Source organism: Micromonospora coriariae (genome assembly GCF_900091455.1).
Taxonomy (GTDB): Bacteria; Actinomycetota; Actinomycetes; order Mycobacteriales; family Micromonosporaceae; genus Micromonospora; species Micromonospora coriariae.
On the sequence record NZ_LT607412.1, the window covers coordinates 4,432,457 to 4,546,340 of the forward strand.

Consider the following 113,884-nt stretch of genomic DNA (forward strand, 5'->3'; position numbering starts at 1 on the left):
AACCGCGCCTCGCTGGCCCGCAGCGCCCGCTCGGCCTGCGTGCGGGCCATCATGGCGGCCCGGCGGATCGACTCCTGCTCGTCGAGCGTCCGGTCCCGCAGCGCGCGGGCGTAGCCGGTGGCCACGGCGGCCAGCAGCCGCGCCATCCGGTCCTCGACGTCTTCGGCCACCAGCCCCAGGTCGCGGATCAGCCGGAGCTGGATGACCTCGACGGTACGGCCCAGCCCCTCGGCGGAGGCGATGTGCGCGGCGACCAGTTCGGCGCCCACCCGATAACCGGCGCGGACGTCGAACGGCTCGGCGGTCAGCGCGCCGGCCAACTGCCCGGTGAGCCGGTGCAGCAGAGTCTCGAGCTGGGCCTGCGTCATCGGCAGATAGCTGGTGCCGGAGACGGCCTTGGCCCAGGCCTTGGCGAACGTACCCGGGCAGGAGGTCGCCCCGGGCGACTCAGCCACCGAGGCGCCCGACGCCGCCCATGAAGACCGCGCGCTCGGCGTCCTCCGCGCTCTCCGGGGTGTCCGGCCGCCACTGCGGCACCCAGACCACGCCCGGGTCGAGAAGCTCGAACCCGTCGAAGAGCGCGGTCAGCTCGGCCCGGCTGCGGACCCAGAGTGGGCTGTCGGTACGCCGGTAGACCCGCTCCGCCTCGGCCCGCTCGTCCTGGCTGCGCCCGTCGTCGCTGGCCTGCGACAGCACCAGGTAGCTGCCCGGGGCCAGCGCGTCGCGCAGGGTCCGCAGCAGCTCTGCCGGACGGTCCTCGTCGGACACGAAGTGCAGCACGGCCACGATCATCACGGCCACCGGCTGGTCCAGGTCGAGCAGTTTGCGGATGTCCGGGTGGGTCAGGATCTTCTCCGGGCGTCGCAGGTCCTCCTGCACCACCACCGCGCGGTCGTTGCCGGCCAGGATCTCGCGGCTGTGCGCCACGGCCACCGGGTCGACGTCGACGTAGACCACCCGTGACTCCGGGTCGAGCCGCTGGGCGATCTCGTGCACGTTGCCGACCGTGGGAATGCCCGAGCCGATGTCCAGGAACTGCCGGATCCCGGACTCGGCGAGGTGGTGCACCGCCCGACGCAGGAACGCCCGGTTGGCCTGGGCCATCAGCGGCGCCTCCGGCACCGCGGCCACCATCGCCTGCGCCGCGGCCCGGTCGGCAGCGAAGTTGTGCGAGCCGCCGAGGTAGTAGTCGTACATCCGCGCGACGCTCGGGCGCTCGATGTCGATGGTGTCGGGTGCCCAGTCCGGCCGCTGCATGCGCTCACCCCTCGAGTCCGCGACGCGGGCGTCGTCGCCCGCGCGGGTATTGTGCCCCTCACGTTCCCGCCAGACCATAGCGTGCCGCCAGGTTCCCGCCGACGTCGGTCGATACGCGAAGGTCCACGCCGGCCGGAGCCGGCGCGGACCTTCGGTCGCGGTGTCCCGCTCGACGAGCGGGGTCAGATCAGAACTTCGGGGCGTCCGGCGCCTCGAGCAGGCCGAGCCGGAGCGCCGTCATCAGCGCCTGCGCCCGGTTGGCCGCACCGAGCTTCTCGTACAGCTTGGAGATGTGCGTCTTGGCCGTGGACTCGCTGACGAACAACTGCTTGGCGATGCCTGCCACGCTCATCCCGTCGGCGAGCAGCCGCAGAACCTGCCCCTCGCGCGGGGAGAGCTGCGGACCGGACGGGGCGAGCCGGCGCTTCATCGCCTCGGCCAGGTCGGCCGCTGTGAACGCGCTCGGGGAGGAGGCGGCGTGCCGCGCGGCGGCCACCACCTCGTCGGCGGGGGCGGTCTTCGGCACGAAGGCGCTCGCGCCGGCCTCCAGGGCCCCGAAGAGCTGGTCGTCGCCGGCGTACATGGTCAGCACCACGATGCCCATCGAGGCGCTGGACTTGCGCAGCGCACGGGTGGCCTCGAGGCCGCTGCCGTCGGGCAGCCGGAGATCCATGATCACCACGTCCGGCTGAAGCGCACCGGCCTGGCGTACCCCCTCTGCCGCCGTGGCGGCCTCACCGACGACCTCGAACTGACGGTCGCGCTCAAAGGCGTGCCGCAGGCCCTTGCGAATCAGGTCGTGGTCGTCAACAAGGAGGACCTTGGTGCGGGTGGCCGGTGTCGGACTGGTGGTCATCCTCGGGTTACTCCCCTTCTGCTGCTGCGCTACCGCGCAGGTTATCGCGCCGGGGCGAGGTGCCGAGAACCACCGCCACGGTTGTGCCGCTCGGTTGCCGGGGCCTGATCTCCAACCGGCCCCGGATACGTTCCGCCCTCTCGGCCATGATCGCAAGACCGTACCGCCCGTCGGGCCGCTGGTCAGCCATCCCCTGACCGTCATCCGACACTTCAATCTGCGCGTACGGGGGGTCGACCTCACAGGTGACCCAGAGATTGGAGGCGCCGGCGTGCTTGCGCGCGTTGGTGACCGCCTCCTGCGCGATGCGCAGCAACTCGGCCTCGGTGGCCGCCGGCAGCCGCGCGGTGGACTCGTCCAGCGACAGGTGCACCCGCAGCCCGCCGGAGGCGCCCACGGTGCGCGCGTACTCGGCGATCGCCGCGGCCAGCCCGCCCTGCCGGTCCACCTCGCTGCGCAGCTCGAACAGGCTCAGCCGCAGCTCGGTGATCACCCGGGTCACCTCGCCGCGCAGCGTACGCAGCGCCTCGGCGGTCTCCTCGGCGTCGTCGAAGACGGTGGCCAGGGCGTTGTCGATGCCGTAGCCGACCATCACCAGTTCCTGCGCCACCCCGTCGTGGATCTCCCGCGCCAGCCGCTGCCGCTCCTCGTTGGTGGCCAGCGAGCGGACCTCGTCGAAGAGCAGCGCCGCCTCCAGCCGCAGCGCGGCCGGCTGGGTCAGAGCGGTCACCCGGGACACCACCGGTGCCGGGTACGCGTGGGCGGCGTCCGCCTCCAGCACCACCAGCCCCACAGTGCGCACCCCGGCGACCAGCGGAACGATCAACGCGGAGACGTCGCCGCCGCGGTGCGAGCGGGACTGCGACCGCGCGGCGGTCTGCGGCTGCTGACTGGCCCAGGCGTCGGCGATCGCCGAGTCCGCGTCCAGCGTCGTCTCCCAGTCCACCCGGTCCACCCCGGCCTGGGCGAGCACCACGAGCCGGCCGCCGCCGCTGGCCGACAGCACCGCGCCCCGGTCCGCCCGGGCCACCGTGCGCAGCTCCTCCAGCAGGTGCTCGGAGATGCCTCCCGGGTCCAGGGTCGCCCCGGGCAGCTGCCGGGCCACCGTGCGCAGCTGGGTCAGCAGCCGGGTCGCCTCGGCGTACGGCTGGGGCTTGCCCTCACCGCGTACCGCCATCACCCGGTGCAGCGTGCCGGCGGCGTAGAGCCCCAGCGCGGCGAGGAGCAGCCACTGCGCACAGACCGCGAGGTAGCCGAGCTGGCCGAGCTGGCGCTCCCCGTCGACCTCGGTGAGCGCCCCGGTGATCAGCAGGGTCGCTGCGGTGACCGCGAGCAGCGCGGCGCCCTCGGAGAAGCGGCGGCGCAGCGCGGTGACGGTCACCGGCACCGCCAGGTACGGCAGCACCGCCGAGGCGCCGAGCCCGTCGACAGTGCCGCCGATCGACGCGACTGCGGCCACCTGACTCGCGGCCAGCCCCAGCACCACCACCTCGGCCACCCGGCTCAGCGGCCCGATCAGCCGGTGCTGAGGGGCCAGCAGCGAGGGCAGCCCGGCGACCGCCAGCAGCGCGATCCACCACAGCTGGCTGACGTCGCGGGTGGCGAACAGGGTCAGGACGGCGACCAGCGACAGCATCACCAGGCGGGCGGCCGCGGCGAGGGGATGCGGATGTGGTGCGGCGGGTGTCGATGCGGGCACGTGACGGATGGTAGTCAGCCCCGGTAGATATCGGCGATCTCCGCCGCGTACGTCTTGTGGACGACCTGCCGCTTGACCTTGAGCGACGGGGTCAGCTCGCCGGTGGCCTCGGTGAAGTCGCGGGGCAGGACCCGGAACACCTTGATCGCCTCGGCCTTGGAGACGGCCTGGTTCGCGCTCTCGATCGCGGACTGGATCTCCGCCCGCAGGCCCTCGTGCTCGCGCAGGTCCTCGACCCGGCTGTCGGCGGGCAGCCCGGCCGACTCCAGCCAGGCGGGCAACGCCTCCTCGTCGATGGTGACCAGCGCCGCGATGAACGGCTGCCGGTCGCCGACCACGACGCACTGGCTGATCAGGGGATGGGCCCGGACCTGGTCCTCCAGCACCGCCGGGGCGACGTTCTTGCCGCCGGCGGTCACGATCAGCTCCTTCTTCCGGCCGGTGATGCTGAGGTAGCCGTCGTTGTCGAGCTGGCCCAGGTCGCCGGTGCGGAACCAGCCGTCGGCGCTGAGCGCCTCGGCGGTCGCCGTCTCGTTGTGCCAGTAGCCCTGGAAGATCAGATCGCCGGAGATCAGGATTTCACCGTCGTCGTCGATCCGGATGGTCACGCCGGGCAGCGGGCGGCCGACGGTGCCGATCCGGGTGCCGGTGGGCAGGTTCGCCGCCGCGGCGGGCGAGGTCTCGGTCAGCCCGTAGCCCTCGAGGACCGTCACGCCGATGCCCCGGAAGAAGTGACCGAGTCGGGCGCCGAGCGGCGCGCCGCCGGAGATGGCGTCCCGGCACCGGCCGCCGAGCGCGGCGCGCAGCTTGCCGTAGACCAGCCGGTCGAAGACCGCGTGCTGGGCACGCAGGGCGATGCCCGGCCCGCGGGAGGTCTCCAGCGCCTCGCTGTACGCGATGGCGACCTGCTCGGCGCGGGCGAAGATGCCGCCCTTGCCGTCGGCCTCGGCCTTCTGCTTGGCCGCGTTGTAGACCTTCTCGAACACCCGGGGGACGGAGAGCACGAAGGTCGGCCGGAACTCCTGCAGCTCGGCGACCAGGTTCTTGGTGTCGGCGCAGTGCGCCATGGTGGCCCGGGCATGCACCACGCCGATCTGGATCAGCCGGGCGAAGGCGTGTGCCAGCGGCAGGAAGAGCAGGGTGGCCGCGCCGGCGTGGAACAGGTTCGGCAGCACCGGCACCGCGTTGGCGATGTCGGCGTACATGTTGCGGTGGGTGAGCACGCAGCCCTTGGGCCGGCCGGTGGTGCCGCTGGTGTAGATGATCGTGGCGAGGTCGTCGGCGCGGACCGCCTTGCGGCGCTGTTCCACCTCGGCCGGCTCGACCGCGGCGCCGCTCGTGACCAGCTCGTCGACCCCGCCCCGGTCGAACTGCCAGACGTGCGCCAGCTCGGGCAGCCGGTCCCGGACGCCGGCGACCAGGCTGGCGTGCGCGTCGGTCTCCACCACGACGGCGACCGCGCCGGAGTCGGCGAGGATCCAGGCGGCCTGCTCGGAACTGGAGGTCTCGTAGATCGGCACGGTGACCGCGCCGGCCGTCCAGATGGCGTAGTCCAGCAGCGTCCACTCGTAGCGGGTGCGGCTCATCAGTGCGACCCGGGCGCCCGGCTCGATGCCGGCGGCGATCAGCCCGGCGGCCACCGCCACCACCTCGTCCCGGAACTGCCGGCAGGTCACCTCCGCCCAGGCGGTGCCCGTGCCGTCGGCGGCCGGGGTGCGGCGGGCGAACTGCACGGCGTCCGGCGCGGCCTCGGCGTTGTCCCAGACCGGATCGGTGAGGTTGGCCGCGTCGCCAACGGTGACGATCGGCGGAACGGAGAACTCGCGCACCTGCACTCCTTCGTGCTCGCACTGACCGGGCCGGCCGCCACCGCGGGCGTCGGCTCTGTCGAAACCTACCCGGCGGTTGGGTCGGGTGGGACAACCAGGAGGGTCGGTCGGGCATCGTGGCGGTCGGCCTACGGCGTGCGGTGGGTGCTGACCCACGGCGCCGGGTGGGGGCGCGGACCTCGCCGCCGGGCGCGGTGGGGGCGGCGCGGCACGCGGGCGCTGTCCGCCGGGTAGCCTCCCCCCATGGCGGACTCCTCCACCCAGTCGATCATCATCGGCGCGTCACCGGATCGGGTGACGGCGGTCATCTGCGACTTCGCGCGCTACCCGGAGTGGACCGAGGCGGTGCGCCGCGCCGAGGTCATCGAGGAGTACGAGGACGGCTACGCCAGTCAGGTGCGCTTCACCATCGACGCCGCGGTGATGGCCGACGAGTACGTGCTCGCCTACGAGTACGCCGAGGACCTGTCCCGGATCGAGTGGCACCTGGTCGCGCCGTCGAAGATGCAGAAGAGCCAGCGCGGTTCGTACGACCTGGTGGGCAACCCGGACGGCGGCACCACGGTGACCTACACCCTGGAGGTCGAACTCTCCGTGGGAATGCTCGGCATGTTCCGGCGCAAGGCCGAGAAGATGATCATGGATACCGCGTTGAAGCAGCTCAAGCACCGGGTAGAAGCATCCGGTGCGGCGCAGTGACGCGTACGGCGGCACGGTAGAGGAGCCGACCATGGACGCGACGGATCCGGGTTCGGCCCGGGAAGAGGCGGAGCGGCTGGTCGCCACCCTGCTCGCGGGGGCGCGGCTGGCCTCCGCCGGCTCGGCGGGCGGCGCGTGGGGCCCGCTGGGCGGGATGCTGGCGGGTGTCCTCGGTCACAGTGCCGCCCCCGGTGGTCAATCCGGCACCGGTGGCGGTTTCGCCACCGGCTCCGCCGAATGCTGCGTCTGCCCGGTCTGTCGGGGCATCGCCGCGTTACGTGATCCGAGTCCGGAATTCGCCGAGCGGCTGGCCACCGGCGCCGGCGACCTCGCAGCCGGTGTGGCCAGCCTGCTCCGCGCGTTCGCCCCGGCGGAGCCGCCCGCGGCCAGCCCGTCGGCGCCATCCGCCCCGCCAGGACCGGCGTCCGCCCCGGCCGCCGGCGCCGACATCCCCGAGCCCACGCCGGCCGACGGGTCCGCCGGGGCCGGCGAGGATCACGTGTGGCGCGATGCCACCCGTAGCGGGCATGATTCTCAGCCGGCGCCGGAGCGGGACGTCTGGACGGTCGCCACCCGGACGGCGGACCCACTCACCCCGGACACCGCACCACCCGTCGACGAAGCCGGGTCGGTCACCGCACCCGCGCCGAGCGACCGACCTGTGGTGCCCGCGTCGCGGGTGCCCGACGACACCGGCGCGGCCGCACCGGGCGACGTCGCCTGAGCGCGGGACATCCCGACCCGGACCGGCGTGTCGCCGGTGCGCGGGCCGGACAGCACAGCAGAGGGGAGCGGCAGCGGTGACGCTGACCATCGGAGTCGACGTCGGTGGCACGAAGGTGGCCGGCGGTGTCGTGGACGACGCCGGCACGGTCCTCGTGCAGACCCGACGGGACACTCCCGCCGATGACGTCGCCAAGACCCGCGACGTCATCATCGACCTGGTCGGCGAGCTGGCTGCCGGACGGACGATCGAGGGCGTCGGCATCGGCGCGGCCGGCTGGATCGACGCCAACCGCTCGACAGTGCTCTTCGCCCCCAACCTGGCCTGGCGCGACGAGCCACTGCGCGAGTACGTCGGCAAGGCGGTCGGCCTGCCGGTGATCGTGGAGAACGACGCCAACGTGGCCGCCTGGGCCGAGTTCCGCTACGGCGCGGCCCGGGACGCCGACGACTCGATGGTCATGTTCACCATCGGCACCGGCGTCGGCGGTGGCATCGTGCTCGGCGGTGAGCTGCTGCGTGGCGCGCACGGCGTCGCCGCGGAGCTGGGCCACATGCTGGCCGTGCCGGACGGGCACCAGTGCGGCTGCGGGCGGCTGGGCTGCATCGAGCAGTACGCCAGCGGTAGCGCCCTGGTCCGCTTCGCCCGGGCCGGCGCCCGGCAGGAGCCGCAGCGGGCCACCGCGCTGCTGGAGCTGGCCGGCGGGGAGACCGAGGCGATCACCGGCCACATGGTGACCACCGCCGCGCAGGGCGGCGACCCGGTCTCCACCGAGGCGTTCGCGCAGATCGGCCGGTGGTTGGGCACCAGCCTCGCCGACATGGCACAGATCCTCGACCCGCAGACCCTGGTGGTCGGGGGCGGCGTGATCGACGCCGGTGACCTGCTGCTCGGCCCGGCGCGCCGCTCGTACCTCGACGCGCTCGCCCAGCGCGGGCGTCTGCCGGTGGCCGAGGTGCTCCCCGCGGAGCTGGGCAACAGCGCCGGGGTGATCGGCGCCGCCGACCTGGCCCGACGGATCTGAGGCGAGCCGGGATGGCCGAGCCTCGCGGCGTACCGCTGCGCGTGGTGTCGTACAACATCCACAGCCAGCGCGACGACACCGCCGCGCTGGCGGCGGTGGTCCGCGCCGTGACGCCGGACGTGGTGATCGTGCAGGAGGGGCCGCGCCGGTTCCGGTGGCGGCAGAAGTCCGCCTCACTGGCCGAGTCGTTCGGCCTGGTGGTGGCCGCCGGCGGGCTGCCCGCGCTGGGCAACCTGCTGCTGACCAGCCTGCGGGTCCAGGTGCGGGGCACCCGCTGCCAGCGCTTCCCGCTCACCCCCGGCCGGCACCTGCGCGGCGCCGCGTACGCCGACTGCCGCGTCGGCGAGGCCCGGTTCACCCTCGCCGGTTCGCACCTGTCCACCGATCCGGCCGAGCGCCCCGCGCAGGCCGCCGAGTTCAAGCGCGGCCTGGACGCGGCGGGCGACCCGGTGGTGGCCGGGGCGGACCTCAACGAGGGCCCGGACGGGCCGGCTTGGGCGACAGTGGCGCGCGGGCTGACCGACGCCGCGGTGGCGGCCGACCGGGCCGACCGGCTCACGTACTCCTGCGCCGACCCGCGCCGGCGCATCGACGCGCTCTTCGTCGACTCGCGGATCAGCGTGGTCGACTACGACGTGGTGGACACCCCGCAGACCCGGCGGGCCAGCGACCATTTCCCGGTCCTGGTCGACCTGCTACTGCCCACCACCGGCTGACCCCCGACCGGCGCGACCGCGGATCCGTCCCCGCCGGGGCTGGACATCCGGCTCCGATGTGGAGAGGATTTCGCGGCGACCGGCACGCGTGCCGCACAAAAGGAGATGTCCCGGTGTCCACCTCCACCGACCACGGCCGGCCCGACCCGGAGGCGAACCCGTCCGCGCTGAGCCGCGACGGCCGCCCGGTCTCCGACCGGGGCGACACGGTCTGCGTCATCGGGGCCGGGGCCAGCGGCCTGACGGCCATCAAGAACCTGCGCGAGCACGGGTTCGGCGTGGACTGCTACGAGCGGGAGACCGGCGTCGGCGGCGCCTGGAACTGGCGGCACGACCGCAGCCCGGTGTACGCCAGCACCCACCTGCTCTCGTCGAAGCCGTTCACCCAGTTCCCCGACTTCCCGATGCCGGACTCCTGGCCGGACTACCCGCACCACAGCCAGCTGCTCTCCTACTTCGAGCGGTACGCCGACCACTTCGACCTGCGCTCGCACATCTGGTTCGGCACCGAGGTGATCCGGGTCGAGCCGGCGGCGGGGGAGCGCTGGGACGTGACCACCCGCTCCACCGGCGGGTACGGGCCGGAGCGCACCTCCCAGTACGCCGCCGTGGTGGTCGCCAACGGCCACAACTGGTCGCCCAAGCTCCCCCGCTACGAGGGGCTTGAGCAGTTCCGCGGCGAGATCATGCACGCGTCGTCGTACAAGGACCCGGCGCAGCTGCGGGGCAAGCGGGTGCTGGTGGTCGGCGCCGGCAACACCGGCTGCGACATCGCCGTCGAGGCCGCCCAGCAGGCGTCGCGGTGCTGGCACTCCACCCGGCGCGGCTACTGGTACGCGCCGAAGTACGTGCTCGGCCGCCCCGCCGACCAGGTCAACGACGCCCTGCTGGCACTGCGCGTGCCGCTGCGGGTGCGTCAGTGGCTCTACCACTGGACGCTGCGGCTGACCGTCGGCGACCTGACCCGCTTCGGCCTGCCCAAGCCCGACCACCGGGTGTACGAGACGCACCCGATCGCGAACAGCCAGCTCGTCTACTACGTGGGCCACGGCGCGATCGGCCCGGTGCCCGACGTCGCCCGGTTCCACCCGTACGCGGTGGAGCTGACCGACGGCCGCGAGATCGATCCCGAGCTGGTCATCTTCGCCACCGGCTACCTGCCGCGCTTCGAGTTCCTCGACGCGTCGGTGTTCGGCGACAGCGCCGGCGTCGGCCGGCCCACGCTGTGGCTCAACGCCTTCACACCGGGGCATCCGACCCTGGCGGTCGCGGGCCTGGTGCAGCCGGACTCCGGTCTGTTCACCCTGTCGCACTGGCAGACGGTGCTCTTCGCCCGGCTGTTGCAGGCCCGCCGGGACCGGCCGGACCGTGCGGCGGCGTTCGCGCAGCGGGTGCGCGACCGGGCCGGCGAGCGCTACTCCGCGCAGGTCAAGGAGAGCAGCCGGCACTGGTTCGAGGTCGGTCACGCCGACTACCTGCGCGCCGTCCAGCGCGCCCTCACCGACCTGGAGGGCAAGTGAGCGCGAGGAGTGAGCTTGCGAGCCCCGCAGTCGCGAACGAAAGGTGGGCCAAGTGACTGAGCTGCGGATCATGCGCGGCCGGGAGTGGTCCCGCCCGGTCCGGCCGGCCCGGCGTGAGGTGCTCAGCGCCACCCCCGAGCTGGAGGAGGGGCGCCCGCCGCTGCTCTTCGTCCCCGGGTTCGGGCACGGCGCGTGGGCGTTCGCGGAGCACTGGTTGGGGCACGCGGCGTCGCGGGGGTTCCCGGCGTACGCGATGAGCCTGCGCGGGCACGGCGGCAGCGAACCGGCGCCGGAGGCGACACTGCGGGCGTACGCCCACGACGTGGTCCAGGTGGCCGCGGGCCTGCCGCGCCAGGCGGTGCTGGTGGGGCACGGCGCGGGGGCGCTGGTGGTGGCGCACGCGTTGGCCCGCTACCCGGCGCGCGGTGCGGTGCTGGTGGCGCCGGTCTTCGGCGGTTGGGGTGTGTTCGGCGCGGCGTTGCGCCGCAACCCGTCCGGTACGTTGCCGGCGGTGTTCGGCGGGCCGCTGCGGCTCAGCCGCGGCCAGTTGTTCAGCCGCGAACTGCCTGAGGCGGAGGCCCGGCGTCACGTCGCCCGGCTCGGTCGGGCCGGCCGGCGGGCGCAGTGGGCGCTGCTGGGTGAGCCGACGGCCGAGCCGGCCGTTGGCGCGCCCCCGGTGCTGGTGCTGGGCAGCCCGGACGACCGGGTGGTGCCGACGTCGACGTTGAACCGGGTGGCCCGCCGGTACGACTCGGCGCCGCTGCTCTTCCCCGGGATGGGCCACGACCTGATGCTCGACGCGCGTTGGGCGGAGCCGATCGACGCGATCCTGGACTGGTTGGAGAAGGAGCCGGCGGCGCACTGACCGTTCCGCGTCCGGCCGGCGCGCGGCGGTCAGCCGCCCGCGGGGCGCGTGGCCGCGCTGCCGGCCGGGGTGGCCCTGGGCGCCGGGGCCGGCATCCGCGCGGTGCCGTCGGTGCTGGTCAGGCGACTGACCAGGGCACCGCTCTCGTCCAGCGCGCTCAGGTAGGAGCGGGCCCAGGCCCGGATGTCGTGCTGGTGCAGGTAGGCGCGCATGGCCCGCATCCGTTCCGCGACGTCGGCCGGGCTGGCCCGCAGCGCGGCGCGCAGCCCCTGCTTGAGCCCCTCCAGGTCGTGCGGGTTGACCAGGTACGCCTGGGACAGTTCGGCGGCGGTGCCGGCGAACTCGCTGAGCAGCAACGCCCCCGCGCCGTCCACCCGGGCCGCGACGTACTCCTTGGCGACCAGGTTCATGCCGTCCCGCAGCGGGGTCACCGCCATCACGTCGGCGACCCGGTAGAGCGCGGCCAGCTCGGCCCGGTCGAAGGGCTGGGTGAGGTAGTGGATGGCCGGCTCGCCGACCCGGCCGAACTCGCCGTTGATCCGGCCGACCTCGCGCTCGATCCGCTCGCGCAGGATCTGGTACTGGCCGACGCGTTCCCGGCTCGGCATCGCGACCTGCACCAGCACCGTGTCGCGGACCTTGACGTCGCCGCTGGCGAGCAGTTCGCTGTACGCCTTGAGCCGCTGCTCGATGCCCTTGGTGTAGTCCATCCGGTCCACGCTGAGGATGACCTGCCGGGGGTCGCCGAGGTCCTGGCGCAGCCGGCGGGCCCGTGCGGCCACCTCGGGGCGGGCGGCGAGCGCGGCCATCTCGGCGGTGTCGATGGAGACCGGGAACGCGCCGATGCGCACCACCCGGTCGTCGATCCCGATCCGCCGGTCGGTGGCCGGCAGCTGCAGCACCTTGGTCACCAGTTGGGCGAAGTTGTGCGCCGCCTGGGCTCGCTGGAAGCCGACCAGGTCGGCGCCGAGCATGCCGCGTAGCAGCTCGGCCCGACGGGGCAGCTGCATGAACAGCTCCGGCGGCGGGAACGGCACGTGCAGGAAGAATCCGATGCGCAGGTCCGGCCGGAGCGCACGGAGCAGACCGGGGACCAGGTGCAGGTGGTAGTCCTGCACCCAGACCACCCCGCCCGGCTCGGCCACCTCGGCGGTCGCCTCGGCGAAGCGCTGGTTGACCCGCTGGTACGCCTCCCACCACCGGCGGTGGTGCTGCGGCTGCTCGACGGCGTCGTGGTAGAGCGGCCACAGGGTGGCGTTGGCGAACCCCTCGTAGTGGTCGCGCAGGTCCTCGTGGCTGAGCGGGACACTGTGCATCCGGACGCCGTCCACGTCCGGCAGTGCGGGGGCGGGGCCGGTGCCGCCGGCCCAGCCGACCCAGGTCGCCGGGGTGTGCCGCAGCAACGGGTGCAGCGCGCTGACCAGCCCGCCCGGGCTCCGCCGCCATTCGCAGGCCCCGTCGGGCGCCACACTGTCGTCGATGGGGAGGCGGTTGGCCACCACCACGAGGGAGCTCTGTCGCATCTCGGGCATTCCGATCAGCAGAGGACCGACCGCCGCGAGCAAGGGAAAACCGGTCAGTCAGTCGGGGAAGTGACGTACAGCGGTATTCCTACTGACAGTAAGTTACACCACTGTTACGTCCCGCGCGGGGCGGTGGCGTCCCGGGATGCGGTCGGCGGCGGCGTGGCCGGGGGTCAGACGACGGCTCCGTCGTCCGGGTCGCTGTCGTCCTCGTCGCCGGGGCGCAGTCGCCAGATCAGCGTGACGAAACCGGCCAGGATGCCGGTGAACCCGAAGAGGGTGACCGCCGAACGGTCGATCGGGAGCAGCGCCGGGAAGAGGAAGAGCACGAACCCGACGACCACCGCGAGCGTGCCGACCACCGCGTACTTGGAGAACCGGGGCAGCGGCGGCGGCGGAGGCGGGTGGTAGCCCTCGTCCTCGTCCTCGTCGTCGGGCAGATCCGCGCCGAAGGTGTCCAGCCCGTCCAGCAGCGACGGCTCGTCCGGCCGGGCGCCGCGCCCGATCGAGATCCCGGAGATGTCGGTTGCGGACGGTAGCCGGCGGACGTCTGTGGCGGTCGGCCCGGCCTCGTCCGCGCCGGAGCGGGCCAGCGGACCGGCGGCCGGCTCGTCCCGGTCCTCGCGGTCCTCCTGGTCGTCCACGTCCTCCGCGGCCGGCCACGGGTGCTCGCCCGCCGCCGACGTGGTGTGGAAGCCGGCGACGATCCGGGCCCACTCGGCATCGATGTCCGGCTCGTCACGAGCCGGTGGCTGGTCGGGGGCGGTCTCGTCGGCGAGTTGGGTGAGGTAGTCCCGTGCGGTGGTCAGGTGCGAGCGGTCGACGTAGAGCCGGTCCACCGGGCGGGCCGGGACGGTGGTGGTGCGGGTGACCGGGTTGAGGTCGGCGGAGGGTTGCAGGTAGGCGGCGATCCCGCCGGCGGCCAGCACGTCGAGCAGGTGCTCGCCGACGCGCGGATCGACGTCGCCGACGACGGCGTACTCGTTCGCGTCGAGCCCGTTGTCCCGCCGTCCCCGGCGGGCCCCACCCGCTGACACCCGGACATCCTCCTCAACGCGCCTTCCGGCGCGGCCGCCCAGCCCCCTCGACGCCCGTCCGCACGCCGTGCTCTGAATCGTGACACGTCAGGGCCCGGTTCCGGGAGTGCGTTGTGTCGCGTCTTCCAAAGTCAGCGTCCCCGCTGCTGGTGGCGGCCGTGCCCCTTTGTCCGTTCTTGCGAGGGACGCGGCAGGGGACGGGTCGGCCCGAGATCAGTCGATCTTCAACCCGGCGCGACCGGAAGCCGCCCCGGCGTCCGTTGTGGTGGGCGGCCCGCGCTTCGTAGGCTCATCGACGACGGCGACGCTCCGGCACCGGAGCGCCGCAGCGGGCCCACCACGGAAAGGACGCCGGTGCTCTACTGGCTGTTGAAGTACGTCATCCTCGGTCCGCTGCTCAAGCTGATCTTCCGCCCGCAGGTGGAGGGCCTGCACCACGTGCCGGCGACCGGTCCGGTGATCCTGGCCAGCAACCACCTCTCCTTCTCCGACTCGATCTTCACACCGCTGATCACCTCCCGGAAGGTCACCTTCGTGGCCAAGGCCGAGTACTTCACCGGCAAGGGGATCAAGGGCTGGCTGACCAAGATGTTCTTCGTCGGCACCGGCACCATCCCGGTCGACCGCTCCGGTGGCCGGGCCGCCCGCGCCGCGCTGGACACCCAGATGCAGGTGCTGCGTGCCGGGGGAGTGGCCGGCATCTACCCGGAGGGGACCCGATCCCCGGACGGGCGGCTCTACCGGGGCAAGACCGGGGTGGCCCGACTCGCGCTGGAGAGCGGCGCGCCGGTGGTGCCGGTGGTGATGCTCAACGCCGACGAGATCCAACCCCCGGGCAAGCTCATCCCCAAGGTCGCCCGGGTGAAGATCCGCTTCGGTGCTCCGCTGGACTTCTCCCGCTACGCCGGGCTGGCCGGTGACCGGTTCGTGGAGCGCGCGGTCACCGACGAGATCATGTACGAGTTGATGGAGCTCTCCGGCCGGGAGTACGTCGACATCTACGCGCAGAAGCTCAAGGACCCCCAACCCGTCCCCACCCCGATCGCCGCCTGAGCCCGGCTCAGCAGGCGACCGCCGGCCCGGTCGGGGCGATCGGCCGGCCGGCCAGCGCGAGCAGCCCGGGGGCGTCGTTGCGCAACGCGAAGGTGCGCACCTCGGCGCGCGGCACCCGGGCGCCCGCCGGGTCGCCCGCGCGGGTCAGCTCCGCCGCCGCGAACGCCAGCGCCAGCACCCGGTCGCTGACATCCGGAATCCGGCCGTAGACCTCGGCGGCGGCCAGGTGCAGCTCGGCCGAGCGCCGGTGGTCGCCGTCCGCCGCGGCCAGGGCCGCCGTCACGGTCCGCAGCGCCGCCTCCGACCAGGGCGTCCGGTGACCCACCCGGTCCAGCATCGCCCGGACCCGCACCGCGGCGTCCCGGCCGGCCAGTGCGCCGGCGTACGCGGCGGCGGCGATCCACTCCCCGCTGGCCAGCGCCGGCACCGCCGACCAGGACCTGCCCAGCTCGTCGATCAGCGCCGCCGCCTCGGCGTCGCGGCCCTGCAGCGCCCGGCACAGCGCGGCCATGCTCAACATCGTCCAGTGCAGCCGGTGGAACCCGCTGCGCCGTGCGGTGTCCAACGCGTCGGCCACGTCGTCCGGGTCGTCGTCGTCGCGCAGCACCAGCAGGCAGCAGCGCAGCCCCCGCACCTGCATGTCCCAGCTGCCGGTCGGGGTGTCCACGAACGCCTCCGCCGCGGTGAGCAGCCGGCCGAAGTCGCCGTCGAACCAGGCGCGCATCGCCTCCGCCGAGTAGCTGGTGGTCAACGTCTGGCCGCTGGCGGTGCGGGCCGGCGCGGCCGAGAGCAGGGCGTCGGAACGCAGCCAGTCGCCCTCCTCCCGGATCGCCCACGCGAGGTTCTGGGTGGCCCGGGGTAGCGCGAGCAGCTGACCGGCGCGGCTGAACTCGACGATCGCGTGCAGCTCGTCCAGGCCGACCCGGTCGCCGGACTGGTACCGGGCGGTGGCCGCGGTGATCCGGGCATTGGTGCGGGTCTCGGTCAGGCCCAGCCGCTCGGCGATCTCCGCGGCGGTGTCCGCCGCCGTCACAGCCGGATCCCGCTCGTAGTTGAGCATGTGCAACCGGCCCAGCTCGGCGTACGCGTCCGCCTTCTGGGCAGTGTCCGGCAGCGGCTCGAACAGCTGCACCGCGCGGTCCAGGCAGGCCAGCGCGTCGCCGCGGTCGGCGCGCAGCCAGGCGGCCTGGCCGAGCAGGGTCCACGCCCGGGCCGCGCAGGCGTCGTCGCCGTGCGCCAGCAGCCGGTCGGCGAGGGTGTGCACCTGTTCCGGGCCACCACCGGAGAGGAACGCGTTGCCGTCCCGGTAGAACGAGATCTCGGTGCTCAGCAGCTCCAGCTGGAGCCGGCCCACCGGGTCGCTGTCGTCGGCCAGTCCGAGCGCCCGGCCCGCGTGGCTGGCTGCCGCGTCCAGCCCGTGCAGCGCGTACGCCCGGCGGGCCGCGCGGTGCAGCGCCTGCCGCGCCGGCCCGGCGTACCGCCGCACCTCCATGCCGAGCGAACGGGCGATCTCGTGGGCCGCCCAGCGGTGGTGGGCGAGCACCTCGGCCAGATCCGTGTCGCGGCTGTGGGACAGCGCGTCGAGCCAGTCCGCGGCCCGCTCGTGCCGGGCCACCCGTTCGGTGCGGGGCAGCCGCTGGTAGCAGACGTCGCGCACAAGCACGTGCCGGAACCGGAACTCCGCCTGCCCGGCCATCGTCGACGCCGCCTGCTCGTGCACGAAGTCGCGCTGCTCCAGCCGGCGCAGCGAACGCTCGACCGACTCGACCTGCTGCCCCAGCGCGGCGGCCACCGCACCGGGCCAGAACTGCACCCCGACCACCGAGGCGGCCAGCAGCACCGCGCGGTCCTTGGCGTCCAGCAGGTCCACCCGGTTGGCGATCACCGCGTGCACGCTCTCCGGCATGGTCAGCTCGAGCTGCTTGTCCAGCGACCATCCCCGCCCGGACTGGCGCAGCGCGCCCTGCTCGATCAGCATCCGGACGTACTCGTGGGCGTAGAGCGGGTTGCCGCCGGCCACCTCGATCAGCGGACTCAACATGTCGGCCGAGAACGCCGCCTGGCCGAACAGGTGCGCGTACAGCGCGGCGATCCCGGTGTCGCGCAGCGGCGGCAGGGTGATCGTCACCGAGCCGGTGATGGTGCCGGCCCAGCTCGGGTCCCGGTCGACCAGCTCCGGGCGGGCGGTGCAGAGCAGCAGCAGCGGCACCTCACGGGCCGCCGCGCCGAGCAGCTCCACGAAGCGCAGCATCGCGTCGTCCGCCCAGTGCAGGTCCTCGAAGACCAGCACGGTGGGGCGGCGGGCGGCCAGCGCCAGCAGGAAACGCCGCCACGCCGACTCCGCCTCCTCGGCCGGCAGCGGCGTGCCGGGCAACCCGACCAGCGGGCGCAGCGCGTCCACCACCCGGTCGCGTTCGCCCGGGCCGATCAGCTCGCCGACCGCGGCGGCCAACCGCTGCGCCGCGCTGCCGGCCGGGTCGGTGTCCAGGATGCCCGCCTCAGACTTGACGATGTCGGCGAGCGCGGCGAACGTGACGTTCTCCCCGAACGGCGGGCAGCGCCCGGTGCGCCAGGTCAGCGGCTCGTCCACCAGCCGACCCGTGTGCCGGTACAGCTCCCGCAGCAGCCGGCTCTTGCCGATGCCGGCCCGACCGAAGATCGTCACCACCTGCGGCAGCCGGTCGCGCAGCGACCGGTGCAGCGCGTTGACAAGCATGCCCAGCTCGTGTTCCCGGTCGACAAGCGGTGTGGTGTCCGGCTCCCGGTCGGTGGGCTGGCGGCGCAGCGGCGACAGGGCGAGCCACACCTCGGTCGGCGATGACCGGCCGCGCAGCGTGACCGGGGCCTGCTCCTCGTAGCGGATCGCGTCCTTGGTCAGCGCGTGTGTGGTGCCGCAGACCAGCACCCCGCCCGGGGGCGCGACCGACTGCATCCGGGAGGCGGTGTTCACCACGTCGCCAGCCACGATCGCCTGCCCGCCGTCGCGGGCGGCGGCCACGTCGACCAGCGCCTCACCGGTGGCCACACCGACCCGGAACCGCAGCTCGGTGCTGCCGGTCGGAGCGAACCGGGTGAGCACCCGTTGCAGTTCCAATCCGGCCCGTACGCAACGCAACGCGTCGGTCTCGGTGGCGATCGGGGCGCCGAAGAGCGCCATCACCGCGTCACCGATGTACTTCTCCACCACGCCGCCGTACTGGCCCACCACGCGGCGGGCCGCCGAGAAGAAGCCCGTCTGCATCCCGCGGACCTGCTCCGGGTCGGCCCGCTCCACGTACGGGGTGAAATCGATCAGATCGACGAACAGCACGCTCACCCGGCGGCGGTCCTCCTGCGGGGTGAGCGCCGCCGGGCGGTCCGCGCCCGGCCGGGGCGACCCGCACGAGGTGCAGAACGTGACGTCCGAGGCGAGTGGACGCAGGCAGTGCGGGCAGACCGCGCCCAGCTCGGCGCCGCAGCCACCGCAGAAGCGGTCGCCGTCGGCGGCCGTGCGTCCACAGCGCCCACACTGCGCGGCGATGACATCCTCCACTGGCGAACCGGACGCCCCCCACGGCGTCGCGTCAGAGGAAGTATCACCGCCGGCATCGCTGTCGGGTACCGGCCTGTTGGCTTGTGGACAGTCCGCGGGCGGCGCGACGGACTAGATTCAGGCGGCTACATGTCGATCAGCGACCAGAGGGGGACAGGTCAATGGTGTACGTCAAGCTGGAGAGCGACTGGACCGACGGCAACGGGGTCAGCCACTCCGCGGGTGACTCGGTGGACGTCGACGCCGCCACCCTCGCCACCCTCCAGGCCGAGGGCATCGTCGTCGAGCAGTCCCACGGCCCGGACGGTGACGGCAAGGGTCCGGACAAGTGGGCCGGGCCGGGCAGCTCCGGGGTCTGACTCAGCGCCGGTGACGCGACGACGCGGCCGGGCCGCCCTCGGGTGACCCGGCCGCGTCGCGTCCACTCTGGTGGTTGTGCCCGCGGGGTCAGCGGTCGTTCATGCCGGCGCGCCGGCGCAGCGCGGCGACGTCGGTCACCACGATCCGTCGCCCCTCGGTACGCAGCCAGCCTCGACTGGCGAACGAGCCGATCGCCTGGTTGACGCTCTGCCGGGAGCCGCCGGCCATCTCGGCCAGTTGGCTCTGGTTGAGCTCGATCGTGATCATCGGGGCCTGGCTCTCGCCGGCGAGCCGGACCAGCGTCTTGGCCACCCGGCCGGGCAGGTCGAGGAAGACGTGGTCGGCGTTCTGCTCGGTGAGCCGGCGGATGAGCCCGCCCAGCGAGCGCATCACCGCGTCCAGGATGCGCGGGTTGGAGTGCACCAGCTCCATGAACGCCCCCCGGGAGAGCGCGAGTGCCGCGCAGTCCTCGATGGCCTCGGCGGAGGCCGAGCGGGTGGAGGCGTCGAGCAGGGAGACCTCGCCGAGCACGTCCGGCGGGCGGATCACCGACAGCACGGCCCGCTCGCCGGTGGGTGCGGTGCGAAAGACGGCCACCGCGCCGCGGCGCAGCACGATCAGCGACTCGCCCGGGTCGTTCTCCACGAAGAGCAACTGACCCTTGCGGTAGGTGCGCGGGACGGCGGCGGCGATGACACGCTGCCGCACCTCGGGCTCCAACCCGGCGAACATCTCGACACCCGTGAGCGCATCACCCGGCTCCGGCAGGCGAACCTCCACGGCCCAACCCCTCCCCGGTCAAGGACCACAACTCGCTCACCGGCGAACCTGATGGCCCCGACAAGGTGAACTGACACCGGTTCGGCGTCCGGTAGCGGTACACATCAGATCATGACGGTCCGGTCGCTTGCTGTACACCCCTCGAAGCACTTCCGTGACCGTCGCGAGCTGCGGCGCACCGCTTGTCGAGGCGCCGTTCCGGGCCGGTGCCGCTGGTCACCGGCGGCCGGGGGGACGCCGTCCGCGGCCCCCCCGCCGCCCACCGCCGGCCGGCGGTGGGCGAGGATGGCCGGAATGGTCTACCGCTACTTCTACGACTGCGAGTTCATCGAGGACGGCCGGATCGTCGACCTCGTCTCGATCGGTGTCGTCGACGAGTACGGCCGCGAGTTCTACGCGGTCTCCACCGAGTTCGACGACTCCCGCGCCGTGCCCTGGGTCAGGCGCAACGTGCTGGACAAGCTGCCCTCGCCGGCGGACCGGGCCTGGCGCTCGCGGGAGCGCATCCGCGACGATCTGCACGACTTCCTGCTCGAGCCGGTCCGGGATCGGCCGGGGGAGCAGTTGGAGTTGTGGGCCTGGTACGCGGCGTACGACCACGTGGTGCTCGCGCAGCTCTGGGGGGCGATGCCGGCGCTGCCCCGGGAGATCCCCCGGTTCACCAAGGAGTTGCGGCAGCTGTGGGACGACCGGGGCCGGCCGACCCTGCCGGACGCGGACGCCGCCCGGCACGACGCTCTGGTCGACGCCCGGCACAACCTGGCCCGCTGGCGTGCGATGACGGCCCGCTGAGCGGCGGTCGCCGGTGCGGTCGCGGGCACGGAGGTTTGACCGGTTCTGTCCCGGGCACCGGTTCGGCGAGTCGAGCCGAGGGAGAGTGCCATGAGCAACGAGCCGACCAGCGCGGCCGAAGCCCGTGCGCGGGTCACCGAGCTGGTTCGGGCCGCGCGGATCTGCATGCTCACCACGATCGCCCTGGACGGGCGGCAGGTGAGCCGGCCGATGGCGCTTCAGGAGGCCGAGTTCGACGGCGACCTGTGGTTCTTCGCCGACGTCGACTCGGCCAAGGTCCGCCAGATCCGGGTGAACCCGGAGGTCAACGTCGCCTTCTCCGACCAGCGGCACAACGCCTGGGTGTCGGTCTCCGGCACCGCCAACGAGGGGTTCGATCGGGCCCGCGCCGAGCGGCTGTGGAACCCGCTGCTCACTGTCTGGTTCCCGGACGGCCTGGACACCCCCGGCCTCACGCTGATCAAGGTGCACGCCAGCTCCGCCGAGTACTGGGACTCGCCCAGCAGCACAATGGTCAACCTGCTCGGCTTCGCCAGGGCCGCGGTGACCGGCCACCCGCCGGAGGCCGGCGAGAACCACTCGGTGACCTACTGACCGCCCGGCCCGGTGGGAGGTCGCCCCTGGGGCGCGCTGTCGGTGTTCGGGCAGGCCGACTACAGTGCGCAGTGACGGCCCGCCCCGGGCCGGCAACGGCGCCGATGGTCTGATCTGACACATATCCTGGGGCTTAATCGGGCTTTACCTGATGCTCCAGGAGGATGAGCGGATCATGCGTATCGGCGTGCTCACCGGCGGCGGCGACTGCCCGGGTCTCAACGCGGTCATCCGGGCGGTGGTCCGCAAGGGCGTCGCCACTTACGGTCACGAGTTCGTGGGCTTCCGGGACGGCTGGAAGGGCCCGCTGGAGGGCCTGTCCCGGCCCCTGGACATCGCTGACGTCCGTGGCATCCTGCCCCGCGGCGGCACCATCCTCGGCTCGTCCCGGACCAACCCGTTCAAGATCGAGAACGGCGTCGAGCGGATCAAGGACAATCTCGCCGCGCAGGGCGTGGACGCGTTGATCGCGATCGGCGGCGAGGACACCCTCGGCGTGGCCACCAAGCTCTTCGAGCTCGGTGTGCACGTGGTCGGCGTGCCGAAGACCATCGACAACGACCTGGGCGCCACCGACTACACGTTCGGCTTCGACACCGCGGTCAACATCGCGATGGAGGCCATCGACCGGCTGCACACCACCGCGGAGAGCCACCACCGCACCCTGGTCGTCGAGGTGATGGGCCGGCACGCCGGCTGGATCGCCCTGCACGCCGGCCTGGCCGGTGGCGCCAACGTGATCCTGCTGCCCGAGCGGCAGTTCGACGTCGAGCAGGTGGCCGGCTACGTCGAGAAGCGCTTCCAGCACCAGTACGCCCCGATCGTCGTGGTCGCCGAGGGCGCCCAGCCGCTGGACGGCCAGATGGTGCTGGCCAACCAGGAGCTGGACTCGTTCGGCCACGTCCGCCTCGGCGGCATCGGCCAGTGGCTCGCCGAGCAGCTGGAGGCCAAGACCGGCAAGGAGGCCCGCACCGTGGTGCTGGGCCACATCCAGCGCGGCGGCACCCCGACCGCCTTCGACCGGGTGCTCGCCACCCGCCTGGGCCTGCAGGCCATCGACGCGGTGCACGAGGGCGACTGGGGCAAGATGGTCGCGATGCAGAGCACCGACATCGTCCGGGTGCCCCTCGCGGAGGCCACCCGCGAGCTGAAGACAGTGCCGCTGGAGCGGTACGCCGAGGCCGAGGTCTTCTTCGGCAGCTGACAAGGGCGCGGCGCGGCGCCGTGCGGCGCCGCGCCGCGCCACCCGCCCCGTCGATCTAGGGCATGTTGCTGTTCGAGGAGATCAACTCACCACGATCCGCCCTAGATCGGCGGGGGGCAGGGAGGGTACGTCGAGATGTCGGCCGGGGTGCACACCGTTGCCGTGATTGGGGCGGGGAAGATTGGGGAGCTGATGCTCTCCGGGTTGCTGCGCTCGGGATGGCCGGTGGAGCGGTTGCTGGCCACCGCCCGCCGGCCGGCCCGCGCCGAGGAGTTGACCGCCCGCTACGGCGTACGGGTTGTCGACAACCTGACCGCGGTGGACGAGGCGGCGGTGCTCGCGGTCTCCGTCAAGCCGCAGGACGCCGCCACGTTGCTGGACGAGATCGGTCCCAAGGTGCCGGCCGACAAGCTCGTCATCTCGCTCTGCGCCGGTCTGCCCACCAGCTTCTTCAACCGCCGGCTGCCCGAGGGCACCCCGGTGGTCCGGGTGATGACCAACACCCCGGCGCTGGTCGACGAGGCGATGACGGCGATCTCGGCGGGCGCGCACGCCACCGGGGCGCACCTGGCGCTGGCGGAGGAGATGTTCAAGCCCCTCGGCCAGACGATCCGGGTGCCCGAGTCGCAGCAGGACGCGGTCACCGCGCTCTCCGGCTCCGGTCCGGCCTACTTCTACCTGCTGGTCGAGGCCATGATCGACGCCGGGATCCTGCTCGGGTTGCCCCGGCAGGTGGCGCACGAGCTGATCGTGCAGACCGCGATCGGCTCCGCCGTGATGCTGCGCGACTCCGGCGAGCACCCGGTCAAGCTGCGCGAGGCGGTCACCTCGCCGGCCGGCACCACCATCTCCGCCATCCGTGAGCTGGAGAAGCACGGCGTCCGGGCGGCACTGCTCGCCGCGCTGGAGGCGGCCCGGGACCGCGCCCGCGAAATAGCTGCCCAGGCCGACTGACGCCGCAGGGTCAGGCCGCCCGGGTGCGTACCGCATACTGGCCCGGTGTTCACACTCGCCCAGGCCCGGCACCTGGTGGCCACCCTGCAGCCGCGCGTCAACGAGTTGATCCGGCTCCGGGCCGACCTGGCCGAGCTGCGCGTCGACCTGGCCGACCACGGCGTGAGCGCGCTCGGCGGGCTGGCCGAGGTGAAGGGGCTGGAGGCCCGGCTGCACTCCGTCGTCGATGAGCTGCACCAGCACGACATCCAGGTCAAGGGCATCGCCCCGGTGCTGCTCGACTTCCCCGGTGAGCGCGCCGGCCGCGCCGTGCTCTGGTGCTGGCTGGAGGGGGACTCGGACGTTCGCTGGTACCACCGGGCAGAGTGCGGCTTCGCCGGCCGTCGCCCGGTCTGACCCCGCGCCGACGCTTCCGCCACCGCCCGCGACGCCGCAGGATCAGCCGGCGGCGGACTCCGGCAGGGCCGGGTCGGCGGCGTCGCCCACCGCGAACACCACCACGTTGTCCCGGTAGTGCCCGCGCCGCCGGTCGAAGTCGCCGCCGCAGGTGACCAGGCGCAGCTCCGGGCCGGGCGTGGGGCCGTAGACCACTGCGGTGGGAAACCGGTCCTTACGTGTGCGCAGCGACCCGGTCACCCGGAACGACAGGCGCTGCCCGCCGCGCCGCACCTCCACCCGGTCGCCGGGACGCAGGTCACCGAGCCGGGCGAAGACCGCCGGGCCGCGCCGCGAGTCCAGGTGCCCGGCCAGCACGGCCGGACCGGTGTCGCCGGGGGCCGGGCCGCCGCCGTACCAGCCGACCGTGTCGAAGTCGGCCGGCGGGATCAGCGTGCCGGCGCGGTCCAGACCCAGGACGGTCAGCGCGGAGTCGACGCCGATCCGCGGTACGCGTACCCGGGTGGGTGGACCCTGCGGCGCGGGCGCGGCGGCGGCGGACGGGCAGTCGTCGGTGCAGCCCGGCTGCCAGCTCGCCGCTGGCGGCGGCGCCGGGCCGGTGGTGGCCAGCCCGACCCCGGTGCCGGCGGCCAGGCAGACCGCAGCGCCGGCCGCGACCAGCGCGGCCAGCGGCACCCGACGGTCGCGGTGCCGTCGGATCGCGGGGCCGATGTTCACCAGGTGGTGCGGCGCCGCCGCCACAGCAGCAGGCTCACCGCGACGGCCGCCGCGGCCAACCCGCCGGCCACCAGGGGGTACCCGCCGCGCCCGGTCCCGGCGATGCCGCCGGCGCCGGTGTCCACCCCACCGGCGGGTACCACGGTGCCGCCCTCGGCGTCGCGGCGTAGCTCGGCGGTGAGACCGCCCTGCTTCGCGTCGAGCACCAGCAGGGAGTAGACGGCGCCGCCGGTGAGCCGCACCTCGGTGTCGGTGCTCGGCCCGCCGGCCCCGGTCAGCCGCAGCCGCCAGCTACCCGGCTCCACCTGGTGGTAGTCCGTGGTGGTGGCGAACTGCACGCCGTTGGCGATCATCGGGCCGTCGGCGGCGGCCACATCCAGCACCGGGGTCCGCACCGACGCCTGCACGACCCGCACCTTGGCGCGGCCCCCGGTAGGCGCGCTCAGGTCGTCGTTGAGCACCCGCAACCCCAGGTCGGCGTGCCGGCCGACGCCGGCCACCGTGTACGCGCCGCCGCTGGTCACCGCGACCTCGGTGGTGAGGACCGGGGGATCGCTGGCGGGGGCGCCGGCCTCGCGCATCGCCACCGCGTACCGGCCGGGCGCCAGCTCCAGATAGTCGGAGACCACGCCGTAGCCCACCGCTGGGAAGACCCGTGGCTTCGCGGTGTCGGGGGCGGCCAGGTAGACGTCCACGGCCGGGGTGTCGGGGGAGAGATGGGCGAGCCGGACGTATCCGACGGGGTCCGCGCCGGCGCTGGCCGGCGTGGAGACGCCGACGGCGGCGAGGGTGGTGCCGAGCAGGAGCGCGCCGGCGCCGGCCAGCAGTCGGCGGGGCCCGATGGTAGGGAGCATGCGCATGTCGCCTCCGAGAGCACGGTCGGTGAGCGGGCGGCAACCCACGGAACAGAGTCCCGTGTACGGGACCACAGCGCAAGTTGTCGACGGCATGTCGCGCGATTTTTGCCAGGTATCGACGGTCACCGCCCGCCGTCGCGGTCGCCTATTCTCGGTCGATGCGGGATCGCCGGGTGACGCTGGTGTGGGCGGCGTTCGTCGTCGTCGCGCTGGTGTCCTGTGTGCTCGTGTCGCGACGCGAGGACCGCCTCTCCGATCTGCACATCTACTACGGCGCGTTGTCCGACCTGCACGCCGGGCGGCCGCTGTACGGGTACGTGGCGGAGAACGGGGGGCCGTTCACCTATCCGCCGTTCGCCGCCCTCGTGCTGGGGCCGATCACCGCCGTCAGCGAGGGCGTGTTGCAGGCGGCCTGGTTGGTGGCGACGTGCGCGGCGGTCGTCGCCATCGCCGGGTCGGTCGGTGTCGCGCTGACCACCCGACGGTCCCGTCGCCCGCTCGTCGTGGCGGTGGCGGCCACGGTCCTGATGCTCTCCGCGCCGGTGCAGAGCAACCTGCGCTTCGGCCAGGTCAGCATCTTCGTCGTGCTGATGGCCCTGCTGGACGGGATGGGCCTGGTTCCACCCCGGGTGCGTGGCGTGCTGGTCGGGGTGGCCGCGGCGATCAAGCTGACCCCGCTGCTGTTCGTGGTCTACTTCCTCGCCACGGGCCGCTACCGCGACGCCGGCCGCGCGGCGGCGACGTTCGTGGCCTGCGCCGGGCTCGCCGCGATCGTGCTGCCCGCCGAGAGCTGGACCTACTGGACCGAGGCCGTGCGGCAGACGTCGCGGATCGGCAACCTGGCCTCGCTGGGCAACCAGTCCGTGCACGGGATGCTGCTGCGTATCGGCGTCGACGAGGCCGTCCTGCCCCTGCTCTGGGCCGGCCTGGTGGCGCTCATCTGCGCGGCGGCGCTGCTGCGTGCCAGGCAGTTGACCGCGCAGGGCCGCCCCGGGCACGCCGCGGTGCTCGTCGGCTGCGCCACCGTGGCCGCGTCCCCGGTTTCCTGGACCCACCATCAGGTGTGGCCGGTGCTCGCCGCGATGCTGCTGATCGGCGCGTCCGGTGTCACCCAACGCGTCGCCGGCGCGGCGCTGCTCGCCGCAATGGTCGTCTCGCTGGGTGCGGTCCTCAGTCCGGTGTCGATGCGGCCGGGCGTGCAGTTCCTGTTCGAGAACGCCCGCGCCGTCGGGGTGTGCCTGCTGTGCCTGGCCGGCTTCGGCGGCGTCGCGGTCGCCGCCGTCCGGACGAACCGGCGACCGGCCGTCGGGCGGGCCTGGTGGCGGGTGGGCATCACGGCCACGGTGGCGGTGGCGTTCTTCGCCGTGCAACCGCTGCCCGCCGGCGCGGACCCCACCTTCAAGGCGTACACCCTCGACGACGTGGTCAACCCGCGATACTTCTTCGTCTGCCGTGGCCCGGTCGAGTGCGCCGCCTACGGCACCGACGCGCCGGTCACCTTCGGCACCCGGGCCGAGAAGACCAAGGTGCGGGTCAACGGCGTGGTCTCCGGGCAGGTGGCCCGATTGGAGTACTACTCCGCGCCGGGCGGGGCGCCCCGGACCATCCCCCTGCTCGCCGCCTACCCGGGGACGCGGACGTTCTCGTTCCGGTCGGCGAACATGGCGCAGGGCCGGCTCGTCGCGTACGCCTCGGACGGCCAGCCGATCGCCACCTACGACGAGGAACTCGCCGCCGCCCTGCGGACGACCACCCGCTAGGCGAGGCCGCGGGGCCCCGCCCAGCGGTGACGGTCAGCGGGTTGCGGCGGCCAGGGCGGTGCGGAGCTTGTCGGCGTCGCTCTGGGTCGGGTGCTCCCAGTCCGTCGGGTCGGCGGAGTAGATGGTCCCGTAGGCCGGGGTGTCCGGCTGGTAGCGCCATCCCTCGGCCAACGGCCCGACGTCCACCGCGTCGTAGCCGATGCGGTCCAGGAATGCCGTCACCTCGGCTTTCGCGGCGGCGTCGTCGCCGGCGATCGCGAGGGCGCTGCGGTCGACGGCGCCGGACGGCCGGGCCAGCGAGTCCAGGTGCTTGAAGAAGATGTTGTTGAAGACCTTGACCACGCGGGCGTCCGGCAGGTGCCGCTGGAGCAGTTCGCTGCTGGTGACCTCTCCGGAGTCCAGCTCCGGAAAGTTGCCGTCGCGCTGGGGGTAGTAGTTGTTGGTGTCGATGACGACCTTGCCGGCCAGCGGCTCGACCGGCACCGCCCGGTAGGCCTTGAGCGGAACGCTGACCACCACGAGGTCGCCGACCCGCGCCGCGTCCTGCGCCGTGCCGGCGCTGGCGTGCTCGCCCAACTCGTCGACCAGGTCGGTGAGCGTCTCCGGCCCCCGAGAGTTGCTCAGCACCACGTCGTAGCCGGCGGCCACCGCCAGTCGGGCCACTGTGCCGCCGATGTTGCCGCTGCCGATCAGTCCCACAGTTGTCATGTCGGTTCCCAACTCCGTCCACCCGCGACACATTCCGACCGTCGTGATGGGTTGTTCCGGTTGTCGAGGCGTCCACGGGTGCGCAGAATGCCGTCCGTGCAGTGTCTGACCGAGGATCTCGCGACCTTCGCCGCCGAAGCCGACGCCTGGTTGCGTCGCGAGCCCGTCCTGCACAACGTACTGCTCACGCTCGTCGCGGACCGGCTCTCCGGTGACCTGCCACTCTCCGGGGGCGAGCGGTTCGTCCGGGTGGTCGACGGCGGCGCGACGGTGGGTGCGTCGGTGCACACGCCGCCGCGCGGGCCGCTGCTCGGCGCGGTGTCGCCGGCGGTCGCGTGGGCGCTCGCCGAGCACTTCGCCCGGGCGGTGCCGCCGCTGGTCGAGGTGCACGGCCCGGTCCCGGCCGTGGCCGAGTTCGCCGAACGGTACGCCGAACGTGCCGGCAGGGTCGCCGTACCCGGCACCGCGCAGCGGATCTTCCGACTGGACGCGGTCCGGCCGCCGGTGGGTGTGGCCGGACGCGCCCGCCCGGCCACCGGCGCGGACCGGGACCTGCTGATCGCCTGGGCCGCCGCGTACGCCGCGGAGACGATGCCCGACGGCCCGTCGGTCGACGCGGCCGGGCAGATCGACGCCCGGCTGCCGCACGGCGGCCTGCTCTGGCTCTGGGAGCGGGCCGGCACACCGGTCTCGACGGCCTGGCTGAGCCGGCCGGTCGCCGGCGTGGTCCGTATCAGCGGCGTGTACACGCCCCCGGCGTGGCGGGGACGCGGCTACGCCAGCGGCTGCGTCGCGCACGCCACCCGGCACGCCCTGAACACCGGCGCCGCCGCCTGCACGCTCTACACCGACCTGACCAACCCCACCAGCAACCGGATCTACCAGTCCCTCGGCTACCGCCCCCTGTCGGACGCGGCGCAGTGGCGGTTCGCCGTGCCGTGATGCCGGCCGGGTCAGGCCGTGGCGGCGGGGAGCACCTTCTCGATGGCGGCGCGCAGTTCGTCGGCGCCGGGCTCGACGGTGGGGGCGAACCGGGCGGCGACCGTGCCGTCCGGGGCCACCAGGAACTTCTCGAAGTTCCACCGGACGTCCCCGGTGTGCCCGTCGGCGTCCGGGGTGTCCACCAGCGCGGCGTAGAGCGGGTGCCGGTCGGGGCCGTTGACGTCGACCTTCTCGGTGAGCGGGAAGGTGACCCCGTAGTTGACCTGGCAGAAGTCGCTGATCTCGGCCGCGCTGCCCGGCTCCTGCCCGGCGAACTGGTTGCAGGGCACGCCGAGCACCACCAGGCCGTTGTCGGCGTAGGAGTCCGCGAGGGTCTGGAGGCCGGCGTACTGCGGGGTGAGGCCGCAGCGGGAGGCCACGTTGACGACCAGCAGCGCCCGGTCGCGGTAGCGGGCGAGGTCGGCGGGGCCGCCGTTGAGGGCGTCGATCGGGATGTCGAAGACGGTCATGTCCCGAGGCTACGCGCCGGCCGGCGGGGCTCCGGTGACGGGCGGAGCAGGCGCACTCCACGCACCAGCAGAAATCGAAACATGCACATCTTGACGAAGTGATGACGGCGTGAGTACCGTCTCACCATCTCTTTTGGAAAGTTTCCTAACAGTTCGGGAGACGCCTCATGAAAAGATCGCTCCGCCGGGCCCTCTGGGCCGGTGCCGTGGTCGCCGTGACCGTCGCGGCGGTGCCGATGACGACCGCGTTCGGCGCCGGCACGGTCACCACCACGTTCACCAAGGCACAGGACTGGGGGACCGGTCACGAGACGAAGGTGACCGTCACCAACGGGTCGAGTGCCACGGTCAGCACCTGGCGCATCGAGTTCGACCTGCCGTCGGGCACCACCATCAGCAGCGCCTGGGACGCCGACGTGACAAGCAGCGGCAACCACTACGTCGCGGTCAAGAAGAGCTGGGCCGGTGGGCTCGCCCCGGGCGCCTCCTTCAGCTGGGGCTACAACGGCACCGGCGCCTACAGGGCGCCACTGAACTGCACAGTCAACGGCGCGGCCTGCGGCGGCGGCACCCCTCCGCCGACCACTGCCCCGCCGACCACCACCCCGCCCACCACGGCGCCCCCCACCACCCCGCCGCCCACCACCCCGCCGCCGACCACCCCGCCGCCGAACCCGGGTGGCAAGAAGGTCGTCGGCTACTTCGCCGAGTGGGGCGTCTACGGGCGCAACTACCACGTCAAGAACATCCAGACCAGCGGGTCGGCCGCGAAGCTGACCCACATCCTGTACGCCTTCGGCAACACCACCGGCGGCCGCTGCGCCATCGGGGACAGCTACGCCGACTACGAGAAGGCGTACACCGCGGCGGACAGCGTCGACGGCGTCGCCGACACCTGGGACCAGCCGCTGCGCGGCAGCTTCAACCAGCTGCGCAAGCTCAAGCAGATGAACCCGCACCTCAAGGTGATCTGGTCCTTCGGTGGCTGGACCTGGTCCGGCGGCTTCACCCAGGCCGCGCAGAACCCGGCCGCCTTCGCGGAGAGCTGCTACAACCTGGTCGAGGACCCGCGCTGGGCGGACGTCTTCGACGGCATCGACGTCGACTGGGAGTACCCGAACGCCTGTGGCCTCACCTGCGACACCAGCGGCCCGAACGCGTTCAAGAACGTGATCAGCGCGCTGCGGTCGAGGTTCGGCTCCAACGCCCTGGTCACCGCCGCGATCACGGCGGACGGCAGCAACGGCGGCAAGATCGACGCCGCCGACTACGCCGGCGCCATCGGCAACCTCAACTGGCTGATGCCGATGACGTACGACTACTTCGGCGCGTTCAACGCCCAGGGCCCGACCGCCCCGCACTCCCCGCTCACCTCCTACACCGGCATCCCGCAGCAGGGCTTCAACTCCGACGCGGCGATCCAGAAGCTCAAGAGCAAGGGCATCCCGGCCAACAAGCTGCTGCTCGGCATCGGCTTCTACGGCCGGGGCTGGACCGGCGTCACCCAGGCCGCCCCGGGCGGCAGCGCCACCGGCGCGGCGCCGGGCACGTACGAGGCGGGCATCGAGGACTACAAGGTCCTCAAGAACACCTGCCCGGCCACCGGAACGGTCGCCGGCACCGCGTACGCCAAGTGCGGCAGCAACTGGTGGAGCTACGACACCCCGTCGACCATCAACGGCAAGATGACGTACGCGAAGAACCAGGGCCTCGGTGGCGCGTTCTTCTGGGAGCTCTCCGGTGACACCGGCAACGGCGAGCTCATCGGCGCCATCAAGGGCGGTCTCGGCTGAGCCGAGGGCCGACGCACCACCCACACGGCGGGGAGGGGCACGCACCGCCCCTCCCCGCCCGTGACGTACCGGCCCGGTCGACGCCCAGCGTCGGCCGGGCCGCCGGCGTTGGGCCCGGTCCGCCCGATGTGGCAGACTCGCGGCTCGGCAGTCTCGATGTCCCCGTCGACGGAGGTGGTCATGCGCCCTACCCACCGCAGGCTGGCGGCCACCGCCGCCGGGCTGGTGCTGCTGCCGGTCGCCCTGGTCGGCTGCGGGCTCACCGGCGGCGACGACGAGCCGGCCGCCAAGCCCGAGCGGGTCCCCGCCGAGGAGGCCGCCAGCCGGTCCCGCGAGCGCGTGCAGGCGTACCTCGACGCGATGACCGCCAAGGACGTGGCCGCCGGCCGAAGCCAGCTCTGCGCGCTGCTGCACGAGGGCTTCGACCTGGGCGCGACCGGCCCCAACGGCGACTTCGCGGATCACTTCGAGGTGCCCACGGCGGCGATCACCGACGTCCGGTCCGGCCCGCGCGGCCAGGAGGTCAGCGTCTCGGTGTCGGTCACCGCCGGCAAGCGCAAGACCACCCGGCCGCTGGTGTTCACCGTCACCCGCGACGGCGGTGACTGGTGCATCGCCGGGGAAGCGCCGGGTGGCGCCGCGCCCGCCGGCCGGACGCCGGCCGGCGTCGTACCCTCGCCCGCTTCCTGACCTGCGCCCACCGGGACTGGTCTCCCATCTGCCGGAACCGTCCCCCTCGCCGCCCGGGCACCCCGGCGGTCGCCGTACGCTTTCTGTCATGCGCCATGAGTGGCATCAGCTGAGCCATCCCGCGGTGGGCAGCCCGGGCCTGCAGACCAGCCGACCGACAGTCGACTCCGCCGAGGACGCCGCTCTCGGCCTCGACCGCTGGCGGGACCTGCCCCGCGAGCAGACCCCGCCGTGGTCCGACCCGGCCACCGTCGCCCAGGTCTGCAAGGTGCTCGACACCGTGCCGTCGGTCGTCGCGCCCTACGAGGTGGACCAGCTCCGGCAGAAGCTCGCCCTGGTCTGCGAGGGCAAGGCCTTCCTGCTCCAGGGCGGTGACTGCGCCGAGACCTTCGCCGACAACACCGAGAGCCACCTGCTGGCCAACGCCCGCACCCTGCTCCAGATGGCGATCGTGCTCACCTACGGCGCGTCGCTGCCGGTGGTCAAGGTCGCCCGGGTCGCCGGCCAGTACACCAAGCCCCGCTCGCTGCCCACCGACGCGCGCGGTCTGCCCGCGTACCGCGGCGACATGATCAACTCGCTGGAGGCCGACCCGGCCGCCCGGGTCGCCGACCCGCAGCGCATGATCCGGGCGTACGCCAACTCGGCGGCGGCGATGAACATGCTCCGGGCGTACCTCGCCGGCGGACTCGCCGACCTGCACGCCGTGCACGACTGGAACAAGGGCTTCGTGAAGAACTCCCCGGCCGGGGAGCGCTACGAGGCGATCGCCCGGGAGATCGACCGGGCGTTGGCCTTCATCCGGGCCTGCGGGATGACCGACGACGAGGCGCTGCGCACCGTCACCCTCTACTGCTCCCACGAGGCCCTCGCCCTGGAGTACGACCGGGCGCTCACCCGGGTCTCCGACCGCCGGGCGTACGGGCTCTCCGGGCACTTCCTCTGGATCGGCGAGCGCACCCGGCAGATCGACGGCGCGCACATCGACTTCATCTCCCGGATCGCCAACCCCATCGGGGTCAAGCTCGGCCCGTCCACCTCGCCGGACGAGGCGATCGAGTTGTGCGAGAAGCTCAACCCGGACAACGTCCCCGGCCGGCTCACCCTGATCAGCCGGATGGGCAACCACCGGGTACGGGACGCCCTGCCGCCGATCGTGGCCAAGGTCACCGCGGCCGGCGCCAAGGTGGTCTGGCAGTGCGACCCGATGCACGGCAACACGCACGAGTCGTCCAACGGCTACAAGACCCGGCACTTCGACCGCATCGTCGACGAGGTGCTCGGCTACTTCGAGGTCCACCGCGGGCTGGACACCCACCCCGGTGGCCTGCACGTCGAACTGACCGGCGAGGACGTCACCGAGTGCCTCGGTGGCGCCCAGGGCATCGAGGACCTCGACCTGCCCGACCGGTACGAAACCGCCTGCGACCCGCGACTGAACACCCAGCAGTCGTTGGAGCTGGCCTTCCTGGTAGCGGAGATGTTGCGTGGCTGACGCATTCGTGGACCTGCGGTCCGACACGGTGACCCGACCGACCCCCGGCATGCGGGAGGCGATGGCCTCCGCCGAGGTCGGTGACGACGTCTACGGCGAGGACCCGACCGTCAACGCGCTGGAGGCCGAGGTCGCCGCGCTGTTCGGGCACGAGGCGGCACTGTTCGCGCCGAGCGGGTCGATGGCCAACCAGATCGCCCTGCAACTGCTGGTGTCGCCCGGCAACGAGCTGCTCTGCGACGCCGACGCGCACGTGGTCACGTACGAGATCGGCGCCGCGGCCGCGTACGGCGGAATCAGCTCCCGGACCTGGCCGGCGGTCGGCGCGGACATCGACCCGGAGGCGGTCGCCGGGATGATCCGGCCGGACGGCTACTTCGCCGTCCCCACCCGCGCGATCGCCGTCGAGCAGACCCACAACCGGGGCGGCGGGGGAGTGATCCCGCTGGCCACCCTGCGGGAGTTGCGGCGGGTCGCCGACGAGGCGGAGGTGGCCTTGCACTGCGACGGTGCCCGGATCTGGCACGCGCACGTCGCCGACGGTGTGCCGCTGGTCGAGTACGGCCAGCTCTTCGACACGCTGTCGGTCTGCCTCTCCAAGGGCCTCGGCGCACCGGTCGGCTCGTTGGTGGTGGGCAGCGCGGAGAAGATCGAACGGGCCCGGTTGATCCGCAAGCGGATGGGTGGCGGCATGCGCCAGGCCGGCATCCTCGCCGCCGCCGGCCGGTACGCGCTGGCGCACCACGTCGACCGGCTGGCCGAGGACCACGCCAGGGCGGCCCGGCTCGCCGAGGCGGTCGCGCCGTTCGGCGTGCTCGCCACCGCGGTCCGCACCAACCTGGTCCCGTTGGACCTGACCAAGCACGCGCTGGACGCGCGCGCACTGGCCGCCGCCGCTCGGGCCGAGGGTGTGCTGATCTCGGTGCTCGGCCCGCGTACCGCCCGCCTGGTCACCCACCTGGACCTCGACGACGCCGGCGTCACCCACGCCGCCACCGTCCTGACCCGCCTCCTGGCCGCCTGACCCCCCACCCCCGCGGCCCCCGCCGCCCCCCGCCCCCCGCCGCCTCCTGCCGCGTCGCCGCCCCCTGCCGCGTCGATCTAGGGAAAATCGTCGCTAGTTGATCTCTAGCCGTGACGATTTGCCCTAGATCGACGCGGCGCGCGCGGCAGGGCGCGGCGCGGCGCGGCGGGGCGGGGGCGCGACGCGGCCGGGCGGCGGCGCGGAGGGGCGGGGGCGCGACGCGGCCGGGCGGCGGCGCGGAGGGGCGGGAGTGGGGGTTAGGGGCGGAGGCGGCTGAGGGTGGCGATGTCGGCGACGTGGCCGACCTGCTTCTCGCTGGGCGTCTCCACGACGATCGGGACGCCGGCGGTGGCCGGGTGGGCCATCAGCTCGGCGAAGGCGGGCTCACCGATGGTGCCCTTGCCGATGTTCTCGTGCCGGTCCCGGGTGGAGCCGCACAGATCCTTCGAGTCGTTGGCGTGCACCAGCCGCAGCCGGTCCGCACCCACGGTGGCCACCAGCGTGTCCAGGGTCGCCGTCATGCCGCCCTCGGCCGCCAGGTCGTGCCCGGCCGCCCAGGCGTGGCAGGTGTCGAAGCAGACCCCGAGCATGGGGTGCCGGTCCACCGCGTCCAGGTAGGGCCCGAGCTGCTCCACCCGGGAGGCGAGCGACCGCCCGCCGCCCGCGCTCGGCTCGACCAGCAGCATCGGCCCGCCGGCCTCGGCGGCCCAGTCGAGCAGCGGCAGAAGCTCCCGGTGGACCTGGCGCATCGCCTCCTCGGCGTACCCCTCGTCCACCGAACTGCCCGCGTGGAACACCACCGCCCGGGCGCCGATCGCCATGCCCCGGCGTAGCGCGTGCGCCAGCGTCTGGGCCGACCGCTCGACCGTGGCCGGGGTGGGCGAGCCCAGGTTGACCAGCAGCGAGGCATGGATGAAGGCCGGCACGCCCCGCTCGGCGCAACCGTCGCGGAACAGCGCGTCCTGCGCCGGGTCACCCGGGGGCAGCGCCCAGCCTCGCGAGTTGGAGACGTAGACCTGCACCACCTCGGCCCCGGTCGCGTCGACGTACGGCAGGGCAGCCCTGGCCAGCCCGCCGGAGGTGGGGGTGTGCGCGCCGACCGGTCGGGAGCGGGTCACCGGCATCTCAGAAACACCCGATGGTGATCTGGGTGCCCGGTGGCACCGGCGAGTTCTCGCCCGGGTTCTGGTAACGGACCACGGCGTTCGGGTTGAGCTGGACGGCCACCGGGAAGCCCTGGCTCTCCAGCGTCTGCTTGGCCTGCTGGCAGGGCAGGTCGACCACCCGGGGTACGACCACCAGCGGCGGGCCCTTGCTGACCTCCAGCTTGACCTGGGTGCCCTTCTCCACGCCGGTGCCGTCGGCCGGACTCTGACCCAGGATCTCGTCCTTGGGCTTGTCGGAGTCCTTGTAGGTCTCCACCAGCACCAGGTTGAGCCGGGCAAGGGTCGTCCGGGCCTCGGTCAGGCTCTTGCCGACCAGGTTCGGCACCGACACCGGCGCCCGGCCCCGGCTCAGGATGAGGGTGATCTTCGCGCCCGGTTTGACCTCGGTGCCCACCTTGGGGGAACTGTCCACCACGACTCCGGCCGGCAGGTTGTCGTCGTAGCGGGGGGTGCCCTTGGCCACCACCAGGTTCGCGTTGACCAGGTCCGCCTCGGCCAGCTCGAACTCCTTGCCGATCACGTCCGGCACCGGGAAGCGCTCCGGGCCCAGCGAGAGGGTCAGGGTGATCGTGCCGCCCTTGACGATCTTGGTGGCCGAAGCCGGGCTCTGCCCCAGCACGCTGTCCTTCGGCGCCTTCTCGTCGTAGCGCGGCTCGCCGTAGGCCAGGGTGAGCCCGGCGCGTTCGGCCCGCGCCTGCGCATCGGCCTTGCTCAGGCTGACCAGCTGCGGGGCTGCCGTGTAGCGGCCGACGCCGAACCACCAGCCGCCGAGCCCGGCCACCAGGACCAGCATCACCACCACGGCCCCGACGGCCAGCCGGCCCCGCGGGTGGGCCAGTACCGTGCCGCGCAGCGCGGCGAGTCGGGACCCCAGGCTGTCCGCCGGTGTCGGGGCGGCCCGCCGTCGGCCCGGCCCCTGCCCACCGCCCTCGGGCAGCCGGGCCCAGGCCGGGCGCTCGGCCGGGCGGACGGTGGCGACCATCATGGTCGGCTGTGCCACCGGCGGCTCGTCGGTCACCCGGCGCAGCACGGCGGTACGGCTGTTGACGTCGCCCAGGTCGTCCCGGGCCGTCTGCACCTCGGCCAGCAGCGCTCCGGCGTCGGCGGGCCGGGCCCCGGGGTCACGCCGGGTGGCCCGCTGAACCAGATCGTCGAGGATCGGCGGTAGGCCCGGCACCAGCGTCGACGGTGCCGGCACGTCGCGGTCGACATGCTGCCAGGCCACGTCCACCGGGCGGTCACCGTCGTAGGGCACCCGACCGGTGAGCATCTCGAACAGCACGATGCCCGCCGAGTAGACGTCGGTGCGCGGATCGGCCCTGCCCTCGGTGACCAGCTCCGGGGCGACGTACGCCACGGTGGCCATCAGCTGGTTGCCCTGCTCCTCGTCGGCGCTCGCCTCGACCGCCCGGGCCAACCCGAAGTCGGCCACCTTGACCACGCTGTCCACCAGGTTGGCGACACCACCGGTGGGCGCCTCGGCGACCAGCACGTTCTCCGGCTTGACGTCCCGGTGCACCAGGCCGGCGCGGTGCGCGGCGGCGATCGCGGCGAGCATCTGCTCGGCGATGGCCAGCGCCTCGTCCGGGTTGAGCCGGCGCCGCTCGGCCAGCACGTCGCGCAGCGTGCGGCCGCGGACGTACTCCATCACCAGGTACGGCAGCCCGCCGTGGGTGCCCTGGTCGTAGACCGCCACCACGTTCGGGTGGGTCAGCCGGGCGATGGTCTTCGCCTCGTCGGTGAACCGGGCCACGAAGTTGGCGATCCGGGCCCGGGCCTCGGACGCCTGCGTCGGATGAATGATCTTGACAGCGACGGTGCGCTCGAGGCGCTCGTCGGTGGCGGTGTACACGGTCGCCATGCCGCCACGAGCCACGCGACCGCGAATGCGGTAGCGCCCGTCGATCAGCGAGCCCAGCAACGTGTCGGCGACCTGTGTGTCCATCGGCAGGGAGTCTATGTGTCCAGGGGGCAAAGGTTGAACAGGATGCTACAGCCGGCGGCGAACCTGATCCGTCCCGCTGCGCTCGCCGAGCCTGTTCCGACCCCTGATCCGCTGGTCACCGGTCCGTTCATCGGGTGTTCGGACCGGTCGTCCCGGGGTGCCCGGTGGCCCGTGCGGGCAGTGGCGTGGCAGGGTGATCGGGTGACCGAACCCGTACCCGACCAGGCCGTGCCCGGCCCCGAGCTCGCCGGCCCCGCAGACCCGGCCGGCTGGCTCACCCTGCCCGACGTCGCCGAGCGCCTCGACGTGTCGATCAGCAAGGTGCACCAGATGATCCGCGACCGGGAGCTGCTGGCGGTCCGCCGCGACGGCATCCGCCGGGTGCCGGCGGACCTGGTGGCCAACCAGACCGTGCTCAAGCACCTGCCTGGCGTGCTCAACCTGCTCTCCGACAACGGCTACGACGACGAGGCCGCGCTGCGCTGGCTCTACGAGCCGGACGACGCCCTCCCCGGCGCCACCCCGGCCGCCGCCCTCTCCGGCGACCAGGCCCGCGAAGTCAAACGCCGAGCCCAAGCCCTCGGCTTCTAACCCTCCGGCCCTCCCCGCGCCTCCCCGCGCTTCCCCGCGCTTCCCCGCGCGTTGATCATGAAGTTGGCGACGTCCGAAACGGCGTGTCGCGTCGCTAACTTCATGGTCAACGCGCGGGATGGGGTCCGGCCCGGGGGACGGGGAGGGGGCCGGGGGTCAGTCGGCGCGGCGGGTGGCGGCTATCGCCAGGTCGACCAGGGCCTGGCGGGCCTCGGTGTCGAGGTCGACGGCGGCCAGCGCCGCCAGTGCCGCGTCGGTGAGCGTGACGATCCGCTGCTCGGTACGGGCCAGCGCCCCGCTCGCGGTGATCAGCTCGCGCAGCTGGGTCACCCCCCGCTCGTCGAGCTGCGGATCGCCGAGCCGGCTGAGCAGAAGCTCCCGGCCGGCGTCGTCGGTGGCCTCCACGGCCGCCGCCACCAGGTAGGTGCGCTTGCCCTCACGCAGGTCGTCCCCGGCCGGCTTGCCGGTCTGCGCCGGGTCGCCGAAGACCCCCAGCACGTCGTCGCGCAGCTGGAACGCCTCGCCCAGCGGCAGCCCGTACGCCGAGTAGGCCGTCCGCACGTCCGCCGACGCGTCGGCCAGCGCGGCGCCGAGCAGCAGCGGACGCTCGACCGTGTACTTCGCCGACTTGTACCGGGCGACCTTGCTGGCCCGTTCCACCGAGGTGTCCCCGGTGACCTGGGTCAGCACGTCGAGGTACTGCCCGACGGTGACCTCGGTGCGCATCTCGTCGAAGACCGGCCGGGCCCGGGCCACCGCCCGCAGGTCCAGTCCCGCGGAGTGCAGCAACTCGTCGGACCAGACCAGGCAGAGATCGCCGAGCAGGATCGCCGCCGCGTCGCCGAACCCGTCCGGGTCGCCGCCCCAGCCGGCCGCCCGGTGCCGGGCGGCGAACCGCCGGTGCACCGCCGGCTCGCCGCGCCGGGTGTCGGAGCGATCCATCAGGTCGTCGTGGATCAGGGCGCTGGCCTGCACGAACTCCAGCGCGGCCAGGGCGGTGAGCACCTGGTCGGCGTCCACTCCGCCGGCGCCGCGGAACCCCCAGTACGCGAAGGCCGGCCGCAGCCGCTTGCCGCCGCCGAGCACGAATGCCTCGATCGCCTCCGCCACCGGGGCCAGGGCGTCGTCAACGCCGGTCAACCGGGCCCGCTGGCCGGCCAGGAACTCGGTGAGGGCCTTGTCGACCCGCTGCCGCAGGCCGGCACGGTCGACGGGAGACACGGAAGCAGCGTGGGTCACGCCACGACGCTAGCCGGTCGCCGCGTACCGCGCTCCACCGCCACTCGTCGTGCCGCCGGCCCGCTCGCCGGTGCGGCCCCGGCCCGGCCGTCCGCCCGGCCGCGCGCCGGCCCCCGCCCGGCCCGGCCCGGTGGCCCGCGCCGGGCCGGCTCGCCGGGTGACCGCGGCGGCCTCGGCGAGCGTCACCAGCGGCACGTCCAGCACCACGGCGAGCCACCCGAGCCAGAACCCTCCCGGTACGCGTCGTTGCCGTTCCCACCGGGACACCTCGTGCCGGCTCAACGTCGGCACCCCCGCTGCGGCACACAACTCGGCGGCGGTGCGCTGCTGGCTCCAGCCCCGGGCCAGCCGGCACCGGGCGAGCAACGGGCCGAGCTGTGCTGGGCGCGGCGGTGGGGGCGGGGTCATCGGTCCTCCCGGCGGGCGTCGGTGCGGCGACGGGCGCCCGCCCGACCGGACGGGACCGGCGTCACCGCTCGGTTGCTGACCCCCGCGCGGGCCCCCGGGCCGCCCCCGCCGACCCTCCCGCGCCACCCATTACTACCCCGTGGGTACGACGGCCCTCCGCCCACCTGGCCACGGCGCGCGGGACGGCACCGGCCAACGTGCGCGCCCCCGCATCCGTCGATCCGTGGGACGCGATGGGAAGCGCCTGGGTGGTGCGGACGCTGCCCGCTAGAGTCGGGTCGTGGCGCTCGGTCTTCCCTCGGTACTCCCCAATCCGCAGCCGGCGATCGGGGAGCTCATCCGTGACCGTCAGCCGACCTTCTCGTTCGAGTTCTTCCCACCCAAGACCGAGGCGGGGGAGCGACTGCTCTGGCAGGCGATCCGCGAGCTGGAGTCGCTGCGCCCGTCGTTCGTGTCGATCACCTACGGCGCGGGCGGCTCGACCCGGGACACCACCGTGTCGGTCACCGAGCGGATCGCCACCGACACCACCCTGCTGCCGATGGCCCACCTGACCGCGGTCAACCACTCCGTCGCCGAGCTGCGGCACGTGATCGGTCGGCTCGCCGGGGTGGGGGTGCGCAACGTGCTGGCGGTGCGCGGCGACCCGCCGGGCAACCCGGGCGGCGAGTGGGTCCGCCACCCCGAGGGCGTGGACTACGCCGAGGACCTGGTACGCCTCGTGCGGGACGCCGGTGACTTCAGCGTGGGCGTGGCAGCCTTTCCGTACAAGCACCCCCGCTCACCCGACGTGGCCAGCGACACCACGCACTTCGTCCGCAAGTGCCGGGCCGGCGCCGAGTTCGCGATCACGCAGATGTTCTTCGAGGCCGACGACTACCTGCGGCTGCGTGACCGGGTGGCGGCCGCCGGCTGCGACACCCCGATCCTCGCCGGGGTGATGCCGGTGACCCAGATCGGCACCATCGAGCGGTCCGTGCAGCTGTCCGGGGCGCCCTTCCCGCCGGCGCTGGCGGCGCGCTTCGAGCGGGTCGCCGACGATCCGGAGGCGGTCCGCCGGCTCGGCATCGAGCAGGCCAGCGAGATGTCCCGCCGGCTGCTGGACGAGGGCGTGCCGGGGATCCACTTCATCACCCTCAACCGGTCCACCGCGACCCGTGAGGTCTGGCAGAACCTCAAGGCCGGCGCGCGGAGGTGACCGCGGGGCCCGCGACACCTGATGCCCGGCGCGACGGTTGATCCGTGGTGGGCACACAGCTGAACTGGGACCAGTACGCCACGGCGTGGGCACGGTTGCACGGCGGGTTCGACCCCCGCACGGCCGCGCCGGTGGTACGCGCCTGGCTGCGGTTCGCGTACCACGTCGGGTACGTGCTGGGCCGGCTGCGGGTCAGCCCCACGGCGGTCACCGTGGCCGGGGTGCTGCTCTGCTTCTGCGTACCGCTGCTGGTGACCCGGCCGGCGGACGGACCGTTTCTCGGCGCGCTGTTCGTGCTGCTCGCCTCCGTGGCGGACAGCGTGGACGGGGCGGTGGCGGTGGCCACCGGCCGCACCACCCGGCTCGGCTACGTCTACGACTCGGTCGCCGACCGGCTCGGTGAGGTGGCCTGGCTGCTGGCGTTCTGGCTGGTCGGCGCGCCGGGCGCGCTGGTCGTCGCGGGCGGCGCGCTGTCCTGGCTGCACGAGTACACCCGGGCCCGAGCGGTCTCCGCCGGCATGCGCGAGATCGGCGCGGTGACAGTGGGCGAACGCCCCACCCGGGTCTCGGTGGCGCTGGTCGGGCTGCTGGTCGCCGGGCTGGCCGGGCTGATCGAGCCGGACCTGGCCGCCGGCACGATCACCATGGCGGCCGCCGTGTGGGTGCTGCTGGCCGGCTTCGGTCTGGGGCAGTTGCTCTCCACCGTCCGCCGCGCGCTGCTCGACGTCGGCTGACCCCCGCACCTACCAGGCCGGGCCGATCTCGTCGGCGACGATCTGCGCGGAGAGCGTCACCATCGGCAGGCCACCGCCGGGGTGGCTGGAGCCGCCCACCAGCCACAACCCGTGCACGGGACCCCGATTGGCCGGGCGGAGCAGCCCTCCGGCGGTGCCGTAGATCGAGCCACCCGGCGCGCCGGTCGCCGCGTCCAGGTCGGCCGGGGTACGGACCTCCCGGAACAGCAGCCGGTCGCGTACGTCCACGCCACGCTCGGCCAGCACCGCCAGGATCCGGTCGGCGTACGCGTCGGCCAGCCCCGGGCGTCGCCAGTCGACCGCGCCCGCGGCGGTGCCCTGCCGGGCGGCGTTGACCAGCACGAACCACGCCTCGTGCCCGGCCGGGCGGACCATCGGGTCGTCGGCCACGGTGACGAACACCGTCGGGTCGGCTGCCGGCCGGGCCGGTACGCCGCGCCCCGGATCGCCGAAGACCGCGTCGAACTCCGCGTCGTAGTCGCGCGGAAAGAAGACGTTGTGGTGGGCCAGTCCGGTGCTGCCGGAGACGCCGAGCAGCAGCACGAAGCCGGCCAGGCTACGGTCGGCCAGCCCGGCCAGCCGGCGCGCGTGCGGTAGCAGGTCGCGGTAGACGGTGAGCGCGTCCACGTTGGCCACCACCACGTCGGCGGGCACCGGCGCGGTGACGCCGGCGAGGCGTACCCCGTGCACCCGGCCGCCGGCGGCGTCGATCCGGGTCACCGTGGCGCCGGTCCGCACGGCCACGCCGAGGTCCAGGCAGCGCGTCAGCAGCGCGTCGGCGAGCGTGCCCAACCCGCCGCGCAGGTACCAGCCGCCGAAGGTCAGCTCGGCGTAGGGGACCGCCACCAGGGCCGCCGGCGCCCGGCGGGGGTCGGCGCCGGTGTAGGTGGCGTACCGGTCCAGCAGCATCCGCAGCCGAGGGTCGGACAGGTGCCGGCGGCCCAGCCCGCGCAGGGTGCGGCCCGGGGCGATGGCGGCCAGGTCGCCGACCCGCCAGGCCAGTGACGCGAGGTCGCGGGGGGAGTCGACGGTACGGCGCAGGATGTCCCGCGAGGAGGCGTTCCACACCCGCGCCGCCCGGCGCCACAGCCGGTGCCAGTCGGCCGCCGCCCGGTCACCGAAGGCGGCCCCGATCCGGGCGGCGAACTCCACCGGGTCGGCGCAGGAGTCCAGCGTCGGGCCGCCGGCGGGGAAGACGTGCCGGACGATCGGGTCCAGCGGGGCCAGGTCCAGGTACTCGTCGAGCTTCGCCCCGGTCGCCTCGAACAGGTCGTGGAAGACCTCGGGCAGGGTGAGCAGGCTCGGCCCGGTGTCGAAGTGGAACGACCCGGCCGGGGTGTCGTGCACGTACCGGCCGAGCTTGCCACCGACCGTGTCGGCCCGCTCGAGGACGGTCACCTGGTGCCCGGTGGCGGCCAGCCGGGCGGCGGTGGCCAGGCCACCCACCCCGGCGCCGACGACCACGATCCGCGCCATGCCGCGCCCTCCTAGCTGACCGGGCGGCCCCGCCAGGTCAGGCGGCGCTGCTTTCGCAGATGGTACGACCGCGAGGTCAGCCAACCGAGGACCACGACCGACACGGGGTGTGCGAGCGCGTCGGGCCACCACCGGCCGCCGGTAGCCCGGGCGGTGAGCACCCGCCCGGCCACCCCGAGCAGGTAGCCGGCCAGGCCCGCGGCGGCCACCCCCGGCGCGCCGGCCACCAGGGCCGCCACAGTGACCAGCGGCGGGGCGGTGTAGAGCAGCAGCAGCAACGCCACCACGGCGGCCCCCGCGCCCGGGTGCCCGAACGACGCCCAGAGCGACTTCGAGTACCCGTCGCGCAGCTGCCGCCAGTCGTCGTACATCCGACACGTGGCCAGCCGGGAGCCGTCGGCCAGGGCGATCCGCCCACCGGCCCGCTTGACCGCCCGGGCGAGCTCGACGTCCTCCAGGATCTTGTCGGCGACCGCGGCGTGCCCGCCGGCGGCGGTGTAGCCGGCCCGGTCCAGCACCAGGAACTGCCCGCCCGCCGCGGCCAGCGACGGCCGCGGCGAACGCTCCATCGCGCGCAGCGGCAGGAAGGTCAGCCAGAGCCACTGCAACAGCGGCTGCACCAGCCGGTCGGCCGCCGTCGTCACCACGATCCGGGGGTACGGCGACAGCAGCGTCGCGCGGGCGGCACGCAGCTCGGTGACGGCCGCCGCCACGGCGTGCGGGGCGAGCACCACGTCGGCGTCGACGAAGACCAGAGCGGTGGCCGCCGGGTCGGCCCGGGTGGCCAGCTGCCAGCAGGCGTGCGGTTTGCCCAGCCAGCCCGGCGGCGGGGCGACCCCGGTGAGCAGGGTGACCCGGGGATCGTCGCCGGCCACCGCGCGGACCACGTCGGCGGTGCCGTCGGTGGACCCGTCGTCGAGGATCACGACGCGGAGCCCGGGCACACCGCGCTGGGCGAGCAGAGCGCGCAGGCATCCGGCGACCCGGGCGGCCTCGTCCCGCAGCGGCAGCAGCACGGCCACCGGCTCGCCGACCTCGTCCGGTCGGTCGGTGGGCCGGCGCAGCCAGCGCGAGGCGTTGACCCAGGTGTGCCCGGTCAGCGCGGCGACGACGAGCAGCAGGGCGAACAGGACGATCATCGGGTCGCGTCGACACCGGGGCGGTACGGCTGGTGGCCCTCCCGGTGGAAGTCGGGGGCCCGGCGGGCGCGCAGCAGGACCACCGCCAGCGGCACGGCGGTCACCGACATGCCGGCCGCGCCCCAGAGCGCCGAGGCGGGCAGGTCGAGGAAGACCGCGTGGGCCAGGATGCTGGAGAAGTACGTCCACAGGTAGAGCGCGATCATCGGGTGATCCCGGTGGTCGGTCCGTTCGGCGTCCGGGCCGGCCAGCGGGCGCAGCGCGCTCATCAGCAGCACCGCGAAGAGCAGCCAGCCCAGGTAGTTGCTGACCGGGATGCCGGGCAGGCCGGGCAGCGCCGGGGTGGCGTTCCGCCAGACCCAGTACCCCTCGGCCACCATCTGCGGATCGAGGAAGAGGTCCCAGGCGGCCAGCCCCAGCGCGGCCAGCGCGAGGCGGCGCACCCGCCACAGGGCCGGCGACCCGCCGGTCAGGCGGACCGCCGCCAGCCACGCCGGCCAGGCCATCCAGGTCCAGGCCAGGGGGATGATCAGTGGCACCCCGGCCAGTTTGGGGCCGAGCTCCCCGGAGTAGTCGTAGCTGCCGAACGGCACGCCCGTGGCCACCCCGATCGCCTCGATCGCGAACCCTCCGCCGGTGGCCACGGCGACCAGCGCCGCCGCGGCCCGGGGGCCCCGGCTCAGCAGCGCGTGGCCGACCGAGAGAAGCCAGCCGAGCACGACGGTGGCCACGGTGAGCCCGGCCCGGGTGGCGCCGGTGGTCAGCGGGTAGCAGATCTGGGCGAGCACCAGGACGGCGAGCAGCGCCCAGGAGACGCCCCGCCGGGTCATGACGCCGGGCGCTCGAGAGGCAGATCCCGGCCGAGCACGCCGAACGGCCGCTCGTCGCCGGGGAAGTGGAAGTCGCGCAGGACGTCGACGAAGCCGAACCGCCGGTACAGCCGCCAGGCCCGCGAGGTCTGCTCGTCGGCCTCCGGGGTGGACAGCAGCGTGGTGTCGCCCTCGGCCATGGTGAGCAGGGCACGCAGCTGGCCGGCGCCCAGGCCGTGCCCCTGCGCCGGCGGCCGGACGTGCAGCTCGACCACCTCGAAGCAGTGGGTGAGCCAACGCTGCCGGATCGGGGCGTCCAGCGCCCGGTGCACCTGGTCGTGCCACCACTGCCCGGGGCCGCCCAGGTAGCCGTAGCCGAAGCCGGCGAGGCGGCCCTCGCTGGTCAGGCTGGCCACCGCCCGGAACCCGGGCCGGCGGACGTGGGTGGCGATGTAGCCGCGCCGGGCCTCCAGCAGATCGGTGCGGTATCCCATCGCCTCGCCGTAGACGGTCACCACGTCGTCCAGCCGCCGGACGAGATCGTCCGGCGTCCAGCGCACCAACCTCATGCCCGTCCACCCTTCGCCGTTCCCGGGTCGCCGTCGGCGACCCACCCGAGCACCGTCCGGTCGCCGACCACGTCGCGCACCTCGAACCGTGCGAACAGCTCCTCGGCGTACCAGCCCGCGGTGGGGGTTCGCATGATCGCCGCCCGGTGCTCCGGGTGACGGTACGCGAACGCCACCAGGTCCGCCGGGTCACGCCACACGCTCACCGTGCCCTGCCAGCCCAGCGGCGCCTCGCCGACACCGAAGCGGGCCAGCAGCCCCGGCGCGTCGCGCAGGGCGGCGGCGACCGGGGGGACCGCCCGCCAGAAGGTGGCCGCCCGGCGTGCCCGCAGCCGGGCCCGGGTCAGTGCCAGCACCGGGCCGGTGACCCGGCCGCCAGACGGCTCGCCGAACGGACGCTGACCGGACCACTCGCCCCGGCTGCTCAGTGGCCGCAAATCGATCCGGGCGCGGGCGTGGGCGATCCGCGCCCAGGCACTGCCGACCGGCGAGTCGTCGAAGCCGGCCGCCGCGGCGGGCGAGTCCCAGACGGTCAGCGCCGCCCACCGGGTCAGGTCGGCGTCACCCGGCCCGAAGCCGGTGCCCGTCCCGGTGCCCAGCAGCTTGCCGAACCGGACGCCCGGCAGGGCGCGCAGCCGGCCCGGGTCCATGGCCATCCGGGTCAGTGCCCGGGGCAGCGCGCCGCGGGAGGTCCGCCACACGTGCAGGGTGACCAGATCCGGAGCATCGCTGCTGTGCCTGCTGGTTCGCTCGCTCACGCCACCTCGGCCGGGGTGCCGGCGGTGACCCGCAGCAGCTCGGCGTAGGTGGTCGGGAAGACCGCCTGCGGTACGCCGCCCGCGGCCCAGATCTCCGGGTACGCCTCCAGCGCGGTGTCCACCAGGGTGCGCAGCGGTCGGGGGTGCCCGAGCGGGGCGACCCCGCCGATCGGCTGCCCGGTGTGCGTCCGGACGAACTCCGGGGTGGCCCGGCGCAGTCGGGTGACCCCGATCGACGCGGCCAGGCCGGCGGTGTCCACCCGGTGCGCGCCGGAGGTGAGCACGAGCAACGGCGCGTCGTCCGCGTCGAAGATGAGCGAGTTGGCGATCTGGCCGACCTGGACGCCGAGCGCCTCGGCGGCCGCCGCTGCGGTGTGCACCGCGTCGGGCACCAGGCGGACCATGCTGGGCTGGCCGGCGCCGTCGAGCGCGCCGGAGCCGTCCAGCGCGTCCTGCACCGCCCGTACGTTCGGGTGTGGCTGCATGTCGCCATTCTTCCCGGTCCGCCGGCGGCCGGGTCAGCCGGCCACGCCGTGTCCCACCCCGTTGCGGCGCCCCGCCGCCCGCGGTCAGGGCCGGGCGCGGTCGGTGAGCAGCAGTTGCACCCCGTCGAGGATCCGGGACAGCCCGAAGTCGAGCGCCTGGTCGCGGCCGTCGTGGGCGGCGGCCGACGCCACCGCCGCGAGCAGTGCCGGAAAGCGCTGCTCGTGACCCCTCAGCAGGGCAGACAGCGCGGGTTCCATGGCCTGTTCCGGCGTCTCGGTGGGGATGGCCGCCACCTGCTGGGCGAGGTTGCGGACGTGCCCGACCAGGAGCACCACGACATCGAGCTTCTCCCCGCCGTGCAGGCGGGTGCCGTTCAGGGCGTTGATGGCCCGTTCCATCCAGCCCAGCTCGTTGGGGCCCAGCACCCGTACGCCGACGGTGGCGGTCACCGCCCACGGGTGGCGGCGGAACCGGTCGTACATCTGCCGTGCCCAGGCGTCCAGCTGGTCGCGCCAGGGCGCGTCGGCGGGCAGTACGGGTGGTTCCCCGATTCCGGTCTCGATCATGAGGGCGACGAGTTCGGTCTTGCCCGGCACGTACCGGTAGAGCGCCATCTTGGTCACGTCGAGCGATTCCGCGACCCGTTGCATGGTGACCGCGCCGAGCCCGTCGGTGTCGGCGATCGCGATGCCGGCCCGGGCGATGGCGGTCAGGGTGAGCGTGGGTCGGGGGCCGCGCCGTGGTGCGCTCGGCGGCTGCCAGAGCAGCTCGACGAGGCGTCGGCGCTGCGTCGCGTCGGTGGCGTCCGCCGGTTCCATCGGCCTCCCGTCGAGCTGTCTTGTTCAGGTCCATGAACTGTGTCTAGAGTAATCTGTATCCGTCGGACACAGTTTTGGAGGCGTCCCATGTCGCACCCCCTTCCCCTTCGCGGTCTGCGCGTCCTCGTCTCCGGCGCCGGCGTCGCCGGGCCGTCGCTGGCCTGGTGGCTGACCCGTTACGGCGCGGACGTCACAGTCGTCGAGCTGGCCCCCGCGCTGCGCGCCAGTGGCTTCGCGGTCGATTTCCGCGGCCCCACGCACCTGCGGGTGCTGGCCGCGATGGGTGTGCTCGACGAGCTGCGCGCCGTGCAGACCCACGGCGGAGCGATGAGCTGCGTGGATGAGCGGGACCGGGAGATCTTCCGGCTGCCCGCCGAGTTCGCTGGGGGTGAGCTGGAGGTCTACCGCCGGGACCTGTCCCGGATCCTGCACCGGCGCAGCGCCGACCGGGCCGAGTACCTGTTCGGCGACCAGGTCACCGCCCTCACCGAGGCCGCCGACGGGGTGCACGTCACGCTCGACCGCGCCGGTGCCCGCACCGTCGACCTGGTGGTCGGCGCCGACGGGCTGCACTCCGGCGTACGCCGGCTGGCCTTCGGCCCGGAGCGGGAGTATGTGCGGCACCTCGGCTACCAACTGGCCGGCTGGGACCTGCCCAACGAGCTGGGGGTGGGCGTCGTCGCGCAGCAGTACAACGTCCCCGGGCGGATGGCCAGCGTCGCCGCCGATCAGCGCGACCCGGCCCGGGCCGGGGCCTTCGTCGTCTTCACCGCGCCCGACCCGGAGGGCGACTGGTACGACATCGATCAGCAGAAGAAGATCATCACGACGGCGTTCGGCGGTCTGGGCTGGCACGTGCCGCAGCTGCTGGCCGGTCTGCGTGACGCGCCGGAGCTGTACTTCGACTCCATCAGCAAGGTGCGTGTGCCGCGCTGGCACGCTGGTCGCACCGCGCTGCTCGGCGACGCGGCCTGGGGGGTCACCCTGGGTGGGATGGGTGTCGGCACAGGCGTCGTCGGTGGGTACGTGCTCGCCGGCGAGCTGGCCGCGGCCGGTGGCGACCACCGGGTCGCCTTTCCGGCGTACGAGCGACGGCTGCGCGACTATGCGATGCGCTGGCAGCGCGGGGCCAACCCCGGCACCTTCCTCGCCCCGGCCACCGCGGGTGGGCTCTGGCTGCGCAACCGGCTGCTGCGCAACCGGCCGGTCCAGGCGCTGCTGGTGCGCGGCACCCGGTCCCTGGCCACCGACCTCGACCTGCCCGACTATCCGGCGCCGAGCTGAGTCGCCGGTTGGCGGGCCGGCTCGTTTGGCCCTGGGTCGGCGCTGCGGCGGCCGGCGCGTCACACGTTGCATTTTCGTCGGAGGGGAGGTGTACTGTCAGCAGCAGTTAGAACGAGTGTTCGATTGCCTCGAACGCCCGTTCCAACCAGCCGGGGCGCGGTGTTTCGCGGCGCCAGCTCCGGCCGGTGCGGCTCCGCGGGCCGCACCTGGGTTTCCGGGCAGTCGCGAGCCCGGTCCCGACAGGCAGGAGCGTCGCCCGCCGCCCACGACCCCCGGGCGGCGGGCGACGAACCCGCCGGTACGCCGGCCGGGTGTGGTGTGGGGAAGCATCCACACCCGGCCGGCCACACCCGGTGCGTCTTCCTCCGCACCACCCGACCTCGGCATCCCATCGGCGGCACCAGTGCGCCGAGCCGACGCCCCGGCCAGTGGAGGAGACAGTCCATGCCGACCAACCCGGCTCAGGCACCGACGGTGCCGGCGCACGTGCTGCCGCACCGCACCCCCACCCAGCTCCTCACGTTGGCCCGGCGCGGGCTGGTCGAAGCCGGCCAGACCCGACCCGACGGCCTGCGCTACGCGGCCGCCCACCTGGCGGCGCTGCGCGCGGCGGCCGCACTGCTCGCCGCCCGCGCCCGACCCGCGCCGAGCCGGCGCAACCGGATCACCAGCGTGTGGGTCCTGCTCTGCGCCGTCGCCCCGGAGCTCGACGAGTGGGCCCGGTTCTTCGCCGCCGGTGCCGGCAAGCGGGCCGCCGCCGAGGCCGGCATCCCCCGGGTGGTCAGCGCCCGGGAGGCCGACGACCTGCTCCGCGCGGCCGAACAGTTCGTCACGGTGGTGGAGACCGCGCTCGGCGTGGCTCACCAACCGGCCCTGGACGGCCTCGCCGCATGATCCCGCCGTGATGCCGGCCGCCCGGCGGGGGGAGTCGGGCGGCCGGCATCACGGCGTGCCGGTCCTGATCTGATCCACAGCAACGACGGGGGGTTGGTCCGATGGCGGGCCGCATGGTGGTCGGTTCCGCCGCACTGGCCGATCTGGTACGCCCGGCGAGCGCACCCGACCCGGTCGGCGGCCACCGGGTGCTGCCGGTGGCGCCCGAGCTGACCGGCCTGCTGCCCAACCGGGGTCTACGCCGGGGCAGCACCATCGCGGTCGCCGTCGGCCAGCCCCGACACAGTGGCGGCACCTCGCTGGTGCTGGCCCTGCTCGCCGAGGCGTCCCGGGCCGGCTCGTGGTGCGCCGTGGTCGGGGTGCCGACGTTCGGCGCGGGCGCGGCCGCCGAGTCGGGCATCGCCCTGGACCGGCTCGCCCTGGTGCCGAATCCCGGCCCCGAGTGGGCCACCGTGGTCGCCGCGCTGATCGACGGGGTGGACGTCGTGGTCACCGCCGTGCCGGCCACGGTCTCCGCCTCGGTCGCCACCCGGCTGGCCGCCCGGGCCCGGCAGCGTGGCAGCGTGCTCGTCCCGTACGGCCGGTGGGACGGCGCGGACGTGACGCTGCAGGTGGTCCGTGGGGTCTGGGAAGGGCTCGGGTCGGGCCGGGGTCGGCTGCGCCGCCGGGAGGTGACCGTCTCGGCGCGCGGGCGCGGGGCTGCCGCCCGACCCAAGGAGATCAAGATCTGGCTCCCCGGTGACGAGCTCACCCGGGTGATTCCTCGTACGGTGCCGTCGACCGTGGGCCGCCCGGCCGTGTCGCTCACCCTGGTCGGTCCGGGATGACCGGCTCGCCGGTGCGGACCCTGCTGCTGTGGTGCCCGGACTGGCCGGTGCTCGCCGCCGAGATCGTCGACGGGGTGCCGGCCACCGGCCCGGTCGCCGTGCTGCACGCCAACCGGGTGGTCGCCTGCTCCGAGCGCGCCCGCGCCGAGGGGGTGCGCCGGGGGCTGCGCAAGCGGGAGGCGCAGGGCCGCTGCCCGCAGCTCACCGTCGTGGAGTACGACCCCGGCCGGGACGCCCGGGCGTTCGAGCCGGTGGTCGCCGCGGTGGAGGAGCTGGTCGCCGGCGTCGAGGTCGTCCGCCCCGGAGCCTGCGCGGTGGCCGCCCGGGGCCCGAGCCGTTACCTCGGCGGCGAGGAGGCGGCCGCCGAGCGGATCATCGAGCACATCGCCCAGTCGTGTCTGGTGGAGAGTCAGGTCGGCATCGCCGACGGGGTCTTCGCCGCGGGGCTGGCCGCCCGCGCCGGCCGGGTGGTGGCGCCGGGCGGCACGCCGGAGTTCCTGGCCGGGCTGCCGGTCGAGGCGCTCGGCCGGTCGGCGCTGGCCGACCTGCTGCGCCGGCTGGGGGTGCGGACCCTCGGCGACTTCGCCGCGTTGCCGGCCGGCGACGTGCTGGCCCGGTTCGGGTTCGACGGCGCGCTGGCCCACCGGCTGGCCGCCGGGCGGGACCATCGCCCGCTCGCCGTCCGGCGGCCGCCGGCCGACCTGACGGTGACCTCCGAGCACGACGAGCCGATCGACCGGGTCGACGCGGCGGCGTTCGCCGCCCGCGCGCTGGCCGAGCAGCTGCACGACCGGCTGGCCGGGCACGGGCTGGCCTGCACCCGGCTCGGCATCGAGGCGGTCACCGCGCACGGGCAGGAGCTGCACCGCGTGTGGCGGCACGACGGCCTGCTCACCGCCGTGGCCATCGCCGACCGGGTGCGCTGGCAGCTCGACGGATGGCTCTCCGGCAGCAACGGCCGGGCCGGTGCCCGACCGGCCCGGCCGACGGTCGGCATCATCCGGTTGCGGTTGGTCCCGGACGGGGTGATCGCCCAGGCCGGCCTGCAGTCCGGCCTCTGGGGGGAGGCCGGTGAGGAGCGGGAGCGGGCGCACCGGGCGTTGAGCCGGGTGCAGGGCATCCTCGGCCCGGAGGCGGTGGTCACCGCGGTGCTCGGCGGCGGGCGTTCCCCGGCCGACCAGGTGCGACTGGTGCCGTGGGGCGACGAACGCCTCCCCACGCGTCCCGGTCCGGCACCGCTGCCCGGCGAGCCGATCGTCAGTGCCGGTCGGCCTGCCGACCGCAGCGCCGGCGGGGTTCCACCGTGGCCCGGCCGGCTGCCGGCGCCCGCGCCGGCTGTGGTGCTGCCCAGCCCGCTCGCCGCGACCGTGCATGACGCCGCTGGTGAGGCGGTGGTGATCAGCGCGCGGCTGGCGGTGAGCGCTCCGCCCGCCCGGCTGGTGGTCGGCACCGGTCGGCCGGCGGAGATCGTCGGCTGGGCCGGTCCGTGGCCGGTGGACGAGCGGTGGTGGGCCCCAGCCGAGGCTCGGCGGCGGGCACGGTTCCAGGTCTGCCTGGCCGACGGCACCGCCCTGCTGCTCGCCGTCGAGGCCGGGCAGTGGTTGGTGGAGGCGATCTATGACTGAGCATCCAGCCTGGCTTGATCGACTCGGCATTCCGGAAGTCGGGGTGTCCCGCCGACTCGGACAGCCCGACTTCCCGGAGGTCGAGTCGATCATGGCGAGGGTGCGGGAATGAGCTTCCACAACCCGAAGATGCCCTGGTCGGAGCTGGAGCGGGTGCTCTCCGGGCGGGCCGACGGCAGCTCCGGCAGGTCGGGCGGCTCCGGCGAAGGGCGGTCGCGCGACGAGCGGCACCTGCACGTGGTGGATCCGCTCGCCGTGGACGCCGACGGCGGGGACTCCCCGGCCTGGAGCCGCCGCCGCGAGCAGTACCAGCCGCCGGAGCTGGTCCGCCCCGACGGTGTGGTGCCCTACGCGGAGCTGCACGCACACACCAACTTCAGCTTCCTCGACGGCGCCAGCCATCCGGAGGAGCTGGCCGAGGAGGCGGCCCGGCTGGGGCTCACCGCACTCGCCGTCACCGATCACGACGGCTTCTACGGGGTGGTCCGCTTCGCCGAGGCGGCCCGCGCGCTGGCCCTACCGACCATCTTCGGCGCGGAGCTCTCCCTCGGGCTGCCCGGTCCGCAGAACGGCGAGCCCGACCCGCACGGCGCGCACCTGCTGGTGCTCGCGCACGGCCACGAGGGGTACGCCCGGCTGGCCACCACCATCGCCCGCGCCCAGCTGCGCGGCGGGGAGAAGGGCCGTCCGGTCTACGGGGAGCTGGAGGAGGTCGCCGCCGAGCTGCGCGACCACGTGCTGGTGCTGACCGGCTGCCGCAAGGGCCACGTGCCGGCGGCGCTGCTCACCGAGGGGGTGGACGCGGCGGCCCGGGAGCTGGACCGGCTGACCGCGCTCTTCGGCGCGGAGACGGTGGCGGTGGAGCTGACCGACCACGGCCACCCCGTCGACGCCGACCGCAACGACGCGCTCGCCGACCTGGCCGCCGCGGCCGGGCTGCCGACGGTGGCCAGCAACAACGTGCACTACGCCAGCCCCGGCCGGCGACGACTGGCCACCACGGTCGCCGCCGTCCGGGCCCGGCGCAGCCTGGACGAGATCGACGGCTGGCTGCCCGCGGCGGCCACCGCCCACCTGCGCAGCGGCGCGGAGATGGCGGCCCGGTTCGCCGCGTATCCGGGCGCGGTGGCCCGGGCCGCCGAGTTCGGCGCCGAGCTGGCCTTCGACCTCCAACTGGTCGCGCCGCAGCTGCCGGCGTACCCGGTGCCGCCGGGGCACACCGAGATGAGCTGGCTGCGGAAACTGACCGCGGACGGGGCACGGGAGCGTTACGGCCCTCCACAGGCGCACCCGACGGCGTACGCGCAGCTCGACCACGAGCTGAACATGATCGAGGAGCTGGGCTTCCCCGGCTACTTCCTGGTGGTCTACGACATCGTCGCGTTCTGCCGGAAGCAGGACATCTACTGCCAGGGTCGGGGCTCGGCGGCCAACTCGGCGGTCTGCTACGCGCTGCGGATCACCAACGTGGACGCCGTCCGGCACCGTCTGCTCTTCGAGCGCTTCCTCGCCCCGGAGCGGGACGGCCCGCCGGACATCGACGTGGACATCGAGTCCGACCGCCGGGAGGAGGTGATCCAGCACGTCTACACCCGCTACGGCCGGGAGCACGCCGCCCAGGTCGCCAACGTCATCTCCTACCGACCCCGGTCGGCGGTGCGGGACGTGGCCAAGGCGTTCGGGTTCTCACCCGGCCAGCAGGACGCCTGGAGCAAGCAGATCGACAGGTGGGGCTCGGTCGCCACGGTCGACGTCGAGGACATCCCCGAGCAGGTGGTGGAGTACGCCAACGAGTTGCAGACGTTCCCCCGGCACCTGGGCATCCACTCCGGCGGCATGGTGATCTGCGACCGGCCGGTGATCGAGGTCTGCCCGGTGGAGTGGGGGCGGATGCCCGGACGCAGCGTGCTCCAGTGGGACAAGGACGACTGCGCCGCGGTCGGTCTGGTCAAGTTCGACCTGCTGGGGCTCGGCATGCTCTCCGCGCTGCACTACGGCTACGACATGATCGGGTCCCGGCTCGACCTCGGCGACATGACGCTGGACGACCCGGAGGTCTACGACATGCTCTGCCGGGCGGACTCGGTCGGGGTGTTCCAGGTGGAGAGCCGCGCCCAGATGGCCACCCTGCCCCGGCTCAAGCCCCGCGAGTTCTACGACCTGGTGGTCGAGGTGGCGCTGATCCGGCCCGGCCCGATCCAGGGCGGCTCGGTGCACCCGTTCATCCGGCGCAAGAACGGCCTGGAGCCGGTGACCTTCGCGCACCCGCTGATGCGCAACGCGCTGGAGAAGACCCTGGGTGTGCCGCTGTTCCAGGAGCAGCTGATGCAGCTCGCCATCGACCTGGCCGGCTTCGACGCGGCCGAGGCCGACCAGCTGCGCCGGGCGATGGGCGCCAAACGCTCGGTCGAGCGGATGACCCGCATCGCCGACCGGCTCTACGCCGGGATGGCCGAGCGGGGCATCACCGGCGAGCTGGCCGACGACGTCTACCGCAAGCTCACCGCGTTCGCCAGCTACGGCTTTCCGGAGAGCCACGCGATGAGCTTCGCCTACCTGGTCTACGCCAGCTCCTGGCTCAAGCGGTACCACCCGGCGCCGTTCCTGGCCGCGCTGCTGAATGCCCAGCCGATGGGCTTCTACTCCCCACAGACCCTGGTGGACGACGCGCGCCGGCACGGGGTGGAGGTACGCCGCCCGGACATCAACGCCAGCGGGTCGAAGGCGGTGCTGGAGTCCACCCCGGACACCCGGTGGGGCAGCGGGCCGGGGGAGCCGCCGCACGCCTGGGGGCTGGGCGGCCCGGCTGTCCGGCTCGGGCTGTCCGGCGTGCGGACCCTCGGCGTCGAGGTGGCCGAGCGGATCGAGGCCGAACGGGCGGCCGGTGGACCGTACCGGGACATGCCGGACCTGGCCCGGCGGGTCGGTCTCACCGCCGCGCAGCTGGAGGCGCTGGCCACCGCGGACGCCTTCGCCTGTTTCGGGCTGACCCGGCGGGAGGCGCTCTGGGCTGCCGGCGCGGCGGCCCAGGACCGGCCGGGTCGGCTGCCCGGCACGGTGACCGGCGCGGCGGCACCCACGCTGCCCGGGATGGAGGCGGTGGATCGGCTGGTCGCCGACGTGTGGGCCACCGGGTTGTCGCCGGAGAGCCATCCGGCCCGGTTCATCCGGGGTCAGCTCGACGTGCTCGGCGCGGTGCCGATCGCCCGGCTCGGCCGGGTGGAGCCCGGGCAGCGGATCCGGGTCGGCGGCATCGTCACCCACCGGCAGCGCCCGGCGACCGCGGGCGGGGTCACCTTCCTCAACCTGGAGGACGAGACCGGGATGCTCAACGTCACCTGCTCGCCGGGGCTGTGGCAGCGCTACCGGCGGGTGGCCCGGACCAGCGCCGCGCTGGTGGTCCGGGGGCGGCTGGAGCGGAATGAGGGGGTGACCAACCTCGTTGCCGACCGGCTGGACGCCATCGACCCGCCGGTCAGTCCCGCATCCCGTGACTTCCGGTGACCGGCACGCCTCGGCCTCCCAGGTTTGGAAATCCGGAGAAGAGGAGAAGTGCAGGTCGCGCGGGCAGGGTGGCCCGTGCGAATCGGGAGGGTTTCATGTCACGGACAGTGCGGGCGACCGCGTTCGTCGGGGTGCTCACCCTGGCGCTCAGCGGGTGCGGGGGAGTCGGCGGCGGCAGCGACGCGAGTGGCGGCACCGCCACCAAGGGTGCGCTCAGCACTATGGGTTTCGGCTTCTCCGACGAGATCGCCACCACCCGCGTCGACGCGTTCAAGCGGGACCACCCGGACGTCGACCTGAAGGTCACCGAGGGCAGCTTCGACGAGCAGCAGTTCCTCTCCGCTGTCGCCTCGGGCAATCCACCGGACCTGGTCTACATGGACCGCAAGCTGATCGGCACGTACGCCAAGCGCGGTTCGATCCAGCCGCTCACCGACTGCGTCAAGAAGCAGGACATCGACCTGGAGCAGTACCGGCCGGCCGCCCGCGCCCAGGTCACCCTGGACGGCACCGTCTACGGCATTCCGGAGTTCTCCACCGTCCGGGTGGTCTACCTGAACGAGGGGTTGCTCAAGAAGGCCGGGATGACCGCCGACCAGGTCAACCTGGCCGACTGGGCGGCGCTGCCCGGGCTCAACGCCAGGCTGGCCACGGTGTCCGGTGGCAGGCTCTCCCGGATCGGCATCGACCCGAAGATCCCCGAGTTCCTGCCGATGTGGGCCAAGGCCAACGGTGTCGACATGCTCTCCGCCGACGGCCGCACCGCCAAGTTGGACGACCCGAAGGTGATCGAGGCGCTGACCACCGGGGTGAACCTGATCCAGCAGCAGGGTGGTTGGGGCAGGTTCAAGTCGTTCCGGGACACCTTCGACTTCTTCGGCGCGCAGAACCCGCTGTCGAAGAACCAGATCGTGGCGTGGCCGATGGAGGAGTGGTTCCTCAACCAGGCCGCCAAGAACAGCCCGGACGCCGAGCTGGTGGTCAAGCCGTTCGTGGATCGGCAGGGCAAGCCGCTGACCCAGTCCGCCGGGCAGGCCTGGGTGATCACCAAGGGCGCGAAGAACCCGGACGCCGCGTGCGCCTTCGTCAAGCAGATGACCGCCACCGACACCTGGCTGGCCGCCGCGAAGGCCCGGGCGGACGCCCGCAAGTCCGCCGGTCAGCCGTTCACCGGCGTCTACACGGCCAACGTCGAGGCGGACAAGCGGATCTTCGACGAGCTGTACCAGCCGACCGGCAACAAGCGCTTCGACGACGCGGTGGCCACCATCCGTTCGGTGCAGGACGCCGCGTTCGCGATGCCCGCCTCGCCGGCGGGCGCGGAGTTCGACAAGGCGTACTACGACGCGGTCAACCGGGTGCTCGCCGGCCAGGCGCAGCCCGCGCAGGCGTTGCGGCGGGCCCAGCAGGAGGCCACCGCCGCGCTGGACAAGGCCGCGAAGTAGTCCGCGATGGCCACCGTCACCGCTCCCGCTCCGGGCCGGCGCCGTCGTACGCCGCTGGCCCGGCGGGAGGCGCGCTGGGCGTACCTCTTCCTGGCGCCGTGGATCATCGGGTTCCTGGTCTTCTACGCGGGCCCGATGATCGCCAGCCTCTGGCTGAGCTTCACCGAGTACGACGTGATCAACCCGCCGGAGTACACCGGGCTGGACAACTACCGGGAGCTGATGAGTGACCCGGCGGTGGCCCGCAGCCTGGGCAACACCGTCTACTACACGGCGCTGCACGTACCGCTGGTGATGCTGATCTCGCTCGGCCTGGCGCTGCTGCTCAAGCGGGTCGGTCGGTTGCAGGGCTTCTTCCGCACCGTCTTCTATCTGCCGGTGATGACCCCGGCGGTGGCGGTCGGCATCCTGTTCCTGCTGCTGCTCAACACCCAGGACGGCCTGATCAACCGGACGCTCGGCCTGGTCGGGATCGACGGTCCGAGCTGGACCACCGACCCGGGCTGGGTGATGCCCGGCATCATCCTGATGAGCCTGTGGAGCCTCGGCTCCACGGTGATCATCTACCTGGCCGCGTTGCAGAACGTGCCCCGTGACCTGTACGAGGCGGCCGCCATCGACGGTGCCGGCGCCTGGGCGCGGTTCCGCTCGGTCACCCTGCCGATGATCTCCGGCGCGCTGTTCTTCACGCTGATCGTCAACACGATCGCGTCGCTGCAGATGTTCACCGAGGTCTACACCATGTACTTCGGCAACCGGGAGACGCAGAACTCGTTCAACAGCGACGCGGCCACCTTCTACGTCATCCACCTGTTCCAGGAGGCGTTCCAGTTCCTGCACATGGGCTTCGCCTCGGCGATGGCCTGGCTGCTCTTCGTGATTATCTTGATCATCACGCTGGTACAGGTGAAACTCAGCAACCGGTTCGTGTACTACGAGGGAGAAGACAAGTGACTCCGATGATCGGCCACAACGGCGTGGCCAACGCGCGACGCACCCGGCTGACCGCGGGCTGGGTGCCCGAGCAGCACCTCGAGCCGCGCGAGTACCAGCTCACCGACGGCCCGGTGGCCAACGCCCGACGGTCCCGGGCCGAGGACGATCCGGCGGCTGGGGCCGAGTCGTGACCACCGCCGTCGAGCGGGGCGCCGCTCCGCCGGTGCCCGGCATCTCGCCGGCCCGGCCGGCGGTGCCCCGGTCGGCGGCCGGTGAGGGCCGCCGGCCACTCTGGCAGCGGGTGCTCTTCGTGGCGGCGCTGGTCGGTGCCGCGGTGGTCTTCATGCTGCCGTTCGTCTGGCTGATCAGCGCCTCACTGCGCCCCCGCGAGTACGTCTTCGCCCCGGGCTTCCTGCCGGTCCCGTTCGCTCCGGAGAACTACGCCGAGGCCTGGCGGGCCGTGCCGCTGCTGACCTGGTTCGGAAACAGCGTGGTGGTCGGCGTGGCCGCCGCCGCGGCGGTGACCCTCTCCAGCGCCTGGGTGGCCTTCGGCTTCGCCTACTTCCGCTTCCCCGGCCGCAACCTGCTCTTCGGGCTGGTCCTGGCGACCATGATGCTGCCGTTCGCGGTCACCATGATCCCGACGTACCTGATCTGGTCGGACCTGGGGCTCACCGACACCCAGGTGCCACTCTGGGCGGGCAACCTGTTCGGCTCGGCGTTCTACATCTTCCTGCTGCGGCAGTTCCTGCTCTCGTTGCCCCGGGAGTACTTCGAGGCCGCCCGGGTGGACGGGGCGAGCTATCCGCAGCTGTTCTGGAAGATGGCGTTCCCGCTGATCCGGCCGGCGCTGCTGGTCGCCTTCGTCTTCGAGTTCAAGGCCAGCTGGACGGACCTGCTCAAGCCACTGATCTACCTGCGCAACGAGCAGCTCTACACCCTGCCGCGCGGGCTCAAGGTGGTGCTGGACAGGTTCGGCTACGGCGGCGAGCAGCAGTGGGAGATCGTGCTCGCCGGGAGCGTGCTGGCCACCGTACCGATGATCATCCTGTTCTTCCTGGCCCAGCGGCACTTCGTCGAGGGCATCGCCACCACCGGCCGCAAGGGTTGAGTGGACCGGGTGACTAGGCTCGACCGGGTGGAGCAGACCCGAGGCCGGTTCACCGGGCCGCCGCTGACCCCCCGTACCGCCGTGATCTGGTCGGTGCTCCGCGCCGAGCTGGACCGGCGCGCCGAAGCCGAGCTCACCGTGCTGGACGTGGGCGGCGGCACGGGCGGCTTCGCCGTCCCGCTGGCCCGCGCCGGGCACCGGGTCACCGTTGTCGACGCCAGTCCCGACGCGCTGGCCGCGCTCACCCGCCGGGCCGCGGAGGCCGGGGTGGCCGACCGGATCGCCGCAGTGCAGGGCGACGGCGACGCCCTCGCGGGGCTGGTCGAGCCGGCCGGCGTCGACCTGGTGCTCTGCCACGCCGTGCTGGAGGTCGTCGACGACCCGGCGGCGGTGGTGGCCGCGCTGGCCACCGCGCTGCGTCCGGGCGGTGCGGCCAGCGTGCTGGTGGCCGGCCGGGCCGCCGCCGTGCTCGGGCGGGCGATGAACGGTCACCTGGACGTCGCGGCGGCGCTGGCCGCCGACCCGGCCGGCACCGCCGGACCACGGGACACCCTGCGCCGGCGCTATGACGCCTCGGGCGCCGCCGCGCTGCTCGGCGCCGCCGGGCTGGTGGTCGAGGAGATCCACGGGGTACGCGTACTGGCCGACCTGCTGCCGGCCGCGGTGGCCGACGGGCAGTCGGCGGCGCTGGTGGAGCTGGAACGGGCGCTCGCCGCCCAGCCCCCGTACCGGGATCTGGCCGCCCAGCTGCACCTGTTCGCCCGCCGGCCGGCATGACCGCCCTGTCGGGTGGCGCGCCGGCGCCGCTGGCCGTCCTCGGTCCGGGTTACGGCGGCGGTCGCCTCGCCGACGTGCTGCCCAGCGCGCTGGCCGTGCTGGGCGTGCCCGGGTCGGCCGACCCGCTCGGGCTGGTCCCCGCGCTGGCCGGGGTACGCCGGGTCGCCGTGCTGCTGGTCGACGGGCTCGGCTGGTATCAGCTGCCGACCGTCGCCCCGTACGCGCCGATCCTCGCCGGGCTCGCCGCGACGGTGGGTCGGCCGCTCATCGCCGGTTTCCCGTCCACCACCCCGACCAGCCTGGTGACCCTCGGCACCGGCGTCGCGCCGGGCGCGCACGGGGTGCTCGGCTTCACCGTGCGGGTGCCCGGCACCGACCGGGTGTTGACGCACACCGACTGGGCCGCCGACCCGTCGCCGCTGCGCTGGCAGCCGATGCCCACCCAGCTGGAACGGGCCCGCGCCGCCGGGGTGGCGGCGACCGTGGTGAGCCGACCGGAGTTCGGCGGCAGCGGGTTGACCCTGGCCGCCAACCGGGGCGGCGACTTCCGGGGCGCGGCCGGCGCGGACGCCGTGGCCGCCACCATGCTGGCCGCGCTGTCCGCCGGCCCCGGGCCCACACTGGTCTCCGGCTACCACCCCGACCTCGATCGGCACGGCCACCTCGGCGGGGTCGACTCGGCGCCCTGGCGGATCGCCGCCAGCGAGGTGGACGCACTGCTCGCCCGGCTGGTCGACGGGCTGCCGCCGGACGCGGCGCTGCTGGTGACCGCCGACCACGGTCAGCTCAACGTGCCCGCCACGCACCGCTTCGACCTGGACACCGATCCGCGGCTGCGCGCCGGTGTGCGACTGGTGGCCGGCGAGGCCCGGGTGCGGTACCTGCACGTCGTACCGGGTGCGCTCGACGACGTGGTGGCCGCCTGGTCGGCGGTGCTCGGCGACGCGGCCCGGGTGCGCACCCGGGACGAGGTGGTGGCCAGCGGCTGGTTCGGGCCGGTGCCCGAGGAGCACCTGGGGCGGATCGGCGATGTGGTGGTGAGCTGCAACGACACGTACGCGGTCCTGGCGACCCGCACCGAGCCGCCGATGGCGTCCCGGCTGGTGGCGTACCACGGGTCGGACACCGCCGCCGAGCTGACCGTGCCGCTACTGGTGGTCCGCGGCTGACCGCCGGACGGTCCGCCCCGCCGGCCGCCGGTGATGTCGTACCCCCGGGTTAACCTGCCGGGATGGGCCGCAGCCAGTCGTTGCCCCGGGGTGGCGATCCGCGCTTCGGGCCGGACGCCGACGACTCCGGCAGCCCGATCCTGCACGTCGACATGGACGCCTTCTTCGCCGCCGTCGAGGTGCGCCGCCGGCCCGAGTTGCGAGGCCGACCTGTGGTCGTCGGCGGCGTCGGGCCGCGCGGCGTGGTCAGCTCGGCCAGCTACGAGGCCCGCCGCTACGGCGTCCGCAGCGCGATGCCGACCAGCCAGGCCCGCGCTCGCTGCCCGCACGCGGTCTACCTGCCACCGGAGTTCACCGCCTACACGGCCGCCTCCCGCGCGGTCATGCAGATCTTCCGGGACGTCACCCCGCTGGTCGAGCCGCTCTCCCTGGACGAGGCGTTCCTCGACGTGACCGGAGCCCGTCGGCTGTTCGGCTCCCCGGCCGCCATCGCGCGGCTGATCCGTCGCCGGGTCGCCGAGGAGCAGGGCCTCACCTGCTCGGTCGGGGTGGCGCCGAGCAAGTTCGTCGCCAAGCTGGGGTCCACCCGGGCCAAGCCGGACGGCCTGCTGGTCGTGCCCCCCGGGCTGGTGCTCGACTTCCTGCACCCCCTGCCCGTGGACGCGCTCTGGGGGGTGGGGGAGCGCGCAGCCGAGACGCTGCGCCGGCTCGGCCTGGCCACCGTCGGCGACCTCGCCGAGGCCCCGCTGGGCATGCTGCGCCGGGCGGTCAGTGCGGCGTCGGCGGCGCACCTGCACGAGCTGGCCTGGGGGCGGGACCCGCGCCGGGTGAGCCCTGAGCATGTGGACAAGTCGATCGGCGCCGAGGTGACCTTCGACGCCGACGTGGCCGACCCGGTGGAGATCCGCCGCGCCCTGCTCGCGCTCAGCGCGAAGGTCGGCGTCCGGTTGCGCGGCTCCGGGCAGGTGGGGCGCACCGTGACGCTCAAGGTGCGGCTGGCCGACTTCCGCACCGTCAACCGTTCCCGCACCCTCGGCGTCCCCACCGACACGGCCCGCGAGATGTTCGACACGGTCTGGGCGCTCTACACCGCGCTGGACCCGGGCGAGCGGATCCGGCTCGTCGGTGTCCGGGTGGAGGGGCTCGCCCCGGCGCAGGGCGCACCCCGACAGCTCACCCTCGGCGCGCCCGAGCGTGGCTGGCGTGAGGCGGAAGCTGCCGCGGACGCCGCCGCTGCCCGATTCGGGCGGTCCGTCATAGGTCCGGCCAGTCTCCTGGGCGACCGTGACCCCCGTCGAAACGAAAATCCACCCCACCCGTAGGTCGTCCCGCTTTCCGACGCGCGACCCCCCTCGTAGACTTGCGGGTAAGCAGCCGGTTGGCTGCCACGGTCTGTCGGCCCGAGTGGGCCCGACCAACGTGACCGGGGAGGAGTGCCGTGCCGCTCTCGGAGCACGAGCAGCGGCTGTTCGAGCAGATCGAGCGGTCGCTTGCCGAGGACCCCAAATTCGCCTCGGCCGTGCGCGCCAGCGATCCGCGCTTCCACGCGCGGCGTCGCCTGCTCGTCGCTGCTGGCGTGATCATCGCTGGCTTGGCTCTACTGGTCTATGGCGCGGTGATCAAGACTCCACCGCTGGCGGTGGCGGGCTTTGTCGTCATGCTGGCCTCGGCCGCGTTCGCGGTGCAGTCGCACCGGCGGGCGCAGTCACCCGACCTGCACGTGGTGGGTGGCACGACCAGTCGTCGCCGTCCCCGCGGCGGCCGATCTGGTCGTCGGCCGTCGATCCTGGACCGCATGGAGGACAGGTGGCGGCAGCGCCCGGAGGGGCACCGCTGAGCCGGTCCCGCCGCTGAGGCGGGCCGTACGCCGCGACGAGCGGGTCGCCGGAAACAGGCCCGGCGACCGCTGACGTATCCGCGCGCCCATCGACCGTAGGCGACGCCGTGCGGCTTCCGGCGACCACCCGGCATCACATCACCACGGGGGCACAGCGGGGCGGAGAGCCCGGACGGCCCGGGACGACGGCCGATGGACCGCCGCCCCGAGCCGGAGGGACGTCGCTCAGCGGGCCGCCCGGTCGGCCAGCAGCCGACGCGGATTCCAGCGGAGCAGCCGGTACCGGGCCCGCCCGGTCAGCGCCACCATCCGGCCGGAGGTGTCCGCCAGGGCGGTCCGCCAGCGCATCAGCACCGACGGCGGCAGCATGGTGGCGAGCAGTCGGGTCCGGCGGTTCGCCCGGGTGGCGAGCGCACCGCGGACCGCGCGCAGCGCCGGCACCAGCGGTTCACCGGTCAGCGGATCCCGCGCGTAGCGTGCCCGCTCCTCGGCCCGGCCGAGCAGCCGCGCCGCGCCGACCGCCGCGGTGTCATCGCCGAAGGTCTCCCGAACCAGCCGGTCCGCGGTCGCCCGGGGCGTCTCGGTCCGGTCGACCCGGACCTGGAAGTCCACAAGCGTGTCGAGCAGCTCCGCCCAGGCGGCGTGCGCGTCCGCGCGGGCCCGGTTGGCATCCGGCCCGACCACCACCACGCGTGACCCGTCCACCGACGCCGCCTCGTTCGGGGTGGCGGTCATCGCGGCGCCCGCCGCCCGGCCACCCCGCCGCCGACGCAGCGCCAGCCGACGCAGGGCCGGCAGTGCCAGCAGAGCCAGCAGAGCCAGCAGGCCCGCCGTCCACCAGGGCCACACCGGCGGTTGCTCGGCGGGCGTCGAGCCGGCGAGGGAGAGCCCCGAGTCGGTGTCCCGGTCGGCGTTGTCCGGGCCGGCCGGGCCGGCCGACGCGTCCGGGCCGGCCGTGGGGTCCACGGCGCCGGGGTTCGTGCCGGGCAGTTCCGGCGCGTCGGTGTCCGGTGCCCAGGCCGACCGGGTGGAGCCCGGCACACCGTACGACGGCGTGGCGTCGAACGGCACCCAGCCGACCCCGTTGAAGTAGACCTCGGTCCACGCGTGCAGGTTGAGGTTGGTCAGGGTGTAGGTGTTGCCGTCCTGCTTGCTGCCGTTCGTGAACCCGAACGCCACCCGGGCCGGGATGCCGGCGCTGCGCACCAGCCAGGCCATCGCCGCGGCGTACTGCTGGCAGTAGCCGACCTTGTTGGTCAGGAAGTTGACGATGTCCTCGCCGCTGCTGCCGCTCTCGGTGCTGAGCCGGTAGCTGAACCCGTTGTCCGCCGAGAAGTGCTGGTAGATCGCCAGCACCTTGTCGTAGTCGGTGCGCTTGCCCTGGACCAGGCCGTTGACCAGCTCCTCCACCTCGGGCACCACCCCGGGAGTGGCGGTCAGCTGGCGGCGTAACGGGTGCTCGGCCGGCAGCGACTGTGCGGCCCGCAGCGCCGCCGGGGTGTACGTCGAGCGGATGTAGTCGAAGGAGTACTTCCTGCCCCGGGAGTTGTCCCGGTTGGAGAAGACGACCTGCTGGTTGGCGTCGTAGAGCCAGTTGCCGTTGAGGTCCTCGGTGCGCACCGGCTCGGCGTACACCGGCATCAGGGACATGCTCAGGCTCTTGGTGACCTCGACGGTCGCCTGGTAGCGGGTCTGCTCGACGCCCGGGCCGGCCCGCTCGGTCGGGTCCGGCAGCTTCCCGTTGGCCGGTTTGCCGCTGGGGCTGCGCGCCTGGAACCCGTTCGGGCGCAGCTCGTCCGCGACCGCGTAGCGCAGGTAGAACGGATTCGGCTCGGACGTGGTCACCTTGACCAGGTCGGCCACCTCGGACTGGTTGAGCTGGCCGGCGAGCGAGGCGAACAGGTCGATCCGGCCCGATGAGCCCGCACCCGCCCGGCCGCTGCCGTTGCCGTTGCCCGTGCCGCCACCGAGTGTGTCGAGCAGCCCGCCGGTCATGCCCGGCACGGCCAGCGGCAGCGCCACGGCGATGGCCACCCCGACCACCGCGAGCCGGCGGCCGGCGGAGGCCAGCGGCGAAGCCTCCCATACGTCGACGTCGCGGCCGTCGCCGGTGAACCGGCGGCCGAACCGGCGGACCCGGTCGACGTTGTCGGTGACCAGCAGCCAGAGGTACCCGGCGGCGCCCACCACGAACGGCACCGGCGGGACGCTGTCGACGTAGACGGCGACCGGCACCGAGTAGATGGCGAGCATCGGCAGCCCGGCCAGCGCCGGCCGGCGCAGACCCACCGCCAGCAAATCCACCAGCACGGCCACCCCGCCGACGCCGAGCACGGTGATGAACAGCAGCGGATCGGTGTCCGGTACCTCCACGCCGTACGAGCGCATGTCCTGCATGGAGCCGGTGAACAGGTCGGCGAAGTACCCGAACGTGCCCGGCGTCGGCAGGAAGGTGAGCAGCTCCTCGCCGCTGGGGAACAGCCAGGTCAGGGCGAGCGCCAGGGCGGCCAGCATGCCGAGGACCTGGCCCCACAGCGGCGCCCGGACGAGCCGGGTCAGCGCGGCGACCCCGGCCACTATCGCGACCGCGATCGCGGACTGGACGAGCCACGTCCAGGTCTGGAAGATCGCCGACAGCGGGGCGGCGGCGAGAAGGGTGGCGGCGGCCGCCACCGGGCCGACGTTCCGACTGGCGATCATGAGGGGAACCTTCCGTTCATCGCACGCCGCCGGCGACCGTCTCGGCCAGCGCGGCGCGCAGGGCGAACCCCTGGGAGCCCCGGCCGGCCTGCGGCCAGAGCGCCGGCAGTCGGCTGCCGTGGTCGACCCCGACCACCCGCCAGCCGCTGTGCAGCATGGCGAGCGCGGCGGCGCCGTGCGCGTGCTCCGCCTCGGCCCGGGCCTTCTCGGGCAGGCTGAGCCAGGTGGAGCTGTCCAGCAGGAAGCCGACGCAGGTGGCGCCGTTGCCCCGCAGGCCGGCCAGCAGTTCGGCCTCGGCCACACTCACCGCGCCGAACAAGCCGATGATCAGACCGCCGTCGGCGCGCTGCCGGACCCGCTGCACCAGGCCGGTCACCTCGGCCCGCTGATCCAGCCGAACCTCGGCGAGGTGGTCGAGAAGCGCGCCGTCGCCGCCGGCTTCCGAGGCGTCCACGTCGACCCCCGAGCCGGTGACCAGGCGCAGCTTGTAGCCGGCCTGCCGCAGGTGCACCGCGATGCTCGCGGCCGCGGAGACGGCCCACTCGAAGCTCGCCGTCGGCCCGTCGCCGCGGTGGCCGTACGCGCGGGTGTCCAGCACGACCGTGGCCCGGCTCTCCCAGGGTTGCTCCTCACGGCGCACCATCAGCTCGCCGGTGCGCGCGGTGGACTTCCAGTGCACCCTGCGCAGGTCGTCGCCGCGCCGGTACTCCCGGGTCGCCGCGTCGTCCTCGCCGTGCACCGCCACCGAGCGGGCCCGGCTGTCGCCGCTGCCCGCGTACTCACCGGGGAGCCGGACCGACGGCAGTGGGGTGACCTGCGGGATGACCGTCAGGTGGTCGGTGCTGGGGAACGCCCGGCTGAGCTCGCAGAGACCGAACGGGTCGGTCATCCGGACCACCAGCGGGCCCACGTCGTAGCGGCCCCGCACGTCGGCCCGCACGGTGTACGCCACCGAACTGGCCTGGTGTGCGCCGAGCCGCTCGAGCACCACCCGGGGCCGGCTGCCCAGGGCGTAGGGCAGCCGGTCCTCCAGCAGCAGGGTGCCGGTCGGCAGCCGGGAGAGGTTCTGCAGGCGCAGCACCACCCGGGAGTTGGCCCCGACCGGGACCCGGTGCGGATCCAGTGACCGGTTGCAGGCCAGCTTGTAGCGGCTGCGACCGACGTAGGCGGCGGCCAGCAGCGGCAGGACGCCCAGCAGCACGGCCACCCGGAGCAGATCCTTCTCGCCCAGGATGCCCGCCGAGATCGCCGCCGCGACCGCGGCGGCCAGGAACGAGCGCCCGCGGGTGGTCAGCCCGCGCAGCCCGGCACGCACGTCACGGCCTCCGCGGCTCGTAGGGCGCGCGACCGTTGCCGGTGGCGGGCCGGGTGTCGTAGGGGGAGCGCTGCCGGTCGTGCGGCAACGGCAGTCGGTGCACCAGCTCGGAGACGATCGCGTCGGTGGTGCGGCGGGCGAGCTGGGCGTCGGCGGTCGGGATGATCCGGTGCGCGAGCACCGGCACCGCGAGGGCCTGCAGGTCGTCGGGGAGGACGTAGTCGCGCCCCTCGAGGGCGGCGACCGCCCGGGCCGTGCGCAGCAGCTGCAGGGTCGCCCGGGGGGAGGCGCCGAGACGCAGGTCGGGGGCTTCGCGGGTGGCGGTGACCAGGTCGATGGCGTACTGCTTGACCGCGTCCGCGACGTGCACCTTCCGGACGGTGGCGATGAGCTGGCGGACGATGTCCGCGTCGGAGACCGGACGGAGCTCGTGCAGCGGGTCGGTGGCGCCGTGCCCGTCCAGCATCGCCAGCTCGGCGCCGGCGTCCGGGTAGCCCATCGCGATCCGGGCGGTGAACCGGTCCCGCTGCGCCTCGGGCAGCGGGTAGGTGCCCTCCATCTCGATCGGGTTCTGGGTGGCGATGACCATGAACGGGGTCTGCAGCTGGTAGGTCACGCCGTCGACCGTGACCTGCCGCTCCTCCATGCACTCCAGCAGCGCCGACTGGGTCTTCGGCGAGGCCCGGTTGATCTCGTCGCCGACGACCAGGTTGGCGAAGACGGCGCCGGGGCGGAACTCGAAGTCGTGCGTCTCCTGGTTGTAGACGCTGACGCCGGTGACATCGCTCGGCAGCAGGTCGGGGGTGAACTGGATCCGCCGCACAGTGCAGTCGATGGACCGCGCGAGGGCCTTGGCCAGCTTGGTCTTGCCGACGCCCGGGACGTCTTCGATGAGGAGGTGGCCTTCGGCGAGCAGGACGGCCAGGGCCAGCCGCACGGTGGCGGTCTTACCCTCGATCACCTGCTCGATGTTGGTCACGATGGCCTCACTCGCGGCGCGGAACTCGTCGTGCGGCAACAAGCCACCGACCTCGTCCCAGGTCTGTTGTGTCACGGGCCTCCTCCTCGTCGCCGTCACGGCAGCTCTGTATAGAGCACCTGGACCCGCCGTTGGGTTCGCGACGTCGAGCCTCGTTTGCCGCAGAATTCTCACTGGCCTCTCAGGCTAACCATGTTTGTCGTTATCGCCGACCCCCGCAGGTAGTCCGCCGGTTACGCCCCGGAATATCCGCCGGCCGGAGGACGCGTGGTCCGCGCGCCGCCGGGTAACCGGCCCGTCGCTCGGATGGGCCGTCCGTCGGCAGGGGCGAGGAACCTGGGAGGACGCCGTGTGGCGGGAGCGGGACATCTACCAGCGGGCCGACGACGGCGGCGTGCGCCTCGGCGGTGGTGTGGCGCAGTGGCGGCTGCACGCCGATCACGTCGACGTGGCGGCCGGCGCCCCAGGCCGCCGGGCCCGGATCGAGGCCGAGCTGCTCCCCGTCGTTGTGGACCTGGACTCGACCGCGCTGGTCCTGCTCGACATGCAGAACGACTTCTGCTCCCCGGGCGGCTGGACCGACCGCTCCGGGCTGGACCACACCGCCTGCCGGGAGGCGATCCCGGCCGCGGTACGCGCGGTGCGGGCCGCCCGCCAGCTGGGCGTACCGGTGATCTGGGTGTACTGGTACAACCGCTCGGACCTGCGCAACCTGGGCGCACCGACCCTCTGGTCGTTCAAGCACCGGCTCGAACAGGCCGGCATCGGAGAGCAGTTGGACCACGGACCGGTGCTGACCGAGGGGTCGTGGGGCGCGACGCTCGTCGACGAGCTGCGGGAGCTGGTGCGGCCCGAGGACGTGCAGGTGCCGAAGTACCGGATGAACGGCTTCCACGCCACCCATCTCGACCAGGTGCTGCGCGCCCAGGGCATTGGCACCCTGCTGTTCGGCGGCGTCAACACCGACCAGTGCGTCAGCACCACTGTCGAGGACGCGTACTTCCGGGACTACGCCACAGTGCTGCTTACCGATGCGACCGCCACGTCCAGCCCCGCGTACTGCAAGGACGCGGTGGTCTTCAACTCGCAGCAGTGCTGGGGCTTCACCACCGACACCTACCGGTTCGCCGCCGCAGGGTAGACTGCGGTCCATGGTCGGAGTCTTCCTGCTTCTTACCGGGCCGTGCTGATGCGCTGACAACGCGACAGCACGGCTGCCCCTCCTGCGTGAGGGGCTTTTTTGTGCCCATCGCCGGCCCGGCCGGAGACGCCGAGACGAAGCTTGACGAGGAGAGACGATGAGTGAGGCAGCCGCACCGGCGGGCGACATCCCCCCGTTCCGGTACACCGCGGCCCTGGCCGACGAGATCGAGAATCGTTGGCAGGACATCTGGGCGCGCGAGGGCACCTTCCACGCACCGAACCCGACCGGCCCGCTGGCCGACCCGACCCACCCCCGCGCCGGCGCGGAGAAGCTGTACGTGCTGGACATGTTCCCCTACCCGTCGGGCGCCGGCCTGCACGTGGGTCACCCGCTGGGCTACATCGGCACCGACTGCTTCGCCCGTTACCAGCGGATGGCCGGGCGCAACGTGCTGCACGCGATGGGCTTCGACGCGTTCGGCCTGCCCGCCGAGCAGTACGCGGTACAGACCGGCACCCACCCGCGCACCACCACCGTGGCGAACATCGAGCGGTACAAGGCGCAGCTGCGTCGGCTGGGGCTGGCCCACGACGAGCGGCGCTCGGTCGCCACCATCGACACCGACTTCTACCGCTGGACCCAGTGGATCTTCCTGCAGATCTTCAACTCCTGGTACGACCGGGACGCCGGCCGGGCCCGGCCGATCGCCGAGCTGATCGCCGAGTTCGAGGGCGGCAACCGATCGACCCCGGACGGCCGGGCCTGGGCCGAGCTGAGCGTCGCCGAGCGCCGGCAGGTCGTCGATGACCACCGGCTGGCGTACGTCTCGCAGGCCCCGGTGAACTGGTGCCCGGGGCTGGGCACCGTGCTGGCGAACGAGGAGGTCACCGCCGACGGCCGCTCCGAGCGGGGCAACTTCCCGGTCTTCAAGCGCAACCTGAAGCAGTGGATGATGCGGATCACCGCGTACGGTGACCGGCTGCTGGACGACCTGGACAGCCTGGACTGGCCCGAGCCGATCAAGCACATGCAGCGCAACTGGATCGGCCGTTCCACCGGTGCGCACATCGACTTCCCGACCGCCGGCGCGCCCGTGCGGGTGTTCACGACCCGGCCGGACACCGTCTTCGGCGCCACCTACATGGTGCTGGCGCCCGAGCACGAGCTGGTCGACACGCTGGTGCCGGCCGCCTGGCCGGAGGGGACGCGGGACGCCTGGACCGGCGGGCACGCCAGTCCGCGTGCGGCCGTCGAGGCGTACCGCAAGGCGGCAGCCGCCAAGACCGACGTCGAGCGTCAGTCCGACAGCAAGGAGAAGACCGGCGTCTTCATCGGCGCGTACGCCACCAACCCGGTCACCGGTGGGCAGATCCCGATCTTCATCGCCGACTACGTGCTGGCCGGCTACGGCACCGGCGCGATCATGGCGGTGCCCGCGCAGGACGAGCGGGACTGGGCGTTCGCCGAGGTCTTCGAGCTGCCCATCGTGCGGACCGTGCAGCCGTCGGAGGGCTTCGACGGCAAGGCGTACACCGGAGACGGCCCGGCGATCAACAGCGCGGCGCCCGAGCGCGGCGTGGACCTGAACGGCCTGGGGGTCGCCGACGCCAAGGCCGCGATCATCGCCTGGCTGGAGGCGAACGGGCACGGGGCCGGCGCGGTGACCTACCGGCTGCGCGACTGGCTGTTCTCCCGGCAGCGCTACTGGGGTGAGCCCTTCCCGATCGTCTACGACGAGACCGGCGCGGCGATCGCCCTGCCGGAGGAGATGCTGCCGGTCGAGCTGCCGGAGGTGGACGACTTCTCGCCGAAGACGTTCGACCCGAACGACGCCGACTCGAATCCGGAGACGCCGCTGTCACGGCGCCGCGACTGGGTCGAGGTGGAGCTGGACCTGGGTGACGGGCCGAAGCGCTACACCCGGGAGACCAACGTGATGCCGCAGTGGGCCGGCTCCTGCTGGTACGAGCTGCGCTACCTGGACCCGACCAACAGCGAGCGGTTCGTCGACGCCGAGAACGAGCGGTACTGGATGGGCCCGCGCGGCGAGGGCGACTGCGGGGGGACCGACCTGTACGTCGGCGGCGCCGAGCACGCCGTGCTGCACCTGCTGTACGCGCGGTTCTGGCACAAGGTGCTGTTCGACCTGGGCCACGTGTCGTCGTTCGAGCCGTTCCGCAAGCTGTTCAACCAGGGCATGATCCAGGCGTACGCGTACACCGACTCGCGCGGCAGCTACGTGCAGGCGGAGGAGGTCGTCGAGCGCGACGGCGCCTACTACCTGGGCGACCTGGTGGTCAACCGCGAGTACGGCAAGATGGGCAAGTCGCTGAAGAACGTGGTGACGCCCGACGACATGTGCGCCGCGTACGGCGCGGACACCTTCCGGGTGTACGAGATGTCGATGGGCCCGCTGGAGGTGTCCCGCCCGTGGGAGACCCGGGCGGTGGTCGGGTCGTACCGGTTCCTGCAGCGGGTCTGGCGGGCGGTGGTCGACGAGGAGACCGGCGCGCTGCGGGTCACCGACGAGCCGGCCGACGAGGCGACCCGCCGGCTGCTGTACAAGGTGATCCACGGGGTCCGCGGCGACATGGACGGCATCCGGTTCAACACCGCGATCGCGAAGCTGATCGAGCTGACCAACGGGCTGACCCGGCTGTCGGCGACGCCGCGTGAGGTGGCCGAGCCGCTGGTGCTGATGGTGGCGCCGTTCGCCCCGCACGTCGCCGAGGAGCTGTGGCGTCGGCTGGGTCACGACACGTCGCTGACGTACGCGGACTTCCCGACGACCGACCCGGCGCTGCTGGTGGTGGACACGGTCACCTATCCGGTGCAGATCAACGGAAAGGTCCGTGGCCGCGTCTCGGTCCCCGCCGACTCGTCCGAGGAGACGGTCCGCGCGGCCGCGCTGGAGGCGGTGGCCACCGCCCTGGCCGGCAAGGAGCCCCGCAAGGTCATCGTCGTACCGGGCCGGGTGGTCTCGGTCGTCGCCTGACGCCCCTGTCGATCAGGGGGCACGGCGGAGGCCGGCGCGGACGATACGCGGCGTGACGTCCACGGAGGCGGACACCGAATTGAGCGTGATGACTCTGAGGCATATTTATACCTCTGAGTCATCACGCTCACCGGTGCATCCGTCTCCGGGCGCGACACGCCGGCTCCGACGAGTGACACCAACTCAGGCGGTCAGCGCCGCCAGCACGGCGGGGCGGTGGGTGAGCAGCCAGTCCTGCCAGAGGCGTACCCCGTCGACCGCGCCCGCGTCGCGGAGCCGGCGCATGGCCGGCTCGTCGCGGTCGGCGCCGGCGTCGATGGTCTGCCAGGTGCTCTGGATCTGGTCGAGCATCAGGTCCACCAACTCATCCCGCGGCAGTGCCGGACGGACGGGTGCGGTGGACGCCGCGTCGTAGGCGTCGCAGAGCAGGCGGCAGCGCCGGCCCACCTCGGTGGGGTCGGCGCCCTCGCCCAACGCGGCCCAGTGCCAGCCGGCGAACGCCACGTCCTCGATCCGTCGGCCCGGCCGGGCCAGGTCCCAGTCGAGGAAGGCCACCGGCAGTGGCCCGGCGGGGGAATCCCGGTACACCGTGTTCTTCGGGGACAGGTCGCGGTGGCACACCGTCTCGGCGTCGCCGGCCAGCGCGGTGCCCGCACACGCGTCGTGCAGTCGCCGGATCAGCTCGGCCAGCCGCACCAGCGCCGGGTCGGCGAAGAACGCCGGGTCCTCCCGATCGCGCCACGGCACCCGACCCGCGACGTAGCTGAGCATCTGCCGACCGAGGGCGTCGACGCCCAGGTGGTGAGGCGCGAGGTCCGCGTCCACCTCGGCCAGGTGGCGCAGCAGCGCGGCGACGAAGTCCAGGTTGGCCGGCGGCGTACGCCGGACCGTGTCACCGACCCGGACCACCTCGGCGACGAAGCCACCCGGCAGCAACTCCCCGTCGTCGGTCACGGGCACGCCGGCAGCGGCGGCAGCCGGTCCGGGCGCAGTAGCGAGTACGCGTGTCGCTGCGCGGGGACCGAGTGGGTCAGCTCGGCCCTGTCCTTGCCGAGGATCCTCGTCACGGCGAGCTTCCCCTCGCGCGGCTGCGGCCCGGGAGCGGGTCGCGGGTCGCGGGTCGGGGCGTCATGGTCGCGAATGCTAGGTAGCGTAGCGCCGGCGGTGCGCGAAGCCCGCCGACGCGATCGTCCTCCGGTCGTTACCACCGTTGGTCGGCCGGCCGGACGGCATCCCGTCGTTCGGCCCGCCACCACCGGGAAATCAGCACCACGCTGGCGATCAGGCCGAGGCTGGCCGGGGCGGCGGCGTACCAGTTGATGTGGCCGGGGGAGCTGACCGACGCACCGACAGCCGCGTACCCGAAGGCGGTCGGGGCGGACGCGATCACGCTGCCGACCAGGAACGGCAGGACCCGGGCCCCGGTGGTGCCGTAGCCGTAACTGACCAGCCCGAAGCCGGCGATCGGCAGCAGCCGGACGGTGACCACGCCGAACACGCTCTGCCGGGCGAACCAGCCGTCCAGGCGGGCCAGCCGGCCACGGACCCGCTCGGCGACGAACTCCCGGCCGAGCAGCCGGCCGACAGTGAACCCGACCGCCGCCGCCACCAGCGCGGCGCCCAGGGCGTACGCGGCGCCCTCCAGCGGACCGAAGATCGCGCCCGCGGCGAGCGTGATGAACGTCCGCGGGACCAACGCGACAAGCAGCAGCGCGCCGCCGAGGACCGCCGCCACCGGGGCGAGGTCGCCGAGCCGGTCAGCCAGATGTGGCAGCTGCGCCGGATCCGGCCGGGGTGTTAGGAGCAGCAGCAGTGCGCAGACGCCGATCAGCAGCACGAGCAGGGCGAACCGGGCGGCCGACGGCTGCCGGAGCAGCCGCCGGACGGCCCGGATCATGCCCGGGCGGCGGCCACTGCGGAGCGGCGCTCGTTCCGGAGCCGGTCCGACCAGGTGTCGTCCAGCGGCGGAAGCTGGTGCGCGCCGGTGGCCCAGCGCAGCAGCAGGTCGGCCAGGGCCGGGTTGCGGGCCAGTGCGGGCCCGTGCGAATACGTGCCGAGCAACTTGCCGCGCCAGGCGCCCTCGGTGCTGCCGTCGTTGCCGACCCCGGCGCTGACCCGGGCCAGCGGCGCGACCTCCGGGCCGAGGTGGGTGCGGCCGCCGTGGTTCTCGAAGCCGGTCAGCGCGGGCAGGCCCAGCCGCGGGTCGATCTCGCCGGCCAGCTCGCCCACGGCCCGGCTCGGGCCCCGGTCGGACTGCAGGTCGAGCAGCTCCAGCCCGCGGCACTGCACACCCTTGGCAAAGAAGGAGGTGCCGAGCAGCTGGTAGCCGGCGCAGACGCCGAACACCACCGAACCCTGGGCGACCGCCCGGTGCAGACCACCGTCGGCGATCAGCCGCTGCGCGCCCAGCGCCTGCGGACCGTCCTCGCCGCCGCCGACCAGGTAGATGTCGGCGGTCGAGGGCAGCCGCTGGTCGGAGCGGACCTCCAGCACCTCGACCGGCATGCCACGCTGGCGCGCCCGTCGGGCGAGGATCAGGGCGTTGCCCCGGTCGCCGTAGGTGGAGAGCAGGTCGGGGTAGATCCAGACGATGCGCAGGCTCTCAGTTGACACGGTCCAACTCCGCTCGGATGTCCTGGAACGCGGTGTAGTTCGCGATGACCTCCAGCCGCCCGGGCGGGACCGACCGGATCGCGTCGTCGAACGTGCGCACGTGCTGGAACGGCACGTCGTTGACGTCCAGCCGGACCGCCAGGTCGTACGCCCGGTCGCCGGTGATCAGCACCTGCCGGCCGCGCAGCGGGGCGAAGTCGACGTCGAAGAGCCAGGAGGTGTCCAACCCGTCGGGGTCGCGCGCGTTGATGGAGAGCAGGGTGGGCGCCTCGTCAGCCATGTCGAAGGCCTCCAGCCAACTGGCTGGGTTCTTGGCCAGCAGCAGCCGGATGTTGCGCCCGTCCTTGTCCACCTGCGCGTAGCGGCCGGCGACCGAGGTGACGATGCCGAGTCGGGACACCGCGTCGACCGGGCGGACGCCGAACTCGGCGGCCACGGCCAGCGCGGTCGCCGCGTTGCCGAGGTTGACCTTGCCGGGTAGCTGGAGGGAGACCTTGTGCCAGGCGCCGGTGGGGTCGAGCACGCCCTCGTCCTCGACGATCCACTGCGGCTCGGGCCGGCGCAGCGGGCAGCCGCTGCACCACCACTGGTCGCCGGAGCGCTGGATGGTGGAGCCGCACTCGGGGCAGACCCAGGAGTCGTCGTGCCAGCGCTGCCCGGCGCTGAACCAGGTCACGTGCGGCGGGTTGATGCCGCGCGCGGGGTCGGCCGGCGGGGTGGCGGCCCAGACGACCATCGGGTCGTCGGCGTTGGCCACCACCCGTACGTCGGTGTGCCGGACCAGCGCCGCGCGCCAGAGCTGCGCCATCATGGCGACCTCCTTGGCCCGGTCGAGCTGGTCGCGGGAGAGGTTCAGCAGCGCGACCACGTGCGGCTCGGTCGCCTCCAGCACCTGGGCGAGGTAGTGCTCGTCGACCTCCAGCACCGCGTACGGCGTGCTGCCGGCCTTCGCCAGCGCGGAGGTGTGCCCGCTGGGCATGTTGGCGCCGAAGGAGTTGGTGGCGACCCGGCCGAGCACGCCGACCGCGGCGGCGGCGAGCCGGGTGGTGGTGGTCTTGCCGTTGGTGCCGGAAACGAGCGCGATGGCGCGCCCGGCCGACAGGTGGGCCAGCAGGTCGGGGTCGATCTTCAACCCGATCCACCCGCCGATCACCGAACCGTCGCCACGGCCGGCCGCCCGGGAGAGCGCCGCGGCGGTCCGTGACACGGAGCTGGCCACCTTGGCCCGTAGGGGCATTTTCGCGTCCGTCACGCGAGCGAGGTTACCGGACCGCCCACCCCACCAGATCGCCGCCGACGGCGAACCGTTCGGTTGTGGTGCGGACTCGGGTGGCCGGGTCGGCTTCCACCGGACGGAGTCGATCTATGTCGGAAAGCGGACCACGCCGGGCGGCGGTCCCGGCCCTCCACTCCGCTCCACCCCTTGTGACGTGCGGTTTTACCCGCGGGTAGGGCGCGCCACGCGGTCGATTCTGGTTGCAGGTGGAGGGAAGTGGAGTAGAGTGGGGCCCAATGGTGAGGCCGGGAGGGCTCACCGGCCCGGGGGGTCAGCGGCGCCGCGAACGCCGCTTAAGGGCGAGGGGGTAGGGCCGGTGTTTCTCGGCACCCACACTCCACGCCTGGACGACAAAGGCCGGTTGATCCTTCCGGCCAAGTTCCGGGATGAGCTGGCGGGGGGTGTCGTGGTCACCAAAGGACAGGATCGCTGTCTCTACGTCTTCCCGACCCCTGAGTTCCAGCGGATCGCGGAGCAGTTGCGCGCGCAGCCGATGACGCACAAGGCGGCCCGGGCCTACAGCCGGGTCTTCTTCGCCAGCGCGCACGACGAAGTGCCGGACAAGCAGGGCCGGGTGACGATCCCGGCCCACCTGCGGGCGTACGCCGCGCTCGACCGCGACCTGGTCGTGATCGGCGCGAGCACGCGGGTGGAGATCTGGGACAAGGTCGCCTGGGAGACCTACCTCGCCGAGAGTGAAGACGACTTCGCCGACATCGAGGAGGGGGTGCTGCCCGGCGGTCTGTAGGGCGAACGGCGCCCGACGTACTGCGAGATCTCCAGCCGCTTTCGAGTTCCTGGCATCCCTTCCCCGGTGCCAGGCGCACGATCCAGTCATCGGGTGAGAGTCCGGTGCCCGGCGGGAGCGGATGGGGATCTGGCGGTACGACGGCAGCGCCGTCCGACGACAGGCGCAGCAACGAACGGACGTTTCAACCAGTGGGGGTCATGATGGGGGAGCTGCGCGGCACGCACGTGCCGGTGCTGCTCGAGCGGTGTCTCGAGCTGCTGGCCCCCGCGCTGGGTCGGGGCGGCCGGACGGTGTACGTCGACGCGACGCTCGGCCTGGCCGGGCATGCGGAGGCGGTGCTCGAGGCGCACCCGGAGACGGTCCTGATCGGGCTCGACCGGGACACCGAGGCGCTGGCCCACGCACGGGTCCGGCTGGCCCGTTTCGCCGACCGGGTGCACCTGGAGCACGCCGTCTACGACGAGCTGCCCGACGTGCTGGACCGGCTGGGCTATCCGGGCATCGACGGGATCCTGTTCGACCTGGGTGTCTCGTCGCTGCAACTGGACGCGCCCGACCGCGGGTTCGCGTACGCCCAGGACGCGCCGCTGGACATGCGGATGGACCAGACCCGGGGGGTGACCGCCGAGGAGGTGGTCAACACCTACGCGCATCCGGACCTGGCCCGGGTGCTGCGGGTCTACGGCGAGGAGAAGTTCGCCGGCCGGATCGCCTCGGCGATCATCCGGGAGCGGGAACGCGCCCGGATCACCTCGTCCGCGCGGTTGGCGGAGCTGGTCCGGGATTCCATTCCGGCACCAGCCCGACGAACGGGTGGACACCCGGCAAAGAGAACGTTTCAGGCTTTACGGATCGAGGTAAACAAGGAGTTGGCAGCGCTGGAGTCAGCGCTGCCGTCCGCGCTCGACGCACTGACCGTGGGCGGTCGCATGGTGGTCCTGTCCTACCACTCGCTGGAGGACCGGCTCACCAAGGTGGCGCTCGCGGACCGGGTCCGCAGTAAGGGCCCGATCGACCTCCCGGTCGAACTGCCCGGGTCCGGTCCGACGTTCCGGCTGCTCAGCCGGGGCGCCGAACTGGCCGGGGAGGCGGAGGTCGCCGCGAACCCGCGAGCCGCCTCGGTGCGGTTGCGGGCCGCGGAGCGACTCGACCCGAACGCGACACAGCAGGGGCGGACCGACCGCGAACGGTCCCGCCGACGGGTGAAGGCGATGCACCAACCGGGGACGGGGTCCGCCGGATCCGTGGGGGATCCAGGGACGCCGGGGGACGACAGAGGGACGGATGTAGAGGGGGAGGGACATGAACATTGACAAGCGCGAGCGTCGGGACGTCACCGGCGCCGGGCAGCGCACACCGCGGTCGGGGGGCCGGACCGCGGCGGAGCGGGCTCCGCGCGGGGGCAACGGTACGCCACGCATCGATCGAGTGAACCGGCAGGGGGAGGCTCGCGCCCGGGGGGCGCGCGAGTTCCCGACCCAGGGCACCGCCGCGCTGCGGCCGGCCGAGAAGCCCGGCGTAGCCGCCAGTGCCCGTCCGCCCCGGCTGCGGGTGGCACCACCGCCTCCGGTGTCGGTGCCGCGCGCGCCGTTCGCGGCGCTGATCGTGGTCCTGGTGGTCGGCGGGGTGCTGGGCATCCTGGCGGTCAACACCAAGATCAATGAGAACGCCTTCCGGCTGGAGAAGCTGCAGCAGCAGCAGGCCCGACTGGACCTGGAGAAGCAGCAGCTCGACAAGCAGATCGCCGAGGCCAAGGCGCCGGGCAACCTGACCGCCGCGGCGCGGCGACTGGGCCTGGTGGACGCCGGCGAGCCGGGGTACGTCCGGCTGCCGGACGGCAAGATGCCTCTCGGGGTGCCGAAGCCGGCGACCGGCGAGCCGTCGGTGACCAGCCAGGGCGCGGGAGGCTGACCGGTGCCACCGAGGTCGGACGAACCGCGCCGGGATCCCAAGGGGTCCCGGCGCGGTTCTGCACCTGACGCCGGCGCCCGGGACGGGGAGCCGCGCGCCGGCGAGCCGGGCATGGGGGGCATCTCCGGCGCCCGGGCGTACACCCCGAGGGGCCGGACCATCCGCGAGGAGCGCGGCACGCCGCCGCGCAGCGGGGGGGCCGAGCAGCGGCGTACCCCGCGCAGCACCCGGTCCGGCGACCCGTTCCGACCGGCGTTGCAGGTGCTCGACGGAGGCCGGGCCGCCGCCCGTTCCGGCCGGCGGGACGCCCCGGCGGCGGGACGCGGTGGGGTCGTGCGCACCGTCGCGCCCCGGACCCCGCGCGGCCCGGCCGGCGACGAGCCGCCCGCGCGTCGGCGGACCACGCCGCGCGCGCCGCGCCGCTCCGACCGACCGGCGGCCCGCCGGCCGTCCCGCAAGCCGCCGCGACCGCCGAAGCTGGCCGATCCACGGCTGCGGCTGCGGCTCGGCACCGCCCTGACGCTGGCGTTGTTCGCCGCCATCGGGATCCGGCTGATCTTCCTTCAGGCGGTGGACACCCCGGCGTACGCCGGTGGCGGCGTCGCCGACCGGACCCGCACCGTGGAGCTACCCGCGCCGCGCGGCGCGATCTACGACCGCACCGGCGAGCCGCTGGCACGCAGTGTCGAGGCGCGGTACGTGTTCGCCGACCCGACCGAGATCGTGGACTCCGCCGCCACCGCGAAGGCGCTCTCCCCGCTGCTCGGCATGCCGGTGTCGAAGCTGACCGAGCTGATGAAGCCCCGCAAGCTGGAGAACGGCATCCCGTCCCGGTTCGTGTACCTGGCCCGGGGGGTGGAGATCCCGACCGCCAAGCAGGTGCTGGCGCTCGAGCTGCCCGGGATCAGGGTGCACCGCGACGAGCGGCGCGAGGTGCCCGGCGGTGACCTGGCGGCCAACCTGATCGGCTTCACCAGCCAGGACATGGTCGGTCTGGAGGGGCTGGAGGCCCGCTACGACGAGCTGCTCGCCGGTCAGGACGGCAAGCGGGTGTACGAGGCCGGCCTCGGTGACCTCGCCGCGCCGATCCCGGGCGGCTACAGCCGGACCACCCCGGCCAAGCCGGGCAGCTCGATGGCCCTCACCCTCGACGGTGACCTGCAGTTCCGCACGCAGCAGATCCTCAGTGCGGGGATGGGGCAGCAGCGCGGCGGCACGGCCGCGGCGGTGATCATCGACGTGCCCACCGGCGAGGTGCTGTCCCAGGCCAGCCATCCCACCTATAACGCGGCGAAGCCGATCCCGAGCGACCCGGTCGCCCGGGAGGACGCGGCGACCAGCTTCGTGGTCGACCCCGGCTCGGTGCACAAGGCGATCACGTTCGGCGCGGCGTTGCAGGAGGGGGTGATCACCCCGGACACCACGTTGCCGATCGCGAACAGCATCAAGAAGGGCGACACCTGGTTCTCCGACACACACCGCGCCAACGGCCGGCGGATGAGCGTGCCCGGGATGCTCGCCTACTCGTCGAACGTCGGCACCATCACGATCGCCGACAAGCTCGGCCGGGACCGGTTGATCGACTACCAGAAGCGGTTCGGGCTCGGCCAGCCCACCGGTGAGGGGGTGCCCGGCGAGGCCAGCGGCCGGCTGCTGCCGGCCGACGAGTGGAGCGAGTCGTCGGAAGGGTCGGTGCCGATCGGGCACAGCGTCGACGCCACGCCGTTGCAGATGGCCGCCGCGTACGCCGCCATCGCCAACGACGGCACGTACGTGCAGCCGCACCTGGTCAAGGAGACGATCGGGCCGGACGGCAAACGCACTCCCGCGCCGCCACCGGTGACCCGGTCGGTGCTCAGCCCGAAGAACGCGGCAGCGCTGCGCACCATGCTCGAGGCGGTCACCACGGTCGACCATGCCACCGGGCTCACCGCCGCGGTCCCCGGCTACCGGGTCGCCGGCAAGACCGGCACCGGCTGGCGGCTGGTGGACGGCAAGAAGCAGCCCGGCGAGGTGTCCTCCTTCATCGGCATGGCCCCCGCCGAGAACCCCCGCTACGTGATCGCGGTCTTCGTGTACGCACCCGGCGGTGGGGGCGGGGCGATCGCCAATCCGGCGTTCCGCGACATGATGCAGTTCACGCTGCGTCACTACCGCGTACCGCCGTCCACCGACGGGTCGGCGCCCAAGTTCGTGGTCTATCCGCGCTGAGCAGCGATGGCGGGACATCATCGGTGAGTGCCGACGAACCACCGGGGCGGCTGTGCGGCCGGAACCGGACGACCGGGTAGGGTCTGACGCCGTGCCCGGCAATCCACGTCCACGTACCGTGACCGGAGTCCGGCTCGGTGATCTCGCCGTCCGGCTCGCCGTCGACCTCCCTGCGGACGCCGTCGGCGTGGTCGTCACCGGGGCGACCCACGCCAGCCAGGAGGTCCGCCCCGGCGACCTGTACGCGGCGCTGCCCGGCGCCCGCCGGCACGGCGCGGAGTTCGCCGCCGGCGCCGCCGAGGCCGGCGCGGTGGCTCTGCTGACCGACCCGGCCGGCGCCGAGCTGGCGGCGGAGACCGGCCTGCCCGCCCTCGTGGTGCCCGACCCCCGCGCGGTGCTCGGCGAGCTGGCCTCGGCCGTCTACGGCGACCCGACCGCCGAGCTGACCGTGATCGGCGTGACCGGTACCGCCGGCAAGACGTCCACCGCCTACCTGATCGAGTCGGGGCTGCGCGCCGCCGGGCACACCACCGGGCTGATCGGCACCGTGGAGACCCGTCTCGGTGACCTGGTGATCGACAGCGTTCGCACCACCCCCGAGGCGACCGACCTGCACGCCATGCTGGCCACCGCCCGCGAGCGGGGGGTCACCGCGGTGGTCATGGAGGTCTCCAGCCACGCGCTGGCCATGGGCCGGGTGGGCGGTGTCCGGTTCGCCGTCGGCGGTTACACCAACTTCGGCTCCGACCACCTGGACTTCCACGCCGACAGCGCCGACTACTTCGCCGCCAAGGCGCAGCTCTTCGACGGCCGGTGCGCGGTCGAGGTGCTCAACCACGACGACCCGGCGCTGAAGCCGCTGTACCGGCCGGCCACGATCAGCTACTCGGCGGCCGGCGACCCGGCCGCGACCTGGTGGGCCGACGGCGTGGACGGCGAGGGGTACGCCCAGCGGTTCACCGCGCACGGCCCGGACGGCGTGGTCCTGCCCGCCGGGGTGGCGCTGCCCGGGCGGCACAACGTCGCCAACGCGCTGCTGGCCATCGCCGCGCTGGTGGGCGCCGGGGTGGACCCGGCGACCGCGGCCGCCGGTGTGGCCGCCTGCGGCGGTGTGCCCGGCCGGCTGGAGCTGGTCGACGTGGCCGGGCCGGTGCGTGGGGTCGTCGACTACGCGCACAAGTCGGACGCGATCGTGGCCGCGCTGGCCGCGTTGCGTGAGTTGAGCGCCGGCCGGTTGATCTGCGTGATCGGCGCCGGCGGGGACCGGGACCGGGGCAAGCGGCCGGTGATGGGCGCCGCCGCGGCCGAGGGGGCCGACGTGGTGCTGGTGACCGACGACAATCCGCGCACCGAGGACCCGGCGGAGATCCGCGCCGAGGTGCTCGCCGGGGCGTACCGGGCCGGCACGGCCGCCCGGATCATCGAGGTGGCGGGCCGCCGGGCCGCGATCGACGAGGCGGTCCGGCTGGCCGCGCCGGGCGACGTGATCGCGCTGCTCGGCAAGGGCCACGAGCGGGGCCAGGAGGTGGCGGGCGAGGTGTTCCCGTTCGACGACAGCATCGAGTTGGCCGACGCCCTGCGGGCCCGCTTCGGGGACCTGGCGGGTCAGCGGTGATCGCGCTGAGCCTGGCCGAGGTGGCCGCGGCGGTCGAGGGGCGGCTGGTCGCCGCCGACCCGACCGCCACAGTCACCGGGCCGGTCGAGTTCGACTCGCGCAAGGTGGGGCCCGGGGCGCTCTTCGTGGCCTTTCCGGGGGAGAAGGTCGACGGGCACGACTACGCGGCCGGGGCGATCTCGGCCGGCGCCGTGGCCGTGCTCGGCACCCGCGAGGTGCCGGGTGTGCCGATGGTTCTGGTCGCCGACGCGTTGACCGCGATGGGCCGGCTGGCCCGCGTGGTGGTGGACCGGCTGCCCGGGCTGACCGTGATCGGTCTGACCGGCTCCTCCGGCAAGACCACCACCAAGGACCTGATCGGCCAGCTCACCGCCCGGCTCGGGGCCACGGTGGCGCCGCCCGGCTCGTTCAACAACGAGCTGGGGCACCCGTACACCGCGTTGCAGGCCGGACCGGACACCCGCTACCTGGTGCTGGAGAAGGGCTCGCGCGGGGTGGGGCACGTGCGCTACCTGTGCGAGATCGTCCCGCCGCGGATCTCCGTGGTGCTCAACGTCGGAACGTCGCACATCGGTGAGTTCGGCTCGCAGGAGACCATCGCCGTGGCCAAGGGCGAGCTGGTCGAGGCGCTGCCGCCGGACGGGCTGGCGGTGCTCAACGCCGACGACCCGCGGGTGGACGCGATGGCGAGCCGTACCCGGGCCCGGGTGGTCCGCTACGGGGAGGCCCCGGACGCCGACGTGCGGGCCGAGGACGTAACGCTGGACGACCGGGGGCGCGCGTCGTACACCCTTGTCGTCCCGGAGGGGACCGCGCCGGTGCGCCTCGGGCTGACCGGCCGCCACCAGGTCTCCAACACCCTCGCCGCCGCGGCGGTGGCCCGGGAGCTGGGCATGCCGCTGGCCGAGCTGGCCCCGGCGCTGGGCGAGCTGGGGTTGGTCTCCACCCGGCGGATGGACGTCTTCGACCGCCCCGACGGGGTGACCGTGATCGACGACTCGTACAACGCCAACCCGGCGTCGATGTCGGCGGCGCTGAAGGCGCTCGCCACGCTCGGCCGGGGTCGGCGTACGGTCGCGGTGCTCGGCTACATGGCCGAGCTGGGCCCGTTCGAGCGGGACGGCCACGCCGAGGTCGGCCAACTCGCGGCCGAGCTGGGTGTGGATCGGCTGCTCGTGGTGGGCGAGCCGGCCGCGCCGATCCACGAGGGCGCGACAGCGGTAGGAAACTGGGGAGGAGAGTCGGTGCTGCTCACCGATCAGGCGGCGGCCGTCGAGGTGCTGCGGGGCGAGCTACGGCCGGGCGATGTCGTCCTGGTCAAGGGCTCCCGGTACCGGACGTGGGAGGTGGCCGACGCCCTGCGCGCCGACGTCACCCCCGGAAACGGAGCTACCGCGTGAGGGCGGTCATCGTCGCCGTCGGGGTGGCCTTCATCGTCTCGCTCTTCTGCACCCCGATCGCGATCAAGGTGTTCACCCGGCTCAAGGCCGGCCAGCCGATCCGGGCCGAGGGCCCGGCCATGCACCAGACCAAGAAGGGCACGCCGACGATGGGCGGCGTGGTCTTCATCCTGGCCACGGTGATCGCGTACGTGGCCGGGCACCTGGCCCTGACCACCCTGCCGGACGCGCAGATCGCCCAGGTCGAGCCGACGATCACCGCGCTGGTGCTGCTGGGGCTGATGGTCTTCTCCGGCGCGGTGGGCTTCCTCGACGACTTCCTGAAGGTGCGCAAGCGCAACAGCGCCGGGCTGAACAAGCGCGGCAAGCTGCTCGGCCAGATCCTGGTCGGCGCGGTGTTCGGTGTGGTGGCCCTGTACTTCCCGAGCACGATGACCGACGCGACGGGCAAGGTGACGAACACCGAGACGGTGGGCAGCACCACGCTCAGCTTCATCCGGGACATCGACGCCCTGGAGGTCAGCAAGATCGGCGCGGTGATCATCTTCATCTTCGTGGTGATGGGCGCGACGAACGGGGTGAACCTCACCGACGGCCTGGACGGTCTGGCCACCGGCGCCTCGGTGATGGTGCTCGCCGCGTACGCGTTGATCGCGTTCTGGCAGTACCGGCACTGGTGCGCCGACCCGAGCTACACCCAGTCGTACTGTTACGCCGTCCGCGACCCCTTGGAGATCGCGCTGATAGCCGGGGCGGCGGCCGGGGCCTGTGTGGGCTTCCTGTGGTGGAACACGTCACCGGCGCGGATCTTCATGGGCGACACCGGCGCGCTTGGGCTGGGCGGCCTGATCGCCGGCATGGCGATGTCCACCCGGACCATCCTGCTGCTGCCGATCATCGGCGGGCTCTTCGTGATCATCACGATGTCCGTGGTGATCCAGATCATCTCCTTCCGGACCACCGGCAAGCGTGTGTTCCGGATGTCGCCGTTGCAGCACCACTTCGAGTTGGCCGGCTGGAGTGAGGTCAACATCGTGGTCCGGTTCTGGATCATCGCCGGCATCGGCGTGGCCATCGCGCTGGGCCTGTTCTACAGCGAGTTCCTCGCCAACATGACCTGATCCCCGATCCCCCCGATCGCGCCGACCCCTCGATCGCGCCGATCTAGGGCGAATCGCAGTGGTTGAAGATCAGCTGGCAGCGATTCTCCCTAGATCGGCGCGGCTCGGGACGGGCGCGCGTGGGGCGACACGCCGAGAACGGTGTTGCGGCGGGCGCATCCCGGCAGAGCGGTGATGATGAGCGGATGGGGGAGGAACAGCACACCAAGGCGGCCGGCGGGACACGATCGGTGCGTCATCCGGAGGCGGGAGCCAAGGCCACACCACGGTCCAGTGGATCGGCCCAGCTCGGATCCGAAGCGCCACCGCCGCAGGAGCCCACGGCCGGCGGCTTGATCGCCGTGCGTGGGCTGGACGCGGCCGGCGGGCTGGCGGCGCTGCGCGGCCTGCTGGACCGGCCGCTGGCCTCCTACTACCTGCTGCTGTCCAGCGCCGGCCTGCTGCTGTTGATCGGGCTGACGATGGTCTTCTCGGCGACCAGCGTGAAGGACTACGCCGAGGACGGCAACGCCTCGGCCTCGGTGACCAAGCAGGCCATCTTCGCGGTGATCGGCATCGGGGTGTTCTGGGCCTGCCAGCGGCTGCCCGCCAGCACCTACCGGTCGTTGGGCCGGCCCCTGCTGATCACCTCGGTGGCGCTGCTGCTGGTGCTCAACCTGCTGCTCGCCTACGCCCGGCTGACCGACCAGGACTCGGCCCGGATCGGGCCGATCGAGGCGCGGCTGCTCTGGCTGTTCATCGGCGGGATCCAGGTGCAGCCCTCCGAGCTGGCCAAGTTCGCGCTGGTGCTGTGGGGCGCGCACCTGATCGCCCGCAAGGGCGCCGCGCTGGGCTGGTGGCGGGAGCTCGCCACACCGCTCTTTCCGGTGATGGGCCTGCTCTTCGTGCTGGTCGGCTACAACGACGTGGGCACCATGCTGTGCCTGCTGGCCCTGGTGGTCGGCCTGCTCTGGGCGGCCGGGGTGCGGATGCGGGTCTTCGGGGCGCTGACGGTGGTCGGGCTGCTCGGCGTCGGCCTGCTCATAGCGGTGGCGTCGCTGGGCGCCGGCTCGGGCGAGCGCGGCGAGGAGAACTACCGCCTGGCGCGACTCACCCTGTTTCTCAACCCGCCGCCGCCGGACCAGTGCGGGGACCCCTGCTACCAGTTCTACCAGGGTCGACTGGCCATCGAGCACGGCGGCTGGTTCGGCGTCGGGCTGGGCAAGAGCAGCCTCAAGTGGGACTGGCTGCCCGAGGCGCACAACGACTTCATCTTCGCGATCATCGCCGAGGAGCTGGGCGTGATCGGCTGCGTGGTGGTGCTCGCGCTCTTCGCGGTGCTCGCGTACACCGGGCTGCGGATCGCCCGGCGGGTCGACGACCCGTTCCGGCGGCTCGCCGCCGCGGCGGTGACCACCTGGCTGGTGAGCCAGGCCGTGATCAATATCGGTGGCGTGGTCGGGCTGCTGCCGATCACCGGCCTGCCGCTGCCGTTCATCTCCGACGGCGGAAGTGCCCTGGTAGTGACGTTGGCCGCGATCGGCATGCTGGCGTCCTTCGCGCGCGCCGAACCCGATGCGGCCAGAGCACTGCATGCCCGTCCGCCGGCCCGGTGGGTCCGACTACTCTGGGCCCCGTTGCCGCCGCTTCCGGGCCGGCGCCGCCGACCGGCGACGCCGCCGGCTGGCCGAGGGTCCGTGCCCCGGTCCCGCGAGCGGCGCCACGACGACCAGGCCGCACCGCGCGGGGTCCGGCAGGACCGGAGCCGTGGGCGTACGGCGAGCGAGAGGAGACGCTGATGGGTCCGCTGCGTTCGGTGGTGCTCGCGGGAGGTGGGACCGGGGGGCACGTCTACCCGCTGCTCGCCTTCGCCGACTGCCTTCGCCGACACGACCCGGGCGTCCGGATCACCTGCCTCGGCACACCGCGCGGCATGGAGAACGAGCTGATCCCGCCGCACGGCTACGACCTGCGGCAGATCCCGGCGTACCAGCTGCCCCGGTCGGTCAACATGAACCTGGTCCGCACCCCGGGCCGGATGTGGACCGCGGCCCGCGCCGCGGGCAAGGTGATCGACGAGGTGAGCGCCGACGTGGTGGTCGGCTTCGGCGGGTACGTCTCGGTGCCGGCCTACCTCGCCGCCTGGCGCCGGGAGCTGCCCATGGTGATCCATGAGGTGAACGTGCCGGCGGGGGTGGCCAACCGGCTGGGCATGAAGTTCACCAAGAACGTCGCGGTCGGGTTCCCGCACCAGCCGGTCCAGGCCGAGGCGCTGCGCGACGCCACAGTGGTCGGCGTGCCACTGCGCCGCAGCATCGCCGGGCTGGACCGGTACGCGCTGCGCAACGCCGCCCGCGCGCACTTCGGGCTCCGCCCCGACCTGCCGGTGCTCTTCGTGGCCGGCGGCTCGTCGGGCGCCCGCTCGATCAACCTGGCGGTCTCCGGGGCGGCCAAGGAACTGGCCCGCAACGGCGTGCAGGTGCTGCATGTGATGGGCGCCCGCAACGAGCCGGTGCCGATCCCCAGCGACCTGCCGGTGCCGTACGTGACGCTGCCGTACCTGTCGGAGATGGAGCTGGGCTACGCCGCCGCCGACCTGATGCTGGGCCGGGGCGGGGCGATGACCTGCGCCGAGGTGGCCGCGATCGGGTTGCCCACGATCTACGTGCCGTACCCGCACAGCAACCAGGAGCAGAAGCGCAACGCGCTGCCCGTGGTGGAGGCCGGCGGCGGGCTGCTGGTCGACGACACGGAGCTGACCCCGGCCTGGCTGGAGCGCACCGTCATCCCGCTGATCCGTGACCCGCAGCGGCTGTACGCGATGGGCGCCGCGGCGGCCGCGTACGGGCGGCGCGACGGCGACGAGGCGCTGCGCTCGTTCGTCATCCAGGCGGTGGCCCGATGACCGCGCAGTTCACCCCGGCCGGCACGCTCACCGCCGAGGACCTGGGCGCCGTCCACCTGATCGGGGTGGGTGGGGTGGGCATGCTCGGCGTGGCCCGGCTGCTGCTCACCCGGGGCATCCGGGTGTCCGGCAGCGACCTGCGTGAGTGGCCCTCGCTGGCGGGGCTGCGGGCGCTCGGCGGCACCATCTACCTCAGCCACGAGGCGACCAACCTCGACGGCGTGGACACCGTCGTCTACTCCTCGGCCATCTCGCAGGACCACCTGGAGCTGGTTGAGGCCCGCCGGCGCGGTCTGCGCGTGCTGCACCGTTCCGAGGCCCTCGCGGCGGCCATGACGGGCCGCCGCGCCATCGCGGTGGCCGGTACCCACGGCAAGACCACCACCACCTCGATGGTGACCATGGTGCTCCAGCAGGCCGGGGTGGACCCGTCCTTCGTGATCGGCGGGGAGATCTCCGAGGTGGGCTCGGGCGCCCACCACGGCACCGGTGAGCACTTCGTGGTCGAGGCCGACGAGAGCGACCGCTCGTTCCTCATCTACCGCCCGTACGTCTCGATCATCACCAACGTCGAGGCGGACCACCTGAACACCTACGGCGACTACGCGACCCTGGAGGCCGCGTTCGTCGAGTTCGCCCGGCTCACCGACCCGGACGGGTTCATCATCACCTGCGCCGACGACCCGGGCGGGCGGCGGCTGGCGGAGAGCCTGCGCGCCGAGGGCCGGCGGGTGCACACGTACGGCGAGGCGGCCGACGCCGACCTGCGACTGACCGACATCGTCTCGTCCGCGCGCGGGGTGCGCTACCTGGCCGCGATCGACGGCCGGTCGCTGGGCGAGTTCCGGTTGCCGGTGCCGGGGCGGCACATGGGGCTGAACAGCGCCTCCGCGGTGCTGGCCGCGTACCTGCTGGATCTGCCGTTGCCGGCGGCGGAGGCCGCGCTGGCGGTCTTCCCCGGCGTGCGGCGGCGCTTCGAACGCAAGGGTGTCGCGGACGGCGTGCTGGTCTACGACGAGTACGCCTACCACCCGACCTCGATGACGCTTGCGTTGCAGACGCTGCGCGAGGTGGCCGGGGAGGGGCGGCTGATCGTGGTCTTCCAGCCGTACCGGCTGTACCGCACCCGCGACAACCAGGCGGAGATCGCGGAGGCGTTGGCGATCGCCGACGAACTGGTGCTGTTGGAGGTCTTCGGTCCGGGCGAGCTGCGCCAGCCCGGTGAGGGCTCGGCGGCGCTGATCGAGGCGGTGGCGCTGCCCGCCGACCGGAAGGTCTTCGTCGACTCCTGGGAGGAGGCGCCGGTCGAGGTGGTCCGGCGGGCCCGCCCGGGGGACGTGGTGGTGACCATGGGCGCTCCGCCGATCTCGCTGATGGGTGACGAGCTGCTGGCCGGCCTGCTGGCGCGCGCCGGCTCCGCGCCGACCGCGACCGTCGACCCGGTGGCCTCCGCCCCGGCGGTCGGTGGTCCGGTGCCCGGCGGGGCCACCGCCGGTGGCGACGGAGCGGCCCTCGGTGGCACCGCCGCACCGGACGGCGCGGCGCCCGCGGCCGGATGAGCCCCGGCCCGGCCCGAGGGCGGACCAGCGCCGCCGAGGGCGGCGCTCCGCGACGCGGTCCGGTCCGGCGCTGGCAGCTGGTCCGGGCCGGCCGTGACGCGGTGCCACCGTCGACCCGCCGGTTCATGGCCCGGGCCCGCCAGCGCCGGATGCGCGCGGCGCTGCCGTGGGCGCTGGCCGCCGGGGTGCTCGCGCTGGTCGGGCTGGTCGCCTGGACGGTGCTCGGCACCGGGCTTCTCGGGGTCCGCGAGGTGAAGGTGGAGGGTGCCGGCCTGGTCACCCCGGTGCAGGTGCGTGATGCGGTCGGGGTGCCGGACGGGGTGCCGCTGGCCCGGGTGGACCTGGCCGCCGCCGCCCGGCGGGTCGGTGCGTTGGCGCCGGTGGAGCGGGCCACGGTGTCCCGGGACTGGCCGGACGCGCTGGTGGTCCGGGTGACCGAGCGGACTCCGGTGGCGGCGGTGCCGCAGGGGGAGGCGTTCGCCCTGGTCGACCGGACCGGTGTGGCGTTCCGGACGGTCGCCCGACGCCCCGCCGGGCTGCCGGTGGTGAAGGTGGCCCGGCCGGCCGCCGACGATCCGGGCACCCGGGCCGCGCTCGAGGTGCTCGTCGCGCTGACCCCGCAGTTGCGTGCCGAGCTGGCGGACGTGAGCGTGGAGGGGTTGGCCCGGATCAGCCTGCGGTTGCGCGGTGACCGGACTGTGGTCTGGGGCGACGCGACCCGGAGCACGGACAAGGCCCGGGTGGCCACCGCGCTGCTCGGCGAGGACACCGACCGGATCGACGTGAGCGCGCCGGACGTGGTGACCTTCCGTTGACCGAGGGGCGTGCCGCGAGGTGCGGAAAGGTGACTCGTTGCGCTCCGGGCGGCGACACGCCGGTCGGGTCCTTGGCTCATCGCGCGGCGGCGCTTACGTTGCCCCGAAGAGGTTCAGTGGTTGACATAACTGTAAGCCTCTAGTAGAGGGTGAGGGTTCAGCTCTGATCCTCGCTGGTGACAGCTGTCGTCGGCCGCTGGTCTGGCCACGCCGTACCCGGTCGGCCGAAGCCAATCTCGAAGGGAAGGACCGGAGATGACACCTCCGCACAACTACCTGGCGGTCATCAAGGTCGTCGGCATCGGGGGCGGCGGCGTCAACGCCGTCAACCGGATGATCGAGGTTGGGCTCAAGGGCGTCGAGTTCATCGCGATCAACACGGATGCCCAGGCGCTGCTGATGAGTGACGCCGACGTCAAGCTCGACGTCGGCCGGGAGCTGACCCGTGGGCTGGGGGCCGGCGCCAACCCGGACGTCGGCAAGAACGCCGCCGAGGACCACCGGGACGAGATCGAGGAGGTGCTCAAGGGCGCCGACATGGTCTTCGTGACCTGCGGTGAGGGCGGCGGCACCGGCACCGGCGGCGCGCCCGTGGTGGCGAACATCGCCCGCAAGCTCGGCGCGCTGACCATCGGTGTGGTGACCCGGCCGTTCTCCTTCGAGGGCAAGCGCCGCCAGGTTCAGGCCGAGTCCGGAATAGACGAACTCCGCAACCAGTGCGACACCCTGATCGTCATCCCGAACGACCGGCTGCTGGCGCTGGGCGACCGCGGCATCAGCATGATGGACGCGTTCCGCACCGCCGACCAGGTGCTGCTCTCCGGCGTGCAGGGCATTACCGACCTGATCACCACCCCGGGTCTGATCAACCTGGACTTCGCCGACGTCAAGAGCGTGATGAGCGGCGCCGGCAGCGCGTTGATGGGCATCGGCAGCGCCCGTGGCGAGAACCGCGCGGTCGAGGCGGCCGAGGCGGCCATCTCCAGCCCGCTGCTCGAGCAGAGCATGGACGGCGCCCGCGGCGTGCTGCTCTCCATCGCCGGCGGTTCCGACCTGGGTCTGTTCGAGATCAACGACGCGGCCCAGCTGGTCACCGACGCGGCCCACCCGGACGCCAACATCATCTTCGGCGCCGTGATCGACGACGCGCTCGGTGACGAGGTGCGGGTGACCGTCATCGCGGCGGGCTTCGACGGGGGAGCGCCGGCGTACAAGGCGGCCGAGCCGGCCCGCAAGACCAACACCAACCAGCCGGCGGCGCAGAGCGCCCCGGTCCCGGCACCGGCCACCATGCCGGCGCCGACCCAGTCGCCGCGCCGGGTGCTGTTCGACGACGTGGACGTGCCCGACTTCCTCAAGAACGGGTCCTGAGCACCGCCGATGACCGACAGCTCAGCCACGGTACGACCGGACCGGCGCGCCGAACTCGCGGCCGGCCTGGCCCAGGTTCGGGCCCGCATCGCCGACGCCTGCGCCGTCGCCGGCCGGGATCGTGCCGGCATCACGATGATCGCCGTGACCAAGACCTACCCGGCCAGCGACGTTCTGGCGCTGGCCGGGCTCGGGGTGACCGACGTGGGGGAGAACCGCGACCAGGAGGCGGCCGGCAAGGCCGCCGAGGTCGCCGCGGCCGGGGTGAGCCCGCGTTGGCACTTCATCGGCCAGTTGCAGCGCAACAAGGCCCGCTCGGTGGTCCGGTACGCCGACGTGGTGCACTCCGTCGACAGTGTCCGGCTGGCCCGGGCGCTGGCCACCGCGGCGGCCGGGCGGGAACGACCGCTGGCCGCCCTGGTCCAGGTGAGCATCGACGGCGACCCGGCGCGAGGCGGCGCGTTGCCCGGCTCGGCCGACCCGGTCGTCGGGTTGGAGCCGGTGGCCGAGGCAATCGCCGACTCGCCGACGATGCGGCTGGCCGGCCTGATGGCCGTGGCGCCACTGGGTTGGGCGCCGGAGCGGGCCTTCGCCCGGCTGGCCGAGGTGGCCGAGGCGTTTCGCTCGGTCCATCCGGGAGCGGTCGCGTTGTCCGCCGGAATGAGTGGCGACCTGGAAATCGCGATCCAATACGGCGCGACACATGTCCGCGTCGGTAGCGCGTTGCTCGGAATGCGCCCCACGCTGCGGTAGCCTGACCGCGAGACAAGCAAATTACATCAGTGTTGTTTCAGGAACGGCGTCTCCCAGTCGGGGGTCGTGGCGCGCGACGCGAATCGCGCGCCAGGGGGATTGCCGTTCCGGTCCGATGGGCATGGTTGTCCACTCGCGACGGGCGACATGGCACGGGGGCGCGTGCCGCACGGCGGACGGAAGGGCGCGGGATGGGTGCACTGCGCAAGGCGGGGGTCTGGCTCGGTCTGGTCGAAGAGGACGATGAGCGGGCCTACGACGACGGTGGCTACGACAAGGGTGGCTACCGCGACTCGCGTTACCGGCAGAGCCGGTACGCCGAGGAGTTCGCCGACGAGGACGACGAGGACACCGAGGAGCCGCCGGCTCCCCGGCCGCGGGCCAGCGAGCGGGGTCGGCTCTCCGAGCGCTCGAACGGGCGGGGCGGCGAGTCCGACCGGGGCGACGGCGAGCGTCCGGAGCGGGTCGAGCGGTCCAGCGTCCGGTCGATCACCCGGTCCTCGGCCGGCGAGACCTCCGGCGCGCTGACGTACCACACCCGGGACAACCTTGCCCTCGCGCCGCAGGTCACGGCGCGGGAGCGGGCGGTGCCCGAGGAGGAGCAGCGTTACCAGATCACCACGCTGCACCCGACCACGTACCGGGAGGCGCGCACCATCGGTGAGCACTTCCGCGACGGGGTTCCGGTGATCATCAACCTCACCGAGATGGACGAGGCCGATGCCCGCCGTCTGGTTGACTTCGCCGCCGGTCTGGCGTTCGGGCTGCGCGGTACGATCGAGCGCGTGACCAATCGGGTGTTTCTGCTCTCACCGGCCAATGTCCAGGTCACCGCGGAGGACAAGGCCAAGATCGCTGAGGGCGGCTTTTTCAGTCTGAGTTGATCGCCCGACCCGAGGGACGTCGCTGACCGTGTTGTCGATCTTGCTGCAAGTGTTGTACCTGGTCCTTTATGTCTTCCTCCTGCTTCTTCTGTCCCGGTTCGTGTTGAGCGCCGTCCTGCAGTACGGCCGCCGGTGGCAGCCGGGGCGCGGAGCATCGGCGGGACTGGAATCCGTGTGGAGCGTCACTGATCCCCCTCTCAACGCGTTGAGGCGTGTGATCCCTCCGCTGCGAATTGGTACCGTGAGCATCGACCTGGCCTCCCTTGTGCTCCTGGTTATCCTGTTCGTGCTGATGGAGTTCGTGTTAGGGCCGTCGATCAGGGCATCTGCCTGATGACCGACGCGCTTTCGCGGCCGCAACTGACCCGAGGAGTTTCGATGCCGCTGACCCCGGCCGACGTACACAACGTCGCCTTCAAAAAGCCGCCGATCGGCAAGCGGGGGTATGACGAGGAGGAGGTCGACGCTTTCCTGGACGAGGTTGAGCGCGAGCTCGCCCGTCTCATCGAGGAGAACAACGAGCTGCGCGCCCAGGTGGAGCGCGGCGGCCGTGGCGGTGCCCCCGCCGGCCCCGGCGGCGACGCCCGACTCGCGGCGGAGCTCAACGACGTCAAGGCACAGCTGGACCGGGTGCAGCGCGACAAGGCGGCGGCCGAGCAGGCCGCCCGCGCCATGCAGTCCGAGCTGGAGCAGGTCCGCGCGACCGGCGGCCCGGGTGCGGTCACCGGTGACGGTGAGCAGCAGGCCCTGCGGGTTCTGATGATGGCCCAGCGCACCGCCGACGACCACGTGTCCGACGCGCGTCGCGAGGCCGACCAGCTCCTGTCCGAGGCCCGCAGCAAGGCCGAGGAGGTGACCCGCGAGGCTCGCGCGAAGGCCGACGCCCTGGAGCGGGACGCCCGCCAGCGGCACCAGGAGGCCATGGGCGGCCTGGACGCCAAGCGCACGGCGCTGCAGAAGCACATCGAGGAGCTCAAGCAGTTCGAGCGCGAGTACCGCACCCGGCTCAAGGCGTACCTGGAGAGCCAGCTGCGTGACCTCGACGGTCGTGGCCAGGGCCTCGAAGCCGAGATGACCCGCTCCGAGGCAGGCCGGGTCGCCGGTGGCAACGGGCTGGCCGCCGCGGGTCTCGCCGGTTCGTACGGCGGCGGGCGCTCCGGCGCCCTCGAAGCCGGACGCTGAGCACCGGCCGGCGATCGCTCTCCGCAGATGGTGACGGTCGCCGGCCCCGCCTGGACGGTACGAAGCGGCGGGGGTGAGCCGTGATAGTCGCGAGTCTCCTGTTCATCCTCGTCGCAGTGGTGCTACTGGTGCTCGGCCTGGCCGGTGGCTCCAGCATCATGTTGATCATCTCCATCGCGGCCAGTCTGCTGGCCGCCGTGGCGTTGGTGGTGGGCGCCCGCCAGGCAGCCGCCAACCGCGCGACGGCGGAGCCCGGCCGGACCGGCCAGCGGAGCCCCGCGGCACCCCGCACGGCCAACCAGGCCGGCCCGGGTGTCGCGTACGGGCCGCCGCTGGTCGAGCCGGAAGTGCCGGTCCAGCACGTGCCCACGACGGTCGGTACCGGCGGCACCGGGTGGCGGCAACCACCCGAGCCGCCGGCCGACCAGGGATCTCCGTTCGACGTGCCGGTCGACCAGGAGCCGCCGTTGGCGACCCCGCCCGAGCACACTTCCCACGCCTCGTCCGCCGGTCCGGCGTCGCCCTTCCCGGCGCCGGCCGACGAGGCGTCCGAGATCGGTGCGCCGGCGGCCGATGTCACGGGGGACGAGGAGCCGGCCGCGCAGCCGGTCACCCCCGCCGAGGCGGCCCGGGTGGCCCGGCTGCCCGACCCCGTCCAGGTGGTGGATGGTCGGCCCCGCTACCACCTCGCCAGTTGCCCGCACCTCGTCGGCCGGGCGTCCGAGACGCTGCCGGCCGCCGAGGCCGTCGAGCTCGGCTTCACCCCGTGTGCGCACTGCGCGCCGGCCACCGCCCTGCTCGCCGACGCCCGGCCGATCTGAAGCGGCGCCGATGCCCGCGCAGGACACGCTCACCGTGGCGGTACGGGTCAAGCCCGGCGCCTCCCGGGACCGGGTCGGGGGCCGGCACGACGGCCCGCACGGCCCCGCCCTGGTGATCGCGGTGCACGCCCCGGCCGTGGACGGTCGGGCCACCGAGGCCGCCCGCCGGGCGTTGGCCGGGGCGTTGGGTGTCCGGCCGGCTTCGGTGTCACTGCGTACCGGCGCGGCCAGCCGGGACAAGCTCTTCCTCGTCGACCGTCCCGGCCCGGAGCTGTCCGAGGTGCTGCGCCGGCTGCGCGACGGATCCGCGGGGTGAGGAACGCCCGGGCCGAGGACTTCGACACAGGCCCTCGGCAACCGTGACGCCCGGGCTGGATATCGCGCTGCTGCTCGGCGCGGGGGTGCTGCTCGTGGCGGTCGGCGCGGTCCGGCTCTCCACCCGGCTCGGGGTGCCCAGCCTCCTGGTCTACCTGGCGCTGGGCGTGGCGATCGGCGAGTCGGGGTTGGGCATCCGCTTCGACGACGTCGAGCTGACCCGGGCCCTCGGCTTCTGCGCCCTGATCGTGATCATCGCGGAGGGTGGTCTGACCGCCCGATGGAGCACGTTGCGGCCGGTCCTCGGGCTGTCCGTCGCACTGTCCACGGTGGGCGTGGTGGTCAGCATCCTGCTGGTCGGCGTCGCCGTGCACCTGCTGCTCGGGCTGGACTGGCGGCTGGCGCTGCTCTACGGCGCGGTGCTCTCGTCCACCGACGCGGCCGCCGTCTTCGCGACCCTGCGCCGGCTGCGCCTGCCGCCCCGGCTGGTGGCGACGCTGGAGGCCGAGTCGGGCATGAACGACGCCCCGGTGGTGCTGCTGGTGGTGCTCCTGTCCCACCAGGTCCTGTCGCACCCGTGGTGGTACGAGGCCGCCCTGGTCGTCTACGAGCTGGGGGTCGGGGCCGCGGTGGGCGTGGGCGTCGGTGTCGCCGGCACCTGGGCGCTGCGCCGGGCGGCGCTGCCGTCGGCCGGGCTGTACCCGATCGCCGCGGTGGGGATCACGGTGCTGGCGTACGCCGCGGGGGCGGTGCTGCACGCCTCGGGGTTCCTCGCCGTCTACGTCGCCGGGGTGCTGCTGGGCAACGCCCGGTTGCCGCACCGGCAGGCGATCCTCGGCTTCGCGGACGGGCTGGCCTGGCTCGCCCAGATCGGTCTGTTCGTGCTGCTCGGGCTGCTGGCCTCGCCGGGGCGGCTGGACGCGGCGGTGCTGCCGGCGGTGGTCGCCGGGCTGGCGCTGGTGCTGCTGGCCCGGCCTCTGTCGGTGGTCGTGTCGGCGCTGCCGTTCCGGGTCGGCCTGCGCGAGCAGGCGTTCCTGTCCTGGGCGGGGCTGCGCGGGGCGGTGCCGATCGTGCTGGCCACCATTCCGCTCTCCGAGCGGGTGCCCGGCGCGGAGCGCCTCTTCGACGCGGTCTTCGTGCTGGTGGTGATCTTCACGCTGGTGCAGACCGGGACGCTCGGGCCGCTCTCCCGCCGGCTGCGGATCACCGCGCCGGCCGAGGCCACCGAGATCCACGTGGAGACCGCTCCACTGGAGCGGATGCGGGCCGACCTGCTCCAGCTGGAGGTGCCGCGGGGCTCGCGGTTGGCCGGCGTGCACGTCGACGAGCTGCGGCTGCCGCCGGGCGCCTCGGTCACCCTGGTGCTGCGGGACGGGGTGGGCTTCGTGCCCGGTCCGGACACCCGGCTGAAGACCGGCGACAGCCTGTTGATCGTGGCCACCGCCGGGGTACGCGACGCCGCCGAGCGCCGGTTGCGGGCGGTCAGCAGGCGGGGTCGGCTGGCCCGATGGTTTGGTGAGTACGGGGATGAGGCGGACCTTTGATCTGCTAGCGTTCCTTTTGCCCCAGTTAGGCAGGACTTGGGGCTGTTAAGCGGTGCGACGGTGCGGCACGTTGTCGGACGCCTGTACGTTCCGTATTCTTGCCAACCTCCGGAGTGCGCGGCCATCGTCGCCGTGCGCCCCTTTTCGTACATAGGGGACGCCTTTGTCGGCGCCCCCTGACCAGGTGCCGCGGTCCACGCGGTTCCGCGGCCGAGGGAGCGACCCATGGCGAAGCCAGCCGACACCAGGACCGCCGGCCGCAAGCCGGTGGCCAAGGCCACCCGCAGCGCTGCGGAGACCGAGAAGATCCGGGCGGCGTTGGCGGCGCGGCGGGACGAGCTTCGCGCCGAGTACGATCAGACGCTGAGTGAGATCACCGAGCTGCAGCGCGATCGGCTGACCGACTCGGCCGGGGACGACCAGGCCGACACCGGCACCAAGACGCTCGAGCGGGAGCAGGAGATCTCTCTCGCCAACAGCATCCTGGAACGGATCACGCAGGTCGAGCGCGCCCTGGAGCGCCTCGACGAGGGTGGTTACGGCTGGTGCGAGCGGTGCGGCAACCCGATTCCGGTCGAGCGCCTCGCCGCCTTCCCGTCGGCCACCCTGTGTGTGACGTGCAAGCAGCTGGAGGAGCGGCGCTGAGGTCCGCTCCCCGGCGGCGATGAGACGGTGAGCGATCACCGCCGAGACTGTCGATGGGGAGCGCATGACCGCAGTACCGTCCGCCGAACCCGGCCGTACCGACCCGGGCGGCGACAAACCCCGGCCGAGGGCCGTCGCGATCCTCGCCGGGGTCGCCCTGGTGGCCCTGCTGGCCGACCTGGTCACCAAGCATCTCGCGCTGGCCACGCTTACCGACCGGGAGCCGGTCCGGCTGCTCGGCGGGCTGGTCTACCTGAGTCTGACCCGCAACAGCGGTGCGGCGTGGAGCATCGGCGCGGACCACACCTGGGTCTTCCCGCTGATCACCATCGGGGTGGTCGGCTGGATCCTCTGGATGGCGCTGCGGCTGCGGTCGCTGCCCTGGGCGATCTCCCTCGGGCTGGTGCTCGGCGGCGCGCTCGGCAACCTCGTCGACCGGATCTTCCGGGCGCCCGCCCCGTTCCACGGGCACGTGGTCGACATGATCAGCCTCTTCGACCCGTACGGCCAGGTCTGGCCGGTGTTCAACCTGGCCGACAGCTCTCTGGTCTGCGGCGTGCTGCTGGCCGTGCTGCTGGAGCTGACCGGCCGCCAGCGTGACGGCCGACGGGTCGGCCGCGACGGCGACCCGGCCGACGCGAGCGCCACCCAGGGCGCCGACCAGCGGGAGCGGGCATGACCTCCGCGTTCGCCGCTGGCGGCGACCACCGCTCACTGCCCGTGCCGGACGGGCTCGACGGGATGCGCCTGGACCAGGCGGTGTCCCGACTGTTCGGGCTCTCCCGCACCGCGGCCGCGGCCCTGGTCGATGCCGGGGACGCGCTGGTCGACGGCGCAGCCCGGGCCAATTCGCACAAGGTCAAGGCCGGCTCCTGGCTGGATGTCACGCTTCCCGCGCCGGTCGCCCCGCCGACAGTCGTGCCGCAGGCCGTGCCGGGTCTGCGAGTCGTGTACGCCGACGACGACATAGTGGTGGTGGACAAGCCGGTCGGCGTGGCCGCGCACCCGAGCCCGGGCTGGACCGGCCCGACGGTGATCGGCGCCCTCGCCGCGATCGGGCACCGCATCTCCACAAGCGGCGCCGCCGAACGGCAGGGCGTGGTGCACCGGCTCGACGTGGGCACCACCGGGATCATGGTGGTGGCCAAGAGCGAGCAGGCGTACACAGCGTTGAAGCGGGCCTTCAAGTACCGCGAGGTGGACAAGGGCTACCACGCGGTGGTGCAGGGGCACCTGGACCCGCTGCGGGGCACCGTCGACGCGCCGATCGACAGGCATCCCACCCACGACTACCGCTGGGCCGTGGTCTCCGGCGGCAAGCCGAGCATCACCCACTACGACACTCTCGAGGCGTTCCCGGCGGCGAGCCTGGTGGACGTCCGCCTGGAGACCGGCCGCACCCACCAGATCCGGGTGCACTTCTCGACCCTGCGGCACCCCTGTGTGGGCGACCTCACCTACGGTGCCGATCCCACCCTCTCGGCCCGGCTCGGGCTGGCCCGACAGTGGCTGCACGCCCGCGAGTTGAGCTTCCTGCACCCCCGAACGGGGGACGAGGTCCGGTTCGTCAGCGACTACCCTGACGACCTGGACCGCGCGCTCCAGATCCTGCGTGACTGAGCGGCGACCGCCCGACACCGATCCGACGAGGGGATCCCGCCCGTGCGCGCCGGCGACCTGCTGCGGCAGCTGGACCAACGGCTGCTGCCGCCGCTGACCCGGGCCGTGGCCCGGCTGGGCGACCGGTCGGCGCGGTCCGGGGTGCTCACCTGGGCCGCGCTGCTCTCCTCGGCGGCGGTGCTGGGCACAGCGGTCTGGGCCGCCGACGACGCTCCGATCGGCGACCGGACGGTGGGCGAGGTGACCCGGGTCGGGGTGGTCGACGGCGACTCCGTCCCCGGCTACCTGCGGTCCGCCGCGGCCGACCTGGCCGCGCTGCCCACGGCGGCTCCGGCCACCGGGGAGGGGACGTACGCCCTGGTCACGCTTGACGCGTACCTGCCGCCGCAGCGACTGGCGGCGGTGCTCGGCGACGTGTCGGTCTCGACGGTGTTCGGGCGGGTGCCGCTGCCCGGCCGACAGACCGAGATCGTCAAGATTCCCGCGCTGCGGGTGCCGGACGACGTGGTCGCCGGCATGGCGCAGGTGGCCGCGCGCAAGGACGCCGAAGCCGCGGACTACCGGGCGAAGGCCGCCGCGGTGGGCGGCGACGGTGCGGACGAGCGGGAGCTGCGCGGGCGGTACGCCAGCGGTGCGGACGTGGCGGCGGCCGAGGCGGCCGGGTACCGCACCGGCTGCGCCTGCGTGTACGCGGCGGTGGTGCGGGCGGCGCCGGTGGCGCTGCGCGGCGTCGCGACCCGGCCGGACGTGCGGGCGGTCGACCCCGCCCCCGAGGTGTACCGGCTGGAGCGCACGGTCTTCACGCCACCACTGCCCGAGCAGCACGACGTGGTGCGCCCGCCGGCCGACACCGGGCCGAGCGCGGAGCCGACCCCGGAGGCGCCTGTCGAGTCGACGCCGGTGGCGCCGGTGCCCTCGGCATCGATGGGCGAATCGTCGGAACCCGCACCGGTCGTGACGATCCCATTACCCGAACCGTCGGCGACCGGGCCCACCGAGCCGGCCCCGCCGAGCGTCACCACCTCGCCGGACGCCACCGGGACCGGGCCACCGACGCCCTCCCCGTCGTGATCTGCGCCGGGTGGTGTGCGTGCCGTGGTGTGGTCCGAATAGGGTTTCCTTCGTAGCCTGTCAGACGGAGATCGATGGCGCTGGGAGGGCGGGCCGTGGAGGGCAGTGAGACCGGCTGGGGCCGGCCGGCCGAACCAGCGCCGAGGTGGCGGGCGCTGCTGGACCGTGCCCGGCACGGCGCCCGCGCCCCCGAGCAGACCGAACCGGAGCGGCGAGCCGACGAACCGCCGCCGGATCCGCTGCCGCGGCGCGCGGCCCCCAACGGCTACGCCGGGCGGGCGTCGGCCATCGGGCATCCGGCCGAGCTGTCGTACGGCGCGGAGCCGGGTTACCGGGCCGAGGCGACCTACCGGGTCGATCCCGCCTACCGGGCCGAGCCGGCGTACCGGCCGGAGCCGGACTACCGGGCCGAACCGGGTTACCGGGCGGAGCCGGCGTACCGGGCCGAGCCGGCCTACCGCGCCGAGCCGGTCTACCGCGCCGAGCCGGACTATCGGGCGGAGCCGGCGTACCGGGCCGAGCCCGAGCCGGAGCCGCCTCCCCGCCGCGCCGTGCCGGCCGAGTCGCGCTACGCCCTGCTGGACAACGGCTACCGGCACGGCAGTCCACCTGTGGAGTCCCGGTACGCGCTGCTGGAGACCGGTTACCAGCCGGAGACCGGCTACCCCGCGTCCCCGCCCGTCCCGCCGGTTGTTACGCCGCAGCCGGCCCCGCCGGTCGTCCCACCGCCCGCTCCGCCGGTCAGCTCGGCCATCGCCGAGCGCGGCTACCCGCCGCGCATCGAGTGGCGTCCGCAGGGCGTCGACCAGGAGTTGGAGCGGGCCACCGGGGTGCTCCGTCGTGATCTCGGCACTCCGCGGGTGTTCGCGTTCGCCAACCCCAAGGGCGGGGTGCACAAGACCACCGCGACGGTGCTCGCCGCGGCCACTGTCGGCAGCGTGCGTGGGCGGGGCGTGCTGGCCTGGGACGACAACGAGCTGCGCGGCACCCTCGGGCTGCGCGCCGGCAGCGCCCGGCACGCCCGGACGATCCGCCACCTGATCACTGAGCTGGCCCAGATCGAGATCCTGGAGGGCCCGGCCCTGCTGGAGCGGCTGGACGACTTCCTGCGGCACGCCTCCGACGGCTCGTACGACGTGCTCGCCGGCGAGGAGAGCCCGCGCTTCGCCCAACGGCTGGACCAGTTCACCGTCCGGCGGGTGCTGGAACTGCTGCGGCGTACCCACGACGTGGTCTGCGTGGACACCGGCAACAACGTGGAGAGTCCCAACTGGCGCACGGTGATGCAGGCCGCCGATCAACTGGTGGTGACCACAGTGCCGCGTGAGGACGCGGCGTTCAGCGCCGACTGGATGCTCGACCTGCTGCACGAGGAGGGCATGGGAGAGCTGGCGGACAATGCCATCACGCTCATCTCCTGCCCCACGCCGGGCCGCTCCGCCCTGCAGGACGACCTGGAGCGGCACTTCGCCACCCGTACCCGCGCGGTGGCCGTGGTGCCCTACGACCCGGCGCTCGAGACCGGGTCGTCGATCGAGTATCACCAGCTCCAGCCGGAGACCCGGCAGGCGTGGCTGCATGCTGCCTCGGTCATGGTGGAGCCGTTCGCCCGCTGACCGGAGGCGGTGCGGTCACGTCATCGGGCGGGAGCGCGGATGACCGTGCACGGCCCGGGCGGCGAGCTGAGAGGATCATCGGGTGAACCCCGACAGCCCCGAGTCCGACCGGCCCGCGCCGCCCGGCGTCGAGCCGTCCGCACCATCGACACCGGACGACCCGGTGACGGACCGGCCCTCCGGCGGGGGGCCGCCGGACGTGGTCGCGGATTCCGGCCCCGTCCCGGCCGAACCGCCGCGCCGGCTGGCGCGGACCGGGGTGACGGTGGGTGGCGTCGTGCTCGCGCTGGCCGTGCTGGGTGCGCCGCTCGGGCTGCTCTGGGCCGCGCTCGCGCCCGACACCCCGGTGCTCAAGACCACTGAGGGCGCGATCTACGCCGAGTCGCAGCCGGAGCAGCCGATCGCCGCGGACGGCTGGTTCAGCCTGCTCGGGCTCGCCTTCGGGGTGCTCGCGGCACTCGTCCTGTGGTTCGTGCTGCGGCGGCGGCGCGGCCCCGTCGGGTTGCTCGCCGCAGTGCTGGGCGCGCTGGCCGCCGCGCCGGTGGCCTGGCAGGTGGGGCGGCGGGTCGGCCTGGCCACCTTCGACCGGCTGCTGGACACCGCCCCGGCCGGCCAGGCCTTCACCAAACCCGCCGACCTGCGGGCCGGCGGCGTCGACTGGTTGCTCGGCGTACTGCCGGTGCCGCACGGCAACCTGCTGCTGCCGGCGTTCGGCGCCGCCGTCACGTACACCCTGCTGGCCGGCTGGTCGCGCTGGCCGTCGCTGCGCCCGGAGCCGGAGCCCGACCCGACCGCGTTCAGTTGGGTGTCGGCGGGGACGCCAGCTCCGCCAGGGGCACCGGAACCGCCCGCACCTGACGCAGCAGAGCCGCCTCGCGGTTGAGCAGCCGCAGCTCGGCGCGGAGCCGGGCGGCGGTGTCGTCGATCGCCAGCAGCCGCTGCCGGTCGTCGACGGTCAGCGCCGCGGTCGCCGCCACGAGGTGGGAGAGCACGGTCGGGTCCTCCGGGAGCTGCTCGGAGATCTCCTCCGGGTCGGACCGGACCAGGCCGAGATATTGTCGGAACACGGCGATCACCCGGGCGGCCAGCAGGTCGGCCACCTCGTCCGGCCCGGCCGGCTCGGGCAGCCACTCGACCTCCGCGGTCAGGTACGGCGCGGAGCTCTCGTCGACCTCGGCGATCCGGAACCGGCGCCGCCCGACCGTGACGATGTCGAAGCCCCCGTCGGCCAGCTCGGTCACCTGGCGCAGCTCGGCGGTGCAGCCGACCTCGTGCAGGGTGACCTCGCCGCCGGCGGGGGTGGGCCGGGCCCCGGGACCGGCCGGCGCGACCTCCCAGCCGGCCTGGATGGCGACCACCCCGAACTCGCGCGACGCACCCTCGGGCCGGCCGACCAGGTGCCGGACCAGGGCCCGGTAACGCTCCTCGAAGATGTGCAGCGGCAGCACCAACCCGGGAAAGAGCACCGTTGCGAGCGGGAACACCGGCAGCCGTGCGGTCACAGGTGGAGCCTAGCCAATCTCGCCCACGTCGGCGTGGCCCGGCTCACCGTCCCGGCGGACGGGCGGCTCCGGTGCGCCCCGCCCCGGCCGCCTAGACTCGCAAGGGTGCTGAATCGGATCGACCTGCGCAATGGTCTCGGTGACCCGCGCCGCCTGCTGCCCCGTGCCCAGCTCGACGTGTCGGTCGCCGTCGAGCGGATCCGGCCGCTCGTGGAGGCGGTCCGGGAGCATGGCTACCCGGCGATCCGGGAGGCCAGTGAGCGGTTCGACGGCGTCTCCCCGGAGGTGCTGCGGGTGCCGGTCGAGGCGATCGCCGAGGCCGAGGGGGTGCTCGACCCGGACGTGCGCGCGGCGCTGCTGGAGTCGATCACCCGCGCCCGTCGGGTGCACGCCGACCAGCGGCGTACCGAGCACACCACCCAGGTGGTGCCCGGCGGCACGGTCACCGAGCGGTGGCTGCCGGTCGACCGGGTCGGCCTCTACGTCCCCGGTGGGCTGGCCATGTACCCGTCGACCGTCGTGATGAACGTGGTGCCGGCCCAGGCGGCCGGGGTGCGTTCGCTGGTGGTGGTCAGCCCGCCGCAGAAGGACAACGGCGGCCTGCCCGACCCCCGGGTGCTCGCCGCGTGCGCCCTGCTCGGCGTCGACGAGGTGTACGCCGTGGGCGGCGCCCAGGCGGTGGCGATGCTGGCGTACGGGGCGGCGGTGGATCCCGCGGGCGACGCGCGCTGCGAGCCGGTCGACCTGGTCACCGGCCCGGGCAACATCTGGGTGACCGCCGCCAAGCGGCTGCTGCGGGGCGTCGTCGGCATCGACGCCGAGGCCGGGCCGACCGAGATCGCCATCCTGGCCGACGACACCGCCGACCCGGCGCACGTGGCCGCCGACCTGATCAGCCAGGCCGAGCACGACCCGCTCGCCGCGAGCGTGCTGGTCACCCCGTCGGTGGCGCTGGTCGAGGCGGTCGAGCGGGAGCTGGCCCGGCAGGTGCCGGCGACCAAGCACACCGAGCGGGTCACCACCGCCCTGACCGGCGAGCAGAGCGGCGTGGTCCTGGTCGACGACCTCGAGGCCGGGCTGCGGGTGGTCGACGCGTACGCGGCCGAGCACCTGGAGATCCAGACGGTCGACGCCCGCCAGTGGGCGCTGCGGGTGCGCAACGCTGGAGCGATCTTCGTGGGCGCCTGGTCGCCGGTGTCGCTCGGCGACTACTGCGCCGGCTCCAACCACGTGCTGCCCACCGGCGGCTGCGCCCGGCACTCGTCGGGGCTGTCCGTGCAGTCCTTCCTGCGCGGCGTGCACCTGATCGAATACACCGAGGCCGCGCTGCGCGAGGTGGCCCCGCACGTGGTCACCCTGGCCACCGTGGAGGACCTGCCGGCGCACGGCCAGGCCGTCCGGGCCCGCTTCCCCGGGGGGCCGGCGTGACCTCGCTGGAGGATCTGCCGATCCGCGACGACCTGCGCGGGCTGTCGCCGTACGGCGCGCCGCAGCTGGACGTGCCGGTGCGGTTGAACACGAACGAGAACTCCTACCCGGTGCCGGAGCCGGTCGCCGACGCGATCGGCAAGGCGCTCGCGGCCGAGCTGCGCGACCTGAACCGCTACCCGGACCGGGACGCGGTGGCGCTCCGCGCCGATCTGGCCGGGTACCTCGGGCACCGGCTCACCGTCGAGCAGGTGTGGGCGGCCAACGGCTCCAACGAGATCCAGCAGCAGCTCCTCCAGGCGTTCGGGGGTCCGGGCCGCAGCGCGCTCGGATTCGTGCCGGCGTACTCGATGCACCCGCTGCTGGCGCTCGGCACCGGCACCCGGTGGGTGCCGGCCCGGCGCGGCGTCGACTTCGGGCTGACCGCCGACGAGGCGGTGGCCCAGGTCCGCGAGCACCGGCCCGACGTGGTCTTCCTCTGCTCGCCGAACAACCCCACCGGCACCGCACTGGACCCGGCGGTGGTCGCCGCGGTCCTCGACGCCGCGCCCGGCATGGTGGTGGTCGACGAGGCGTACGCCGAGTTCGCCCGGCCCGGCACGGTCAGCGCCCTCGCGGTGCTGCCCGGGCACCCGCGGCTGGTGGTGACCCGGACGATGAGCAAGGCGTTCGGTTTCGCCGGCGGACGACTGGGCTACCTGGCCGCCGATGCGGCGGTGGTGCAGGCGGTGCAACTGGTCCGGCTGCCGTACCACCTCTCCGCGCTGACCCAGGCCGCCGCCCGCGCGGCACTGGCCCACCGGGACGCCCTGCTCGGTACGGTGAGCGCGATCATGGCGCAGCGGGACCGGATCGTGGCGACGCTGCGCGGCCGCGGGCTGCGGGTGGCCGACAGCGACGCCAACTTCGTGCTCTTCGAGGTGGGCGGCGACCAGGGCAACGCCTGGCGGGCACTGCTCGCGCGCGGGGTGCTGGTCCGCGACGTCGGCCTGCCCGGCTGGCTGCGGGTCACCGCCGGCACCCCCGCCGAGACCGATGCGTTCCTTTCTGCGATGGAGACATTCTGATGAGCCGGACCGCCCGGGTGGAGCGGATCACCAAGGAGACCAAGGTCCTCGTCGAGATCGACCTCGACGGCACCGGCACGGCCGAGATCAGCACCGGTGTCGGTTTCTACGACCACATGCTGCACCAGATCGCCCGGCACGGCGGCTACGACCTGACCGTGCGCACCGTCGGCGACCTGGAGATCGACGCGCACCACACAATGGAGGACACCGCGCTCGCCCTGGGCGCCGCGTTCGACCAGGCGCTGGGCGACAAGGCCGGCATCCGGCGGTACGGCTCGGCGACCGTCCCGATGGACGAGGTGCTGGTCCGGGCCGCCGTGGACCTGTCCGGCCGGCCGTACGTGGTGCACGACGAGCCGGCGCTGGCGCCGTACATCGGCCCGGTGTACCCGACCAGCATGACCCGGCACATCTGGGAGTCCTTCGGCCAGGCGGCCCGGATCACCCTGCACGTCGACGTGTTGCGGGCGGCCCGGCCGGGCGGTAACCCGGACGCGCACCACGTGGTGGAGGCGCAGTTCAAGGCGGTCTCCCGGGCGCTGCGCGAGGCCACCGCGATCGACCCGCGGGCGGCGGGCGCGATTCCGAGCACGAAGGGAGCCCTGTGATGGGTGCGGCGTTGCCGACGCTGTTGCTGATCCTGGCCGGGGTGCTGGTGGGCGGGGTCTGGTCGCTGTACCGGCAGGGCGCGCCCAAGGCCGCGGTGGTGATCACCGCTCTCCTGGCCGTGCTGGCCACCGCCGGCGGGGTGCTCTGGCTGTTTCCGGAGTCCGGCTCATGACCGGCGTCGTGGTGCTCGACTACGGCTCGGGCAACCTGCGTTCCGCGGAGCGGGCGCTGGCCGCCGCCGGCGCGGACGTACGGGTGACCGACGACCTCGGCGCCGCGGCCGCGGCCGACGGTCTGGTGGTGCCGGGGGTGGGTGCCTTCGCGGCGTGCATGGCCGGGATCGAGGCGCTCGGCGCCGGCCCGGTGATCGCCGAGCGGGTGGCCGCCGGTCGACCGGTGCTCGGCATCTGCGTGGGCATGCAGGTGCTCTTCGAGCACGGGGACGAGCACGGTGTGGTGACCAAGGGGCTCGGCCTGCTGCCGGGCGGGGTGACCCGGCTGGCCGCCACCCGGCTGCCGCACATGGGCTGGAACACGGTCCGGGCGCCCCGGGATTCGGTGCTCTTCGCCGGCATGCCGGCGCAGAGCAGGTTCTACTTCGTCCACTCGTACGCGATGGGTGACCCGGCGGCGCTGGCCGCGACCGGCGCCACGGTGACCACTGCCCACCACGACACCGATTTCGTCGCGGCGGTGGAGCGCGGTGCGCTCTCGGCGGCCCAGTTCCATCCGGAGAAGTCCGCCGACACCGGTGCCGCGCTGCTGCGCAACTGGCTCGCCACGCTGCCCAGCGGTGGCTGAGCGTCGTCGCCACCCGGCTCCCGCGCGGCGGGGGTCGCGGTGAGCCGGGAACGGGCGCGCCGCCGCGCGGAACGCGAGGCCGAACAGGCCCGGGAGCGGGCGGTCCGGCAGCGCCGGGTGGCCCGCCGGCAGCGGCGCCGGGCGGTGGTTCGCCGGTTGACGCCGCAGCTGCGGCGGGGTCGCTCCGGTCGGCTGGCCCGGCACACCCGGGGCGAGCGTGCCGCTATCGTGCTGCTCACCGGGGCGGCGCTGATCCTGATCTGGACGTTCGTCGACGATCTGGCGTTGCGTATCGCGCTGATTGTGCTGTTGCTGCTCGTACTGCCGGCGGTCGTGGTGATCGCCCTGGACCGCCGTACCTGATCGAGGAGAAGACGTGAGCCTCACCCTGTTACCCGCCGTGGATGTCGCCGACGGCCGGGCCGTCCGGCTCGTGCAGGGCGCCGTCGGTAGCGAGAGCATCTACGGTGACCCGCTGGACGCCGCACTGGCCTGGCAGCGCGACGGCGCCGAGTGGATCCACCTGGTCGACCTGGACGCGGCGTTCGGACGGGGCACCAACGCGCACCTGCTCGCCGAGGTGGTGCGCCAGCTCGACGTGCAGGTGGAGCTCTCCGGCGGCATCCGGGACGACGAGTCGCTGCGCGCGGCGTTGGGCACCGGGGCGGCCCGGGTGAACATCGGCACCGCGGCTCTGGAGGACCCGGTCTGGTGCGACCGGGTGGTCGGGGAGTACGGCGACCGGGTCGCCATCGGGCTGGACGTGCGCGGCCGTACCCTTTCCGCCCGCGGCTGGACCCGTGACGGCGGTGACCTGTACGAGGTGCTGGAGCGGCTGGACAAGGCGGGCGCCAGCCGGTACGTGGTCACCGACATCACCAAGGACGGCACCATGCGTGGGCCGAACCTGGACCTGCTGCGCGAGGTGTGCGGCCAGACCAACGCCCCGGTGATCGCGTCCGGGGGCGTGTCCACGCTGGACGACCTGCGGGCGCTGGCCACCCTGGAGCCGCTCGGGGTGGAGGGTGTGATCGCCGGAAAGGCGCTCTACGCGGGCGCCTTCACGGTGGCCGAGGCGCTGCGGACGCTGGCCGAGGCGTGATGGTCACGGTGGAGCTGGAGGCGTACCTCGCCGACCGCTGAAGGCGGCCTCGCGCGCCCAGCCGGCGGTCACCGCCCTCATGGCCGGTTCACAGCCCGATCGGTTGTGCACAATTTAATTGTGGGCTACGGTTCAGCGGTGACCGATGACCTGGTGCTGCGCCGGCAGGTGTGCTTCGCGCTCTACGCCGCGTCGCGCGCCCTGACCGACGTCTACCGGCCGATCCTCGACCGGTTCGGCCTGACCTACCCGCAGTACCTGGTGCTGCTGGTGCTCTGGGAGCGCCCCGACGACGCCCCCACGGTCTCCGAGCTGGGCGCCGAGCTGCGGCTGGACTCCGGCACGCTCTCACCGCTGCTCAAGCGGCTGGAGGGAGCGGGCCTGGTGGTGCGGCGGCGGTCGGCACGCGACGAGCGGCGGGTCGAGGTGGGCCTCACCGAGCAGGGCCGGACGCTGCGGCAGCAGGTGGACGAGGTCCCGCTGCAGATCGCCCGGGCCACCGGGCTCGACATCGCCGAGCTGGTCGCGCTGCGCGACACCCTCACCCGGGTCACCGACACCATCCACCGACAGAAGGAGCAGTGACCATCATGCAGGTGCTCTACACCGCATCCGCCACGGCCAGCGGCGACGGCCGGGACGGCCACGTCGAGACCTCCGACGGCACATTCACCCTCGACCTGGCCGTGCCGAAGGAGATGGGTGGCGCCGGTGGCGCCGCGAACCCCGAGCAGCTCTTCGCCGCCGGCTACGCGGCCTGCTTCCACGGCGCGCTGCGCCTGGTCGCCCGCCGGGCCAAGGCCGACGTGACCGGCTCGGTCGTCGCCGCCGAGGTGGGCATCGGCCCGAACGGCAGCGGCGGGTTCGGGCTCACCGTGCGGCTCGTCGTCGACCTGCCCGCCGTGCCCCGGGACGCCGCCGAGCAGCTGGTCGAGCAGGCACACCAGGTCTGCCCGTACTCCAACGCCACCCGCGGCAACATCGACGTCGCGCTGACCGTCCGCGAGGCCCTGGCCGCGTGACGTCGCGGACCCAGGCCCCGACCGCGACGAGAGGACGACCACCCCGTGACCAGCAACCGTGAGATCCACCTGGCCAGCCGCCCCCGGGGCTGGCCCACCGAGGAGAACTTCCGGCTCGTCGAGACCGAGGTCCCGACGCCCGGCCCGGGCCAGATCGTGGTCCGCAACCAGTACCTGTCGGTCGACCCGTACATGCGTGGCCGGATGAACGACGTCAAGTCGTACGTGCCGCCGTACGCGCTCGACGCACCGCTCGACGGCGGCGCGATCGGCGAGGTGGTGGCCAGCGAGGCGGAGGGCATCGCCGTCGGCGACACCGTCCTGCACGGGCTGGGCTGGCGGGAGTACGCCCTGCTCGATGCCACCGCCGCCCGTACGGTCGACCCGAGCCTCGCCCCGGTCAGCGCGTACCTCAGCGTGCTGGGCATGACCGGCATGACGGCGTACGCCGGGCTGCTCGAGGTGGCCGCGATGAAGCCCGGCGAGACGGTATTCGTCTCCGCCGCGGCCGGCGCCGTCGGCAGCCTGGTCGGCCAGATCGCCAAGCTCAAGGGCGCCGGGCGGGTGGTCGGCAGCGCCGGCTCGCCGGCCAAGGTCGAACGGCTGCGGGCGCTGGGCTTCGACGCTGCCTTCGACTACCACGACGGGCCGGTCCGTGACTCGCTGAAGGCGGCCGCCCCGGACGGCGTCGACGTCTACTTCGACAACGTCGGCGGCGATCACCTCGAGGCGGCGATCTCGGCGATGAACCTGCACGGTCGGGCCGCCATCTGCGGCATGATCGCGCAGTACAACGACACCGAGCCACCGGCCGCGCCCCGCAACCTGGCGCTGGTCGTCGGCAAGCGGCTCACCCTGCGCGGTTTCCTGGTCCGCGACCACGGCGACGTGCGCGAGGCGTTCGTCCGCGACGTCGCCGGTTGGCTGCGCGAGGGGCGGCTCTCCTACGACGAGACGATCGTGGACGGCATCGAGAACGCCCCGGCGGCGTTCCTCGGCCTGCTGCGCGGCGACAACCTGGGCAAGATGCTCGTCCGGGTGTAAGGAAGGCCCCCCTGTTAACGCCTGCGGTATAGGAAGGGTCCCTTCCTAACACGAACGGCACCCAGGGGCACGCACGGCACCCACGGTGGCCGGCCGCACAGGCCGGCCACCGTCGTGTCGCGGAAGATAGGGTGGCGGGCATGACGGTGGCGGTGCGGGTGATCCCCTGTCTGGACGTGGACGCCGGACGGGTGGTCAAGGGTGTCAACTTCCTCGACCTGCGGGACGCCGGTGACCCGGTGGAGTTGGCCGCCGCCTACGACCGGGCCGGCGCGGACGAGTTGACCTTCCTCGACGTCACCGCGTCCTCCAGCGACCGGGGCACAATGCTCGACGTGGTACGCCGCACCGCCGAGTCGGTGTTCATCCCGCTGACCGTCGGCGGCGGCGTCCGGCAGGTCGCCGACGTGGACACGCTGCTCCGCGCCGGCGCGGACAAGGTCGGCGTGAACACCGCCGCCATCGCCCGGCCGGAGCTGATCGCCGAGATCGCCGACCGGTTCGGCCGGCAGGTGCTGGTGCTCTCCCTCGACGTACGCCGGGCCGCGGCCGGCAGCACGCCCAGCGGCTTCGAGGTCACCACGCACGGCGGCCGGCGCGGCACCGGGATCGACGCGGTGCACTGGGCGCAGCGGGGGGCTGAGCTGGGCGCGGGGGAGATCCTGCTCAACTCGATGGACGCCGACGGCACCAAGGCGGGCTTCGACCTGGCACTGATCGGCGCGGTACGCGCGGTGGTGGACGTGCCGGTCGTGGCCAGCGGCGGCGCCGGCGAGGTGGCCCACTTCGCACCCGCGATCGGTGCCGGCGCGGACGCGGTGCTCGCCGCCAGCGTCTTCCACTTCGGCGAGCTGACCGTGGCCGAGGTCAAGGACGCGCTGCGCCGCAGCGGCCACCCGGTGCGCTGAGCCCGATCAGTGCCCGCCGGAGTGACCCTCCGGTGAACGCCGGGGTGTGGGAATCGAGCGGACCGCGTACTCCTGGACAGCGGCAGCGTGGTCGGCCTCGTCCAGGTTCCACTCGGCGCTGCCCGGCGCGTGCCGGCGGCTCAGCACGCCCTGGACGGTGTCCACCATGGTCGCCACCCCGGCGCGTGGCCGGGAGCGCCAGAGCTGCTCGCCCTCGGCGGTGATCCGGAACCAGCCGTCGGCGACGCTGACCAACCCGGCGCCGACCAGCCGTCGGACGGCGGCCTCCACCTCGTGCCGCTGCGGGATCGCCTGGTTGAGGTGGTCGGCGGTGGAGAGCACGTCGGCCAGGCGTACGCCCTCCGGACGGCGGCTGGTGGCGGACCGACGGTGCCGCCCGGCCCCGCTCGCGATCACCAGCGACACGAAGATCCAGGCGTCGGTCCAGCGCCAACCGTTCTCCCCCATGCAGAGATGATGACGGCGAGCGTCGCGGAAGGGAACACCCACCCACCAACCGGCCCGCCTCCACCACCGCCGAGTGCCGGCGCGCGGACCGTCGGTGAACGCTCAGCCGGCCGGGGTCACCGGCGTGCCGGCTCCCGGCGCCGGCACGCCGGCCTCCGTTTCGGTTGCGGCGGCGTGCTGCTCGGGCACCGCGAACAGCGGGATGAACAGCTGCGCCAGCGGGCCGATGGCCAGCGCGTACGCCACCGTGCCCACACCGACCGTGCCGCCGAGCAGCCAGCCCAGCGCCAGCACGGTGACCTCGATGACCGTGCGCACCAGGCGGATCGACCGGCCGGGTCGGCGGGCCACGAAACCGGTCATCAGCCCGTCGCGTGGGCCGGGTCCCAGCCGGGCGCCGAGGTAGAGACCGGTGGCGGCGCCGTTGGCGATGATGCCGGTGATCAGCAGCGCGATCCGGACGCCGAGCGGACCGCCGGTCGGCAGCAGGGCCAGTGTGGCGTCCACCACCAGACCGATCACCACCACGTTGCTGACCGTGCCGAGACCGGGGCGTTGCCGCAGCGGAATCCAGAGCAGCAGCACCAGCGCGCCGACCCCGATGGTGACCGTGCCGAAGGAGAGCCGGGTCAGCTCGGACAACCCCTGGTGGAACACGTCCCACGGGTCGAGGCCCAGGTCGGAGCGGATCATCAGAGCCATGCTGATCCCGTACAGGGTCAGCCCGGCGTAGAGCTGGGCCAGCCGTCGCGCGGGCCGGTGCCGCAGATTGCCAATCAGTGCCATGCATGCCACCCTAGGTGCCAATCCTCCCGGAGGAAGAAGCCAATATCCGAGGAGTGGCCATGACCGGTCAGGTGCGCGGCGTCCAATTGGCCCGTCTGCTCGGGCAGTGGCACGCCCTGCCGGGTCGTCGCCGCAGCCCCGACTACGCCGCCCTGGCCGGGGCGGTGCGCGGGCTGCTCGCCGACGGCCGACTGCCGCTGGGCGTCCGCCTGCCGGCGGAACGGGAGCTGGCCGAGGCGCTGCGGATCAGCCGAACCACTGTCACCGCCGCGTACCGGCAGCTGCGCGAGACCGGGCACCTGGCGAGCCGCCGGGGCGCCGGCAGCTGGACCATGCTGCCCGGCAACCACCGGGTGGCAAGCACCGGGCTGTGGACCCCGCTGGACGACCGGGAGATGATCGACCTCGGCGTCGCCGCGCTGGCCGCCCCGCCGCAACTGCTGGCGGCCGCCCGCGCCGCCGCCGAGGACCTGCCCCGCTACCTGGGCGGAGCCGGCTACCACCCGACCGGGATCATCGAGCTGCGCGAGGCGGTGGCCGACGGGTACACCGCCCGGGGCCTGCCCACCTCGGCCGACCAGATCATGGTCACCAGTGGCACCCAGCACGCGCTGGACCTGGTGCTGCGACTCGCCCTGGCCCCCGGCGGCAGCGTGCTGGTCGAGTCGCCGACCTACCCCAACGCGCTCGCCGCGCTGGCCGGCCGGCGCGCTCGCATCACCACCCACGGCCTGGCCGCCGACGCCGGTTGGGAGTCCGACCTGCTCCTGGGCAGCCTCCGGCAGACCCGGCCCAAGCTGGCCTACCTGATCCCGGAGTTCCAGAACCCGACCGGGCACCTGATGCCGGCGTCGCTGCGCGAGCGGGTGGTGGCCGCCGCCCACGCCGTCGGCACCGACCTGGTCATCGACGAGTCCTTCGTGGACCTGCCGCTGGACGGCACCGAGCTGCCCCCGCCGACGGCCACCTTCGACCGGCACAGCCGGGTGGTCAGCATCGGCGGGATGAGCAAGCCGTACTGGGGTGGCCTGCGGATCGGTTGGGTACGCGCCTCCGCCCCGCAGGTGCAGCGGTTGGCCGCCGTCCGGGTCGGCGTGGACATGGCCAGCCCGGTGCTGGACCAACTGGTCGCCGTGCACCTGCTCGCCGACGCGCCGGCCATCGTCGCGGACCGCCGCACCCAGCTCGCCGCCCAGCGCGACGCGCTGCTCGGCGCGCTGGCGCACCGGCTGCCGGACTGGCGGATCACAGTGCCGCGCGGCGGGGTGACGCTCTGGGCCGAACTGGACGGCCCGGTCTCCAGCGCGCTGGCCCGTGCCGCCGAGGACGTCGGCGTCCGGCTGGCGCCCGGCCCGCGG

At 73.5% G+C, this 113,884-nt stretch carries 108 protein-coding genes (2 of these 108 cut by a window edge); 74 read left to right on the forward strand and 34 right to left on the reverse strand.

Going from position 1 to position 113,884, the window contains the following annotated elements:
• The 5 genes from GA0070607_RS20780 to GA0070607_RS20800 form a co-directional block, all read right to left on the reverse strand.
• On the reverse strand, positions 1–368 hold the 5' end (the start) of the coding sequence (locus GA0070607_RS20780) for a putative bifunctional diguanylate cyclase/phosphodiesterase (RefSeq protein ID WP_231931186.1). It extends 1,291 nt beyond the left edge of the window; 368 of the gene's 1,659 nt are visible here — the first part of the coding sequence; the start codon lies at positions 366–368; its stop codon lies off the left edge, out of view.
• A gap of 79 nt (positions 369–447) precedes the next feature.
• Positions 448–1,257: an SAM-dependent methyltransferase gene (locus GA0070607_RS20785; protein WP_089019691.1), complete on the reverse strand. Its 810-nt coding sequence runs from the start codon at positions 1,255–1,257 to the stop codon at positions 448–450.
• 187 nt (positions 1,258–1,444) lie between these two features.
• A complete protein-coding gene (locus GA0070607_RS20790) occupies positions 1,445–2,113 on the reverse strand; it encodes a response regulator transcription factor (RefSeq protein WP_007072219.1) in 669 nt (222 codons plus the stop codon).
• 7 nt (positions 2,114–2,120) lie between these two features.
• A complete protein-coding gene (locus GA0070607_RS20795; protein WP_089019692.1) occupies positions 2,121–3,812 on the reverse strand; it encodes a sensor histidine kinase in 1,692 nt (563 codons plus the stop codon).
• 14 nt (positions 3,813–3,826) lie between these two features.
• Positions 3,827–5,641 carry an AMP-dependent synthetase/ligase gene (locus GA0070607_RS20800; protein ID WP_089021981.1) on the reverse strand — a complete coding sequence of 605 codons (1,815 nt, stop codon included), beginning with the start codon at positions 5,639–5,641 and terminating at the stop codon, positions 3,827–3,829.
• A gap of 243 nt (positions 5,642–5,884) precedes the next feature.
• Here GA0070607_RS20800 and GA0070607_RS20805 point away from each other — a divergent pair, with 243 nt between their 5' ends.
• From GA0070607_RS20805 to GA0070607_RS20830, 6 genes are all read left to right on the forward strand, one after another.
• Complete coding sequence (locus GA0070607_RS20805; RefSeq protein ID WP_089019693.1) at positions 5,885–6,340, forward strand: SRPBCC family protein; 456 nt, start codon at positions 5,885–5,887, stop codon at positions 6,338–6,340.
• 31 nt (positions 6,341–6,371) lie between these two features.
• Complete coding sequence (locus tag GA0070607_RS20810) at positions 6,372–7,064, forward strand: hypothetical protein (RefSeq protein WP_089021982.1); 693 nt, start codon at positions 6,372–6,374, stop codon at positions 7,062–7,064.
• Between the two features lie 76 nt (positions 7,065–7,140).
• Positions 7,141–8,088, forward strand: a complete 948-nt coding sequence (locus tag GA0070607_RS20815; RefSeq protein ID WP_089019694.1) for an ROK family glucokinase — start codon at positions 7,141–7,143, stop codon at positions 8,086–8,088.
• An 11-nt stretch (positions 8,089–8,099) separates the two neighbouring features.
• Positions 8,100–8,804, forward strand: a complete 705-nt coding sequence (locus GA0070607_RS20820) for an endonuclease/exonuclease/phosphatase family protein (RefSeq protein WP_089019695.1) — start codon at positions 8,100–8,102, stop codon at positions 8,802–8,804.
• Positions 8,805–8,917: 113 nt separating this feature from the next.
• A complete protein-coding gene (locus GA0070607_RS20825) occupies positions 8,918–10,324 on the forward strand; it encodes a flavin-containing monooxygenase (protein WP_089019696.1) in 1,407 nt (468 codons plus the stop codon).
• A gap of 70 nt (positions 10,325–10,394) precedes the next feature.
• Positions 10,395–11,189 carry an alpha/beta hydrolase gene (locus tag GA0070607_RS20830; protein WP_089021983.1) on the forward strand — a complete coding sequence of 265 codons (795 nt, stop codon included), beginning with the start codon at positions 10,395–10,397 and terminating at the stop codon, positions 11,187–11,189.
• 29 nt (positions 11,190–11,218) lie between these two features.
• Here GA0070607_RS20830 and GA0070607_RS20835 read toward each other — a convergent pair whose 3' ends face one another.
• Complete coding sequence (locus tag GA0070607_RS20835; RefSeq protein WP_231930095.1) at positions 11,219–12,712, reverse strand: alpha,alpha-trehalose-phosphate synthase (UDP-forming); 1,494 nt, start codon at positions 12,710–12,712, stop codon at positions 11,219–11,221.
• Positions 12,713–12,885: 173 nt separating this feature from the next.
• Positions 12,886–13,749 (reverse strand): hypothetical protein, encoded by an 864-nt coding sequence (locus tag GA0070607_RS20840; RefSeq protein ID WP_089019697.1) that lies wholly within the window; start codon positions 13,747–13,749, stop codon positions 12,886–12,888.
• A 354-nt stretch (positions 13,750–14,103) separates the two neighbouring features.
• Here GA0070607_RS20840 and GA0070607_RS20845 point away from each other — a divergent pair, with 354 nt between their 5' ends.
• Positions 14,104–14,802, forward strand: coding sequence for a lysophospholipid acyltransferase family protein (locus GA0070607_RS20845; protein WP_089019698.1), 699 nt, complete (start codon positions 14,104–14,106; stop codon positions 14,800–14,802).
• A 7-nt stretch (positions 14,803–14,809) separates the two neighbouring features.
• On the opposite strand, the gene GA0070607_RS20850 is transcribed toward GA0070607_RS20845, so the two are convergent.
• Entirely contained in the window at positions 14,810–18,334 is a 3,525-nt protein-coding gene (locus GA0070607_RS20850) for an adenylate/guanylate cyclase domain-containing protein (RefSeq protein WP_089019699.1), read from the reverse strand.
• 161 nt (positions 18,335–18,495) lie between these two features.
• Here GA0070607_RS20850 and GA0070607_RS20855 point away from each other — a divergent pair, with 161 nt between their 5' ends.
• Positions 18,496–18,693, forward strand: coding sequence for a hypothetical protein (locus tag GA0070607_RS20855; RefSeq protein ID WP_089019700.1), 198 nt, complete (start codon positions 18,496–18,498; stop codon positions 18,691–18,693).
• An 88-nt stretch (positions 18,694–18,781) separates the two neighbouring features.
• Here GA0070607_RS20855 and GA0070607_RS20860 read toward each other — a convergent pair whose 3' ends face one another.
• Entirely contained in the window at positions 18,782–19,474 is a 693-nt protein-coding gene (locus GA0070607_RS20860) for a Crp/Fnr family transcriptional regulator (protein WP_030337710.1), read from the reverse strand.
• A 294-nt stretch (positions 19,475–19,768) separates the two neighbouring features.
• Here GA0070607_RS20860 and GA0070607_RS20865 point away from each other — a divergent pair, with 294 nt between their 5' ends.
• The 5 genes from GA0070607_RS20865 to GA0070607_RS20885 all read left to right on the forward strand — a co-directional run bounded on the left by GA0070607_RS20865 (position 19,769) and on the right by GA0070607_RS20885 (position 23,414).
• Positions 19,769–20,266: a polyadenylate-specific 3'-exoribonuclease AS gene (locus tag GA0070607_RS20865; RefSeq protein WP_089019701.1), complete on the forward strand. Its 498-nt coding sequence runs from the start codon at positions 19,769–19,771 to the stop codon at positions 20,264–20,266.
• A gap of 90 nt (positions 20,267–20,356) precedes the next feature.
• The gene (locus GA0070607_RS20870) at positions 20,357–20,860 is read left to right on the forward strand and encodes a pyridoxamine 5'-phosphate oxidase family protein (RefSeq protein WP_089019702.1); all 504 of its coding nucleotides are present in this window, start codon (positions 20,357–20,359) and stop codon (positions 20,858–20,860) included.
• 175 nt (positions 20,861–21,035) lie between these two features.
• The gene (locus tag GA0070607_RS20875) at positions 21,036–22,064 is read left to right on the forward strand and encodes a 6-phosphofructokinase (protein WP_089021985.1); all 1,029 of its coding nucleotides are present in this window, start codon (positions 21,036–21,038) and stop codon (positions 22,062–22,064) included.
• A 135-nt stretch (positions 22,065–22,199) separates the two neighbouring features.
• Positions 22,200–23,018 (forward strand): pyrroline-5-carboxylate reductase, encoded by an 819-nt coding sequence (gene proC, locus GA0070607_RS20880; protein WP_089019703.1) that lies wholly within the window; start codon positions 22,200–22,202, stop codon positions 23,016–23,018.
• A gap of 45 nt (positions 23,019–23,063) precedes the next feature.
• On the forward strand, positions 23,064–23,414 hold the full coding sequence (locus GA0070607_RS20885) for a DUF2203 domain-containing protein (protein WP_089019704.1): 351 nt from the start codon (positions 23,064–23,066) through the stop codon (positions 23,412–23,414).
• A gap of 42 nt (positions 23,415–23,456) precedes the next feature.
• Here the strand turns inward: GA0070607_RS20885 and GA0070607_RS20890 are convergent, their stop codons facing one another.
• Together GA0070607_RS20890 and GA0070607_RS20895 are read right to left on the reverse strand one after the other, a co-directional pair.
• Positions 23,457–24,155, reverse strand: a complete 699-nt coding sequence (locus tag GA0070607_RS20890; RefSeq protein ID WP_231930097.1) for a class F sortase — start codon at positions 24,153–24,155, stop codon at positions 23,457–23,459.
• Positions 24,128–24,991 (reverse strand): DUF4397 domain-containing protein, encoded by an 864-nt coding sequence (locus GA0070607_RS20895; protein ID WP_231930099.1) that lies wholly within the window; start codon positions 24,989–24,991, stop codon positions 24,128–24,130. Before GA0070607_RS20895 ends, GA0070607_RS20890 begins: the two co-directional genes overlap by 28 nt.
• A 155-nt stretch (positions 24,992–25,146) precedes the next feature.
• Between GA0070607_RS20895 and GA0070607_RS20900 the strand changes: the two genes are divergently transcribed.
• Entirely contained in the window at positions 25,147–26,748 is a 1,602-nt protein-coding gene (locus tag GA0070607_RS20900) for a glycosyltransferase 87 family protein (RefSeq protein ID WP_089019705.1), read from the forward strand.
• 33 nt (positions 26,749–26,781) lie between these two features.
• On the opposite strand, the gene GA0070607_RS20905 is transcribed toward GA0070607_RS20900, so the two are convergent.
• Complete coding sequence (locus tag GA0070607_RS20905; RefSeq protein WP_089019706.1) at positions 26,782–27,456, reverse strand: NADPH-dependent F420 reductase; 675 nt, start codon at positions 27,454–27,456, stop codon at positions 26,782–26,784.
• 96 nt (positions 27,457–27,552) lie between these two features.
• Here GA0070607_RS20905 and GA0070607_RS20910 point away from each other — a divergent pair, with 96 nt between their 5' ends.
• A complete protein-coding gene (locus GA0070607_RS20910) occupies positions 27,553–28,398 on the forward strand; it encodes a GNAT family N-acetyltransferase (RefSeq protein WP_157743191.1) in 846 nt (281 codons plus the stop codon).
• Between the two features lie 11 nt (positions 28,399–28,409).
• On the opposite strand, the gene GA0070607_RS20915 is transcribed toward GA0070607_RS20910, so the two are convergent.
• A complete protein-coding gene (locus GA0070607_RS20915) occupies positions 28,410–28,907 on the reverse strand; it encodes a glutathione peroxidase (protein WP_089019708.1) in 498 nt (165 codons plus the stop codon).
• A 167-nt stretch (positions 28,908–29,074) separates the two neighbouring features.
• On the opposite strand from GA0070607_RS20915, the gene GA0070607_RS20920 reads away from it, so the two are divergent.
• The 4 genes from GA0070607_RS20920 to GA0070607_RS20935 all read left to right on the forward strand — a co-directional run bounded on the left by GA0070607_RS20920 (position 29,075) and on the right by GA0070607_RS20935 (position 33,909).
• Positions 29,075–30,700 carry a glycosyl hydrolase family 18 protein gene (locus GA0070607_RS20920; protein WP_089019709.1) on the forward strand — a complete coding sequence of 542 codons (1,626 nt, stop codon included), beginning with the start codon at positions 29,075–29,077 and terminating at the stop codon, positions 30,698–30,700.
• Positions 30,701–30,880: 180 nt separating this feature from the next.
• Positions 30,881–31,390, forward strand: coding sequence for a nuclear transport factor 2 family protein (locus GA0070607_RS20925; RefSeq protein WP_089021988.1), 510 nt, complete (start codon positions 30,881–30,883; stop codon positions 31,388–31,390).
• Between the two features lie 88 nt (positions 31,391–31,478).
• Positions 31,479–32,885, forward strand: a complete 1,407-nt coding sequence (locus tag GA0070607_RS20930; RefSeq protein ID WP_089019710.1) for a class II 3-deoxy-7-phosphoheptulonate synthase — start codon at positions 31,479–31,481, stop codon at positions 32,883–32,885.
• Positions 32,878–33,909: a threonine aldolase family protein gene (locus GA0070607_RS20935; protein WP_089019711.1), complete on the forward strand. Its 1,032-nt coding sequence runs from the start codon at positions 32,878–32,880 to the stop codon at positions 33,907–33,909. The genes GA0070607_RS20930 and GA0070607_RS20935 overlap by 8 nt, the downstream gene beginning before the upstream one ends.
• 257 nt (positions 33,910–34,166) lie before the next feature.
• On the opposite strand, the gene GA0070607_RS20940 is transcribed toward GA0070607_RS20935, so the two are convergent.
• Positions 34,167–35,033: a deoxyribonuclease IV gene (locus tag GA0070607_RS20940; RefSeq protein ID WP_089019712.1), complete on the reverse strand. Its 867-nt coding sequence runs from the start codon at positions 35,031–35,033 to the stop codon at positions 34,167–34,169.
• A gap of 1 nt (position 35,034) precedes the next feature.
• On the reverse strand, positions 35,035–37,020 hold the full coding sequence (gene pknB / locus GA0070607_RS20945; RefSeq protein ID WP_089019713.1) for a Stk1 family PASTA domain-containing Ser/Thr kinase: 1,986 nt from the start codon (positions 37,018–37,020) through the stop codon (positions 35,035–35,037).
• A 201-nt stretch (positions 37,021–37,221) separates the two neighbouring features.
• Here pknB and GA0070607_RS20950 point away from each other — a divergent pair, with 201 nt between their 5' ends.
• Positions 37,222–37,611, forward strand: a complete 390-nt coding sequence (locus GA0070607_RS20950) for an Rv2175c family DNA-binding protein (protein ID WP_089021989.1) — start codon at positions 37,222–37,224, stop codon at positions 37,609–37,611.
• A 156-nt stretch (positions 37,612–37,767) separates the two neighbouring features.
• Here GA0070607_RS20950 and GA0070607_RS20955 read toward each other — a convergent pair whose 3' ends face one another.
• On the reverse strand, positions 37,768–38,850 hold the full coding sequence (locus tag GA0070607_RS20955; protein WP_089019714.1) for a polyprenyl synthetase family protein: 1,083 nt from the start codon (positions 38,848–38,850) through the stop codon (positions 37,768–37,770).
• Positions 38,851–38,859: 9 nt separating this feature from the next.
• Positions 38,860–39,258, reverse strand: a complete 399-nt coding sequence (locus GA0070607_RS20960; protein WP_231930101.1) for a helix-turn-helix domain-containing protein — start codon at positions 39,256–39,258, stop codon at positions 38,860–38,862.
• Between the two features lie 280 nt (positions 39,259–39,538).
• Here GA0070607_RS20960 and metF point away from each other — a divergent pair, with 280 nt between their 5' ends.
• Positions 39,539–40,456 (forward strand): methylenetetrahydrofolate reductase [NAD(P)H], encoded by a 918-nt coding sequence (gene metF, locus GA0070607_RS20965; protein ID WP_089019715.1) that lies wholly within the window; start codon positions 39,539–39,541, stop codon positions 40,454–40,456.
• Positions 40,457–40,500: 44 nt separating this feature from the next.
• A complete protein-coding gene (locus GA0070607_RS20970; protein WP_089019716.1) occupies positions 40,501–41,190 on the forward strand; it encodes a CDP-alcohol phosphatidyltransferase family protein in 690 nt (229 codons plus the stop codon).
• A 9-nt stretch (positions 41,191–41,199) separates the two neighbouring features.
• Here GA0070607_RS20970 and GA0070607_RS20975 read toward each other — a convergent pair whose 3' ends face one another.
• From GA0070607_RS20975 to GA0070607_RS21005, 7 genes are all read right to left on the reverse strand, one after another.
• On the reverse strand, positions 41,200–42,687 hold the full coding sequence (locus GA0070607_RS20975; RefSeq protein WP_089019717.1) for a phytoene desaturase family protein: 1,488 nt from the start codon (positions 42,685–42,687) through the stop codon (positions 41,200–41,202).
• A gap of 11 nt (positions 42,688–42,698) precedes the next feature.
• Positions 42,699–43,826 carry a glycosyltransferase gene (locus tag GA0070607_RS20980; RefSeq protein WP_089019718.1) on the reverse strand — a complete coding sequence of 376 codons (1,128 nt, stop codon included), beginning with the start codon at positions 43,824–43,826 and terminating at the stop codon, positions 42,699–42,701.
• On the reverse strand, positions 43,823–44,656 hold the full coding sequence (locus tag GA0070607_RS20985) for a carotenoid biosynthesis protein (protein WP_089019719.1): 834 nt from the start codon (positions 44,654–44,656) through the stop codon (positions 43,823–43,825). The genes GA0070607_RS20980 and GA0070607_RS20985 overlap by 4 nt, the downstream gene beginning before the upstream one ends.
• Positions 44,653–45,204 (reverse strand): GNAT family N-acetyltransferase, encoded by a 552-nt coding sequence (locus GA0070607_RS20990; RefSeq protein ID WP_089019720.1) that lies wholly within the window; start codon positions 45,202–45,204, stop codon positions 44,653–44,655. Before GA0070607_RS20990 ends, GA0070607_RS20985 begins: the two co-directional genes overlap by 4 nt.
• Positions 45,201–45,962 carry a monooxygenase gene (locus GA0070607_RS20995; protein ID WP_089019721.1) on the reverse strand — a complete coding sequence of 254 codons (762 nt, stop codon included), beginning with the start codon at positions 45,960–45,962 and terminating at the stop codon, positions 45,201–45,203. The genes GA0070607_RS20990 and GA0070607_RS20995 overlap by 4 nt, the downstream gene beginning before the upstream one ends.
• Positions 45,959–46,447, reverse strand: a complete 489-nt coding sequence (locus GA0070607_RS21000; RefSeq protein WP_089019722.1) for a YbaK/EbsC family protein — start codon at positions 46,445–46,447, stop codon at positions 45,959–45,961. The genes GA0070607_RS20995 and GA0070607_RS21000 overlap by 4 nt, the downstream gene beginning before the upstream one ends.
• Before the next feature lie 84 nt (positions 46,448–46,531).
• Positions 46,532–47,266, reverse strand: a complete 735-nt coding sequence (locus tag GA0070607_RS21005) for a TetR/AcrR family transcriptional regulator (RefSeq protein WP_089019723.1) — start codon at positions 47,264–47,266, stop codon at positions 46,532–46,534.
• Between the two features lie 87 nt (positions 47,267–47,353).
• Here GA0070607_RS21005 and GA0070607_RS21010 point away from each other — a divergent pair, with 87 nt between their 5' ends.
• From GA0070607_RS21010 to GA0070607_RS21065, 13 genes are all read left to right on the forward strand, one after another.
• Positions 47,354–48,550 carry an FAD-dependent monooxygenase gene (locus GA0070607_RS21010; RefSeq protein ID WP_089019724.1) on the forward strand — a complete coding sequence of 399 codons (1,197 nt, stop codon included), beginning with the start codon at positions 47,354–47,356 and terminating at the stop codon, positions 48,548–48,550.
• Positions 48,551–48,994: 444 nt separating this feature from the next.
• Positions 48,995–49,444: an SAV_6107 family HEPN domain-containing protein gene (locus tag GA0070607_RS21015; RefSeq protein WP_089019725.1), complete on the forward strand. Its 450-nt coding sequence runs from the start codon at positions 48,995–48,997 to the stop codon at positions 49,442–49,444.
• Positions 49,445–49,545: 101 nt separating this feature from the next.
• Complete coding sequence (locus GA0070607_RS21020) at positions 49,546–50,271, forward strand: hypothetical protein (protein WP_089019726.1); 726 nt, start codon at positions 49,546–49,548, stop codon at positions 50,269–50,271.
• The gene (locus GA0070607_RS21025) at positions 50,268–51,896 is read left to right on the forward strand and encodes a DNA polymerase Y family protein (protein WP_089019727.1); all 1,629 of its coding nucleotides are present in this window, start codon (positions 50,268–50,270) and stop codon (positions 51,894–51,896) included. Before GA0070607_RS21020 ends, GA0070607_RS21025 begins: the two co-directional genes overlap by 4 nt.
• A gap of 108 nt (positions 51,897–52,004) precedes the next feature.
• Positions 52,005–55,400 carry an error-prone DNA polymerase gene (locus GA0070607_RS21030; RefSeq protein WP_089019728.1) on the forward strand — a complete coding sequence of 1,132 codons (3,396 nt, stop codon included), beginning with the start codon at positions 52,005–52,007 and terminating at the stop codon, positions 55,398–55,400.
• A gap of 95 nt (positions 55,401–55,495) precedes the next feature.
• The gene (locus GA0070607_RS21035; protein WP_089019729.1) at positions 55,496–56,845 is read left to right on the forward strand and encodes an extracellular solute-binding protein; all 1,350 of its coding nucleotides are present in this window, start codon (positions 55,496–55,498) and stop codon (positions 56,843–56,845) included.
• 6 nt (positions 56,846–56,851) lie between these two features.
• Positions 56,852–57,799: a carbohydrate ABC transporter permease gene (locus GA0070607_RS21040; protein WP_089019730.1), complete on the forward strand. Its 948-nt coding sequence runs from the start codon at positions 56,852–56,854 to the stop codon at positions 57,797–57,799.
• Positions 57,796–57,972, forward strand: a complete 177-nt coding sequence (locus GA0070607_RS32425) for a hypothetical protein (protein ID WP_157743192.1) — start codon at positions 57,796–57,798, stop codon at positions 57,970–57,972. Before GA0070607_RS21040 ends, GA0070607_RS32425 begins: the two co-directional genes overlap by 4 nt.
• On the forward strand, positions 57,969–58,892 hold the full coding sequence (locus GA0070607_RS21045; RefSeq protein ID WP_089019731.1) for a carbohydrate ABC transporter permease: 924 nt from the start codon (positions 57,969–57,971) through the stop codon (positions 58,890–58,892). The genes GA0070607_RS32425 and GA0070607_RS21045 overlap by 4 nt, the downstream gene beginning before the upstream one ends.
• A gap of 9 nt (positions 58,893–58,901) precedes the next feature.
• Positions 58,902–59,669: a methyltransferase domain-containing protein gene (locus GA0070607_RS21050; protein WP_089021990.1), complete on the forward strand. Its 768-nt coding sequence runs from the start codon at positions 58,902–58,904 to the stop codon at positions 59,667–59,669.
• Positions 59,666–60,838: an alkaline phosphatase family protein gene (locus tag GA0070607_RS21055; RefSeq protein ID WP_089019732.1), complete on the forward strand. Its 1,173-nt coding sequence runs from the start codon at positions 59,666–59,668 to the stop codon at positions 60,836–60,838. Before GA0070607_RS21050 ends, GA0070607_RS21055 begins: the two co-directional genes overlap by 4 nt.
• Before the next feature lie 62 nt (positions 60,839–60,900).
• Positions 60,901–62,160: a DNA polymerase IV gene (locus tag GA0070607_RS21060; RefSeq protein ID WP_089019733.1), complete on the forward strand. Its 1,260-nt coding sequence runs from the start codon at positions 60,901–60,903 to the stop codon at positions 62,158–62,160.
• Between the two features lie 116 nt (positions 62,161–62,276).
• Entirely contained in the window at positions 62,277–62,675 is a 399-nt protein-coding gene (locus GA0070607_RS21065; protein WP_074313058.1) for a DUF3040 domain-containing protein, read from the forward strand.
• A 225-nt stretch (positions 62,676–62,900) separates the two neighbouring features.
• Here the strand turns inward: GA0070607_RS21065 and GA0070607_RS21070 are convergent, their stop codons facing one another.
• The 3 genes from GA0070607_RS21070 to GA0070607_RS21080 are packed head-to-tail and all read right to left on the reverse strand — an operon-like array spanning position 62,901 to position 67,744.
• Entirely contained in the window at positions 62,901–65,375 is a 2,475-nt protein-coding gene (locus tag GA0070607_RS21070; RefSeq protein ID WP_089019734.1) for a transglutaminase family protein, read from the reverse strand.
• Positions 65,376–65,391: 16 nt separating this feature from the next.
• The gene (locus GA0070607_RS21075; RefSeq protein ID WP_089019735.1) at positions 65,392–66,690 is read right to left on the reverse strand and encodes a DUF58 domain-containing protein; all 1,299 of its coding nucleotides are present in this window, start codon (positions 66,688–66,690) and stop codon (positions 65,392–65,394) included.
• 1 nt (position 66,691) lies between these two features.
• Positions 66,692–67,744 carry an AAA family ATPase gene (locus GA0070607_RS21080; RefSeq protein WP_089019736.1) on the reverse strand — a complete coding sequence of 351 codons (1,053 nt, stop codon included), beginning with the start codon at positions 67,742–67,744 and terminating at the stop codon, positions 66,692–66,694.
• Between the two features lie 274 nt (positions 67,745–68,018).
• On the opposite strand from GA0070607_RS21080, the gene GA0070607_RS21085 reads away from it, so the two are divergent.
• Positions 68,019–68,810 (forward strand): cysteine hydrolase family protein, encoded by a 792-nt coding sequence (locus tag GA0070607_RS21085; RefSeq protein ID WP_089019737.1) that lies wholly within the window; start codon positions 68,019–68,021, stop codon positions 68,808–68,810.
• Positions 68,811–68,967: 157 nt separating this feature from the next.
• Positions 68,968–71,808, forward strand: a complete 2,841-nt coding sequence (leuS, locus tag GA0070607_RS21090; RefSeq protein WP_089019738.1) for a leucine--tRNA ligase — start codon at positions 68,968–68,970, stop codon at positions 71,806–71,808.
• A gap of 183 nt (positions 71,809–71,991) precedes the next feature.
• On the opposite strand, the gene GA0070607_RS21095 is transcribed toward leuS, so the two are convergent.
• The 4 genes from GA0070607_RS21095 to GA0070607_RS21110 all read right to left on the reverse strand — a co-directional run bounded on the left by GA0070607_RS21095 (position 71,992) and on the right by GA0070607_RS21110 (position 75,658).
• The gene (locus GA0070607_RS21095; RefSeq protein WP_231930104.1) at positions 71,992–72,768 is read right to left on the reverse strand and encodes a phosphotransferase; all 777 of its coding nucleotides are present in this window, start codon (positions 72,766–72,768) and stop codon (positions 71,992–71,994) included.
• A 241-nt stretch (positions 72,769–73,009) separates the two neighbouring features.
• The gene (locus GA0070607_RS21100; protein ID WP_089019739.1) at positions 73,010–73,705 is read right to left on the reverse strand and encodes a TVP38/TMEM64 family protein; all 696 of its coding nucleotides are present in this window, start codon (positions 73,703–73,705) and stop codon (positions 73,010–73,012) included.
• Entirely contained in the window at positions 73,702–74,421 is a 720-nt protein-coding gene (locus tag GA0070607_RS21105; RefSeq protein ID WP_089019740.1) for a type 1 glutamine amidotransferase, read from the reverse strand. The genes GA0070607_RS21100 and GA0070607_RS21105 overlap by 4 nt, the downstream gene beginning before the upstream one ends.
• The gene (locus GA0070607_RS21110) at positions 74,411–75,658 is read right to left on the reverse strand and encodes a MurT ligase domain-containing protein (RefSeq protein ID WP_089019741.1); all 1,248 of its coding nucleotides are present in this window, start codon (positions 75,656–75,658) and stop codon (positions 74,411–74,413) included. The genes GA0070607_RS21105 and GA0070607_RS21110 overlap by 11 nt, the downstream gene beginning before the upstream one ends.
• 355 nt (positions 75,659–76,013) lie before the next feature.
• Here GA0070607_RS21110 and mraZ point away from each other — a divergent pair, with 355 nt between their 5' ends.
• From mraZ to GA0070607_RS21235, 25 genes are all read left to right on the forward strand, one after another.
• On the forward strand, positions 76,014–76,445 hold the full coding sequence (mraZ, locus tag GA0070607_RS21115; RefSeq protein ID WP_089019742.1) for a division/cell wall cluster transcriptional repressor MraZ: 432 nt from the start codon (positions 76,014–76,016) through the stop codon (positions 76,443–76,445).
• 203 nt (positions 76,446–76,648) lie between these two features.
• Complete coding sequence (rsmH, locus tag GA0070607_RS21120; protein WP_089021992.1) at positions 76,649–77,761, forward strand: 16S rRNA (cytosine(1402)-N(4))-methyltransferase RsmH; 1,113 nt, start codon at positions 76,649–76,651, stop codon at positions 77,759–77,761.
• Positions 77,751–78,359 carry a hypothetical protein gene (locus GA0070607_RS21125; protein ID WP_089019743.1) on the forward strand — a complete coding sequence of 203 codons (609 nt, stop codon included), beginning with the start codon at positions 77,751–77,753 and terminating at the stop codon, positions 78,357–78,359. Before rsmH ends, GA0070607_RS21125 begins: the two co-directional genes overlap by 11 nt.
• Positions 78,360–78,362: 3 nt before the next feature.
• Complete coding sequence (locus GA0070607_RS21130; RefSeq protein WP_089019744.1) at positions 78,363–80,570, forward strand: peptidoglycan D,D-transpeptidase FtsI family protein; 2,208 nt, start codon at positions 78,363–78,365, stop codon at positions 80,568–80,570.
• Between the two features lie 52 nt (positions 80,571–80,622).
• On the forward strand, positions 80,623–82,185 hold the full coding sequence (locus tag GA0070607_RS21135) for a UDP-N-acetylmuramoyl-L-alanyl-D-glutamate--2,6-diaminopimelate ligase (protein ID WP_089019745.1): 1,563 nt from the start codon (positions 80,623–80,625) through the stop codon (positions 82,183–82,185).
• Positions 82,182–83,585: a UDP-N-acetylmuramoyl-tripeptide--D-alanyl-D-alanine ligase gene (locus GA0070607_RS21140; protein WP_089019746.1), complete on the forward strand. Its 1,404-nt coding sequence runs from the start codon at positions 82,182–82,184 to the stop codon at positions 83,583–83,585. Before GA0070607_RS21135 ends, GA0070607_RS21140 begins: the two co-directional genes overlap by 4 nt.
• Complete coding sequence (gene mraY, locus GA0070607_RS21145) at positions 83,582–84,706, forward strand: phospho-N-acetylmuramoyl-pentapeptide-transferase (protein ID WP_089019747.1); 1,125 nt, start codon at positions 83,582–83,584, stop codon at positions 84,704–84,706. Before GA0070607_RS21140 ends, mraY begins: the two co-directional genes overlap by 4 nt.
• 368 nt (positions 84,707–85,074) lie before the next feature.
• The gene (locus tag GA0070607_RS21150; protein ID WP_331716459.1) at positions 85,075–86,484 is read left to right on the forward strand and encodes an FtsW/RodA/SpoVE family cell cycle protein; all 1,410 of its coding nucleotides are present in this window, start codon (positions 85,075–85,077) and stop codon (positions 86,482–86,484) included.
• Entirely contained in the window at positions 86,484–87,590 is a 1,107-nt protein-coding gene (gene murG / locus GA0070607_RS21155; RefSeq protein WP_089019748.1) for an undecaprenyldiphospho-muramoylpentapeptide beta-N-acetylglucosaminyltransferase, read from the forward strand. Before GA0070607_RS21150 ends, murG begins: the two co-directional genes overlap by 1 nt.
• A complete protein-coding gene (gene murC, locus GA0070607_RS21160; RefSeq protein ID WP_089019749.1) occupies positions 87,587–89,149 on the forward strand; it encodes a UDP-N-acetylmuramate--L-alanine ligase in 1,563 nt (520 codons plus the stop codon). The genes murG and murC overlap by 4 nt, the downstream gene beginning before the upstream one ends.
• Positions 89,146–89,964: a cell division protein FtsQ/DivIB gene (locus GA0070607_RS21165; RefSeq protein ID WP_089019750.1), complete on the forward strand. Its 819-nt coding sequence runs from the start codon at positions 89,146–89,148 to the stop codon at positions 89,962–89,964. Before murC ends, GA0070607_RS21165 begins: the two co-directional genes overlap by 4 nt.
• Before the next feature lie 255 nt (positions 89,965–90,219).
• Entirely contained in the window at positions 90,220–91,335 is a 1,116-nt protein-coding gene (gene ftsZ / locus GA0070607_RS21170) for a cell division protein FtsZ (protein ID WP_089019751.1), read from the forward strand.
• A gap of 9 nt (positions 91,336–91,344) precedes the next feature.
• Entirely contained in the window at positions 91,345–92,088 is a 744-nt protein-coding gene (locus GA0070607_RS21175; RefSeq protein ID WP_089019752.1) for a YggS family pyridoxal phosphate-dependent enzyme, read from the forward strand.
• A gap of 191 nt (positions 92,089–92,279) precedes the next feature.
• Positions 92,280–92,972, forward strand: coding sequence for a cell division protein SepF (locus GA0070607_RS21180; RefSeq protein ID WP_089019753.1), 693 nt, complete (start codon positions 92,280–92,282; stop codon positions 92,970–92,972).
• A gap of 28 nt (positions 92,973–93,000) precedes the next feature.
• Positions 93,001–93,306 carry a YggT family protein gene (locus GA0070607_RS21185; RefSeq protein ID WP_088949372.1) on the forward strand — a complete coding sequence of 102 codons (306 nt, stop codon included), beginning with the start codon at positions 93,001–93,003 and terminating at the stop codon, positions 93,304–93,306.
• A 44-nt stretch (positions 93,307–93,350) separates the two neighbouring features.
• On the forward strand, positions 93,351–94,154 hold the full coding sequence (locus GA0070607_RS21190) for a DivIVA domain-containing protein (protein WP_074318798.1): 804 nt from the start codon (positions 93,351–93,353) through the stop codon (positions 94,152–94,154).
• 80 nt (positions 94,155–94,234) lie between these two features.
• Positions 94,235–94,975, forward strand: a complete 741-nt coding sequence (locus GA0070607_RS21195) for a hypothetical protein (protein WP_089019754.1) — start codon at positions 94,235–94,237, stop codon at positions 94,973–94,975.
• Between the two features lie 10 nt (positions 94,976–94,985).
• Positions 94,986–95,291: a DUF167 domain-containing protein gene (locus GA0070607_RS21200; protein ID WP_089019755.1), complete on the forward strand. Its 306-nt coding sequence runs from the start codon at positions 94,986–94,988 to the stop codon at positions 95,289–95,291.
• A 43-nt stretch (positions 95,292–95,334) separates the two neighbouring features.
• A complete protein-coding gene (locus GA0070607_RS21205; protein ID WP_089019756.1) occupies positions 95,335–96,834 on the forward strand; it encodes a potassium/proton antiporter in 1,500 nt (499 codons plus the stop codon).
• 225 nt (positions 96,835–97,059) lie between these two features.
• Positions 97,060–97,479, forward strand: a complete 420-nt coding sequence (locus GA0070607_RS21210; RefSeq protein ID WP_074313014.1) for a TraR/DksA family transcriptional regulator — start codon at positions 97,060–97,062, stop codon at positions 97,477–97,479.
• A gap of 64 nt (positions 97,480–97,543) precedes the next feature.
• The gene (lspA, locus tag GA0070607_RS21215; RefSeq protein ID WP_089019757.1) at positions 97,544–98,158 is read left to right on the forward strand and encodes a signal peptidase II; all 615 of its coding nucleotides are present in this window, start codon (positions 97,544–97,546) and stop codon (positions 98,156–98,158) included.
• A complete protein-coding gene (locus tag GA0070607_RS21220; protein ID WP_089019758.1) occupies positions 98,155–99,099 on the forward strand; it encodes an RluA family pseudouridine synthase in 945 nt (314 codons plus the stop codon). The genes lspA and GA0070607_RS21220 overlap by 4 nt, the downstream gene beginning before the upstream one ends.
• A 42-nt stretch (positions 99,100–99,141) precedes the next feature.
• Positions 99,142–100,170 carry a hypothetical protein gene (locus GA0070607_RS21225; RefSeq protein WP_089019759.1) on the forward strand — a complete coding sequence of 343 codons (1,029 nt, stop codon included), beginning with the start codon at positions 99,142–99,144 and terminating at the stop codon, positions 100,168–100,170.
• A gap of 74 nt (positions 100,171–100,244) precedes the next feature.
• Positions 100,245–101,786 (forward strand): MinD/ParA family ATP-binding protein, encoded by a 1,542-nt coding sequence (locus GA0070607_RS21230; protein WP_089019760.1) that lies wholly within the window; start codon positions 100,245–100,247, stop codon positions 101,784–101,786.
• 82 nt (positions 101,787–101,868) lie between these two features.
• A complete protein-coding gene (locus tag GA0070607_RS21235) occupies positions 101,869–102,669 on the forward strand; it encodes a DUF2567 domain-containing protein (RefSeq protein ID WP_331716425.1) in 801 nt (266 codons plus the stop codon).
• Here the strand turns inward: GA0070607_RS21235 and GA0070607_RS21240 are convergent.
• A complete protein-coding gene (locus GA0070607_RS21240) occupies positions 102,584–103,288 on the reverse strand; it encodes an LON peptidase substrate-binding domain-containing protein (protein ID WP_089019761.1) in 705 nt (234 codons plus the stop codon). The genes GA0070607_RS21235 and GA0070607_RS21240 overlap by 86 nt on opposite strands.
• Positions 103,289–103,393: 105 nt before the next feature.
• On the opposite strand from GA0070607_RS21240, the gene hisD reads away from it, so the two are divergent.
• From hisD to hisF, 11 genes are all read left to right on the forward strand, one after another.
• Positions 103,394–104,716, forward strand: a complete 1,323-nt coding sequence (gene hisD / locus GA0070607_RS21245) for a histidinol dehydrogenase (protein ID WP_089019762.1) — start codon at positions 103,394–103,396, stop codon at positions 104,714–104,716.
• The gene (locus GA0070607_RS21250; protein ID WP_089019763.1) at positions 104,713–105,783 is read left to right on the forward strand and encodes a histidinol-phosphate transaminase; all 1,071 of its coding nucleotides are present in this window, start codon (positions 104,713–104,715) and stop codon (positions 105,781–105,783) included. Before hisD ends, GA0070607_RS21250 begins: the two co-directional genes overlap by 4 nt.
• Positions 105,783–106,394, forward strand: a complete 612-nt coding sequence (hisB, locus tag GA0070607_RS21255) for an imidazoleglycerol-phosphate dehydratase HisB (protein WP_089019764.1) — start codon at positions 105,783–105,785, stop codon at positions 106,392–106,394. Before GA0070607_RS21250 ends, hisB begins: the two co-directional genes overlap by 1 nt.
• A complete protein-coding gene (locus GA0070607_RS32800; protein ID WP_172899074.1) occupies positions 106,394–106,567 on the forward strand; it encodes a hypothetical protein in 174 nt (57 codons plus the stop codon). Before hisB ends, GA0070607_RS32800 begins: the two co-directional genes overlap by 1 nt.
• Positions 106,564–107,196, forward strand: a complete 633-nt coding sequence (gene hisH / locus GA0070607_RS21260) for an imidazole glycerol phosphate synthase subunit HisH (protein ID WP_089019765.1) — start codon at positions 106,564–106,566, stop codon at positions 107,194–107,196. The genes GA0070607_RS32800 and hisH overlap by 4 nt, the downstream gene beginning before the upstream one ends.
• A gap of 39 nt (positions 107,197–107,235) precedes the next feature.
• Positions 107,236–107,559, forward strand: coding sequence for a hypothetical protein (locus GA0070607_RS21265; RefSeq protein ID WP_089019766.1), 324 nt, complete (start codon positions 107,236–107,238; stop codon positions 107,557–107,559).
• A gap of 13 nt (positions 107,560–107,572) precedes the next feature.
• Positions 107,573–108,298, forward strand: a complete 726-nt coding sequence (gene priA, locus GA0070607_RS21270; RefSeq protein ID WP_089019767.1) for a bifunctional 1-(5-phosphoribosyl)-5-((5-phosphoribosylamino)methylideneamino)imidazole-4-carboxamide isomerase/phosphoribosylanthranilate isomerase PriA — start codon at positions 107,573–107,575, stop codon at positions 108,296–108,298.
• Between the two features lie 138 nt (positions 108,299–108,436).
• Positions 108,437–108,883, forward strand: a complete 447-nt coding sequence (locus GA0070607_RS21275; protein ID WP_089021995.1) for a MarR family winged helix-turn-helix transcriptional regulator — start codon at positions 108,437–108,439, stop codon at positions 108,881–108,883.
• A 5-nt stretch (positions 108,884–108,888) separates the two neighbouring features.
• Positions 108,889–109,320: an organic hydroperoxide resistance protein gene (locus GA0070607_RS21280; protein ID WP_089021996.1), complete on the forward strand. Its 432-nt coding sequence runs from the start codon at positions 108,889–108,891 to the stop codon at positions 109,318–109,320.
• A 45-nt stretch (positions 109,321–109,365) separates the two neighbouring features.
• A complete protein-coding gene (locus GA0070607_RS21285) occupies positions 109,366–110,364 on the forward strand; it encodes an NADP-dependent oxidoreductase (protein WP_089019768.1) in 999 nt (332 codons plus the stop codon).
• 140 nt (positions 110,365–110,504) lie between these two features.
• Positions 110,505–111,272 (forward strand): imidazole glycerol phosphate synthase subunit HisF, encoded by a 768-nt coding sequence (gene hisF / locus GA0070607_RS21290; RefSeq protein ID WP_089019769.1) that lies wholly within the window; start codon positions 110,505–110,507, stop codon positions 111,270–111,272.
• A gap of 6 nt (positions 111,273–111,278) precedes the next feature.
• On the opposite strand, the gene GA0070607_RS21295 is transcribed toward hisF, so the two are convergent.
• Positions 111,279–111,740, reverse strand: coding sequence for a hypothetical protein (locus GA0070607_RS21295; RefSeq protein WP_089019770.1), 462 nt, complete (start codon positions 111,738–111,740; stop codon positions 111,279–111,281).
• A gap of 102 nt (positions 111,741–111,842) precedes the next feature.
• On the reverse strand, positions 111,843–112,526 hold the full coding sequence (gene yczE / locus GA0070607_RS21300; protein ID WP_231930108.1) for a membrane protein YczE: 684 nt from the start codon (positions 112,524–112,526) through the stop codon (positions 111,843–111,845).
• A gap of 59 nt (positions 112,527–112,585) precedes the next feature.
• Here yczE and yczR point away from each other — a divergent pair, with 59 nt between their 5' ends.
• A protein-coding gene (gene yczR / locus GA0070607_RS21305; RefSeq protein WP_089019771.1) for a MocR-like transcription factor YczR crosses the window boundary here: on the forward strand, positions 112,586–113,884 show its 5' portion. 156 nt of this gene lie beyond the right edge of the window; only the first 1,299 of its 1,455 coding nucleotides appear in the window; the start codon lies at positions 112,586–112,588; the stop codon falls past the right edge of the window.

What these genes read in the sequence shown, in the direction of transcription:
- GA0070607_RS20785 (WP_089019691.1), bottom strand. Translation starts at nt 1,257, where the DNA reads ATGCAGCGGCCGGACTGGGCACCCGACACCATCGACATCGAGCGCCCG.
- GA0070607_RS20790 (WP_007072219.1), bottom strand. Translation starts at nt 2,113, where the DNA reads ATGACCACCAGTCCGACACCGGCCACCCGCACCAAGGTCCTCCTTGTT.
- GA0070607_RS20805 (WP_089019693.1), top strand. Translation starts at nt 5,885, where the DNA reads ATGGCGGACTCCTCCACCCAGTCGATCATCATCGGCGCGTCACCGGAT.
- GA0070607_RS20810 (WP_089021982.1), top strand. Translation starts at nt 6,372, where the DNA reads ATGGACGCGACGGATCCGGGTTCGGCCCGGGAAGAGGCGGAGCGGCTG.
- GA0070607_RS20820 (WP_089019695.1), top strand. Translation starts at nt 8,100, where the DNA reads ATGGCCGAGCCTCGCGGCGTACCGCTGCGCGTGGTGTCGTACAACATC.
- GA0070607_RS20830 (WP_089021983.1), top strand. Translation starts at nt 10,395, where the DNA reads ATGCGCGGCCGGGAGTGGTCCCGCCCGGTCCGGCCGGCCCGGCGTGAG.
- GA0070607_RS20835 (WP_231930095.1), bottom strand. Translation starts at nt 12,712, where the DNA reads ATGCGACAGAGCTCCCTCGTGGTGGTGGCCAACCGCCTCCCCATCGAC.
- GA0070607_RS20855 (WP_089019700.1), top strand. Translation starts at nt 18,496, where the DNA reads ATGGTGTACGTCAAGCTGGAGAGCGACTGGACCGACGGCAACGGGGTC.
- GA0070607_RS20865 (WP_089019701.1), top strand. Translation starts at nt 19,769, where the DNA reads ATGGTCTACCGCTACTTCTACGACTGCGAGTTCATCGAGGACGGCCGG.
- GA0070607_RS20870 (WP_089019702.1), top strand. Translation starts at nt 20,357, where the DNA reads ATGAGCAACGAGCCGACCAGCGCGGCCGAAGCCCGTGCGCGGGTCACC.
- GA0070607_RS20875 (WP_089021985.1), top strand. Translation starts at nt 21,036, where the DNA reads ATGCGTATCGGCGTGCTCACCGGCGGCGGCGACTGCCCGGGTCTCAAC.
- proC (WP_089019703.1), top strand. Translation starts at nt 22,200, where the DNA reads ATGTCGGCCGGGGTGCACACCGTTGCCGTGATTGGGGCGGGGAAGATT.
- GA0070607_RS20895 (WP_231930099.1), bottom strand. Translation starts at nt 24,991, where the DNA reads ATGCGCATGCTCCCTACCATCGGGCCCCGCCGACTGCTGGCCGGCGCC.
- GA0070607_RS20900 (WP_089019705.1), top strand. Translation starts at nt 25,147, where the DNA reads ATGCGGGATCGCCGGGTGACGCTGGTGTGGGCGGCGTTCGTCGTCGTC.
- GA0070607_RS20905 (WP_089019706.1), bottom strand. Translation starts at nt 27,456, where the DNA reads ATGACAACTGTGGGACTGATCGGCAGCGGCAACATCGGCGGCACAGTG.
- GA0070607_RS20915 (WP_089019708.1), bottom strand. Translation starts at nt 28,907, where the DNA reads ATGACCGTCTTCGACATCCCGATCGACGCCCTCAACGGCGGCCCCGCC.
- GA0070607_RS20920 (WP_089019709.1), top strand. Translation starts at nt 29,075, where the DNA reads ATGAAAAGATCGCTCCGCCGGGCCCTCTGGGCCGGTGCCGTGGTCGCC.
- GA0070607_RS20925 (WP_089021988.1), top strand. Translation starts at nt 30,881, where the DNA reads ATGCGCCCTACCCACCGCAGGCTGGCGGCCACCGCCGCCGGGCTGGTG.
- GA0070607_RS20930 (WP_089019710.1), top strand. Translation starts at nt 31,479, where the DNA reads ATGCGCCATGAGTGGCATCAGCTGAGCCATCCCGCGGTGGGCAGCCCG.
- GA0070607_RS20940 (WP_089019712.1), bottom strand. Translation starts at nt 35,033, where the DNA reads ATGCCGGTGACCCGCTCCCGACCGGTCGGCGCGCACACCCCCACCTCC.
- pknB (WP_089019713.1), bottom strand. Translation starts at nt 37,020, where the DNA reads ATGGACACACAGGTCGCCGACACGTTGCTGGGCTCGCTGATCGACGGG.
- GA0070607_RS20960 (WP_231930101.1), bottom strand. Translation starts at nt 39,258, where the DNA reads ATGACCCCGCCCCCACCGCCGCGCCCAGCACAGCTCGGCCCGTTGCTC.
- GA0070607_RS20975 (WP_089019717.1), bottom strand. Translation starts at nt 42,687, where the DNA reads ATGGCGCGGATCGTGGTCGTCGGCGCCGGGGTGGGTGGCCTGGCCACC.
- GA0070607_RS20980 (WP_089019718.1), bottom strand. Translation starts at nt 43,826, where the DNA reads ATGATCGTCCTGTTCGCCCTGCTGCTCGTCGTCGCCGCGCTGACCGGG.
- GA0070607_RS20985 (WP_089019719.1), bottom strand. Translation starts at nt 44,656, where the DNA reads ATGACCCGGCGGGGCGTCTCCTGGGCGCTGCTCGCCGTCCTGGTGCTC.
- GA0070607_RS20990 (WP_089019720.1), bottom strand. Translation starts at nt 45,204, where the DNA reads ATGAGGTTGGTGCGCTGGACGCCGGACGATCTCGTCCGGCGGCTGGAC.
- GA0070607_RS21000 (WP_089019722.1), bottom strand. Translation starts at nt 46,447, where the DNA reads ATGCAGCCACACCCGAACGTACGGGCGGTGCAGGACGCGCTGGACGGC.
- GA0070607_RS21005 (WP_089019723.1), bottom strand. Translation starts at nt 47,266, where the DNA reads ATGGAACCGGCGGACGCCACCGACGCGACGCAGCGCCGACGCCTCGTC.
- GA0070607_RS21010 (WP_089019724.1), top strand. Translation starts at nt 47,354, where the DNA reads ATGTCGCACCCCCTTCCCCTTCGCGGTCTGCGCGTCCTCGTCTCCGGC.
- GA0070607_RS21015 (WP_089019725.1), top strand. Translation starts at nt 48,995, where the DNA reads ATGCCGACCAACCCGGCTCAGGCACCGACGGTGCCGGCGCACGTGCTG.
- GA0070607_RS21020 (WP_089019726.1), top strand. Translation starts at nt 49,546, where the DNA reads ATGGCGGGCCGCATGGTGGTCGGTTCCGCCGCACTGGCCGATCTGGTA.
- GA0070607_RS21025 (WP_089019727.1), top strand. Translation starts at nt 50,268, where the DNA reads ATGACCGGCTCGCCGGTGCGGACCCTGCTGCTGTGGTGCCCGGACTGG.
- GA0070607_RS21030 (WP_089019728.1), top strand. Translation starts at nt 52,005, where the DNA reads ATGAGCTTCCACAACCCGAAGATGCCCTGGTCGGAGCTGGAGCGGGTG.
- GA0070607_RS21035 (WP_089019729.1), top strand. Translation starts at nt 55,496, where the DNA reads ATGTCACGGACAGTGCGGGCGACCGCGTTCGTCGGGGTGCTCACCCTG.
- GA0070607_RS21040 (WP_089019730.1), top strand. Translation starts at nt 56,852, where the DNA reads ATGGCCACCGTCACCGCTCCCGCTCCGGGCCGGCGCCGTCGTACGCCG.
- GA0070607_RS21055 (WP_089019732.1), top strand. Translation starts at nt 59,666, where the DNA reads ATGACCGCCCTGTCGGGTGGCGCGCCGGCGCCGCTGGCCGTCCTCGGT.
- GA0070607_RS21060 (WP_089019733.1), top strand. Translation starts at nt 60,901, where the DNA reads ATGGGCCGCAGCCAGTCGTTGCCCCGGGGTGGCGATCCGCGCTTCGGG.
- GA0070607_RS21070 (WP_089019734.1), bottom strand. Translation starts at nt 65,375, where the DNA reads ATGATCGCCAGTCGGAACGTCGGCCCGGTGGCGGCCGCCGCCACCCTT.
- leuS (WP_089019738.1), top strand. Translation starts at nt 68,968, where the DNA reads ATGAGTGAGGCAGCCGCACCGGCGGGCGACATCCCCCCGTTCCGGTAC.
- GA0070607_RS21100 (WP_089019739.1), bottom strand. Translation starts at nt 73,705, where the DNA reads ATGATCCGGGCCGTCCGGCGGCTGCTCCGGCAGCCGTCGGCCGCCCGG.
- GA0070607_RS21110 (WP_089019741.1), bottom strand. Translation starts at nt 75,658, where the DNA reads ATGCCCCTACGGGCCAAGGTGGCCAGCTCCGTGTCACGGACCGCCGCG.
- rsmH (WP_089021992.1), top strand. Translation starts at nt 76,649, where the DNA reads ATGGGGGAGCTGCGCGGCACGCACGTGCCGGTGCTGCTCGAGCGGTGT.
- GA0070607_RS21125 (WP_089019743.1), top strand. Translation starts at nt 77,751, where the DNA reads ATGAACATTGACAAGCGCGAGCGTCGGGACGTCACCGGCGCCGGGCAG.
- murG (WP_089019748.1), top strand. Translation starts at nt 86,484, where the DNA reads ATGGGTCCGCTGCGTTCGGTGGTGCTCGCGGGAGGTGGGACCGGGGGG.
- murC (WP_089019749.1), top strand. Translation starts at nt 87,587, where the DNA reads ATGACCGCGCAGTTCACCCCGGCCGGCACGCTCACCGCCGAGGACCTG.
- GA0070607_RS21165 (WP_089019750.1), top strand. Translation starts at nt 89,146, where the DNA reads ATGAGCCCCGGCCCGGCCCGAGGGCGGACCAGCGCCGCCGAGGGCGGC.
- ftsZ (WP_089019751.1), top strand. Translation starts at nt 90,220, where the DNA reads ATGACACCTCCGCACAACTACCTGGCGGTCATCAAGGTCGTCGGCATC.
- GA0070607_RS21175 (WP_089019752.1), top strand. Translation starts at nt 91,345, where the DNA reads ATGACCGACAGCTCAGCCACGGTACGACCGGACCGGCGCGCCGAACTC.
- GA0070607_RS21180 (WP_089019753.1), top strand. Translation starts at nt 92,280, where the DNA reads ATGGGTGCACTGCGCAAGGCGGGGGTCTGGCTCGGTCTGGTCGAAGAG.
- GA0070607_RS21190 (WP_074318798.1), top strand. Translation starts at nt 93,351, where the DNA reads ATGCCGCTGACCCCGGCCGACGTACACAACGTCGCCTTCAAAAAGCCG.
- GA0070607_RS21200 (WP_089019755.1), top strand. Translation starts at nt 94,986, where the DNA reads ATGCCCGCGCAGGACACGCTCACCGTGGCGGTACGGGTCAAGCCCGGC.
- GA0070607_RS21210 (WP_074313014.1), top strand. Translation starts at nt 97,060, where the DNA reads ATGGCGAAGCCAGCCGACACCAGGACCGCCGGCCGCAAGCCGGTGGCC.
- lspA (WP_089019757.1), top strand. Translation starts at nt 97,544, where the DNA reads ATGACCGCAGTACCGTCCGCCGAACCCGGCCGTACCGACCCGGGCGGC.
- GA0070607_RS21220 (WP_089019758.1), top strand. Translation starts at nt 98,155, where the DNA reads ATGACCTCCGCGTTCGCCGCTGGCGGCGACCACCGCTCACTGCCCGTG.
- GA0070607_RS21230 (WP_089019760.1), top strand. Translation starts at nt 100,245, where the DNA reads ATGGCGCTGGGAGGGCGGGCCGTGGAGGGCAGTGAGACCGGCTGGGGC.
- hisB (WP_089019764.1), top strand. Translation starts at nt 105,783, where the DNA reads ATGAGCCGGACCGCCCGGGTGGAGCGGATCACCAAGGAGACCAAGGTC.
- GA0070607_RS32800 (WP_172899074.1), top strand. Translation starts at nt 106,394, where the DNA reads ATGGGTGCGGCGTTGCCGACGCTGTTGCTGATCCTGGCCGGGGTGCTG.
- hisH (WP_089019765.1), top strand. Translation starts at nt 106,564, where the DNA reads ATGACCGGCGTCGTGGTGCTCGACTACGGCTCGGGCAACCTGCGTTCC.
- GA0070607_RS21280 (WP_089021996.1), top strand. Translation starts at nt 108,889, where the DNA reads ATGCAGGTGCTCTACACCGCATCCGCCACGGCCAGCGGCGACGGCCGG.
- hisF (WP_089019769.1), top strand. Translation starts at nt 110,505, where the DNA reads ATGACGGTGGCGGTGCGGGTGATCCCCTGTCTGGACGTGGACGCCGGA.
- GA0070607_RS21295 (WP_089019770.1), bottom strand. Translation starts at nt 111,740, where the DNA reads ATGGGGGAGAACGGTTGGCGCTGGACCGACGCCTGGATCTTCGTGTCG.
- yczE (WP_231930108.1), bottom strand. Translation starts at nt 112,526, where the DNA reads ATGGCACTGATTGGCAATCTGCGGCACCGGCCCGCGCGACGGCTGGCC.